The organism is Streptomyces sp. NPDC001401, assembly GCF_042895385.1.
GTDB lineage: Bacteria > Actinomycetota > Actinomycetes > Streptomycetales > Streptomycetaceae > Streptomyces.
The window spans coordinates 772,772-885,707 of record NZ_JBIAWI010000002.1 but is presented as its reverse complement, the minus strand read 5'-3'; the positions used below and the strand labels follow the sequence as shown (position 1 = coordinate 885,707).

105 protein-coding genes (1 of these 105 only partly in view) are annotated in these 112,936 nt (G+C 70.9%); 51 read left to right on the top strand and 54 right to left on the bottom strand.

Features of this window, described 5'->3' with window-relative positions; translation table 11 throughout:
- On the top strand, positions 1–646 hold the 3' portion of the coding sequence (locus tag ACFY10_RS11530; RefSeq protein ID WP_390664842.1) for a hypothetical protein. The gene continues 14 nt to the left of window position 1, outside the view; the window shows 646 of its 660 coding nt (coding positions 15–660); its start codon lies off the left edge, out of view; it ends in the stop codon at positions 644–646.
- Between the two features lie 27 nt (positions 647–673).
- Here ACFY10_RS11530 and ACFY10_RS11525 read toward each other — a convergent pair whose 3' ends face one another.
- The 9 genes from ACFY10_RS11525 to ACFY10_RS11485 form a co-directional block, all read right to left on the bottom strand.
- Positions 674–2,200, bottom strand: coding sequence for an NCS1 family nucleobase:cation symporter-1 (locus ACFY10_RS11525; RefSeq protein ID WP_390664841.1), 1,527 nt, complete (start codon positions 2,198–2,200; stop codon positions 674–676).
- Between the two features lie 140 nt (positions 2,201–2,340).
- Positions 2,341–3,360 carry a TIGR03842 family LLM class F420-dependent oxidoreductase gene (locus tag ACFY10_RS11520; RefSeq protein WP_390664840.1) on the bottom strand — a complete coding sequence of 340 codons (1,020 nt, stop codon included), beginning with the start codon at positions 3,358–3,360 and terminating at the stop codon, positions 2,341–2,343.
- Between the two features lie 11 nt (positions 3,361–3,371).
- On the bottom strand, positions 3,372–4,775 hold the full coding sequence (hydA, locus tag ACFY10_RS11515) for a dihydropyrimidinase (RefSeq protein ID WP_390664839.1): 1,404 nt from the start codon (positions 4,773–4,775) through the stop codon (positions 3,372–3,374).
- A gap of 99 nt (positions 4,776–4,874) precedes the next feature.
- Positions 4,875–5,717 carry a nitrilase-related carbon-nitrogen hydrolase gene (locus ACFY10_RS11510; RefSeq protein ID WP_390664838.1) on the bottom strand — a complete coding sequence of 281 codons (843 nt, stop codon included), beginning with the start codon at positions 5,715–5,717 and terminating at the stop codon, positions 4,875–4,877.
- A 155-nt stretch (positions 5,718–5,872) separates the two neighbouring features.
- A complete protein-coding gene (locus ACFY10_RS11505; RefSeq protein ID WP_390664837.1) occupies positions 5,873–7,438 on the bottom strand; it encodes a PucR family transcriptional regulator in 1,566 nt (521 codons plus the stop codon).
- Between the two features lie 27 nt (positions 7,439–7,465).
- Entirely contained in the window at positions 7,466–8,749 is a 1,284-nt protein-coding gene (locus tag ACFY10_RS11500; protein ID WP_390664836.1) for an aspartate aminotransferase family protein, read from the bottom strand.
- Entirely contained in the window at positions 8,746–9,588 is an 843-nt protein-coding gene (locus ACFY10_RS11495) for a nitrilase-related carbon-nitrogen hydrolase (protein ID WP_390664835.1), read from the bottom strand. Before ACFY10_RS11495 ends, ACFY10_RS11500 begins: the two co-directional genes overlap by 4 nt.
- Before the next feature lie 180 nt (positions 9,589–9,768).
- The gene (locus tag ACFY10_RS11490; RefSeq protein ID WP_390664834.1) at positions 9,769–11,691 is read right to left on the bottom strand and encodes a hypothetical protein; all 1,923 of its coding nucleotides are present in this window, start codon (positions 11,689–11,691) and stop codon (positions 9,769–9,771) included.
- Between the two features lie 137 nt (positions 11,692–11,828).
- A complete protein-coding gene (locus ACFY10_RS11485) occupies positions 11,829–12,089 on the bottom strand; it encodes a helix-turn-helix domain-containing protein (RefSeq protein ID WP_390664833.1) in 261 nt (86 codons plus the stop codon).
- 32 nt (positions 12,090–12,121) lie between these two features.
- Here ACFY10_RS11485 and map point away from each other — a divergent pair, with 32 nt between their 5' ends.
- Together map and ACFY10_RS11475 are read left to right on the top strand one after the other, a co-directional pair.
- On the top strand, positions 12,122–12,901 hold the full coding sequence (gene map, locus ACFY10_RS11480; protein ID WP_390664832.1) for a type I methionyl aminopeptidase: 780 nt from the start codon (positions 12,122–12,124) through the stop codon (positions 12,899–12,901).
- Between the two features lie 180 nt (positions 12,902–13,081).
- Entirely contained in the window at positions 13,082–15,619 is a 2,538-nt protein-coding gene (locus tag ACFY10_RS11475) for an ATP-dependent Clp protease ATP-binding subunit (RefSeq protein WP_390664831.1), read from the top strand.
- A 97-nt stretch (positions 15,620–15,716) separates the two neighbouring features.
- On the opposite strand, the gene ggt is transcribed toward ACFY10_RS11475, so the two are convergent.
- The gene (ggt, locus tag ACFY10_RS11470) at positions 15,717–17,531 is read right to left on the bottom strand and encodes a gamma-glutamyltransferase (protein ID WP_390664830.1); all 1,815 of its coding nucleotides are present in this window, start codon (positions 17,529–17,531) and stop codon (positions 15,717–15,719) included.
- Between the two features lie 105 nt (positions 17,532–17,636).
- Here ggt and ACFY10_RS11465 point away from each other — a divergent pair, with 105 nt between their 5' ends.
- Both ACFY10_RS11465 and ACFY10_RS11460 read left to right on the top strand, forming a co-directional pair.
- Entirely contained in the window at positions 17,637–18,395 is a 759-nt protein-coding gene (locus tag ACFY10_RS11465; protein ID WP_390664829.1) for a hypothetical protein, read from the top strand.
- A gap of 116 nt (positions 18,396–18,511) precedes the next feature.
- Positions 18,512–20,077, top strand: a complete 1,566-nt coding sequence (locus tag ACFY10_RS11460) for a CocE/NonD family hydrolase (protein ID WP_390664828.1) — start codon at positions 18,512–18,514, stop codon at positions 20,075–20,077.
- Positions 20,078–20,113: 36 nt separating this feature from the next.
- On the opposite strand, the gene ACFY10_RS11455 is transcribed toward ACFY10_RS11460, so the two are convergent.
- The gene (locus ACFY10_RS11455) at positions 20,114–20,857 is read right to left on the bottom strand and encodes an amino acid ABC transporter ATP-binding protein (protein ID WP_390664827.1); all 744 of its coding nucleotides are present in this window, start codon (positions 20,855–20,857) and stop codon (positions 20,114–20,116) included.
- Between the two features lie 138 nt (positions 20,858–20,995).
- The gene (locus tag ACFY10_RS11450) at positions 20,996–21,403 is read right to left on the bottom strand and encodes a DUF6278 family protein (RefSeq protein WP_390664826.1); all 408 of its coding nucleotides are present in this window, start codon (positions 21,401–21,403) and stop codon (positions 20,996–20,998) included.
- A 165-nt stretch (positions 21,404–21,568) separates the two neighbouring features.
- Here ACFY10_RS11450 and ACFY10_RS11445 point away from each other — a divergent pair, with 165 nt between their 5' ends.
- A complete protein-coding gene (locus ACFY10_RS11445; protein ID WP_390664825.1) occupies positions 21,569–23,335 on the top strand; it encodes an SGNH/GDSL hydrolase family protein in 1,767 nt (588 codons plus the stop codon).
- Between the two features lie 96 nt (positions 23,336–23,431).
- Here the strand turns inward: ACFY10_RS11445 and ACFY10_RS11440 are convergent, their stop codons facing one another.
- From ACFY10_RS11440 to ACFY10_RS11405, 8 genes are all read right to left on the bottom strand, one after another.
- Positions 23,432–24,211 (bottom strand): exodeoxyribonuclease III, encoded by a 780-nt coding sequence (locus tag ACFY10_RS11440; protein ID WP_390664824.1) that lies wholly within the window; start codon positions 24,209–24,211, stop codon positions 23,432–23,434.
- Between the two features lie 62 nt (positions 24,212–24,273).
- Positions 24,274–24,909, bottom strand: a complete 636-nt coding sequence (locus tag ACFY10_RS11435) for an MBL fold metallo-hydrolase (protein WP_390664823.1) — start codon at positions 24,907–24,909, stop codon at positions 24,274–24,276.
- Between the two features lie 71 nt (positions 24,910–24,980).
- A complete protein-coding gene (gene pcaC / locus ACFY10_RS11430) occupies positions 24,981–26,291 on the bottom strand; it encodes a 4-carboxymuconolactone decarboxylase (protein WP_390664822.1) in 1,311 nt (436 codons plus the stop codon).
- Positions 26,292–26,485: 194 nt separating this feature from the next.
- The gene (locus ACFY10_RS11425; protein WP_390664821.1) at positions 26,486–28,534 is read right to left on the bottom strand and encodes an SWIM zinc finger family protein; all 2,049 of its coding nucleotides are present in this window, start codon (positions 28,532–28,534) and stop codon (positions 26,486–26,488) included.
- Positions 28,531–31,368, bottom strand: coding sequence for an SNF2-related protein (locus tag ACFY10_RS11420; protein WP_390664820.1), 2,838 nt, complete (start codon positions 31,366–31,368; stop codon positions 28,531–28,533). Before ACFY10_RS11420 ends, ACFY10_RS11425 begins: the two co-directional genes overlap by 4 nt.
- A gap of 100 nt (positions 31,369–31,468) precedes the next feature.
- Complete coding sequence (locus ACFY10_RS11415; RefSeq protein ID WP_390664819.1) at positions 31,469–32,050, bottom strand: sugar kinase; 582 nt, start codon at positions 32,048–32,050, stop codon at positions 31,469–31,471.
- Entirely contained in the window at positions 32,047–33,195 is a 1,149-nt protein-coding gene (locus ACFY10_RS11410; RefSeq protein WP_390664941.1) for an ROK family glucokinase, read from the bottom strand. The genes ACFY10_RS11415 and ACFY10_RS11410 overlap by 4 nt, the downstream gene beginning before the upstream one ends.
- A gap of 219 nt (positions 33,196–33,414) precedes the next feature.
- The gene (locus tag ACFY10_RS11405; RefSeq protein WP_390664940.1) at positions 33,415–34,152 is read right to left on the bottom strand and encodes a GntR family transcriptional regulator; all 738 of its coding nucleotides are present in this window, start codon (positions 34,150–34,152) and stop codon (positions 33,415–33,417) included.
- Positions 34,153–34,281: 129 nt separating this feature from the next.
- Between ACFY10_RS11405 and ACFY10_RS11400 the strand changes: the two genes are divergently transcribed.
- Positions 34,282–35,304: a Gfo/Idh/MocA family oxidoreductase gene (locus tag ACFY10_RS11400; RefSeq protein ID WP_390664818.1), complete on the top strand. Its 1,023-nt coding sequence runs from the start codon at positions 34,282–34,284 to the stop codon at positions 35,302–35,304.
- 63 nt (positions 35,305–35,367) lie between these two features.
- On the opposite strand, the gene ACFY10_RS11395 is transcribed toward ACFY10_RS11400, so the two are convergent.
- The 3 genes from ACFY10_RS11395 to ACFY10_RS11385 all read right to left on the bottom strand — a co-directional run bounded on the left by ACFY10_RS11395 (position 35,368) and on the right by ACFY10_RS11385 (position 38,642).
- A complete protein-coding gene (locus tag ACFY10_RS11395) occupies positions 35,368–36,552 on the bottom strand; it encodes a cytochrome P450 (protein WP_390664817.1) in 1,185 nt (394 codons plus the stop codon).
- A 112-nt stretch (positions 36,553–36,664) separates the two neighbouring features.
- A complete protein-coding gene (locus ACFY10_RS11390; RefSeq protein WP_390664816.1) occupies positions 36,665–37,348 on the bottom strand; it encodes a response regulator in 684 nt (227 codons plus the stop codon).
- Between the two features lie 46 nt (positions 37,349–37,394).
- Complete coding sequence (locus ACFY10_RS11385; RefSeq protein ID WP_390664815.1) at positions 37,395–38,642, bottom strand: histidine kinase; 1,248 nt, start codon at positions 38,640–38,642, stop codon at positions 37,395–37,397.
- 177 nt (positions 38,643–38,819) lie between these two features.
- Here ACFY10_RS11385 and ACFY10_RS11380 point away from each other — a divergent pair, with 177 nt between their 5' ends.
- Positions 38,820–39,020: a hypothetical protein gene (locus ACFY10_RS11380; RefSeq protein WP_390664814.1), complete on the top strand. Its 201-nt coding sequence runs from the start codon at positions 38,820–38,822 to the stop codon at positions 39,018–39,020.
- Between the two features lie 124 nt (positions 39,021–39,144).
- Here ACFY10_RS11380 and ACFY10_RS11375 read toward each other — a convergent pair whose 3' ends face one another.
- The 3 genes from ACFY10_RS11375 to ACFY10_RS11365 form a co-directional block, all read right to left on the bottom strand.
- Positions 39,145–39,543, bottom strand: a complete 399-nt coding sequence (locus ACFY10_RS11375) for a ribonuclease domain-containing protein (protein ID WP_390664813.1) — start codon at positions 39,541–39,543, stop codon at positions 39,145–39,147.
- Positions 39,544–39,786: 243 nt separating this feature from the next.
- Positions 39,787–40,413: a dihydrofolate reductase family protein gene (locus ACFY10_RS11370; RefSeq protein ID WP_390664939.1), complete on the bottom strand. Its 627-nt coding sequence runs from the start codon at positions 40,411–40,413 to the stop codon at positions 39,787–39,789.
- A 90-nt stretch (positions 40,414–40,503) separates the two neighbouring features.
- Complete coding sequence (locus tag ACFY10_RS11365) at positions 40,504–41,322, bottom strand: AIM24 family protein (protein ID WP_390664812.1); 819 nt, start codon at positions 41,320–41,322, stop codon at positions 40,504–40,506.
- A 110-nt stretch (positions 41,323–41,432) separates the two neighbouring features.
- Between ACFY10_RS11365 and ACFY10_RS11360 the strand changes: the two genes are divergently transcribed.
- Positions 41,433–42,179 (top strand): SDR family oxidoreductase, encoded by a 747-nt coding sequence (locus ACFY10_RS11360; RefSeq protein WP_390664811.1) that lies wholly within the window; start codon positions 41,433–41,435, stop codon positions 42,177–42,179.
- Between the two features lie 3 nt (positions 42,180–42,182).
- Here the strand turns inward: ACFY10_RS11360 and ACFY10_RS11355 are convergent, their stop codons facing one another.
- From ACFY10_RS11355 to allB, 3 genes are read right to left on the bottom strand one after another with little or no spacing between them, the layout of a single operon-like run.
- Positions 42,183–43,205, bottom strand: a complete 1,023-nt coding sequence (locus tag ACFY10_RS11355) for a DUF6236 family protein (RefSeq protein ID WP_390664810.1) — start codon at positions 43,203–43,205, stop codon at positions 42,183–42,185.
- A gap of 53 nt (positions 43,206–43,258) precedes the next feature.
- Entirely contained in the window at positions 43,259–44,374 is a 1,116-nt protein-coding gene (gene alc, locus ACFY10_RS11350) for an allantoicase (protein WP_390664809.1), read from the bottom strand.
- Positions 44,375–44,426: 52 nt separating this feature from the next.
- Entirely contained in the window at positions 44,427–45,767 is a 1,341-nt protein-coding gene (gene allB / locus ACFY10_RS11345) for an allantoinase AllB (RefSeq protein WP_390664808.1), read from the bottom strand.
- Between the two features lie 252 nt (positions 45,768–46,019).
- Here allB and ACFY10_RS11340 point away from each other — a divergent pair, with 252 nt between their 5' ends.
- Positions 46,020–46,817, top strand: a complete 798-nt coding sequence (locus ACFY10_RS11340) for an IclR family transcriptional regulator (protein WP_390664807.1) — start codon at positions 46,020–46,022, stop codon at positions 46,815–46,817.
- A gap of 163 nt (positions 46,818–46,980) precedes the next feature.
- Here ACFY10_RS11340 and ACFY10_RS11335 read toward each other — a convergent pair whose 3' ends face one another.
- Entirely contained in the window at positions 46,981–47,268 is a 288-nt protein-coding gene (locus ACFY10_RS11335) for a DUF5955 family protein (RefSeq protein WP_365834311.1), read from the bottom strand.
- 215 nt (positions 47,269–47,483) lie between these two features.
- Between ACFY10_RS11335 and ACFY10_RS11330 the strand changes: the two genes are divergently transcribed.
- On the top strand, positions 47,484–48,083 hold the full coding sequence (locus ACFY10_RS11330) for an NTP transferase domain-containing protein (protein WP_390664806.1): 600 nt from the start codon (positions 47,484–47,486) through the stop codon (positions 48,081–48,083).
- 195 nt (positions 48,084–48,278) lie between these two features.
- Positions 48,279–49,904, top strand: a complete 1,626-nt coding sequence (gene aceB / locus ACFY10_RS11325) for a malate synthase A (protein ID WP_390664805.1) — start codon at positions 48,279–48,281, stop codon at positions 49,902–49,904.
- Between the two features lies 1 nt (position 49,905).
- Here the strand turns inward: aceB and ACFY10_RS11320 are convergent, their stop codons facing one another.
- From ACFY10_RS11320 to ACFY10_RS11310, 3 genes are read right to left on the bottom strand one after another with little or no spacing between them, the layout of a single operon-like run.
- Positions 49,906–50,193 carry a SelT/SelW/SelH family protein gene (locus ACFY10_RS11320; protein WP_390664804.1) on the bottom strand — a complete coding sequence of 96 codons (288 nt, stop codon included), beginning with the start codon at positions 50,191–50,193 and terminating at the stop codon, positions 49,906–49,908.
- Positions 50,190–51,104 (bottom strand): HipA family kinase, encoded by a 915-nt coding sequence (locus ACFY10_RS11315; RefSeq protein ID WP_390664803.1) that lies wholly within the window; start codon positions 51,102–51,104, stop codon positions 50,190–50,192. Before ACFY10_RS11315 ends, ACFY10_RS11320 begins: the two co-directional genes overlap by 4 nt.
- A 22-nt stretch (positions 51,105–51,126) precedes the next feature.
- Positions 51,127–52,626: an IucA/IucC family protein gene (locus ACFY10_RS11310; RefSeq protein WP_390664938.1), complete on the bottom strand. Its 1,500-nt coding sequence runs from the start codon at positions 52,624–52,626 to the stop codon at positions 51,127–51,129.
- A 93-nt stretch (positions 52,627–52,719) separates the two neighbouring features.
- Here ACFY10_RS11310 and ACFY10_RS11305 point away from each other — a divergent pair, with 93 nt between their 5' ends.
- Genes ACFY10_RS11305 through ACFY10_RS11295 form a run of 3 tightly spaced genes read left to right on the top strand, consistent with a single transcriptional unit; the run spans position 52,720 to position 56,368 of the window.
- Positions 52,720–54,240: an IucA/IucC family protein gene (locus ACFY10_RS11305; protein WP_390664802.1), complete on the top strand. Its 1,521-nt coding sequence runs from the start codon at positions 52,720–52,722 to the stop codon at positions 54,238–54,240.
- A 44-nt stretch (positions 54,241–54,284) separates the two neighbouring features.
- Positions 54,285–55,559 carry a VWA domain-containing protein gene (locus ACFY10_RS11300; protein ID WP_390664801.1) on the top strand — a complete coding sequence of 425 codons (1,275 nt, stop codon included), beginning with the start codon at positions 54,285–54,287 and terminating at the stop codon, positions 55,557–55,559.
- Positions 55,559–56,368, top strand: coding sequence for a hypothetical protein (locus tag ACFY10_RS11295; protein WP_390664800.1), 810 nt, complete (start codon positions 55,559–55,561; stop codon positions 56,366–56,368). The genes ACFY10_RS11300 and ACFY10_RS11295 overlap by 1 nt, the downstream gene beginning before the upstream one ends.
- 42 nt (positions 56,369–56,410) lie before the next feature.
- Here ACFY10_RS11295 and ACFY10_RS11290 read toward each other — a convergent pair whose 3' ends face one another.
- Positions 56,411–57,037, bottom strand: coding sequence for a winged helix-turn-helix transcriptional regulator (locus tag ACFY10_RS11290; protein WP_390664799.1), 627 nt, complete (start codon positions 57,035–57,037; stop codon positions 56,411–56,413).
- Between the two features lie 87 nt (positions 57,038–57,124).
- Here ACFY10_RS11290 and ACFY10_RS11285 point away from each other — a divergent pair, with 87 nt between their 5' ends.
- The 4 genes from ACFY10_RS11285 to ACFY10_RS11270 all read left to right on the top strand — a co-directional run bounded on the left by ACFY10_RS11285 (position 57,125) and on the right by ACFY10_RS11270 (position 60,187).
- Positions 57,125–58,333, top strand: coding sequence for a pyridoxal phosphate-dependent aminotransferase (locus ACFY10_RS11285; RefSeq protein WP_390664798.1), 1,209 nt, complete (start codon positions 57,125–57,127; stop codon positions 58,331–58,333).
- Between the two features lie 21 nt (positions 58,334–58,354).
- Positions 58,355–58,954, top strand: a complete 600-nt coding sequence (locus ACFY10_RS11280) for a histidine phosphatase family protein (protein ID WP_390664797.1) — start codon at positions 58,355–58,357, stop codon at positions 58,952–58,954.
- 94 nt (positions 58,955–59,048) lie between these two features.
- The gene (locus ACFY10_RS11275; RefSeq protein WP_390664796.1) at positions 59,049–59,699 is read left to right on the top strand and encodes a hypothetical protein; all 651 of its coding nucleotides are present in this window, start codon (positions 59,049–59,051) and stop codon (positions 59,697–59,699) included.
- A gap of 65 nt (positions 59,700–59,764) precedes the next feature.
- Positions 59,765–60,187 (top strand): thioesterase family protein, encoded by a 423-nt coding sequence (locus tag ACFY10_RS11270; RefSeq protein ID WP_275781274.1) that lies wholly within the window; start codon positions 59,765–59,767, stop codon positions 60,185–60,187.
- A gap of 13 nt (positions 60,188–60,200) precedes the next feature.
- Here the strand turns inward: ACFY10_RS11270 and ACFY10_RS11265 are convergent, their stop codons facing one another.
- Positions 60,201–60,602 (bottom strand): helix-turn-helix domain-containing protein, encoded by a 402-nt coding sequence (locus tag ACFY10_RS11265; RefSeq protein ID WP_123968340.1) that lies wholly within the window; start codon positions 60,600–60,602, stop codon positions 60,201–60,203.
- A 101-nt stretch (positions 60,603–60,703) separates the two neighbouring features.
- Between ACFY10_RS11265 and ACFY10_RS11260 the strand changes: the two genes are divergently transcribed.
- Positions 60,704–62,152 (top strand): DHA2 family efflux MFS transporter permease subunit, encoded by a 1,449-nt coding sequence (locus ACFY10_RS11260; protein ID WP_390664795.1) that lies wholly within the window; start codon positions 60,704–60,706, stop codon positions 62,150–62,152.
- Positions 62,153–62,168: 16 nt separating this feature from the next.
- Here ACFY10_RS11260 and ACFY10_RS11255 read toward each other — a convergent pair whose 3' ends face one another.
- Complete coding sequence (locus ACFY10_RS11255) at positions 62,169–63,044, bottom strand: SDR family oxidoreductase (protein ID WP_390664794.1); 876 nt, start codon at positions 63,042–63,044, stop codon at positions 62,169–62,171.
- A 96-nt stretch (positions 63,045–63,140) separates the two neighbouring features.
- Between ACFY10_RS11255 and ACFY10_RS11250 the strand changes: the two genes are divergently transcribed.
- Positions 63,141–63,938 carry a helix-turn-helix domain-containing protein gene (locus ACFY10_RS11250; protein ID WP_390664793.1) on the top strand — a complete coding sequence of 266 codons (798 nt, stop codon included), beginning with the start codon at positions 63,141–63,143 and terminating at the stop codon, positions 63,936–63,938.
- A 65-nt stretch (positions 63,939–64,003) separates the two neighbouring features.
- A complete protein-coding gene (locus tag ACFY10_RS11245) occupies positions 64,004–64,624 on the top strand; it encodes an exonuclease domain-containing protein (RefSeq protein ID WP_390664792.1) in 621 nt (206 codons plus the stop codon).
- Here the strand turns inward: ACFY10_RS11245 and ACFY10_RS11240 are convergent.
- From ACFY10_RS11240 to polX, 9 genes are all read right to left on the bottom strand, one after another.
- Complete coding sequence (locus ACFY10_RS11240) at positions 64,578–65,198, bottom strand: TMEM175 family protein (RefSeq protein ID WP_390664791.1); 621 nt, start codon at positions 65,196–65,198, stop codon at positions 64,578–64,580. The genes ACFY10_RS11245 and ACFY10_RS11240 overlap by 47 nt on opposite strands.
- Positions 65,199–65,261: 63 nt before the next feature.
- Entirely contained in the window at positions 65,262–66,650 is a 1,389-nt protein-coding gene (locus ACFY10_RS11235) for a nucleobase:cation symporter-2 family protein (RefSeq protein ID WP_390664790.1), read from the bottom strand.
- A 227-nt stretch (positions 66,651–66,877) separates the two neighbouring features.
- Positions 66,878–68,257 carry an 8-oxoguanine deaminase gene (locus tag ACFY10_RS11230; protein ID WP_390664789.1) on the bottom strand — a complete coding sequence of 460 codons (1,380 nt, stop codon included), beginning with the start codon at positions 68,255–68,257 and terminating at the stop codon, positions 66,878–66,880.
- A 100-nt stretch (positions 68,258–68,357) separates the two neighbouring features.
- Positions 68,358–69,281, bottom strand: a complete 924-nt coding sequence (gene pucL, locus ACFY10_RS11225) for a factor-independent urate hydroxylase (protein WP_099932192.1) — start codon at positions 69,279–69,281, stop codon at positions 68,358–68,360.
- 6 nt (positions 69,282–69,287) lie between these two features.
- Positions 69,288–69,686: a hydroxyisourate hydrolase gene (gene uraH, locus ACFY10_RS11220; protein ID WP_390664788.1), complete on the bottom strand. Its 399-nt coding sequence runs from the start codon at positions 69,684–69,686 to the stop codon at positions 69,288–69,290.
- Between the two features lie 4 nt (positions 69,687–69,690).
- On the bottom strand, positions 69,691–70,203 hold the full coding sequence (uraD, locus tag ACFY10_RS11215; protein ID WP_390664787.1) for a 2-oxo-4-hydroxy-4-carboxy-5-ureidoimidazoline decarboxylase: 513 nt from the start codon (positions 70,201–70,203) through the stop codon (positions 69,691–69,693).
- A gap of 146 nt (positions 70,204–70,349) precedes the next feature.
- A complete protein-coding gene (locus ACFY10_RS11210) occupies positions 70,350–70,718 on the bottom strand; it encodes a helix-turn-helix domain-containing protein (RefSeq protein WP_390664786.1) in 369 nt (122 codons plus the stop codon).
- Positions 70,715–70,975, bottom strand: a complete 261-nt coding sequence (locus ACFY10_RS11205) for a hypothetical protein (protein WP_390664785.1) — start codon at positions 70,973–70,975, stop codon at positions 70,715–70,717. Before ACFY10_RS11205 ends, ACFY10_RS11210 begins: the two co-directional genes overlap by 4 nt.
- A 46-nt stretch (positions 70,976–71,021) precedes the next feature.
- Entirely contained in the window at positions 71,022–72,773 is a 1,752-nt protein-coding gene (gene polX / locus ACFY10_RS11200; RefSeq protein ID WP_390664784.1) for a DNA polymerase/3'-5' exonuclease PolX, read from the bottom strand.
- An 83-nt stretch (positions 72,774–72,856) separates the two neighbouring features.
- On the opposite strand from polX, the gene ACFY10_RS11195 reads away from it, so the two are divergent.
- The 17 genes from ACFY10_RS11195 to ACFY10_RS11115 all read left to right on the top strand — a co-directional run bounded on the left by ACFY10_RS11195 (position 72,857) and on the right by ACFY10_RS11115 (position 90,591).
- A complete protein-coding gene (locus tag ACFY10_RS11195) occupies positions 72,857–73,894 on the top strand; it encodes a lytic transglycosylase domain-containing protein (RefSeq protein ID WP_390664783.1) in 1,038 nt (345 codons plus the stop codon).
- Between the two features lie 117 nt (positions 73,895–74,011).
- On the top strand, positions 74,012–75,034 hold the full coding sequence (locus ACFY10_RS11190; RefSeq protein WP_390664782.1) for a sigma-70 family RNA polymerase sigma factor: 1,023 nt from the start codon (positions 74,012–74,014) through the stop codon (positions 75,032–75,034).
- Positions 75,035–75,408: 374 nt separating this feature from the next.
- On the top strand, positions 75,409–76,350 hold the full coding sequence (locus tag ACFY10_RS11185) for an ABC transporter ATP-binding protein (protein ID WP_390664781.1): 942 nt from the start codon (positions 75,409–75,411) through the stop codon (positions 76,348–76,350).
- Positions 76,347–77,117 carry an ABC transporter permease gene (locus ACFY10_RS11180; protein WP_099932182.1) on the top strand — a complete coding sequence of 257 codons (771 nt, stop codon included), beginning with the start codon at positions 76,347–76,349 and terminating at the stop codon, positions 77,115–77,117. The genes ACFY10_RS11185 and ACFY10_RS11180 overlap by 4 nt, the downstream gene beginning before the upstream one ends.
- Before the next feature lie 3 nt (positions 77,118–77,120).
- The gene (locus tag ACFY10_RS11175; protein ID WP_390664780.1) at positions 77,121–77,924 is read left to right on the top strand and encodes an MlaE family ABC transporter permease; all 804 of its coding nucleotides are present in this window, start codon (positions 77,121–77,123) and stop codon (positions 77,922–77,924) included.
- Between the two features lie 5 nt (positions 77,925–77,929).
- Positions 77,930–79,165, top strand: a complete 1,236-nt coding sequence (locus ACFY10_RS11170; protein ID WP_390664779.1) for an MCE family protein — start codon at positions 77,930–77,932, stop codon at positions 79,163–79,165.
- Positions 79,162–80,199: an MCE family protein gene (locus tag ACFY10_RS11165; protein WP_390664778.1), complete on the top strand. Its 1,038-nt coding sequence runs from the start codon at positions 79,162–79,164 to the stop codon at positions 80,197–80,199. Before ACFY10_RS11170 ends, ACFY10_RS11165 begins: the two co-directional genes overlap by 4 nt.
- A 251-nt stretch (positions 80,200–80,450) precedes the next feature.
- Positions 80,451–81,431 carry an MCE family protein gene (locus ACFY10_RS11160; RefSeq protein ID WP_390664937.1) on the top strand — a complete coding sequence of 327 codons (981 nt, stop codon included), beginning with the start codon at positions 80,451–80,453 and terminating at the stop codon, positions 81,429–81,431.
- Positions 81,428–82,555 (top strand): MCE family protein, encoded by a 1,128-nt coding sequence (locus tag ACFY10_RS11155; protein WP_390664777.1) that lies wholly within the window; start codon positions 81,428–81,430, stop codon positions 82,553–82,555. Before ACFY10_RS11160 ends, ACFY10_RS11155 begins: the two co-directional genes overlap by 4 nt.
- The gene (locus ACFY10_RS11150; protein ID WP_390664776.1) at positions 82,552–83,823 is read left to right on the top strand and encodes an MCE family protein; all 1,272 of its coding nucleotides are present in this window, start codon (positions 82,552–82,554) and stop codon (positions 83,821–83,823) included. Before ACFY10_RS11155 ends, ACFY10_RS11150 begins: the two co-directional genes overlap by 4 nt.
- A complete protein-coding gene (locus ACFY10_RS11145) occupies positions 83,820–85,091 on the top strand; it encodes an MCE family protein (protein ID WP_390664775.1) in 1,272 nt (423 codons plus the stop codon). Before ACFY10_RS11150 ends, ACFY10_RS11145 begins: the two co-directional genes overlap by 4 nt.
- Positions 85,064–85,567, top strand: a complete 504-nt coding sequence (locus tag ACFY10_RS11140) for a hypothetical protein (protein WP_390664774.1) — start codon at positions 85,064–85,066, stop codon at positions 85,565–85,567. Before ACFY10_RS11145 ends, ACFY10_RS11140 begins: the two co-directional genes overlap by 28 nt.
- 25 nt (positions 85,568–85,592) lie before the next feature.
- Positions 85,593–86,276: a hypothetical protein gene (locus ACFY10_RS11135; RefSeq protein WP_390664773.1), complete on the top strand. Its 684-nt coding sequence runs from the start codon at positions 85,593–85,595 to the stop codon at positions 86,274–86,276.
- Between the two features lie 158 nt (positions 86,277–86,434).
- Complete coding sequence (locus ACFY10_RS11130) at positions 86,435–87,274, top strand: TIM barrel protein (RefSeq protein ID WP_390664772.1); 840 nt, start codon at positions 86,435–86,437, stop codon at positions 87,272–87,274.
- A 164-nt stretch (positions 87,275–87,438) separates the two neighbouring features.
- The gene (locus ACFY10_RS11125) at positions 87,439–88,353 is read left to right on the top strand and encodes a 2-hydroxy-3-oxopropionate reductase (RefSeq protein WP_390664771.1); all 915 of its coding nucleotides are present in this window, start codon (positions 87,439–87,441) and stop codon (positions 88,351–88,353) included.
- Between the two features lie 170 nt (positions 88,354–88,523).
- Positions 88,524–89,981: a catalase gene (locus ACFY10_RS11120; RefSeq protein ID WP_390664770.1), complete on the top strand. Its 1,458-nt coding sequence runs from the start codon at positions 88,524–88,526 to the stop codon at positions 89,979–89,981.
- Positions 89,982–90,351: 370 nt separating this feature from the next.
- Positions 90,352–90,591: a hypothetical protein gene (locus ACFY10_RS11115; protein WP_275781315.1), complete on the top strand. Its 240-nt coding sequence runs from the start codon at positions 90,352–90,354 to the stop codon at positions 90,589–90,591.
- A 155-nt stretch (positions 90,592–90,746) separates the two neighbouring features.
- On the opposite strand, the gene ACFY10_RS11110 is transcribed toward ACFY10_RS11115, so the two are convergent.
- Both ACFY10_RS11110 and gcl read right to left on the bottom strand, forming a co-directional pair.
- Positions 90,747–91,556 (bottom strand): alpha/beta fold hydrolase, encoded by an 810-nt coding sequence (locus ACFY10_RS11110; protein WP_390664769.1) that lies wholly within the window; start codon positions 91,554–91,556, stop codon positions 90,747–90,749.
- 102 nt (positions 91,557–91,658) lie between these two features.
- On the bottom strand, positions 91,659–93,443 hold the full coding sequence (gene gcl / locus ACFY10_RS11105) for a glyoxylate carboligase (protein ID WP_390664768.1): 1,785 nt from the start codon (positions 93,441–93,443) through the stop codon (positions 91,659–91,661).
- Between the two features lie 183 nt (positions 93,444–93,626).
- Between gcl and ACFY10_RS11100 the strand changes: the two genes are divergently transcribed.
- A complete protein-coding gene (locus ACFY10_RS11100) occupies positions 93,627–94,328 on the top strand; it encodes a hypothetical protein (protein WP_390664767.1) in 702 nt (233 codons plus the stop codon).
- A 28-nt stretch (positions 94,329–94,356) separates the two neighbouring features.
- On the opposite strand, the gene ACFY10_RS11095 is transcribed toward ACFY10_RS11100, so the two are convergent.
- Both ACFY10_RS11095 and ACFY10_RS11090 read right to left on the bottom strand, forming a co-directional pair.
- On the bottom strand, positions 94,357–95,949 hold the full coding sequence (locus tag ACFY10_RS11095; protein WP_390664766.1) for an AMP-binding protein: 1,593 nt from the start codon (positions 95,947–95,949) through the stop codon (positions 94,357–94,359).
- Complete coding sequence (locus tag ACFY10_RS11090) at positions 95,946–97,616, bottom strand: AMP-binding protein (protein ID WP_390664765.1); 1,671 nt, start codon at positions 97,614–97,616, stop codon at positions 95,946–95,948. The genes ACFY10_RS11095 and ACFY10_RS11090 overlap by 4 nt, the downstream gene beginning before the upstream one ends.
- A 115-nt stretch (positions 97,617–97,731) precedes the next feature.
- On the opposite strand from ACFY10_RS11090, the gene ACFY10_RS11085 reads away from it, so the two are divergent.
- The 3 genes from ACFY10_RS11085 (at position 97,732) to ACFY10_RS11075 (ending at position 102,507) form a co-directional block, all read left to right on the top strand.
- Positions 97,732–98,568, top strand: coding sequence for a response regulator transcription factor (locus tag ACFY10_RS11085; RefSeq protein ID WP_390664764.1), 837 nt, complete (start codon positions 97,732–97,734; stop codon positions 98,566–98,568).
- Positions 98,569–98,702: 134 nt separating this feature from the next.
- Positions 98,703–101,510, top strand: a complete 2,808-nt coding sequence (locus ACFY10_RS11080) for an ATP-binding protein (protein WP_390664763.1) — start codon at positions 98,703–98,705, stop codon at positions 101,508–101,510.
- A 205-nt stretch (positions 101,511–101,715) separates the two neighbouring features.
- Positions 101,716–102,507: a S1 family peptidase gene (locus ACFY10_RS11075; RefSeq protein WP_390664762.1), complete on the top strand. Its 792-nt coding sequence runs from the start codon at positions 101,716–101,718 to the stop codon at positions 102,505–102,507.
- A gap of 121 nt (positions 102,508–102,628) precedes the next feature.
- On the opposite strand, the gene dmpI is transcribed toward ACFY10_RS11075, so the two are convergent.
- Together dmpI and ACFY10_RS11065 are read right to left on the bottom strand one after the other, a co-directional pair.
- Complete coding sequence (gene dmpI, locus ACFY10_RS11070) at positions 102,629–102,811, bottom strand: 4-oxalocrotonate tautomerase DmpI (RefSeq protein WP_115909963.1); 183 nt, start codon at positions 102,809–102,811, stop codon at positions 102,629–102,631.
- Positions 102,812–102,926: 115 nt separating this feature from the next.
- Positions 102,927–103,793: a LysR substrate-binding domain-containing protein gene (locus ACFY10_RS11065; protein ID WP_390664761.1), complete on the bottom strand. Its 867-nt coding sequence runs from the start codon at positions 103,791–103,793 to the stop codon at positions 102,927–102,929.
- Positions 103,794–103,858: 65 nt separating this feature from the next.
- On the opposite strand from ACFY10_RS11065, the gene ACFY10_RS11060 reads away from it, so the two are divergent.
- Positions 103,859–104,506, top strand: coding sequence for a LysE family translocator (locus tag ACFY10_RS11060; protein ID WP_390664760.1), 648 nt, complete (start codon positions 103,859–103,861; stop codon positions 104,504–104,506).
- A gap of 18 nt (positions 104,507–104,524) precedes the next feature.
- Here the strand turns inward: ACFY10_RS11060 and ACFY10_RS11055 are convergent, their stop codons facing one another.
- Positions 104,525–105,730, bottom strand: a complete 1,206-nt coding sequence (locus ACFY10_RS11055; RefSeq protein ID WP_390664759.1) for a winged helix DNA-binding domain-containing protein — start codon at positions 105,728–105,730, stop codon at positions 104,525–104,527.
- Between the two features lie 202 nt (positions 105,731–105,932).
- Here ACFY10_RS11055 and ACFY10_RS11050 point away from each other — a divergent pair, with 202 nt between their 5' ends.
- On the top strand, positions 105,933–107,072 hold the full coding sequence (locus ACFY10_RS11050; RefSeq protein WP_390664758.1) for a magnesium and cobalt transport protein CorA: 1,140 nt from the start codon (positions 105,933–105,935) through the stop codon (positions 107,070–107,072).
- 336 nt (positions 107,073–107,408) lie between these two features.
- On the opposite strand, the gene ACFY10_RS11045 is transcribed toward ACFY10_RS11050, so the two are convergent.
- The gene (locus tag ACFY10_RS11045; protein ID WP_390664936.1) at positions 107,409–107,681 is read right to left on the bottom strand and encodes a transposase; all 273 of its coding nucleotides are present in this window, start codon (positions 107,679–107,681) and stop codon (positions 107,409–107,411) included.
- Positions 107,660–107,938 carry a hypothetical protein gene (locus tag ACFY10_RS11040; RefSeq protein ID WP_390664757.1) on the bottom strand — a complete coding sequence of 93 codons (279 nt, stop codon included), beginning with the start codon at positions 107,936–107,938 and terminating at the stop codon, positions 107,660–107,662. The genes ACFY10_RS11045 and ACFY10_RS11040 overlap by 22 nt, the downstream gene beginning before the upstream one ends.
- Before the next feature lie 308 nt (positions 107,939–108,246).
- Here ACFY10_RS11040 and ACFY10_RS11035 point away from each other — a divergent pair, with 308 nt between their 5' ends.
- The 6 genes from ACFY10_RS11035 to ACFY10_RS11010 all read left to right on the top strand — a co-directional run bounded on the left by ACFY10_RS11035 (position 108,247) and on the right by ACFY10_RS11010 (position 112,807).
- Entirely contained in the window at positions 108,247–108,426 is a 180-nt protein-coding gene (locus ACFY10_RS11035; protein ID WP_390664756.1) for a hypothetical protein, read from the top strand.
- 142 nt (positions 108,427–108,568) lie between these two features.
- Positions 108,569–109,081: a cation:proton antiporter gene (locus ACFY10_RS11030; protein ID WP_390664755.1), complete on the top strand. Its 513-nt coding sequence runs from the start codon at positions 108,569–108,571 to the stop codon at positions 109,079–109,081.
- A 214-nt stretch (positions 109,082–109,295) separates the two neighbouring features.
- Positions 109,296–110,540: a cytochrome P450 gene (locus ACFY10_RS11025; RefSeq protein ID WP_390664754.1), complete on the top strand. Its 1,245-nt coding sequence runs from the start codon at positions 109,296–109,298 to the stop codon at positions 110,538–110,540.
- A 38-nt stretch (positions 110,541–110,578) separates the two neighbouring features.
- A complete protein-coding gene (locus tag ACFY10_RS11020; RefSeq protein WP_390664753.1) occupies positions 110,579–110,776 on the top strand; it encodes a ferredoxin in 198 nt (65 codons plus the stop codon).
- Positions 110,773–111,987, top strand: a complete 1,215-nt coding sequence (locus ACFY10_RS11015; RefSeq protein ID WP_390664752.1) for an NAD(P)/FAD-dependent oxidoreductase — start codon at positions 110,773–110,775, stop codon at positions 111,985–111,987. The genes ACFY10_RS11020 and ACFY10_RS11015 overlap by 4 nt, the downstream gene beginning before the upstream one ends.
- Positions 111,968–112,807 (top strand): SDR family oxidoreductase, encoded by an 840-nt coding sequence (locus ACFY10_RS11010; RefSeq protein WP_390664751.1) that lies wholly within the window; start codon positions 111,968–111,970, stop codon positions 112,805–112,807. Before ACFY10_RS11015 ends, ACFY10_RS11010 begins: the two co-directional genes overlap by 20 nt.
- The last annotated feature ends 129 nt before the right edge of the window (positions 112,808–112,936 follow it).

Sequence of the window (112,936 nt, the reverse complement as noted above, 5' to 3'; positions counted from 1 at the left end):
TCTGCCGCTCGCTCTGACCGCGCGTCTGTCCCCGGTCGTCGTGCTGGCCGCGGCCGGCTGGGCGCTGACGTCCGGCCCCGCGGCGACGACGACCGCCGAGCACAAGGAGGCGCCGAAGACCGGCAGCCAGTCGGCCTCCGCCCCCTCCACGACCGCGCAGACCAAGACGTACGCCACCTCCCCCGCACCGTGCGGCAGCGTGGCCGAGAAGACGCTCAAGTCGCTCGTTCCGGGCGCCAAGACGGCGGGCAAGGAAATCCAGTCGACGGACGCGAAACTGCGCCGCACCTGCTCCTGGAACGCGCTCAAGGGCTACGACTACCGCTGGCTCGACGTCTCCTTCGAGGTCATGAACTCGGACGAAGCGGCCCAGAATGCATACAAGGGACGGATTGGGGAGAAGAGCGGCGGAGGGGCTGTTCCCGGACTCGGTGACCAGGCCTACTCCGTCGTCAATCTCACCACCGAGAACAAGCAGCAGACCCGCGAGGGCATGGTGTTCGCCCAGGCGTCCAACGTGCTGGTGGTCGTCACGTACAACGGCAGCGACTTCGAGACGAAGAAGGCGCCCAGTACGGATGAGATCAACAAGGGTGCGATCAAGGCGGCGAGGGAAGCCGTGACAGCGCTGAAGGGCAGCCAGTAGGACCGGCTGCCCTTCGAAGGCGAAGGCTCAGACCTCCAGGCGGTCCTTTCCGCGCAGCAGCATCAGCACGACGTACAGCACCATCGAGGTGCCGAGGCCGACGGCCCAGCCGTAGTCGGCGAGCGACTCCAGCGCCGGGATCGGCCGCCCGTCGATCAGCGGCTTGAAGCTGGCACCGCCGATCGCCAGGACACCGCCGGCCACGAAGGCGACGACGGCACGCCAGTTCCAGCCGCCCTCGTACCAGTAGCGGCCGCCAGCGCGGTACAGGTCGACGAGGTCGAGCTTGCCGCGGCGCAGGATCCAGTAGTCGGCGATGAGGATGCCGGCGACCGTGCCGAGCAGACCGCCGACCAGGCCGAGCCAGGTGAAGATGTAGCCCTGCGGGTCGGAGTACAGCTTCCACGGGAAGATCAGCACGCCGATCACGCAGGTGGCGAGCGCACCGGCCCGGAAACTGACCTTCCTGGGCGCGATGTTGGAGAAGTCGAAGGCCGGTGAGACCAGGTTGGCCGCGATGTTCACGGACAGGGTCGCCACCAGCACGGTCACCAGCGCGAACAGCAGGCCGAAGACGTTGTCCGTCTTGGCGGCGAGCTGTACCGGGTCCCAGATCGTCTGCCCGTACACCGCCTGCGAACCGGAGGTGACCAGCACGGAGAGGAACGCGAAGAGCGTCATGGTCGTGGGCAGACCGAGTGCCTGGCCCCACGTCTGCGCCTTCTGGCTCTTGCCGTAGCGGGTGAAGTCCGGGATGTTCAGCGACAGCGTGGACCAGAAGCCGATCATGCCCATGAGGGACGGCCAGAACAGCTTCCAGAAGTCCCCGCCCCAGCCGAGCTTGGAGGGCTGGTCGAGCAGCGGGCCGAAGCCGCCGGCCTTGTTGCTCATCCAGATCAGCATCACGATCGCGCCGACGATGACGAACGGCGCGGCCCAGTTCTCGAAGCGGCGGATCGTCTCCATGCCCCGGTAGATGATGGCGACCTGGAGCACCCAGAAGAGGGCGAACGACAGCCACATCGTCCAGGCGTAGCCGCCGACCTTCCCGGCGTCGGACCAGCCGTTGCCGATCAGCTTGCCGGCGAGGAAGTAGATCGCCTCACCGCCGATCCAGGTCTGGATGCCGAACCAGCCGCACGCCACCAACGCCCGTACGACGGCGGGCAGGTTGGCGCCGCGGACACCGAAGGAGGCACGGGCGAAGACCGGGAAGGGGATGCCGTACTTCGGTCCCGCGTGCCCGGTGAGCAGCATCGGGATCAGCACGATCACATTGGCCAGGGCGATGGTGAGCACCGCCTGCTTCCAGTCCATGCCGACGGCGATCAGACCGGAGGCCAGGGTCCAGGAGGCCGTGTTGTGGGCCATGCCGACCCACAGGGCGGAGAAGTTGTACGTGGTCCAGGTGCGCTTCTCGACCGGGACCGGGAGCAGGTCCTCGTTGGCGTACGGGCCGCTGGGCAGCGGGGACCCGGGGGCGATCTCCACGCGACCGTCGGCGAGGGTCACTTGGGCTGTCGGCGGTATGGCCGTGGGAGCGGTGTCGGTCATGGGCAGGCCAATCAATCAGGGGTGGGTCCGGAAAGGCCGTGCGGGTCTCCGGCCCCCTCCCCGGGGACGGCCGGGGAGGGGAGAACTGGAGTGGGGGGATGGGGAGTTGAGCGGTTGCTACGAGGTTCTTGTGCGCGTCGTCAGGCGTTGACCGCCGGGATGACCTGGGCGCCGTAGGCGTCGATCGTGGTCTCCTGCGCGTCGTGCATGTCGTACACGGCGAACTGGTCGACGCCCAGCTCACGCAGGGCGTTCAGCTTCTCGATGTGCTTCTCGACCGGGCCGATGATGCAGAACCGGTCGACGATCTCGTCGGGCACGAAGGCGGTGTCGGGGTTGTCGGCGCGCCCGTGGTGGGAGTAGTCGTACCCCTCGCGGGCCTTGATGTAGTCGGTGAGTTCCTCGGGTACGGCCGCGGAGTGCTCACCGTACTTCGACACCAGGTCGGCGACGTGGTTGCCGACCATGCCGCCGAACCAGCGGCACTGCTCGCGGGCGTGGGCGAGTGCCTCGGGCGAGTCGTCCTCGGTGACGTAGGCGGGGGCGGCGACGCAGATCTTGACGTCACCGGGGTCCCGGCCTGCCGCGACCGCCGCGTCCTTGACCGCCTTCACCATGTACTCGGTGAGGTAGAGGTCGGAGAGCTGGAGGATGAAGCCGTCGGCCTCCTCGCCGGTCATCTTCAGCGCCTTGGGGCCGTACGCGGCCATCCAGACGGGGAGTTCGGCGTCCTCCTTGATCCAGGGGAACTTGATGACCGTACCGCCGAGGTCGGCCTCCTTGCCGGAGCCGAGCGCCCTGATGACCTTCATGGCCTCGCTGATCCGGGCGAGGGTGTTCGGGGTGCGGCCCGCGACGCGCATCGCGGAGTCGCCGCGGCCGATGCCGCAGACGGTGCGGTTGCCGAACATGTCGTTGAGGGTGGCGAAGGTGGAGGCGGTGACCTCCCAGGTGCGGGTGCCCGGATTGGTGACCATCGGGCCGACCGTCAACTTGGTGGTGTTCGACAGGATCTGACTGTAGATCACGAACGGTTCCTGCCACAGCACGGCCGAGTCGAAGGTCCAGCCGTAGGTGAAGCCGTTGCGCTCGGCACGCTTCATCAGGCTGACGACCTTCGAGGCCGGCGGGTCGGTCTGCAGGACGAGTCCGAAGTCCATGTGCGCCACTCCTAGTTGAGGTACTGACAGGTGGAGCGCGGGGTGTAGACGCCGTGACCGGCGTGTCCGGTGTACTCCCGCTCGTTGATGACGAGTTCGCCGCGCGAGAGCACCGTCTCGACCCGGCCGGTGGTGCGCTTGCCCTCGTAGGCCGAGTAGTCGACGTTCATGTGGTGCGTGTCGACCGACATGACCTGCTCGGCGTTGGGGTCGTAGATGACGACGTCGGCGTCGGCGCCCGGCGCGATGGTGCCCTTCTTCGGGTACATGCCGAACATCCGGGCCGGGGTGGCGCAGGCGATCTCGATCCAGCGGCGGCGGCTGATGTGCCCCTCGACGACGGCCTGGTGGAGCAGGTCCATGCGGTTCTCGACGCCCGGGAGGCCGTTGGGGATCTTGGAGAAGTCGCCGCGGCCGAGCTCCTTCTGGCCCACGAAGCAGAAGGGGCAGTGGTCGGTGGAGACGACCTGCAGGTCGTTGGTGCGCAGGCCCTGCCAGAGCTTGGCCTGGTGCTCCTTGGGGCGAAGCGGCGTGCTGCACACGTACTTCGAGCCCTCGAAGTCGGGCTCGGCGAGGTTGTCGGTCGAAAGGAACAGGTACTGCGGACAGGTCTCGCCGAAGACCGGGAGCCCCTCGTCGCGCGCCCGTGCCAGCTCGGCCACTGCCTCCATGGCCGAGACGTGCACGACATACAACGGCGCACCCGCGACCTGCGCGAGCTTGATGGCGCGGTGGGTGGCCTCGGCTTCGAGCAGGGCCTTGCGCACCTCCCCGTGATAGCGCGGGTCGGTCTCGCCGCGGGCCAGTGCCTGCTCCACCAGCACGTCGATCGCGATGCCGTTCTCGGCGTGCATCATGATCAGGCCGCCGTTCTCGGCGGAGCGCTGCATGGCGCGCAGGATCTGGCCGTCGTCGGAGTAGAAGACCCCGGGGTAGGCCATGAACTGCTTGAAGCTGGTCACGCCCTCCTCGACCAGGAGGTCCATCTCCTTGAGCGTCTCCTCGTTCACGTCGGAGACGATCATGTGGAAGCCGTAGTCGATCGCGCAGTTGCCCTCCGCCTTCGCGTGCCAGGCGTCCAGGCCCTCGCGCAGGGAGTGGCCGACGCTCTGCACGGCGAAGTCGACGATCGTGGTCGTACCGCCCCAGGCGGCCGCGCGCGTGCCGGTCTCGAAGGTGTCGGAGGCGAAGGTGCCGCCGAAGGGAAGTTCCATGTGGGTGTGGGCGTCGACGCCGCCCGGGATGACGTACTTGCCGGTGGCGTCTATGGTCCGCTCGGCCGTCCAGGTCTCGGCGGCGGAAGTGCCGGCGGCAGCGAGGGCGGCGATTCGGCCGTCCTCGATCAGGACGTCGGCGTGGAGTTCGTCGGACGCGGTGATGACGAGACCGCCGCGGATCACGGTACGGCCGACCATGGGTTCACGCTCCGTTCGGTTGTCGAAAAGTGCGGGTCGGTTGTGGCTGATCGCGCAGTTCCCCGCGCCCCTTCAGGGCGCGGGGGGTACCGCCTGGTTTTACGGCGCCGTAAGCGGGGCGTACGCGTCCGGGCGGCGGTCGCGGAAGAACTGCCAGCGGTCGCGGACCTCGCGCAGCTTCGCCAAGTCCAGGTCGCGCACGACGAGTTCGGTCTCCTTGTCGCTGGCCACCTCGCCGACGAACTGGGCCTCCGGGTCCACGAAGTACGAGGTCCCGTAGAAGTCGTTGTCGCCCAGTTCCTCGACACCCACCCGGTTGATCGCCCCGACGAAGTACTCGTTGGCGACCGCCGCGGCCGGCTGCTCCAGCTGCCACAGGTAGGCGGACAGGCCGCGCGAGGTGGCCGACGGGTTGAAGACGATCTCGGCGCCTTCCAGCCCCAGCGCCCGCCAGCCCTCCGGGAAGTGGCGGTCGTAGCAGATGTAGACGCCGATCTTCCCGACGGCGGTCTCGAAGATCGGCCAGCCGGCGTTGCCCGGGCGGAAGTAGAACTTCTCCCAGAATCCCGGCACTTGGGGAATGTGGTGCTTGCGGTACTTGCCGAGGTACGAGCCGTCCGCGTCGATCACGGCCGCGGTGTTGTAGAGGACGCCGGGCTGCTCCTCCTCGTACATCGGCAGGATCAGGACGAGGCCCAGTTCCTTGGCCAGCGCCTGGAAGCGCTTGACGATCGGGCCGTCCGGGATCTGTTCGGCGTACTCGTAGAACGCCTTGTCCTGGACCTGGCAGAAGTAGGGCCCGTAGAACAGCTCCTGGAAGCACAGGACCTGAGCACCCTGCGCGGCCGCGTCGCGGGCCGCCTGCTCGTGTACCTGGATCATCGACTCCTTGTCGCCCGTCCACGCGGTCTGGAAGAGGGCGGCACGAATCACTCTGCTCATCGGGACCTCCGGTCGCTCGGTGTGCGAGAAGACTAGGAAGTCCGAAATCAGGCTTTGAGTTGCAGCGTGTCACGTCTGCGGGTGTGCGGCGTGTCACGGTGTCACCCTCTCCCGAGCCCATGTTTCACCGGCGTTTTCCCAGGTCGTGGCATGTTTCAGCCCTGTTGCGCGTCGTGCGCGAGGAGCGCGATGTGCACCGAGGCGGCCTGCTCGAAGTCGTCGAGGTCCACGCCGAGCCGACCCTGTATGGCTTCCAGGCGCCGGTAGAGCGCGGGCCGGGAGACGTGGTGGAGCTGGGCGGTGCGGGACTTGTTGCGGCCGGTGGCGAGATAGGTGCGCAGCACGGACAGCAGATCCTCGTCGGCCGAGCACAGCAGACCGTCCAACTCCCGCTCCGCGAACGACTGCACATGAGGATCGTCCCGCAGCAGCCGGATCAGGCCGCGCAGATGTACGTCCCTGAGGCGTACGACGGCCGGGAGGTCGAGGACGGCCGAGGAGTCGGCGATGGCGTCGGCGACGTGCTGGGCCTCGCGCAGTCCGGCGGGCACGTCGTCCCAGGCGGTGCGCGGGTCGGCGGCGGCCACCACGGCTTTCGTCGATCCCGATTCCGTACGGAGCCTTGCCGCGAAGTGCGTGGCGAGCGCCTCGGCGTCCTGGTCGCGGGCCAGGCTGAGCAGAACTGCGGTGGCCGCGTCGGCCAGCTCGGCGACAAGACCGGGCAGCCCCAACATCCGTAGCACCCGGTCGAGTTGGGCCGGTTCTCCGTCCCGTACGACCAGCGGCACGAACGTGCGCCGGTTGACCGGCAGTCCGGCGGCACGCGCGCGTGGCAGCAGTTGCCTGGCCGGTACGACCCCGCTGACCAGGTCGGTCAGCAGGCTCTGCGCGGACTGCTCCTCCCAGGTGTGCGCGGAGTTGCCGCCGAGCATGCGGTGCAGGACGAGGGCCTCGGCGGCCCGGTCGGCGAGCAGGCGTCCGGTGGCGGTGTCGCCACGGTAGCCGCACAGCATGATCTGGCCCCAGCGCTCGCCGCGCCCGCCGAGTTCGGCGCGGATCCAGCCGTCGCCCTCGCTGCCGCCGGCCTGCCGGGCGATGCGCTCCCAGTCGCGCAGCACGTCGTCCACGGCCGGCCGCTCCCCCGCCGTGGCGAGGACACGGTGGGCGAGGTTGGTGACGACGACAGGGCAGGCGCTGTGCTGGGCGATCTCGTCGAGGAGCCGTTGCAGCGGGGCGCCCGCGGTGATGAGCCCCGTGAGCGCCGTGCGTACGGATTCCGAGAGGCTGACAGCCGCGAACTTCCGCCGTACCAGCCGGGACTGGACCTCCTCCGTCAGCTCCGCGAAGGGGAAGGGGCGGTGCAGGACGACCATCGGCAGCCCGCACCGCTCGGCGGCCCGGCGCATCACGTCCGGCGGGGCGGGGAACGCCCGCCCCAGGCCGAGCACGACGGCCGCGGCCTCCGCGCGGTGCAGGGACCGGATGTACTCGGCCTGCTTCTCCTCGTCGCCGGCGAGCAGCACGCCGGTGGTGAGCACCATCTCGCCGCCGCTGAGCATCACGCCCACGTCGGGCGCCTCGGCGACATGCACCCAGCGCACCGGCCGGTCGAGCTGGGAGGCGCCGGCCACCACCTCGGGCTCCCCGGCGAGGACCCGTTCCAGGGCCAGCACCTGGCGCACCGACAGCGCCGGTTCGAAGGTCCCGAAGGTGGTGGTCATGGCGTCGTTCCCTTGGTCAGTGCACTGCTACGAGAGGCTCCTCAGAGCGCGTTCGAGGATCGCGGCGCCCTCCTCGGCCTCCGCGACCGTCAGGGACAGCGGCGGGGCGATGCGCAGGGCGCTGGTGTTGTGGCCGCCGCCCTTGCCGATGAGCAGCCCGTCCGCGCGGGTCGCTTCGAGGACGGCGGACGCGGCGTCCGGGTCGGCCTCGTCGGTGCCCGGCTTCACCAGTTCGATGCCGAGCATCAGACCGCGGCCGCGCACCTCCCGTACGTGCGGGACCTGCGCGGCGACGGCCCGCAGCCGCTCGATGAGCAGCCCGCCGACCCGCCGGGCGTTGCCCTGCAGGTCGTGTTCCAGCAGGTAGGTGAGGTTGGCGAGGCCCGCCGCCATGGTGATCTGGGTGCCGCCGAACGTCGAGATGCTGTTGGAGTCGAGACAGTTCATGATCTCGGCGCGGGCGACGACACCGCCGATGGAGCTGCCGTTGCCGATGCCCTTGGCGAAGGTGAGGATGTCCGGCGGGCCGCTCTGACCGTGCGCCTGCCAGCCCCAGAAGTTGTCGCCGGTGCGGCCCCAGCCGGTCTGCACCTCGTCGGCGATCCACAGGATGCCGCGCTCGGCAAGGACCTCGCGGAAGGCCGCGTAGAGGCCGTCCGGCCCGGAGGTGAAGCCGCCGACGCCCTGGATGGGCTCGGCGATCAGGGCCGCGGGCGGGCGGGTGTGGCCGAGCAGGTCCTTGAGGTCGTCGACGCAGGCCGCGATGAACTCGTCGTCGCTCAGCCCCGCGTACGGGCCCCGCGTCCGCACACCCCCGTGCACGTACAGCGTTTGGAGGGGCGACAGCGAGGTGGGCGACCAGCCACGGTTGCCGGTGATGCCGACCGCGCTGAAGGAGCGGCCGTGGTAGCTGTTGCGCATCGCCAGGATCGTGTTGCTCTGCCGGTAAGTGGTGGCGAGCAGCAGGGCGGTGTCGTTGGCCTCGGTGCCGGAGGTGGTGAAGAAGACACGGGCGTCCGGGATGCCGCTCAACTGGGCGATGCGCTCGGCCAGTTCGACCATCGGGCGGTTCAGGTACAGGGTCGACGAGTGGAGGATCCGCCCGGCCTGTTCGCTCACCGCCTTGGTGACCTCGGGCAGCGCGTGCGCGGTCATCGTGGTCAGGATTCCGCCGAAGAAGTCGAGGTACTTGTTGCCCTCGGCGTCCCAGACATGGCGGCCCTCGCCGTGGGTGATCTCGAGGGGGTCCTCGTAGTAGAGGGCGAGCCAGTCGGGCAGTACCGACTTGTGGCGGGCGTAGAGGTCGGTCACGGCTGCACCAGCCCTTCGTAGGCGTCGGGTCGTCGGTCACGGTAGAACGCCCACTGCTGCCGCACTTCCTCGATCAGGTCGAAGTCGAGGTCGCGGACGACGAGTTCCTCGGTCTTGTCGCTCGCCCTCTCGCCGACGAACTGGCCGCGCGGGTCGACGAAGTACGAGGTCCCGTAGAAGTCGTTGTCGCCGTACTCCTCCTGGCCGACCCGGTTGATCGCGGCGATGAAGTACTCGTTGGCGACGGCCGCGGCCGGCTGCTCCAGCTGCCACAGATAGGCGGACAGGCCGCGCGAGGTGGCCGACGGGTTGTACACCAACTGGGCGCCGTTGAGCCCGAGTTGCCGCCAGCCCTCCGGGAAGTGGCGGTCGTAGCAGATGTAGACGCCGACCTTGCCCACGGCGGTGTCGAAGACCGGCCAGCCCACATTGCCCGGCTTGAAGTAGTACTTCTCCCAGAAGCCCTTGACCTGCGGGATGTGGTGCTTGCGGTACTTGCCGAGGAAGGTGCCGTCGGCGTCGATCACGGCGGCGGTGTTGTAGTAGAAGCCGGACTGCTCGACCTCGAAGACCGGCACGACGATCACCATGCCTGTTTCGCGGGCGAGCTCTTGCATACGACTCACGGTCGGCCCGTCCGGCACCGGCTCGGCCCAGCGGTAGTGCTCGGGTTCCTGGACCTGACAGAAGTAGGGGGCGTTGAAGACCTCCTGAAAACCGATGATCTTCGCACCCTGGCGGGCCGCCTCGCGGGCGTGCTCCTCGTGTTTCGCCACCATGGACTCGGTGTCGCCGGTCCAGGTGGCCTGGACCAGAGCGGCACGTACGACGTTGGCCATGAGCTGCTCCTTCGGCGGGTCGTCAGAGCCTCTACGCCCGTAGACGAGGCCGTAGAGGGATGAACGTAAGCCTCCGGGAGAGCCTTGCCAAGACCATCGCCGTTAACCCGCGGAGTCGATCACGTTTCGCACTCCTGTGGAGGAGCGGAGGGGCCGGTGGGACGGGTGGACGGGGGTGTGTCAGGCGGCGAAACCGGCGACCCGGAGGGCGTGCACCAGATCCCAGTGTCGCTCGTCGGAGACTCCCTGCGCGGCCTCCAGCAGGAGCGGTACCAGGGTCTGCGGGTCGGGCTCGGCGCTGCGGGCCGCCTCCTCGGGGGTGCGGACGCGGACATACGCGTCGAGCAGAGCGCGCACCTCGCGGTGGCGCCCCTCGCCGGCCAGCCCCAGCACGGCCTGCCCGATCTCGGTGGCGGGCCGGGCGACGCCCTGCCGCAGGATCTGCTCGCCGTCGGGCCCGCGCCCGGCCGCGACCAGGGCGTCCGCCGCGGCCACCAGCCGGTCGGCGGGCAGCGAGGCGGCCTCCCACAGCAGGGTCGCCCAGTCGGCGCCGAGTCCGGCGCGCTGCAGCTCCGCGGCGAGCAGCGGGAAACGGGCGGCGGGCCAGTAGGCGGCGTCGACGAGCAGGGCGTGCGCCTCGCCGCTGTGCCCCTCGGCACGCAGCCGCACCAGCCGCTCGACGGCCCCGACGACCTCCCGCGGCCCCGCGGTGTCCAACGACTCGACCGCCGGCTGCTGCGGCCCCTCCGCCGCCTCGGCAGCCCCTGCGAACCGCGCTCCGCGCGGGGTGCGGCCGGTGGCCTGGGCAGCAGGCAGGACGGGTGCGGCGGTCGGCGGTACGGCGACGGGGGCGGCCTCTTCCTCGGCCATACCGGCGAACCGCGCACTGCCTCGACGGCGCTTGCGCTGCTTGGCGGCGGGAGGTTCGGGGGCGGGCTGTTCCTGTACGGGCTGCGTCGCGCCGGAGGGCTCCGCGTCGCCCTGCCGGGGCGCGCCCGGGAAGTCGGCGTCGTACGAGGCGGGGTGCGCCGGCGCACTCGGACTCGCCGCCTCGAACGGGGCACGCTGCTGTGACATGCCGGAGGCACCGTCCTCGTAACGACCGTGCTGCGCGGCCGAGGACTCAACGCCGTACGAGCCGCTCCGCGCCCCGCCGGAGCCGGAGTCCCGCAAGCCCTGCCCGGCCCCCGCAGGACCGCGGTCGGACGAGTCGTACAGCCGCGCCGCACCCGACGCAGCCGCCCCGTAGGACCCGTCCTGCTGCCCACCTGCGAGACCAGGGTCGTACGAGCCGCTCCGCGCCCCCGCGGGGCCGGAGTCCCGCAAGCCCTGCCCGGCCCCCACAGGACCGCGGTCGGACGAGTCGTACGGCCGCGGTCCCGCGGAGGCCGCGTAGGCACCGCCCCGCTGCCCGTCCGAGGGGCCGGGGTCGTACGAGCCGCGCTGTTGCGGGAAGCCCGAACCGTAGGTCTCCCGGTCGCCCGGGCGGGTTTCGGTCGGTGGTGCCTCGTCCGGGGCGAACTCCCTGTCGATGCGGTAGACCGCGCCCTCCGTGATGCGCGCCCGGCGGATCGCCGCCGCCCGGCCGCCTGCCATACGGCTGTCCAAGTCGGCCATCCGCGAACGGAGTTCGGCGCAGCGGGCGGTGGCTCGTTCGTGGTCGTCGCGGGCCCAGGCGAGGTCGAGGCGGATGGCGTCGGCCTCCTGCCGGGTGGTGGCGGAGGCGAGCAGTCGGCCCAGTTCCGCCTGGCGTTCGGCGGCGTAGCGCTGCTCGCGGAGCATCACGTCGAGCCGGTCCCCGAGGGCTTCCCGGCCGCCGGGCCGGGCGTCGTAGGCGGCGAGCGCGGCGCCGTGCAACCCGCGGGCCCGCTCCTTCTCCTGGGCCGCGGCACCCGGACCGTACTCCGCAGCGAGGTCCTGAAGGACCGCCTCCAGCACGTCCCAGGGCGGCAGTTCACGCCCCTCGAGACAGGCTCGCATGCCGTCGGGGTCGCGCTGCCAGAACACCGCGCACCAGCCGCCGCCCTGATCCAGGCGCGCCAGCAGGCCGTTCAGGTAGTTCACGAACTCCCGTACCCGGCCCGGGAGTTGATCCACAGCCATCGCCCAACTCCTACCAGACCGGAGTACTCCGGTCCGTTAGACAACACGAGCCGTGTTACGGGAGCGCTACGAGAAGTTTTCGGACGGGACGCAGAGTACGCCCTTCCTGCCGGAACGTGACGTGCGCGTGGCCGGAATCACGCGGCTCGCGCCGCGACCGGCGCACAGGCCCCGGCGAGTTCGTCCGTCGACAGGCCGAGCGCTCGGGCCAGCGCGACGACCGTGAAGAAGGCCGGCGTCGGAGCGCGGCCCGTCTCGATCTTCCGCAAGGTCTCCGCGGAGATCCCGGCGTCCACCGCGACGTCCGCCATGCTCCGTCCGCCGCGGGCCTCGCGGAGCAGTCGCCCGAGCCGCTCGCCGCGTTCGCGCTCTTCGGGGGTGAGAGGGGTGCGCACCATGCCGTCATTCTAATACCGGTATAGTAATTGGCATGGTGGAGCTGAAGACAGACACATCGATCGACGCCATGTACGAGGCGGGGCAGGTGGTCGGGCAAGCCCTGACGGCCGTCCGGCGCGCCGCTGACGTGGGCGTTTCCCTGCTGGAGCTGGACGAGGTGGCGCGCGGGGTGCTGCGGGAGGCGGCCGCGGGCTCGCCCTTCCTCGGGTACCGCCCCTCCTTCGCCCCGGTCCCCTTCCCGGCCGTCATCTGCACCTCGGTGAACGACGCGATCGTGCACGGCATCCCGACCGGCTACCGGCTGCGCGACGGCGACCTGGTCTCCATCGACTGCGGCGCCGAACTGGGCGGCTGGGTCGGTGACTCGGCGATCAGTTTCGTGGTCGGCGAGCCACGCCCGGCGGACGTACGGCTGATCGAGACGGCAGAGCAGGCACTGGCGGCGGCCATCGAGGCGGCGGTGGTCGGCAACCGCATCGGCGACATCGCGCACGCGATCGGCTCCGTGTGCCGCGCGGCGGGCTACGGCATCCCGGACGGCTTCGGCGGACACGGCATCGGGCGCCGTATGCACGAGGACCCCGGGGTCCCGAACGAGGGCCGTCCGAGGCGTGGCATGCCCCTGCGCCACGGCATGGCCCTCGCCATCGAGCCGATGCTCATCGCCGGCGGCCGGGACGACTACCACGCGGCGGCGGACGGCTGGACCCTGCGCACGAACGACGGCTCGCGCGCGGCCCACGTGGAGCACACGGTGGCGATCACGGACGCCGGTCCGCGGATCCTCACCGAGCGGAATCCGAAGAACTGACGCAGCTCGTTCCGGAGCCTTTCCTGTCGGGGCACGCCTGCATGCGCTCCTGGACGTGCCCCCTTCCGGCGGTCGTGCGAAGGTGGTGTGACCGGGCCCTGTTGGGGCACCCGCACGGGCCGGCACGTCGATCAGCGAGCGCGTCCCGGGCCGCCCGTCGGGACGCCGGAACGGAAGGCCATGACCAGCGGCTTCAGTGGCCCTGAGGGCTACGACCCCTTCGGAGAATTCCTCGCCCGCTTCTTCGGCGGCCCGCGCCCGGGCCCCCGGCAGATCGACATAGGGAGGCTGCTCAGTCAGCCCGCCCGGGAACTGGTCCGTGGGGCCGCCCAGTACGCGGCCGAGCACGGCAGCCGGGACCTGGACACCCAGCATCTGCTGCGGGCCGCGCTGGCCAGCGAGCCGACCCGGAGTCTGCTCAGCCGGGCCGGCGCGGATCCCGACTCGCTGGCGTCGGAGATCGACGAGCGCTCCGGCCCGGTCCAGCACACACCGGAGGAGGCACCGCCGCCCACCTCGCTCTCCCTCACCCCCGCCGTCAAGCGGGCCCTGCTCGACGCCCACGACCTGGCGCGGGCCAGCGGCGCCGGTTACATCGGCCCCGAGCACGTGCTCAGCGCCCTGGCCGCGAACCCCGACTCGGCGGCCGGGCACATCCTCCACTCGGCCCGTTACGCGCCCACCGGGCTGCCGCCCGAGGCGCCGGAGACCGCGCAGAGCCGTACCGAGCACGCGCGCGCCACCGGCACGCCCACCCTGGACAAGTACGGGCGCGACCTCACCGACCTGGCCCGGCAGGGCCGTATCGACCCGGTGATCGGCCGGGACGAGGAGATCGAGCAGACGATCGAGGTGCTGTCGCGGCGCGGCAAGAACAACCCGGTGCTGATCGGTGACGCGGGCGTCGGCAAGACCGCCATCGTGGAGGGGCTCGCGCAGCGCATCGCCGACGGGGACGTGCCCGACGTACTGATCGGGCGGCGGGTGGTCGCCCTGGACCTCACCGGTGTGGTCGCGGGCACCCGCTACCGCGGCGACTTCGAGGAACGTCTCAACAACATCGTCGGCGAAATCCGCACGCACTCCGACCAGTTGATCGTCTTCATCGACGAGCTGCACACGGTCGTCGGCGCCGGCGGAGGCGGCGAGGGCGGCGCGATGGACGCCGGAAACATCCTCAAGCCGGCGCTCGCCCGCGGCGAGCTCCACATCGTCGGCGCCACCACACTGGAGGAGTTCCGCCGGATCGAGAAGGACGCGGCGCTGGCCCGCCGCTTCCAGCCGATCCTGGTGCCCGAACCCTCCGTACCGGACACGATCGAGATCCTGCGCGGCCTGCGCGACCGCTACGAGGCCCACCACCAGGTCCGCTACACCGACCAGGCCCTGGTGGCCGCCGTGGAGATGTCCGACCGCTACCTCACCGACCGCCGGCTGCCCGACAAGGCCATCGACCTCATCGACCAGGCCGGTGCGCGGGTACGGCTGCGGGCGCGGACGAAGGGCACCGACGTACGGGCCCTGGAGCGCGAGGTCGAGCAGCTGACCTGCGACAAGGACCAGGCGGTCGCCGACGAGCAGTACGAGCGGGCGACCCAACTGCGCGATCGCATCACGGAGTTGAAGCAGCGGATCGCGGACACCGCGGGTGACGAAGAGGCCGACGAGGGGCAGCTGGAGGTGACCGCCGAGGCGATCGCCGAGGTGGTTTCCCGGCAGACGGGCATCCCGGTCGCCAGCCTCACCCAGGAGGAGAAGGAGAAACTGCTCGGCCTGGAGGAGCACCTCCACAAGCGGGTCGTCGGGCAGGAGGAGGCGGTGAGCGTGGTCGCCGAGGCGGTGATGCGCTCCCGCGCCGGGCTCGCCAGCCCCGACCGGCCGATCGGCAGTTTCCTCTTCCTCGGGCCGACCGGCGTCGGCAAGACCGAGCTGGCCCGCGCGCTCGCCGAGGCCCTGTTCGGCAGCGAGGAGCGCATGGTCCGTCTGGACATGAGCGAGTACCAGGAACGCCACACCGTCAGCCGCCTGGTGGGCGCCCCGCCCGGCTATGTGGGCCATGAGGAGGCGGGCCAGCTCACCGAGGTCGTGCGCCGCCACCCGTACTCACTGCTCCTGCTGGACGAGGTGGAGAAGGCGCACCCGGACGTCTTCAACATCCTGCTCCAGGTCCTCGACGACGGCCGGCTCACCGACTCCCAGGGCCGGACCGTCGACTTCACCAACACGGTCATCGTGATGACCAGCAACCTCGGCTCCGAGGTGATCGGCCGGCGCGGCGCCGGCATCGGCTTCGGGGCAGATGGTGCCGACGCCGACGAGGAGGCCCGGCGCGAGCAGATCCTCAGGCCGCTGCGCGAGCACTTCCGGCCGGAGTTCCTCAACCGCATCGACGAGATCGTCGTCTTCCGCCGGCTCACCGGCGACCAACTCCGGCAGATCACCGAGCTGTTGCTGGAGAAGACCCGCCGCCTGCTGCAGGCACAGGGCGTCACGGTCGAGTTCACGGACCCGTCCGTCGACTGGCTCGCCGAGCGCGGCTACGAGCCCGAGTACGGCGCCCGCCCGCTGCGCCGCACCATCCAGCGCGAGGTCGACAACCAACTGTCGCGCTTGCTGCTGGACGGGCGGGTCGGGGAGGGCGGCCGGGTGACGGTGGACGTCGAGGGCGGGCGGCTCACCTTCCGTACGGAGGATCTGCCGATCGCCCCCGAACTCTGACGGGGCCGGCCGGATGCGCCCCTTCAGGGGCGCGGGGCTGTATCGATATGCGGCTCCGCCGCGTGGGCGCGACCAGCCCCCACACACCCGCAGACGACTACGGTGCCGGCTGGACCACTTGCGCGGACCCACCACCACGCCGCACAGTCTCAGCGGCTGCCAGCCACTTCCCACCAGGCAACCGCTGCACACCCGTAGCCGCCCCGATCTCGGGGTTCAGCTTGAACGAGTGCCCAATGGCCTCGAGCTGCGCCCGCAGGCCACCCGCACTCGTGTCGTTGTACAGCGCGGGCTCCAGCTCCGTCTGCGCGGCGTTCCGCTGACTGGCGCGCGGCGCGGCGATCGCGTCGACAAGCGGCAGCCCCCGGTCCAGGAACTCGGTCAGAACCTGAAGCACCGTGGTGATGATGGTCGCCCCACCGGGCGAACCGAGCGCCACCACCGGCTTGTTGTGCTTGTCGAGCACGATCGTCGGCGAGATCGACGACCGCGGCCGCTTGCCCGGTCCCGGCAGGTTCGGGTCGTGCACGGCCGGGTTCGCCGGGGTGAAGGAGAAGTCCGTCAGCTCGTTGTTGAGGATGAACCCGCGGCCCGGCACAGTGATCGCGCTGCCGCCGGTCTGCTCGATGGTGAGCGTGTAGGAGACGACGTTGCCCCACTTGTCGGCGACGGTGAGGTGCGTGGTGTTCTCACCTTCGTACGTCGTCGGGGCCGCCGTACCGCCGGAGGCACACGCCGCCGGGTTCCGCGGATCCCCCGGTGCCACCGGGCTCGTCAGCACCGCGTCGTCCTTGATCAGGCACGCCCGCGAGTCGGCGTACTTCTGCGAGAGCAGTTCCTTCGTCGGTACGTCCTCGAAGGCGGGGTCGCCGACCCAGCGCCCGCGGTCGGCGAACGCGATCCGGCTGGCCTCGATGTAGTGGTGCAGGTACTGGACCTCGCTCGCCTTCGAAAGGTCCGTCTTCTCAAGGATGTTGAGGGCCTCGCCGACGGTCGTGCCGCCGGAGGAGGACGGCGCGATGGAGTAGACACCGAGCCCGCGGTACGAGGTCTTCGTGGGCGCCTGGAGCTTGGCGCGATAGGCCCCGAGGTCCTTGTCGGACAGCTTGCCCGGGCGGGCGTTCCAGCCGGAACCCGGGTCCACGGGCGGGTTGTTCACGGTGCGGACGATGTCGTCGCCGAGGTCGCCGTCGTAGACCGTGCCTACGCCCTTCCTGCCCAACTCCTCGTAGGTGCGGGCGAGATCGGGGTTCTTGAACGTGGAGCCGACCACCGGGAGCTGCCCGCCCGGCAGGAACAGCTTCGCCGTGTCCGGGAAGTAGCGGAAGCGGGTCTCGTTCGAGGCGGTCTGCGAGCGGAAGGTGTCGTCGACGGTGAAGCCGTCGCGGGCGATCCGCTCGGCGGGCTTGAGCACCGTGCCGAGTCTTCTGCTGCCCCAGTTGTCGAGCGCGGTCTGCCAGGTGGCGGGCGTGCCCGGCGTGCCGACGCTCAGGCCGCTGCTGACGGCGTCGGCGAAGGCGAGCGGTTTGCCGTTCTCCACGAAGAGGTTGGAGTCGGCGGTGAGCGGCGCGGTCTCGCGGCCGTCGATCGTGTGCACCGTACGGGACTTGGCGTCGTAGTAGACGAAGTAGCCGCCTCCGCCGACACCGGAGGAGTAGGGCTCGGTGACGCCGAGCGCGGCGGCGGTGGCGACGGCCGCGTCGACCGCGTTGCCGCCCTTCTTCAGGACCTCGATGCCGGCCGCGGAGGCGTCCGCGTCGACGCTCGCTACGGCGCCGCCGTAGCCGACGGCGACCGGAACTTTCGCAGGAGTGCCGCTCGTTGTTGCGGCGGGTGGCGCCGCCGCCCCCACCGACACCACAGCGGCCGAGACCGCCAGGACCGACAGTTTCCGTGCGACAGAGCGACGCATCCGCACCTCCAGTGAAGGACCGTTCGCGCAGCTTAATCCAAGGGCATGTCCCCGTCAGGACCGTCTCGAACACGGGTTTGTGTTCGCCCGGTACCATGCGCGCCCATGAATGACGACGTGCGCAACATCGTCCTGGGCGTGGTGGCGGCCGGCATCAGCGCCGCCCTCGGCTGGCTGGCCCGCACCTACCTGTGGAAGCGGAAACTCCGCCGCAAGCAGGCCTTCTTCGGGCTGCCCGACAACTCCGAGTCGCTGCTCGTCGTCAACCGCGACGCCGGCAGCCCCGACCTCGCGGTGCACCGCTACGACGTGTTCGCACTACTGGAACTCTCCGCCCTCATCAAGGACTGCGGCGCCCACGCCGAGGTGATCACCCAGGACGCGGCCCGGCAGGGCTTCGGTGAACGGACCGAGTTCTGCGTCGGCGGCCCGGGGTCGAATCGGCGCATGGCCGCCCATATGCAGGCCATGCTCCCCGGAGTACGGGTGAACACCGACCCGGAACCGGGCCCGGACCGGCTGGCGTTCCAGATCGGCAGCGAGCGCTACCGCATGGAGAAAGGCCTGTCCGAATACGTGCTGCTGGCACGGCTCACGGCCGGACAACCCGGCCTGACCCGGCCCGTCTTCCTGTTCAGCGGCCAGACCGCGATCACCAACCAGGCCGCGACCCGCTACCTCGCCCGCAACTACGAGCGACTGGCCCGCAAGTACGGCAACAACACGTTCGTCCTCCTGCTGAAGGTGGTCAACTCACAGGCGTACGGCCCGGACGTCGCCGAGCTCGTCGCGGACGTGACACGGGCAGCACAGGCACCGCTGCCGACACCCGCGGCTCCCCGCAACTCGCACCGCGCCTCCTGAATTCATTCACACGACAACAATCGTTACTCCCACGTAACTTACCGACGGGTTACCTCCGGTAAAGGGCCAAGGTTACCGTCGGGTCACTTTGCACTGACACGAGTGAGGAGTGACCCGTGGGAAACCATCGCAAGGCCCTGCGTACGACCGCCGTGGGCGCCGTCTCCGCGACTCTGATCGCCGGTAGCGCCCTCGGGCTCGCCCCCACCGCACAGGCGGCGGACGCCGTCCGGTTCGTCGACATCACCGGCGACGGCGGCACCGTCCTCAAGGCGAACGTCATCATGCCCGCGGGCGCCGACGGCGCGCACCGCTACCCGCTGCTCGTGCTCCCGACGAGCTGGGGCCTGCCGCAGGTCGAGTACCTCGCCCAGGCCCAGAAACTCGCCGACTCCGGCTACATCGTGGTCAGTTACAACGTGCGGGGCTTCTGGCAGTCCGGCGGTGAGATAGAAGTGGCCGGCCCACCGGACATAGCCGACGCGTCCAAGGTCATCGACTGGGCGCTCGCCAACACCCCGGCGGACTCGAAGCACATCGGCATGGCGGGCGTCTCGTACGGCGCCGGCATCAGCCTGATCGCCGCCGCGCACGACAAGCGCATCAAGGCGGTCGCCTCGCTCAGCGGCTGGGCCGACCTGATCGACTCGATCTACTCCGGCCGCACCCAGCACGTCCAGGCCGCGGGCCTGCTGGACGGCGCGAGCCTGGTCACCGGCCGCCAGAGCCCCGAACTCCGGCAGCTCTTCGACAACTTCTACGCCTCCAACCTCTCCAAGGAACAGGAGATGATCGATTGGGGGAAGAAACGTTCGGCCGCTACATACCTGGACCAACTGAACAAGAACGGCGCCGCGGTCATGATGGCCAACGCCTGGGGCGACACGATCTTCCCGCCCAACCAGTACGCGGACTTCTACGAGAAGCTGACCGGCCCGAAGCGGCTCGAGTTCCGCCCCGGCGACCATGCGACCGCCGAGCTGACCGGGCTGTTCGGACTGCCCAACGACGTGTGGACCGACACCGAGCGCTGGTTCGACCACTACCTCAAGGGCGAGGACAACGGCATCGACCGCGAGGAGCCGGTGCAGCTCAAGTCCCGTTCCACGGGCGGCTACGAGGGCTATCCGGACTGGAAGTCGGTCGCCGCGACCGAGCGGAAGATCGCCCTCGCCGGCACGACCACGATCCACACGAACGTCGACTCCGGGGCGGACGGCGGCATCGTCTTCCTGTCCAGCATCCTCGACCAGGTGGCCCAGCTGCCCCCGATGGCCTCGATCCCCCTGCTCCCCCGCCGCTGGGCCGCCGTATGGCAGTCGGAGAAGTACGACACCACCCAACAGATCCGCGGTACGGCCGAGTTGCACACCACGGTCACCCCGACCAAGGAGAGCGGCACCCTCGTCGCCTACCTCTACGACGTGGGGCCGCTCGGCCTCGGCAAGCTGGTCAGCAACGCGCCGTACACCTTCCACGGGAACACGCCCGGAAAGCCGTTCGGTCTCGACCTGGATCTGTTCTCCACGGCCTACGACGTCCCGGCAGGGCACCGGCTCGCCCTGGTCGTCGACACGGTCGACCCGCTCTACATCGAGCACAACCCGTCCGGCGCTCAGCTGACCTTCTCCTCGCCGGCGAACGACCCGTCGTACGTGTCGATTCCGCTGCGCAAGCAGTGATCTCCGGCTGCCGCCGGCCGGGCATGGCTCTGTCGCTCAGTGCTTGAGGATCTTGGACAGAAAGTCTTTGGCGCGCTCGCTGCGGGGGTCGGTGAAGAACTCCTCGGGCGCGCGGTCCTCGACGATGCGGCCGTCGGCCATGAAGACGACACGGTTGGCGGCCGAGCGGGCGAAGCCCATCTCGTGGGTGACGACGACCATCGTCATGCCGTCGCGGGCCAGTTGCCGCATGACCTCGAGGACCTCGTTGATCATCTCGGGGTCGAGGGCCGAGGTGGGCTCGTCGAACAGGAGCGCCTTGGGCTCCATGGCGAGGGCGCGGGCGATGGCCACCCGCTGCTGCTGGCCGCCGGAGAGCTGCGCCGGGAACTTGGGCGCCTGGTCGGCGAGTCCGACGCGGTCGAGGAGCCGACGGGAGCGCCTGTCGGCTTCTTCCTTCTTGCGTCCGCGGACCTTGATCTGCCCCAGCGAGACGTTCTGCAGGACGGTCTTGTGCGCGAACAGGTTGAACGACTGGAAGACCATGCCGACGTCGGCACGGAGCCGCGCGAGGGCCTTGCCCTCTTCGGGCAGCGGCTGCCCGTCGAGCAGGATCGTGCCGGACCGGATGGTCTCCAGCCGGTTGATCGTCCTGCACAGTGTCGACTTTCCCGACCCGGACGGGCCGATGACCACGACCACCTCCCCCTTGCCGACGGTCAGGTCGATGTCCTGCAGAACATGCAACTCCCCGTAGTACTTGTTGACGTCATGCAGCTCGATCAGCGGATCGACGGCCATTCGCAGCCCTACTCACTCTCAGCTGTGTCGTGGTTGCCGCAAACTATCCGGACAGGAGTTGGCTCACATCACGACACGCACTTTTCGGGCATAAGCCGTATTTACGTCGATCTTAGGTCGATGACTTCGTTCAACGCTTCACGTCTCCGCGACCTCGCCGTACAGCTGCGAGAGCTCGGGCACCCCGCTTACGGCCCACTCGTGCCCGGAGGTCACGACATCGAACTCGCGGCCCGAGGCGAGCCGGACGACGGGCTGGCCGTCGGGCCAGATCTCCCAGGCGGCGCCGGGCACGGTGCGCACGATGACGGTGCCCAGGTAGAGGCCGGCGTCGTTGCCGAGCCAGTGCAGCACCTCGGGGTCGTCGCGCCAGCGCGGCAGCAGCTGGTCGAGCGCCTCCAACGAGGCGGCGGAATCATCGAGTTGGACGCCCTCCCGGGACGCCTGGGAGCGGAGCAGTTCGCACTCGGAGAGGAGTTCGGCGATGCCCTCCGGGTCGGGGATGCCGTGCTTCTCATGCCGGTGGCCCAGAAAAGGGATCTTCATACCCCCAGCGTGTCATTCGCACCGGCGTGCGCACCACAGGCGCGCGGGCGGTCACTTCGGGGCGATTTCACGCCGAGTCCGCGCATGGCTCGTTGACGGGTCTCTGTCGTCTCTCTAGCTTCGCGATGCGTCTTTCGTCCCACTGGTGAGCGGGAGGAGTCGGCCGTGCGTCGACGTGTGCGGGGATTCGCGGTTGCCATCGTCTCGTTCGCATTCCTGGCGCCGGCCGTGTCGGCACGGGCCGCTGCCGACGGCAGGGCGGAACCACAGCCGCTGGAGCGGCTCTTCGACAGTACCGCGGTCAGCGACAACGCCCGTCCGGGCCTGGCGGACTTCGACGGCTACGGCGGCTCCCTGTCGGCCCAGGACCTGACGGCCGCGGGCTGGACGCCCGGCCGCGCACTCACCGTGCAGGGGGCCCGGCTGACGTGGCCGCGGCGGGTGCCGGGCGAGCCGGACAACGTACTGGCCGACGGACAGTCCGTGCGCGTCGGCGGACGCGGCGATGCGCTCGCCTTCCTGGTGGCGGGCACGGGCGGGGCCGGTGCGAGCGGCACGGGCTCGGTCTCGTACCGGGACCGCACCCGCTCCTCGTACGCACTGGCCGCTCCCGACTGGCGCGCCGGCCCGCTCGCCACGAAGGCGCTGGCACTGCCGCACATCAACACACCCGGCGGTCAACTCGCCGAGCAGGCCCGGCTGTACGTCGTGACGGTGCCGCTGGTCCGGGGGCTCCAGGTCGCCTCCGTGCAGTTGCCGCGGGCTGCCGGTCTGCATGTCTTCGCGCTGGCCGTGCGGACGTCGGACAGGGGCTGGACCGGGAGTTGGGCGGCGGCGACCTCCGGTATTCGGGCCGAGGGGCCGTGGAGCGACCGGACGGTGCGGCTGGTGGTGCACACGTCGGTGGGCGGGCCGCGGCTGCGGCTGCGGTTCGACAACACGTTCGCGGCGGCGCCGGTACGGATCGGCAGCGCGACGGTGGCCGTACAGAAGGCGGGGGCGACGGCGCGGGGCGTGCCGGTGCCGCTGTCCTTCCGGGGCGTGGCGGGGGCCGAGATCCCGGCCGGGGCACAGGTGTTCAGCGATCCGCTCCACTTCGCGGTGCCCTCGGACGCGAATCTGCTGGTCAGTTTCCATCTTCCCGGCCCGGTGGCGGCTGCGCCCGTGCACCAGCTCGCGGTGCAGCGGTCGTATGTGAGCGTGACGGGCGACCATGCGGCGGAGGGTTCCGGGGCGGCGTACACCACGGTCCTGACCAGGTGGCCGCTGCTGACCGGTGTGGACGTGGGGGGTGGGCCGGGGTCGGTGGTGCTGCTCGGGGACTCGATCACCGACGGGGACAAGTCCACGACGGACGCGAACCGGCGGTGGCCCAATGTGCTGGCCGCGCGGCTGCTGGCGCAGAATCTGGTCCCGCGCTACGGCGTGCTCAACCAGGGGATCTCCGGAAACCGTGTGGTCACCGACCGGTACCCCGGCGACGGGATCTCCACGGACATGGCCGGAGTCAGCGCCGTGCACCGGTTCGACAGGGATGTCCTCGCCCAGACCTCGGCGCGTACGGCGGTCGTCTTCGAGGGCGTGAACGACCTGCGGTCGCAGGCCACGGCGCAGCAGATCGTCGCGGGGCTGCGGGAGATCGCGGACCGCGGGCATGCACGAGGCCTGCGGATGCTGGCCGGCACGATCCTGCCCTGCGGGGGCGAGGCGCGGTGCACGGCTGGCGTCGAAGCGGAGCGCTCCGCGGTGAACGCGTGGATCCGGGGTGCCGGGGTGTTCGACGGCGTGCTCGACTTCGATGCGGCGTTGCGGGATCCGCAGCAGCCGGCTCGGATGCTGTCCGCGTACGACAGCGGGGATCATCTGCATCCGGGGGATGCGGGGCTCGCTGCGATGGCCCGGTCGGTGGATCTGCGGGCCTTGGTGCCGTGACCGCCTGGGGGCTGCGCCCCCAGACCCCGCTTCGGCCTCAACGGCCTCGTCCTCAAACGCCGGACGGGCTGAAGTGGCTGAAGTGAAGGTGATGCTCTACACGTCCAGGTCGACCACCACCGGTGCATGGTCCGACGCGCCCTTGCCCTTGCGCTCCTCGCGGTCGACGTAGGCGTCGGTGACCGCCTTGGCGAACGGCTCGTTGCCGTAGACCAGGTCGATGCGCATGCCGCGGTTCTTGGGGAAGCAGAGCTGGCGGTAGTCCCAGTACGTGAAGGGGTGCTCGTACTTGAGGGGGCGCGGGACCACGTCCGAGAGGCCGGCCTCGCGCAGGGAGGCCAGGGCCGCGCGCTCGGCCGGGGTGACGTGGGTGAGGCCCTCGAAGGCGGCCACGTCGTAGACGTCGTCGTCCGTCGGGGCCACGTTGTAGTCGCCGAGGACCGCGAAGGGGCGGCTGCCGGACGCGTCGCCGGCGACGGCGGCCTTGAGGGCCTCGAACCACTGGAGCTTGTACGCGTAGTGGGGGTGGTCCACCTCGCGTCCGTTCGGCACGTAGACCGACCAGACCCGGACGGGGCCGCATGTCGCCGAGATGGCGCGGGGCTCCTCGCTGCCGTCGTAACCGGGGTCGCCGGGCAGGCCCTTGACCACGTCCTTGAGGCCGACGCGGGAGAGCACCGCCACGCCGTTCCACCGGCCGGTGGCGTTCACCGCTGCCTCGTAGCCCGCCTCGCGCAGCTGGTCGAACGGGAACTGTTCCTCGGCCAGCTTGGCCTCCTGGAGGCAGAGCACGTCCGTGCCGCTGCTCTCCAGCCAGGCCAGGAGCCTCGGCAGGCGGGCGGTGATCGAGTTCACGTTCCAGGTCGCGATGCGCATGCCTCACAACCTACCGGGCGCGTCTGACAACGCCGCCTCGCCCGCTGTCCATGGGCCCCTGCTCAGACCTCTGCGGAGTCTCCCGGCGTCAGCCGCAGGTGTTCCGAGCCGCCGAGCGCGCCGATCTGGCGGTCGTAGACGGGGCGGGCGAGGTCGGTGAGGAGGGCGTCGTGGATGTCGTAGGCGCGCTGTGGCTTGACCTCGCGGACGTAGTCGATGACCTCGGAGATCTTGCTCCAGGGGGCCTGCACCGGGAGCATCAGCGTCTCGACCGGGTGGTCGGGGACGGTGAGGGCGTCGCCGGGGTGGAAGACCTTGCCGCCGTCGACGAGGTAGCCGACGTTCGTGATGCGCGGGATGTCCGGGTGGATGACGGCGTGCAGCTCGCCGTGGACCTGGATGTCGAAGCCCGCGGCGGTGAACGTGTCGCCGTGGCCGACGGTGTGCACTCGGCCCGGGAAGGCTGCCGAGATCTGCTCCGCGACGGAGGCCAGGGTCCAGATCTCGACGGCCGGGTCGGCTTCCATGGCTGCCCGCAGCCGGCCCTCGTCGAAGTGGTCGGGGTGCTCGTGCGTGACGAGGATCGCATCCGCGCCGATCGCGGCGTCCTGCTCGGAAAACCCGCCGGGGTCGAGGACGAGCGTGCGCCCGTCCTTCTCGAGACGGACGCAGGAGTGCGACTTCTTCGTGAGCTTCATGGCTCCCATCCTGCCCCGTTCTGGGGAACCTCGGGCAGCTGAGACAGGTGCTTTTGCTGCCCGGCTGACGATCACTCGGTGGGGGTCGTTTCCTCTCTTATGACCTGCTGGGCCACCTTGAACGCGCTGTTCGCCGCCGGCAGGCCGCAGTAGACGGCCGCCTGCATCAGCACCTCCTTGATCTCGCTCGGGGTGAGGCCGTTGCGCAGGGCGGCGCGGGTGTGGAAGGCGAGCTCGTCCAAGTGACCGCCCGCGACCAGCGCGGTGAGGGTCACGCAGCTGCGCGAGCGCCGGTCGAGGCCGGGGCGGTCCCAGATCTCGCCCCATGCGTACCGGGTGATGAACTCCTGGAAGTCGCCGGAGAACTCGTCCGCCTGCGCCAGCGCCCGGTCGACGTGTGCGTCACCGAGCACCTCACGGCGCACCTTGATCCCGGCGTCGTAGGGGTCGGGCCGTCCGTTCGTCGGTGGGGGCACGACGGGGGCCGGGGCGATCTCGGCGATCGGCGCGGGCTGCTGGGGCTGCGGGGGCGGTGCGAGCACGGGCTTGACGGGCGCAGCCGGGATGGCGATCTGCCCCGTGGACGACTCGACGTAGCCGGGCTGCCAGGCGGTGGAGAAGTGCCGGACCAGCAGATCGGTGACGGCGGCGGGCTGCTCGACCGGCACCAGATGGGAGGCGCCGGGGACGACGGCGAGGCGCGCGTCGGGTATGCCGGCGACCAGGGTGCGGGCCGCGGCGGGGCCGGTGACCTTGTCCTCCGAGCCGACGAGAACGAGGGTGGGCACGCCGACGCGGCCGAGCTCTGGCCGTACGTCGAACGCGGCCAGCGCCTCGCAGGCGGCGATGTAGCAGCCGGGGTCCGTGGTGCGGACCATCTGCACGGCCCAGTCGGTGATCGCGGGCTGTGCGGCGGCGAACCCGCCGGTGAACCAGCGGTCGGGGGAGGTACGGGCTATGGGGTCGAGCCCGTTCGTCCGCACTATCACCCCCCGCTGGCGGAACTCGTCGGCCGTGCCGAAGCGGGGCGAGGCGGCGATCACCGCGAGCGAGGCGAGCCGCTCCGGGTGGCGCAGGGCCAGCTCGAGACCGATCGCGCCACCGAGCGCGCAGCCCGCGTAGCCGAAGCGCTGCACGCCGAGCCCGTCGAGCGTGGCCAGCAGCCGGGAGGCGAGTTCACCCACCGAGCCCACCGGGTAGGCGGGCGCGCCGCCGTGCCCCGGCAGGTCGAAGCGGAAGACGCGCCACTGCTTCGCCAGCTCGGGCACCTGGCGGTCCCACATGTGCCAGGTCGTGCCGAGCGAGGGACCGAGGATGAGGACCGGGGCGTCTTCCGGGCCGTCGAAGCGGTACTGGAGGGCAGGGGTCTTCGTCTCACTCACTGCTCCACGCTAACCGCCTTTTCTTGCCTTCCGGACGTGGGGCCCCACGTCCTTACACCTGACTCCCGCGGATCAGCGGTGAACCCTCACACCGCCTTCACCGGATGCCGGGCGACCGTGTGCGAGGGGCCGGTTTGTCGGTGCGGCGGGCCGTGTGCGCCCTCTGCTTGTGCACTCTGCGTGTGACGGACCACTCAGAGGTCGTTCGGTGTGCCCAGGCCCGTGAGGGCGCCCACCGGGTCGAGGTCCGGGGTGCCGCGGGGCCACCAGTCGTCGTGGCCCGGCTCCGACTCGTAGGCGTACCACAGGCCGTCTCGGCCGAGGCGGAGCTGGACGTGGCCGCGAGGGTGGGTGAGGTGGTTGCGCCGGGGTCTGAAGGCGGGGAGGTCGGCGGCGAGGAGGAGGGGGCGGGCGCGGTCGAAGCGTCCGGCGGGCGGGTCCCAGGGTTCCTCGAGGACAGCGAGCCCTTCGAGGCCGCCCTGCCGCCAGGCGGCCACCGCTCGGGCCAGCTCGGCGGGGGTGCGGCCGGCGGCGGAGGCTAGCGAGGCGTAGAGGGCGCGGGTGCCGGCGGTGAGGCCGGAGCCGGGGCGGGCGGCGGCGAGCCGGACCGCGTCCTGCCACAGCGTCAGCTCCGCCACCGGGTCGCGGCCGGTGCTGAGCAGGGCGTGGGCGCGGGCGGCGGCGTCGGTCGCCAGCTGGTCCAGCGCGAAGGGGTCGGGGCCGCCCGGGGCCGCCGGGTAGACCGGGGGCTGCTCGGGGTGCGGCGGGACGGCCAACGGGGCCGGGAGCGGCGGAAGCCCGCGGGGCACGAGGGCTTCGGTGGCGCGGACGCCGGGGAGCGGGGCCGGTTGCTGCTCCTGGGCGGCGCGGGCCGCTCGGGCGGCGCTCAGCCGGGAGAGGGCGTCGAGCAGCTCGCGTTCCCCGCGGCCGCGCAGCAGGAGCAGTACGAAGGGGTCGGCGTCGAGCAGGCGTGCCGTCTGGTAGCAGAGGGCGGCGGCGTGTTTGCAGGGGTGGCCGTGGTCGGGGCAGCTGCAGTGCGGTTCGAGGTCGCGCGGGCCCGGCAGCAACGGCACTCCGCAGTCGGCGAGGGACTGGGGCAGCTCCTTGTCCAGCAGCGCCGCGATGTGCCCCGGCCGCTCGGCGGCGGCGTCCAGGAACCGCGCCCAGTCGGCGTCGTCCAGCGTGCGCAGCCGCACCTGCACGCGGTACGGGCGCGGGCGGCTGCCCTGCACATACGCGAGTACGAGTCCTGGCGTCACCGTGATGGCGTCCACATGGCCCTGCTCGGCGTAACTCCGGCCGCGTGCCAGCCGCTTGGCGTCCAGCGCCCCCTCTTCCAGCGCCGTGACCCAGGCGTTGCCCCACCACGTCTCCGCGAAGCGGGCGTCGGCCGGGGCGGCCGAGGGGCGGGACGCAGGGGCCGGGAACGCCGGGAAGGTGCGACGCAACTCGCCGTCGCGGGCGGGGGCGGCCATGGAGTGGGGGCGGGCCGGGGGCGGGGCGGACGGGGAGTCGGTGCCGAGGGGGGTCGAGGTGAGGGCGGAGCGCTCGGCGCCGGCCCGGTGTGCTTCGGCGTCGCTCCGCGTGAGTCCGGCCGCCTGCGGGGTTTCGCCCGAGGAAGTGGACGTCCGGGAAGCCGAACTCCCCTTCCAGGCAGTCCCGTTGTCATCCTGCGCCGCTCCGGGCCCGGTCGCCGAGGGAGGCATACGGAAGGCGTCGGCGAGCAATTCCCGCATGTCACGCGCCTGGACGCCGGAAGCACGGCGGGGCACCGCACCGCCTTGCATCCGGCCGGCCGCCGCACGCCTCGGCCGATGCCCGGCCTCGGTTCCCGCACGCTCAGCGTCCTCCAGGGCCTGCCGCGACTTCGCCCGCGCAGCACGCAACGCCTCACGCGCGACATCAGCAGGCCGCGCACCCGCACCCGCACCCTCGCCCTCCCCACCCGCAGTCCCCACATCGGACCCCGCACCGGCGCCACCCGCCTCCGGTGCCGCCGCAGGCAGCCCGGAGCTCGCCACCTCACCGGGCGAGCCCGACGAGGCAGGCCTCGGTGCGCGCAACGCCGCACGAGCCGCATCGGCGGGCCGCGCCTCGCCACTCTCGGGTGTCTTGGGTACCTCGGACGTCTCAGGTGCCTTGGAGGCCTGCTCGGGTTCGGGTGGCTGGTGTGCGGCATGCTCCTCCCGTTCCCGTGCCTCCCTGAGCGCCCGGCGGGCCTCGTCGGCCGGGCCCGGGGTCATGTCGGCCTCCGGAGAGACACCAGGTCGGTGAGTTCGCGGTCGGTCAGTTCGGTGAGGGCCGACTCGCCGGAGCCGAGGATGGCGTCGGCCAGGGCGCGCTTGGACTCCAGCATTTCGGCGATGCGGTCCTCGACCGTGCCCTCGGTGATGAGGCGGTGGACCTGGACGGGCTGGGTCTGGCCGATGCGGTAGGCGCGGTCGGTGGCCTGTTCCTCGACCGCCGGGTTCCACCAGCGGTCGAAGTGGATGACATGGCCTGCGCGGGTGAGGTTCAGGCCGGTGCCGGCCGCCTTCAGCGACAGCACCAGGACCGGGGTCGAACCGCCCTGGAAGCGGTCCACCATGCGTTCGCGCTCCGGGATCGGCGTACCGCCGTGGAGCAGGTCCACCGGGACCGCTCGGGAGGCCAGGTGCGCGGTGATCAGGCGGGCCATTCCGACGTACTGGGTGAAGACGAGCGCCGAGCCGTCCTCCGCCAGCAGCGTGTCCAACAGTTCGTCGAGGAGGGCGAGTTTGCCGGAACGGGCCAGTAGGCGGTCGGCCCGGGTCTGCTCCTCCTTGAGATACAGCGCGGGGTGGTTGCAGATCTGCTTCAGCGCGCCGAGCAGCTTGAGCACCAGGCCCCGGCGTGCGATGCCGTCCGAGGTCTCGATGGCCAGCATGGACTCCCGCACCACCGCCTCGTACAGGGCCGCCTGTTCGCGGGTGAGCGGCACGGGATGGTCCGTCTCCGTCTTGGGCGGCAGCTCGGGGACGATGCCGGGGTCGGACTTCTTGCGGCGCAGGAGGAAGGGACGGACCAGACGCGCGAGGCGGGTCACCGCCTCCTCGTCCTCGCCGTTCTCCACTGCACGCGCGTGCCGGGCGCGGAAGGATTTCAGGGGGCCGAGGAGTCCGGGTGTCGTCCAGTCGAGCAGGGCCCAGAGTTCGGAGAGGTTGTTCTCCACCGGGGTGCCGGTGAGGGCCACCCGCGCCGGGGACGGGATCGTGCGCAGGGCCTTCGCCGTCGCCGAGTAGGGGTTCTTCACGTGCTGTGCCTCGTCCGCGACGACCATGCCCCAGTGCTGTTCGGCCAGTCGTGGTGCGGTCGTCCGCATCGTGCCGTAGGTGGTGAGGACGAAGCCGCCCGTCACGTCCTCCAGGGTGCGGTCCGGGCCGTGGAAGCGGCGGACGGGGACGCCGGGCGCGAACCGGGTGATCTCCCGCTGCCAGTTGCCGAGCAGGGAGGCCGGGCAGACGACCAGGGTCGGTTCGCTGCGGGCGCGCTTCAGGTGCAGCGCGATGAGGGTGATCGTCTTGCCGAGCCCCATGTCGTCGGCGAGGCAGCCGCCCAGGCCGAGGGAGGTCATGAGGTCCAGCCAGGCCAGGCCCCGGAGCTGGTAGTCGCGGAGGGTGGCGTGCAGGTCCGGGGGCGGCTCGGCGGGGCGCACCCCGGCCGTCAGGCGCTCGCGCAGGGCCGCCAGGGCGCCGACCGGCACCGCCTCGACCGTCTCGCCGTCCACCTCCGCGCTGCCGCTGAGTGCGACGGAGAGCGCGTCGACCGGGTCGAGCAGGCCCAGTTCGCGCTTGCGGGCCTTGCGGACCAGGGCGGGGTCGACCAGGACCCATCGGTCCCGCAGGCGCACCACCGGGCGGTGGGCCTCGGCGAGGGAGTCCATCTCGGCCTCGCTGAGCGGGTCGCCGCCGAGCGCCAACTGCCAGCGGAACTGGAGGAGTTCCTCGCTCTCGAAGAAGCCGGTGCCGTCGGTCGCGGAGCCCGGCGCGGGCCGTACCACCGCGGCCGCACTCAGGTCCTGGGCCAGGTCCCGGGGCCAGTGCACGGCGACCCCGGCCGCCGCGAGCCGGGTCGCCGCCACGCCGAGCAGTTCGCCCAGCTCCTCGTCGTACAGTGCCAGGACATCGGGCACGTCCTGTTCGGCGAGCCGGTCCAGCGGCGGCCAGATGCGGGCCGCCCGCCGCACGGCGAGCGCCGCGTCCACGCGCGCGCGTGGGCCGAACGCCGCGTCCGCCTCGCCCGCCCACAGGGCCGCCGCGTCGGCGATCAGCGTGGGATCGGCGAGGCTGTGCACCTGGACGATCGCGGCGCCCGCGGTGCGCACGCCCTCCTCGCCGTCGAACAGCTCGTACGCCGACAGGTCGAGGCGGAGCGAGATGCGCACGCCCGCGTCCATGCCGGCGGCGACCTCGGCGGCCCAGTCGTGGGCGTCGGGCAGGCGCTGCGGGCGGCGGGCGGCGAAGGGCCTGCCGGAGGCGTGCGGTGCGGCGGGGGTGCGGGGGAGGGTGTCGGCGACCGCGTCCAGGAAGGAGCGCATCAGCGCCTCCGGCTCGGGCAGCCGGAGCGGGCCCGGTCCGGGCAGCGGGACCGCATGGCCCTCGTACGGCAGGGCCGCGGCGACCGACCGGATGTGCGCGATGTCCTCCGGGTCCAGGGGGCCGGCCCGCCAGGCGTCGTGGCCGGCCGCCGTCAGGCCGGGCAGCAGGCGTCCGCGGGCGATGAGCCGCAGTGCGTGCAGTGCGGCCGCGCCCCAGCAGGCGGTGGCGGGGTGTGCGGCCGGGTCGCGCCGGGCGCGGACGAGGTGGGGCAGGGCCTCGCCGACCGGGAGGGAGAGCGCGGGGGCGGTCCTGCGCCGCACTCCCGCGCCATGCCGTCGTACGACGGTGAGCTCTGTGTCCCCGGCGGTCAGTGGGCCGCCCTCCGGGTCCCAGAAGGCGATCCGGCCGTCCCTCGGCAGCGGGGCGGGCAGGAAGACGGCGGCGAGTCGGACAGGCACGGACTCCCCCGCACCCGGCTCACGCTCCCCCGCTCGCCCGGCCACTGCAGCCGTGTCGCCCATACGACCTGTCACCTCCCGCCCCTGTGTCGGATCAGACGTCTTCGACTCTACGGGCGGGGTCTGACAATCGGTCCCGGCGACGGTCCCGGGACCCGTTCCGTCACGGAACCGCGCGGGAGACGACGTAGAAGAACGGGTTCTTCGGGTCGGAGAGGTTCACGACCACGTCCTGCGTCGGCTTCGGGTTCTTCTGCTTGTGGACGAGGCCGTACCAGGGGCCGGTGCGGGTGAACTCCCAGCCGGTGATCTTCTGGTCGCGTGCGCTGATGGTGATGGCGTCCCGCTTCAGATCGGCGCGGGTGACGCCCATGTCGTGGAGGAAGACGTCGAGGTTGCGGACGGGGGTCTGGAACTGGACGTAGAGACGGCTGGTCTTCCAGTTGTTCGTCTCGTAGGAGGCGACCTTGCCCGACGGGTGCGGCATCGGCACCTGGTAGAGACGGCGCTGCACCTTCGACGGCCAGCCCTTGGTCAGGCCGGTCGCCGCGTACTTGGCCTCCTTGTCCTTGCCGCTGTCGCGGCTCTGGTTGGCGGAGATCACCAGGTAGCCGGCCGGGACTCCGATGAGCAGCACGATGATGAGCAGGGTCAGCGCCCTGCGGCGGATCTTGTGCCGGCGGTCCTCGGTCGGCCGGGGCGGCTCGTCCGGGGGCAGAGCCTGACGGGGCAGCGAGGCGGTCATGCGGTGTCCTGGGTGGAGCGGCGGGTCTCGGCGTACCGCTCGTAGCGCTCGTACCGCTCGACCCGGCGTCGCTTGGCGCGGCGGAAGCGGCGGGCGACGAGACGGGCGAGGTCGGCGGCGCCGACCATGCCGGCCTCGGGGCCGAGCTGGGCGCGCGCGATACGGGCCTCGGGACGGTAGCCGCGGCCGGTGAGCTGGCGCTTGAAGGCGTCCCGCGCGGGGCCGATGAGCAGGTCGTCGGCGGCCGAGACGCCGCCGCCGATCACGAAGCAGGACGGGTCCAGGGCGGCCGCCAGGTTCGCGATGCCGACGCCGAGCCACTGGCCGATGTCCTGCAGCAGCTCGATGCACATCGCGTCGCCCTCACGGGCCAGCTCGGTGATCATCGGGCCGGTGATGTCGGCGATGTTGCCATTGACGTGCTCGATGATCCCGTACGCCACCGGGGAGTCGGCGGCGGCCAGCTCCTTGGCCTCTCGGACCAGCGCGTTTCCGGAGCTGTACTGCTCCCAGCAGCCGCGGTTGCCGCACGGGCAGCGGTGACCGCCGGGCACGACCTGCATATGGCCGAACTCGCCGGCGACACCGTACTTGCCGCGCTTGACCTGACCGTCCTCCAGGATCGCGCCACCGATACCGGTGCCCAGCGTGATCATGACCAGGTGGTCCTCGCCCCGGCCCGCGCCGAAACGCCACTCGGCCCAGGCGGCGGAGTTGGCGTCGTTGTCGACCAGGACGGGGACGGCGAGGCGGCCGGCGAGACGGTCGCGCAGGGGCTCGTTGCGCCACGACAGGTGGGGGGCGAACAGGATGCGGTTGCGGTCGGCGTCGACCCAGCCGGCCGCGCCGATGCCGACCGCGTGCACGTCGTGCCGGTCGGAGAGGTCCAGGACCAGTTCGACGATGGTGTCCTCGACGACCTTGGGGCTCTTGGACTTGTCCGGGGTCTCCGCGCGGAGCTTCTCCAGGATGTTGCCGTCGGCGTCGACGACGCCCGCCATCACTTTTGTGCCGCCGATGTCGATGCCGACCGTTGGCACACGGGGTGCGGTCAGGTGGGAGCGGCGCTCCCGGGTGCCGACCGTGCGGAGCGCCGGTGCTCGGCGGGAGCCTATGGGGGCGGTGAAGTTGCCGTAGGTGCTCATCAAGGCCCGATTCTGCCTCAACGTGACTCTGGGTGCTGTGCGGGGGAGCGACGGGGGGTGCGCGATGTGTGCCGGGTGCGGGTACTTCGTGGCTGGTCGCGCAGTTCCCCGCGCCCCTCAAAAGCATGGCGGTGCAGTTCACGCCGGGCACATTGTCCTGACATTGCGACCAACTCGACAAGGGAACGCAAACTGGTCAGTGCCGCAACAAGGCGGTACTCATGACCGTACTAGCAGCTGGAACTCGAAGGAGTAGCGCGTCGGCCGGTAGGTGTGGGTGCCGTACTCGACCGCCCTGCCCGTGTCGTCGAAGGTGACGCGCTGCATGGTGAGCAGGGGGGCGCCTTCGGTTTCGGCGAGGCGCTCGGCCTCGGCGGCGGTGGCGCCGCGGGCGCCGATCGTCTGGCGGGCGCTGTGCAGGGTGATTCCGGCGGCGCGCATCATGCGGTAGAGGCCCGTCGCCTCCAGCTGCGCGGTGTTCAGGTCGAGCAGGCCCGGCGGGATGAAGTTGCACAGGTACGCCATCGGCTCGCCGTGCGCGAGGCGGAGGCGTTCCACCCGGTGCACGTCGCTGTCCTCGGCCACATTGAGGGCGGCGGCGACCTCGGCGGTCGCCGGGACGACCGTGTTGACGAGCACCCTGGTCGCGGGGCGCTGGCCGGCCGCCTCCAGGTCGTCGTAGAGGCTGGAGAGCTCCAGGGGGCGTTTGACCTGGCTGTGCACGACCTGCGTGCCCACGCCGCGGCGGCGCACCAGGAGGCCCTTCTCGACGAGGGACTGGATGGCCTGGCGGACGGTGGGCCGGGACAGGCCGAGCCGGGCGGCCAGCTCGATCTCGTTGCCCAGCAGGCTGCCGGGGGTGAGCGCCCCGTGCTCGATCGCCGCTTCGAGCTGCTGGGACAGCTGGAAGTACAACGGCACCGGAGAACTCCGGTCCACACTGAGCTCGAGCGACACGGTCGGGTCCACTTCTGGTTTCGGCACGGGCCGAGCGTAGCTCCACGAGTTGTTGACGGGAAGTTGTGTAGTTCGATTGTCCGGACATATGCATTGACAGCGTACGCACTGAACCCTCACTTTGTTTCCATGCGCATCGGGGTCATCGGTACGGGGCGAATCGGCACCATTCATGCGAACACGCTCAGCCGCAACCGTGAGGTGGGGTCGCTGATCCTCACGGATGTGGATCCGGCGCGGGCCCAGGAGCTCGCGCTTCGCCTCGGGGAGACGGCGGCGCCGGGCGTGGACGAGATCTTCAAGTGGGGTGTGGATGCCGTGGTGATCACCACGGCGACGTCGGCCCATGCCGAACTGATCGGTCGGGCAGCACGCTCGGGGCTGCCGGTGTTCTGCGAGAAACCGATAGCGCTCGATCTGCCCGGCACGTTGCACGCCATCTCGGAGGTCGAGGCGGCCGGGACGATTCTGCAGATGGGGTTCCAGCGCCGCTTCGACCCGGGCTACACGGGCGCGCGCGACGCGGTGTCCTCGGGCCGGCTCGGGCGGTTGCACACCGTCCGGGCGCTGACGTCCGACCAGGCTCCTCCCGCGCCCGGGTGGCTGCGGCTGTCCGGCGGGCTGTACCGGGACGCACTGATCCACGACTTCGATGCGCTGCGCTGGGTGACCGGGCACGAGGTCGTCGAGGTCTACGCGGCCGGGTCGGACGCGGGGCCGCCGATGTTCCGGGAGGCGGGTGACGTGGACACGGGAGCCGCGCTGCTCACGCTCGACGACGGCACCCTCGCCACGGCCACGGCGACGCGGCTGAACGGCGCCGGCTACGACGTCCGCATGGAGCTGGCCGGGGAGCTCGACCAGATCGTCGTCGGCCTGGACGACCGTACGCCGATCGCCTCCACGGAGCCGACCGGGCCGCCGGCCGCGGACAAGCCCTGGTCCGGCTTCCTGGAGCGCTTCGGACCTGCCTACGAGGCCGAGCTGGCCGCGTTCGTCGAGGTCGTCCTCGGACAGCGGGCCAACCCCTGCGACGGCCGCGAGGCCCTCCAGGCGCTGCGGATCGCCGAGGCCTGCGAGGTGTCCAGACGGGAGCGCAGACAGGTGGCGCTCGCGGAGATTCCGGGCCGAGCCGAGTCCGCGTTCAGGTGAGCGGCCGTAACGCGTGACCGGTCGTAGCGCATAACCGGTCGTAACGCAGCCCAGCCCCCATGGCTACCAGCGCACCGGCAGGCTGCGCACCCCGCGCATCAGCATGCCGGGGAGCCAGTCGCCGGGCGGGGCGTCGAGGGCCAGGCCGGGGGCGCGCTCCAGGAGGGTGCGTATTGCCGTGCGGGCTTCGAGGCGGGCCAAGGGGGCGCCCAGGCAGTAGTGGATGCCGTGGCCGAAGGCCAGGTGGCCGCGGGTGTCGCGGCGGATGTCGAAGCGGTCCGGGGCGGGATAGCGCAGTCCGTCACGGTCGGCGGCGGTGAGACCGACCATCACGAAGTCGCCCTTCTCGACCTGTGTGCCGCCGATCTCCAGGGGCTCGGCGGCGAACCGGAACGTGGCGTTCTCCACCGGCCCTTCGTAGCGCAGCGCCTCCTCGACCGCGCCGTCGACCAGGCTCAAGTCGGCCTGCAGGGCGGCGAGTTGGGCCGGGTGCGTGAGCAGGGCGTGGACGGCGCTGCTGATGAGGTTGACCGTCGTCTCGTGCCCCGCGATGAGCAGGATGAAGGCCATGCCGCGCAGCTCGCCCGGGGAGAGCCGGTCGCCGTCCTCGGCGGTGGTGCGGATCAGGTCGCTGAGCAGGTCGCCGCCCGGTCCGGCGCGCCGCTTGTCCTCGATGAGCTCGGTGAGGTACTCGGCGAGCCGGACGAACGCGTCGTGTTCTCGGTCCGCGTCGGTCGGCGCGACGGCCTCCGTCGACATTTTGCGGAACTCCGTGCGGTCCATCTCCGGTACGCCGAGCAGTTCGCAGATGACGGTGATCGGCAGCGGGTAGGCGAAGGAGTCCACGAGGTCGGCGCGGCCGTGCGGCAGCATCGCGTCGAGCAGTTCGTCGGTGATCTCCTGGATCCTGGGCCGCAGTTCCTCGACGCGGCGCATGGTGAACGCCCGCGAGACGAGTGCGCGCAGTCGCGTGTGCTGGGGCGGGTCGGCTCCGAGCAGGTACTTCCCGATCAGCTCCTCGTCGAGGAACAGCATGCCGATCCTGCTGCCGTCCTTGGCCAGCCGCGGGTCGGCGAGCGCCGTGCGCGCCTCCTCGTACCCGACGACGAGCCAGGTCTCGTGGTGCTGGTCGGGCACGGGCAGCCGCACCCGGTGCACCGGCCCCCGCTCGCGCAGTCGCGCGTACACCGGATGAGGGTCCGTGCGGAACCCGTCGCCGAACTCCCCCAGGTCGATCACTTCCGCCATTCTCTGCCTGCCCTCCCCCGTCCCCCGCCGGGTTCTCTCCCGGTGCATGGAGAACGCACGGGGAGCCCCGCCAGTGCCCTTGGCGAAGTCCGGTGCGGTTTCGCGCCCCGTTCTAAGGGGCGCGGTCCCCTTCCGCTCCGTCCAGAAGCCCCGCGTCGTACGCCAACAAGGCGATCTGCACACGGTTGTTGAGGTCGAGCTTGGCCAGGATGCGGGAGACGTGGGTCTTGACGGTGGCGACGCTCATGAAGAGCGTGGCGGCGATCTCGGCGTTGGACAGGCCGCGGCCGACCGTGACGGCGACCTCCCGTTCGCGGTCGTTGAGGGCGTCGATGCGCACGCGCGCGTGCGTGCGCCGGGTGTCGGCGCCGGAGCCCACGGCGTGCTCCATCAACTGCCGTGTGACGGTGGGCGACAGCACGGGGTCGCCGACCGCGACCCGGCGCACGGCGTCGACGATCTCGGCGGGCGGGGTGTCCTTGAGGACGAATCCGGCGGCACCCGCGCGCAGGGCGCGCAGCACCTGTTCGTCGGCGTGGAAGGTGGTGAGGACCACGACCTGCGGGGCGTCCTTGCGTTCCCGCAGCCGCTCGGTGGCCGTGAGGCCGTCCACCGACGGCATCCGGATGTCCATGAGGACCACGTCGGGGCGGGTGCGGTCGACGAGTTCCTCGACCTCGGCGCCGTCGGCGGCCTGCCCGACGATCTCGATGTCGTCGGCGCCGCCCATCATCAGGGACAGCCCGGCCCGCACCAGGGGGTCGTCGTCGACGAGGAGCAGTCTGATCGCAGTCATGGGCCTTACGTAATCACGGTGGGCGGGGCCGCCGCGCGGGGTTGCCTCAACCCCACGGCAGCCAGGCCCGCACCCGGAACCCGCCGTCCGCCTCCGCCCCGTGCTCGAGTCGGCCGCCGGTCAGGGTGGCCCGTTCCGTCAGCCCGATCAGCCCCTGCCCGGAACCGGGCACGGCGGGCACGTCCCCCTCCGGGGCGGGATTTCGTACGTCCACGACCAGACCCTCGCCCGGGGTGCCCGTGACGGAGACGGTGACCTCCGTGCCGGGGGCGTGTTTGCGGGCGTTGGTCAGGGCCTCCTGGGCGATGCGGTACGCGGTGCGGCCGACGGAGGACGGGACGGCGGCGGGGTCGGTGACGCGGTTCGCGAGGGTGACCTTCATGCCGGCCTCGCGGCACTCGGCGACCAGCCCGTCCAGCGCGGCGAGCGTCGGCTGGGGGCGGCCCGCGTCGTCGGGCTCGCCCGCGCGCAGGACGCCGATGATCTCCCGCAGGTCCTGCAGGGCCTCGTGCGCGCTCTCGCGGATGACGCCGGCCGCCCGCGCGATCTCCTGCTGGGGTGCGTCGGGCCGGAACTCCAGGGCGCCCGCGTGCACGCTCAGCAGGGTCAGCCGATGCGCCAGGACGTCGTGCATCTCGCGGGCGATGGCCTCGCGGGCGAGCCGCTGTGCCTGCTCGGCACGCAGCTGCGCCTCCGTCTCGGCCCGCCGGGCGCGGTCGCGCAGGCTCACCATGAGCTGGCGCTTGGACCGTACGAACATGCCCCAGCCGATGACGGTGAGGGTGAACAGCTCAGTGAACGCAACCGCGCCCGCGTACGGCAGATCGGGGTCCGGGCGCAGCCAGAAGAACAGCGGGATCAGCGCGAGGGAGACGCCGCCGATCCAGGCGACGTACCGGAAGGGCCGGTGCACGGCGAGGGTGAAGATGACGACCATGCCGGCGCCGCCCGCTGTGTTGGACAGCAAGCCGACGGGGATCATCGCGACGGCGAGCCCCAGCGGCCAGCGGCGGCGGGCCCACACCGCCGCGCAGGCCAGCGCACCGAGCAACTGGTCGACGACGGCGAGGGCGTGGGGGGTGTGCGTGTCGTTGTGCAGGGTGTCCGCGGCCGCCAGACCGATGGCCACGGCGAGCAGGAAGCACGTGAAGTCGACGACCCAGTCCCGCACGGTGCGCCGGGGCCGCCCGGACCGCCCGGCGTCGGGGTCGATCTCGTGCAGCAGGGCAGACGGAAACAACCATCTGCGGCCGATGACCACCGCGGCGGCCGGCGTCGGCTTGTCATCCCTCACGGGCGACAAATCTACGCAGTGCGGCGGGCCGTCACCGCTCCATGAGGGGGATCCCCTACCAAAGTCGCACCACCGGAGACTTTCGTCGCGGGCGCCCGACGGCCGGCGGACTTCCGTCGGGCACGACTCGCCCCGCGGCCGATGTCTGTGGGGGGTCCGCGGGGCGAGGGTCATGGCATGAAGCAGCTGCTGGAGTTACTGGGATTCATCGCCCTGGTGCAGGGCGTGCTGGGCCTGGTGCACGAGTTCACCCACTGGCATGTGGGCCTCGTGCAACGGCTCGGCTTCCTCGACGGCTACGGGGTCTACGCGAGCGTCGCCCTGGTGGTGCTGGCGTTCGCGCTGTTCGCCGCCGCGGAGAGCCGGAAGTCCGGATGAGCGCGGACCGGACTTCCGGCTGGTCGCACCGTTCCCTCGGCGACCGTGATCGCTTGGGCCCTTTCGCTGCGGAAAGGAGCTCACCTTCGCTTCGGAAGGAGAGCGGCTGAGCGGGGGAAGTCGCTCAGCAGCCGAAGTCGACCAGGTCGAACGTGGCGTAGTGGTCCGAGGTGTAGTAGTCCTCCTGGGTCTCCTCGCCGGTCACGATGCGGCGAGCTCCGCGCGTAGACGAACCGGGCGTGATGACCGTGTACTCGTGGTAGTACCCGGACGACTGGCTGGGCAGGACGCCTTCACGGTTCGAGAAGACGGTGCCGTCCTGCGAGTACGGGTACGGCCCGCCCTGCGCGATCAGGTCGAGGGTGTCGTGCGCCTGGGAGGGCAGGGCGCTGTAGCAGATGCTGCCGACGGAGTCGGCGGCGGCGTCCGCGGTGGTGGCGGTGACGGCGCCGCCCACGAGGAGGGCGGACAGAAGAGCGGCTGCGGCGCCGATGCGAGTGGCGCGGGTGTGGGGGAAAGTCATGCCCTCATGATGACGCGCGTAGACAGTGGCATGTCAATGTCAAGTCCGGAGATTTTCCCGTCAAGTCCGATGAGTTTTCCGCAAGTTAACTTGCGGCCCCGCGTCCCCACGCGGTGCCCACAAGCACCAGCGCGCACCGCCCGCCGGGCCGAGGGCCCCGAGCCGTTCCCCACCGAGCGCGATGCCGGCCGCGGCACACGGACAGGAACGGCAGCCCGGGCTTACCGACGCGGTGATCTTCGGCTAGGCGTTTTCGGGGAGCTCGTACGAGCCGTACTCGGGCCGTCCGGCCAGGTCGTACGACTGGATGGAGACCCCGGCGGGGGTGATACGGCCGCCCGTGCGGCGGAACCTGGTCGGTACGGCGCCCTCCACGAAGAAACGGAGGCCGGTGCCGAGCACGACCGGGAACGTCACCAGGTGGAGGGTGTCGACGAGGTCGAGCGCCAGCAGGGACTGGACGAGGGCGCCGCTGCCGTGCACCTGGAGCTCGCCGTCGGTGCGCTCCTTGAGGGCGGTGACCTCCTTGGCGAGGTCGCCGCTGATCACGGTGGTGTTGGCCCACTCGGGGTCGGTGAGGGTCGACGAGGCGACGTACTTCGGGAGGGCGTTCAGTTTGCCGGCGATGAGGTTGTCGGGGTTGGTCACCTTCGGCCAGTACGAGGCGAAGATGTCGTACGTGCGGCGGCCGAGGAGGAACGCGGCGGGGCGTTCGAAGACCTCGTTGACGAACCGGCCGAAGTCGTCGTCGCCGTAGACGAAACTCCAGCCGCCGTGCTCGAAGCCGCCCCGGGTGTCCTCCTGGGGGCCGCCCGGTGCCTGGTAGACGCCGTCGAGGGTGACGAAGATCGTGGAGACGAGCTTGCCCATGGTGGGTGCCTGCTTTCCGGGTGCGGGGTCTGTTGTCATCACCTCAGACCCCGCGGGCGCCCGCAACTCATCGGTCGGTCGTACGTCGCCTCACCCGGCGTGCGTCGAGAACAGGCCGCCCGTCGGGCCCTGTTTGTCGCCGCCCTGGGCCTTCTTCAAGGCGTTCGCCAGGCTCTCGATGGTGAGGGACTGCAGGATCACCCGGCCGTTGCCCTCCAGGGTGGCCAGGGACAGGCCCTCGCCGCCGAAGACGGCGTTCATCATGCCCTGGCGGTTGAGGCCGCCGATGCGCTGGACGCCGTACTGGATGCCCTCCTCGAAGGCGACGACGCAGCCCGTGTCGACCTCGATGCGGCCGCCGAAGTCGGCCGGGTTGAGGTCGATGAAGTTGCCGGCGCCCGCGATGATCACGGTGCCGTGCCCGGTGAACTTCTCCAGGATGAAGCCCTCGCCGCCGCTCATGCCGGTGCGGCCGCCCTGGAAGGCGATGCCGAAGTCGACGGTGGACTCGGCGGCCACGAAGGCGTCCTTCTCGGCGAACCACGCGCGCGTGCCGTCGAGTTCCAGGGCGCGCATCTCGCCGGGGAGCACGCCCGCGAAGCCGACGGTGCCTTCGCCGCCCTGAGCGCTGAAGTACTGGAACGCCATCGACTCGCCCGCGAGCATGCGCTGGCCGACCTGCATGGCGGTGCCCATGGCCTGGCGCAGCATGCCGCCCATGCCGCCGCCTCCGCCGCCGCCCTGGGACTGGCCGCCGTTGTTCGACGGACCGGAGAGGCGGGTCTCCATGGTCACGTTCGTCGTCTTGAACAGGAACTTTCCGGCCTCGCAGTACACGGTCTGGCCGGGGCGCAGGTTGACGACCGCCATCTGCATGGCGTTGCCGACGATCTCTTGCTGAAGGGTCACGCGGGGAGAACGTCGGAGGCGGAGCAAAGAGTTCCGGCGACTTTCGGCCGCGCGAGGTGGGTGTCCGTTCGCCGCCAGCACGCGCGTGTGCCGGCCGCTGGGATGGACCCATGACAACGACTTACGGAACCCTGAACGGCAAGGCGGCCCTGGTGACCGGCGGCAGCCGCGGCATCGGTGCGGCGACGGCGCTGCGGCTCGCCCGGCAGGGCGCGGACGTGGCCGTCACCTACGTGAACGGCAAGGAGGCCGCCGAAGACGTCGTGCGGCGGATCGAGGCACTGGGACGCCGGGCGGTGGCCCTGCGCGCGGATTCCGCGGACGCGGACGAGGCGGCAGGGGCGGCGGAACGTACGGCTCAGGCGCTGGGCGGGCTCGACGTGCTGGTGAACAACGCGGGGGTGGGCGTACTGGGTCCGCTGGAGGGCCTGTCCCTCACCGACGTCGACCGCGTCCTGGCAGTGAATGTGCGCGGGGTGTTTCTGACCTCGCAGGCGGCGGCCGCACGGATGCCGTCCGGCGGGCGGATCATCACGATCGGTACGTGTATGACTCAGCGTGTGCCGGGGCCGGGCGGAACGCTGTACGCGACCAGCAAGGCCGCGCTGATCGGCCTGACGAAGGCACTGGCCCGGGAGTTGGGCGGGCGGGGGATCACGGCGAACATCGTGCATCCGGGGCCGATCGACACGGACATGAATCCGGCGGACGGACCATCTGCCGCCGACCAGGCGGCGATGACGGCGGCGGGCCGTTTCGGGGCGGCCGACGAGGTGGCGGCGATGGTCGCGTATCTGGCGGCTGCCGATTACGTCACAGGAGCGGAGTTCGCGGTGGACGGGGGGTATGCGGCGTGACGGTCAGGTGAACGTCTCTCTGACCTGGTGCAGGTAGCTGAAGTCGTGGTCCTCGCGGGCCCGGGCAAGGGGGCGGATCTCGCGGGTGGCCACGTTCAGTGCGATGCTGCCCACGGCCCCCAGGGCCCAGCTCAGACCGGGCTGCACCACTCCACCGGCCGCGGCGGCCAGACCCACGGTCGCCATCACCGACCGTTCCACCCAGGCCATACGGCTGCTCTTCGCCGCCTTGCGGTAGCTCTCGACGGACTGCTCGATCTCGCGGCGCAGCTGGGCCAGGATGTCGGCCGGGTGCTCGTAGTCGCGGCGGAGGGCACCGAGCAGTCCGTGCAGGGCTCGCATCAGCCGGTCGCGTTCGTCCTTGTGATTCCTGCGGAAGGTGAGCACCTTGGCGGTCTCAGTGCCAGGAGCGGGAACGGGCAGGAGCCGGCCGAGTTCCACTTCCCAGGCGGGCACGGACAGCATGCCCGCGCTCAAGGACAGGCGGTGGGCGTCCGGGCGGTCGGTGTACGGGGTGTACGACTCGTTGGCGTTCCGGGCGAGTTCGCGCGCCATGGCGCCGACGACGACTTCCTGGACCCGGTGCGGCACGCCCACCGTCCAATGGCGCTCGTCCCGCGAGGTGGCCAGACGGAGCCGCTGCAGTTCCCCGGGCAGCCAGCTGCTCATCTTCGACTCGTAGAGGAACGACTCCGGTGGAGACGACACGCGAGGCCGGTCGGGACCGACCGCCAGGCGCCGCAGCTCGTGCCTCAGTGCCAGGGACGCCGCACACCGCTGTTCCTCGGCAGCCAGCCAGGGGCGGATGTCGTCGGGATCTCTGAGGATGTCCATGTACTCCCCTGTCAGCCCCAGGGGTTTGTACAGGCCGAGGTCCCGCAGATCCTTCAACTCCGGGGAAACGGCGGCCTCGTAGACCCGAGGATCCACGGGTACGACCGAGCCGATGCCGTCCCAGTACAGCAGCGCCTGATGGAGCACCTCCGTCGGTGGCTTCACCAGCGGGTAGTAGAGCAGAACCGCCATCGCGCCTCCCCGTGAACACCCCGTTCACCACGGGGTGTTCACGGTAGCGCAGGTCAGCCGCCCAGCTCCTGGTGGCGGATGGAGAGACGGTTCGCCCCCTGCTCCGTCAGGGATCCGTGCAGCCGCAGGCGCGAGATGCCCCCGTCGGGGTAGATGTCCACGCGCGCGTGCGTGCCGACCGCCGGGGTCGGGAGGACGAAGCGGTGGTTGGTGTCCGGCTGGAGGCGGGTGCGCGGGAGGACCTCGGTCCACTCGCCGTCGTCCCCGTCCTTCACCGACACCGAGGCCCAGCCCGCACTGTTGCCCTTCAGGTACGCCGTGTCGATCTCGATCGCGCGGATCTGGGACTGGGCCGCCAGGCGGTAGCGGATCCAGTCGTTGCCCTGGTCGCGGCGGCGGCGGGTCTCCCAGCCGTCGTCCATCTTGCGGGAGCGGCCCGGCTGGATGGTGTTCGTGGCCGGGGAGTAGAAGAGGTTGGAGGCGTCCTCGGCCTGGCCGCCGTTCTCCAGGGCGACGACGTCGAAGGTGCCCAGCGTGGCCAGCCACTCCGGGTCCGGGACGACCTCGCCGTACACCCGCAGACGCGCGATGCCGCCGTCGGGGTGCTGGTTGACGCGCAGGTGGGTGAAGCGCTGCTCGACCGGGACGGCGAAGCCGTTGGCCGCGTGGCCGCCGACCGGGGTGCGCGGGACGAGGGTCGTCCACTTCACGTCGTCGCCGAGGAGCTCCTCCGGAGAGGGGGAACCCGGCACCGATGTGCCCTCGACCGACACCGCCTGGGGGTAGTTGCCGCGGAAGTGGGCCGTGTCGACGACGATCCCGCGGATCACTCCGGGCGCGCCGAGGCGGACCAGCGCCCAGTCGTGGTCCTCGGCCGTGGGCCACGGGTGGTCGGCCGAGGCGCCACGGCGGCGGCGCGTCTCCCAGCCGTCCATGATCTTGCCCTTGTGCCCGAAGTGCTCGGGGTCGAACTCGGCCCGCTCGGGCACCAGCAGGTTCTCGCGCTGGGCGAAGAACTCGTCGTTGGCGGCGATCACGCCGGCACCTAGGCGCCGGTCGGCGAGGTTGGCGTACTGGGTGAAGGGGAAGTCGGCAGTGCGGTAGTCCGCGTACGGGTCACCGCCTCCGTACGGGTTCGCGTCGCCGGTGAAACTGGGTATCGCCGTCACGGTGATCAGATCGTCCTTTCGGGGTCGGCCGCTGCGGGTGCGGGAGAGTCGGTCAGTGGTCGCGGGTGAGCAACTGCCCCTTCGGCTCGGTGAACTCGCCGTCCGCCACGATGCGTTCGCCGCGCAGCCAGGTCGACTTCACGACGCCGTACAGGGTCTTGCCCGCGTACGCCGTCACGCGGTTGCGGTGCTGGAGGGCCGCCGGGTCCACGGTGAACGTCTCGTCGGGCGCGAGGACCGCGAAGTCGGCGTCACGGCCGGCCTCGATGGCTCCCTTGCGCGTGTCCAGCCCGACGAGTTCCGCCGTACGCGAGGACATCCAGCGGACCACGTCCTCCAGGCCGTGGCCCCGCCTGCGCGCCTCCGTCCACACCGCGGCCAGGCTCAGCTGCAGTCCGGAGATGCCGCCCCAGGCGGTCGCGAAGTCGTCCGTCTTCAGATCGGCCGTCGACGGGGAGTGGTCGGTGACCACGCAGTCGACGGTGCCGTCCGCCAGCGCCTGCCACAGCAGGTCCTGGTTGGCGGCCTCGCGGATGGGCGGGCAGCACTTGAACTCGCTTGCGCCGTCCGGGACTTCCTCGGCGGTGAGGGTGAGGTAGTGGGGGCAGGTCTCGACCGTGATGCGTACGCCCTCCGCCTTCGCCTCGGCGATCAGCGGGAGCGCGTCGGACGAGGACAGGTGGAGGACGTGCACGCGCGCACCCAGCCGTTTCGCCTGGGCGATGAGCTGGGCGATCGCCGTGTCCTCGGCGTCGCGCGGGCGGCTGGCGAGGAAGTCGGCGTACTTGGGGCCGCCCTGCTGCGGAGCCGCGTCGAGGTGGTGCGGGTCCTCGGCGTGCACGATCAGCAGGCCGCCGAAGGAGGCGATCTCGGCCAGGGACTGGGCGAGCCGCTCCTGGTCGAGGTGCGGGAACTCGTCCACACCCGAGGGCGACAGGAAGGCCTTGAAGCCGAAGACGCCGGCCTCGTGCAGCGGACGCAGGTCCTTGACGTTGTCGGGCAGGGCGCCGCCCCAGAAGCCGACGTCGATGTGGGCCTTGTCGGCGGCGACGTCCTTCTTGGTACGGAGGTTGTCGACCGTCGTGGTCGGCGGGAGGGAGTTGAGCGGCATGTCGACGAGGGTGGTGATGCCGCCGGCCGCGGCCGCGCGCGTGGCGGTCCAGAAGCCCTCCCACTCGGTGCGGCCGGGGTCGTTGACATGCACGTGCGTGTCGACCAGGCCGGGCAGCAGGACGTCGTCGCCGAGGTCCTCCAGGCGGGCGTCGGCGGGTACGTCGGCGTCGTACGGGAGTACGGCCGTGATCCTGCCGCCCGCGACCGCGACCGTGGCGGGACGCGTTCCCTCGGGTGTGATGACGCGCGTCGAGCGCAGCACCAGTTCTACGTCGGACACCCGGACCCCTCTCAGCCGCCGCGTTTACTTCCACGTAACGGAATTCAACTTTCTGTTGAAGGAGTCTTCACTCCCGCTTCCGTGCCGTCAAGGGCACACTTCTCCACAGTGCACCCCCTGCCTCCACTCTGGACGTTTCCACAAAGCGGAATTAGAATTCCAGCAAGCAGAACGTAGCTACGCACAAGCAGGGAGTCAACCGACCGGCGGGTAGGCTTCTGCCCTTCCCGCCAGTCCCGAAAGGAACGCGCCGTGCCGACGTCCAGCGCCAGCACCACCGACTCCGCGAAGTCCGCCAGCGGCGGAGTCCAGTCCCTCGAGCGCGCCTTCGACCTGCTCGAGCGGATGGCCGACGCGGGCGGCGAGGTCGGACTGAGCGAGCTCTCCGCGAGCAGCGGGCTGCCGCTGCCCACCATTCACCGTCTGATGCGCACGCTCGTGGCCTGCGGATACGTCCGCCAGCAGGCCAACCGCCGGTATGCGCTCGGCCCGCGCCTGATCCGCCTCGGCGAGTCCGCAGCCCGGCTGCTGGGCACCTGGGCCCGCCCCTATCTGGCCCGCCTGGTCGAGGAGACCGGCGAGACGGCGAACATGGCGCTGCTCGACGGCGACGAGATCGTGTACGTCGCCCAGGTGCCGTCCAAGCACTCGATGCGGATGTTCACCGAGGTCGGCCGACGGGTGCTCCCGCACTCCACGGGCGTGGGCAAGGCCCTGCTCGCGAACACCCCGGACGACGAGGTGCGCGCCCTGCTCTCCCGCACCGGCATGCCCGCCGCGACGGAGAAGACGATCACCACACCGGAGGGCTTCCTGGCCGCCCTGGAGGACGTACGCCGGGCCGGCTACGCGGTCGACGACAACGAGCAGGAGATCGGGGTGCGCTGCCTCGCCGTCTCCGTGCCCAACTCCCCCACCGCCGCCGCCATTTCGATCTCCGGTCCCGCGGGCCGGGTCACGGAGGCGGCGACGGACAAGATCGTGCCGGTGCTGCAGCAGGTGGCGGCGGAGCTGTCGGAGGCACTCGCGACCTCGGGGCCCGCCGCCTAGGCGCTCCGCCGGCAGAGCGGCGAGAACCCGCGGTCCGGTGGGGGCTGGTCGCGCCCACGCGGCGGAGCCGCACATCAAGAACAGCGCCGCGCCCCTTGAGGGCGCGGTACCGCACCGGACCTCGCCAAGGCCACCCGGACCGAAGACCTCCGCGAAAGGCCACTCAGCGGCGCGGCGGCTCCCCGAACAGGTCCACCGCGCTGCGCACGTCCGACAGCCCCCTGGCCAGCGCGCTCACGGACCCGATCGCCCCGGCGATCAGCAGCAACGAGCGGCGCAGGCGGGGGATTTCGGGGGAGCCGTCGATCGTCATCGCGGCGAGGGCGGCGAGTTCGTCCTCGGCTATGCCGCGGTCGGGGAACTCGGCCGGGTGCGCGGCGAGTTCGCGGCGCAGCCGGGACACCGCGGTCCGCAGTTCCGCCACCCTCGGGTCCTCGTCGCTGCCGGTCACTGGCCTCTGCCCCAAGCTCCGCAACACAGCTCTCCCCCTCGCACGCCCTCGTGCGCAGTCTCTTCGTACTCCCGCAGTGCAGCCCCGTGGCGTTGGTCGGGCGCCGGGGGACGCGGGTCAGTAAACGCCACCCGATGCCGGGTGCGCCACTCCGCGGACGGAAATTCAGCCCCTGGAAACCAGGCACCCGCCCGGGCGTCAGGTATGCAGGACGCATGACGGAGAACGAACAGCAGGTGGCCGGGCTGGTCCTCGCCGCCGGCGGCGGGCGACGGCTCGGCGGGCGCCCCAAGGCGCTGCTTCAGCACCATGGACGGCCGCTCGTCGAGCACGCGGTCGGCGTGCTGCGCGCGGCGGGCTGCACCCGCGTCCATGTGGTCCTGGGGGCGCGGGCCGACGCCGTACGGGAGCGGGCGGAGCTGGCGGGGTGCGTGCTCGTGGAGAACCCGGAGTGGGAGCAGGGCATGGGGACCTCGCTGCGGGCCGGGCTGGACTCGCTCGCCGGGACGGGGGCCCGCGCCGCCCTCGTCTCGCTCGTCGACCAGCCGGGGATCGGCCCGGAGGCGGTGGGGCGGGTGCTGGCCGCGTACCGGGACGAGACGTCCCTCGCCTCGGCCGCCTACGACGGGGTACGCGGCCATCCCGCCCTCTTCGGCAGCGCCCACTGGACGGGCATCGCCGAGACCGCGACCGGGGACCGTGGGGCCCGCGCCTACCTCAAGGCGCACGAGTCGGCGATCACGCTCGTCGAGTGCGGGGACGTGGCGCAGCCGTACGACATCGACACGGAAGCCGATCTGGTCCACCTTGAATGAACCTTGAGTGAGCGGGGTGGCACTGAGCGCCACCTTCCCTCGACCCGGAGAATCTCGATATCAACAAACCATTGAAGTTCCACAATGAGGAAACTAGTATCCACTGTTCAGAAGCGCCCTACCGCTCCAGGGGCGCCCCTCGCCGTACCCGGTTCGACTGGCACCCGGTGCCACCGCTGAAGGAAGTGACAGCTCATGTCCGCACCAGCGCCGTCCCCGCTGGCCATCGTCGACGCCGAGCCGCTGCCGCGGCAGGAGGAGGTCCTCACGGAGGCGGCCCTGGCCTTCGTGGCCGAGCTGCACCGACGGTTCACGCCCCGGCGTGACGAGCTCCTCGCCCGCCGCGCGGAGCGCCGCGCCGAGATCGCCCGCACCTCCACGCTCGCCTTCCTCCCGGAGACGGCCGCGATCCGCGCGGACGACTCCTGGAAGGTGGCCCCCTCCCCCGCCGCCCTGAACGACCGCCGGGTGGAGATCACCGGCCCTACCGACCGCAAGATGACCATCAACGCCCTCAACTCGGGCGCCAAGGTCTGGCTCGCGGACTTCGAGGACGCCTCCGCGCCGACCTGGGAGAACGTGGTCCTCGGTCAGGTCAACCTGGCCGATGCCTATACGCGCAACATCGACTTCACGGACGAGAAGTCGGGCAAGTCGTACGCCCTGCGGCCCAATGACGAGCTCGCCACCGTCGTCATGCGCCCGCGCGGCTGGCACCTGGGCGAGCGGCACCTGGTGGACGAGAACGGCGGCCAAGTGCCGGGCGCCTTCGTCGACTTCGGCCTGTACTTCTTCCACAACGCCCAGCGCCTGCTGGACCTCGGCAAGGGCCCGTACTTCTACCTCCCGAAGACGGAGTCGCACCTGGAGGCCCGCCTCTGGAACGACGTGTTCGTCTTCGCGCAGGACTACGTCGGCATCCCGCAGGGCACCATCCGCGCCACCGTCCTGATCGAGACGATCACGGCCGCGTACGAGATGGAGGAGATCCTCTATGAACTGCGCGACCACGCCTCGGGGTTGAACGCCGGCCGCTGGGACTACCTGTTCTCCATCGTCAAGAACTTCCGTGACGGCGGCGCCAAGTTCGTCCTCCCGGACCGCAACGCGGTCACGATGACGGCCCCCTTCATGCGGGCGTACACCGAACTCCTCGTCCGCACCTGCCACAAGCGCGGGGCGCACGCGATCGGCGGCATGGCGGCGTTCATCCCCTCTCGCCGGGACGCCGAGGTCAACAAGGTGGCCTTCGAGAAGGTCCGCGCCGACAAGGACCGCGAGGCCGGCGACGGTTTCGACGGCTCCTGGGTGGCCCACCCCGACCTGGTCCCGATCGCCATGGAGTCCTTCGACAGGGTCCTGGGCGACAAGCCGAACCAGAAGGACCGCCTGCGCGAGGACGTCCATGTCGAGGCCGCCGACCTCATCGCCGTCGACTCGCTCCATGCCAAGCCGACGTACAACGGCCTGATCAACGCCGTCCAGGTCGGCATCCGTTACATCGAGGCCTGGCTGCGCGGCCTCGGCGCGGTCGCCATCTTCAACCTCATGGAGGACGCGGCCACGGCCGAGATCTCCCGCTCGCAGATCTGGCAGTGGATCAACGCGGGCGTCGAGTTCGAGAACGGCGAGAAGGCCACCCCGGAGCTGGCCCGCAAGGTCGCCGCCGAGGAACTCTCCGACATCCGCCAGGAGATCGGCGAGGAGGCCTTCGCGGCCGGACACTGGCAGCAGGCCCACGACCTGCTGCTCCAGGTCTCCCTCGACGACAACTACGCCGACTTCCTCACGCTGCCCGCCTACGAGCAGCTCAAGGGCTGACCTATTTCTGTTCCTGCGACGGTTTGTCCGAGTGGCCCAGGGACCTTCCCGGGGCCACTCGGTCGCGTACGGCCTGCTTCACGGCCGTCGGCTCCGGGAAGCCCTGTTCGCGGCGGTCCCAGACCACCTCGTCGTCGACCCGGACGACGAAGACACCACCGGTGCCGGGCTTGAGCGACAGCTCGGTCAGCTCCGCCTCGAAGGTGGTGAGCAGCTCCTGTGCCAGCCAGGCCGCGCGGGGCAGCCAGCGGCACTGGGTGCAGTACTCGATCTGTACGACGGGACTCATCCGAGGTGCACCGACCAATCCTGTTCCGCCGCCGGTTTGCCGTGCAGGTCGGGGACCTGCTTGAGCCACTTCGGCCGGCCTTGCTGTGTACGTGCCGCGCGGAGGGCCTCCTCGGCGGCGAGTTCCTCCCGGGTGGGGAAGTCGGTGGGGAGCCAGGCCTCGGAGGCCTGCACGCGCGCGTGGAGGTAGTCCACGTACGCCGTCCGGATGTCGTCCGGGGTCGCGAAGCCCTCCTCTCCGAGCAGCCAGGCGTCGGGGACCTCCGCCGCGATGTCCCGCAGCAGCTCCCGCGTCACCTTCGGCGCCAGCTCCGCGTCGGCCGCCCGTACGTCGGGGGCGTAGTGGCCGAGGGCGTGATGCCGGAAGTCGTAGCGCTTCGCGGGATCCGACCCGTCCCAGCGGTGGTGGAAGACGAGGGCAGCTCCGTGGTCGATCAGCCACAGGCGTGGGGGCGCGATCCCGAGCGTCGGCCAGACCATCAGGTTCGAGCTGTGGATCGTGCGGTCCACGTTCACGGTCAGCGCGTCGAGCCAGACGATCCGGCCCGCCTCCAGCGCATCGACCGGGAACGTCTTCGCGACCTCCGGGGTGAAGTCCCGTGCCCCCGGCAGATAGTCCATGCCGAGGTTGATCCCCGCGCTGGCGCTGTGGAGTTCCCGTACCTCCTGGTGGGGCTCGCCGTCGGCGATCGCCGGGTCGAAGTGCACGAGGACCAGTTCGGGGAAGCGCAGCCCGAGCGCGCGGGCCAGTTCGCCGACGATCACCTCGGCGACCAGCGCCTTGCGGCCCTGCGCGGAGCCGGTGAACTTCACGACGTACGTGCCCAGGTCGTCGGCCTCGAAGACTCCGGGTACGGAGCCGCCGGACCGCAACGGGGTCACGTATCGAACAGCAGTCACATCGCGCAGCACACCCGCCAGGGTAAGTCAGCGCTCACCGGGCCAGCGGGTTGGGCAGCGGCAGATAGCGGGCGTCGGCGCCGTCCGCGCCCGTCCAGCGCAGCAACAGGTTCGTCTTGCCGGGGAGGGTCGGCGCGGTGAGCAGGGCGGCGGTCTCGGGGAGGTCGTGGCGGGCGAGTTCGCGGCGTGCGGCGGGCCAGGGATCGAGGCCGGGGTGCCGGTCGGCCAGGGCGCCGGCGACCTCGGTGAGGTGGTTGACGACCAGGCAGTACACCAGCCGTTCCCATCCGGCCTCGCGCTCCACGTCCGGCAGCAGCTTCACGCCCTCGGCGTCCCGGAACAGCGCCTGCACCGGGATGCCGTCCGCGTCGACGGCGACCAGCGTGTTCTGCAGGTGTGCCTCCAGTACGACGCCGTGGTCGGCGAAGGCGGCCAGCGCAGGGGGTACGACGGCCCTCAGATACGCCTCCCACCAGGCCCCCGGGTCGGAGGTCCCGTCGAGCGGGTTGCCCGCGAACCCCTCCACCAGGCCCGCGGCGAGCAGCGGGGTCGCGCCGGGCAGCAGATGGCCGTGCAGTCCGTCGCGGACCAGGACGGCGAGCTCCTCGAAGGCGAAGCCGGCGGTGCGGTAGCCGCGGTCGCCGAGCCAGGCCGCCGGGCCGTCCATCGCGGCGAAGGCGGCGGCCGCCGCCCCATCCGTCCGGCGCAGTTTCAGCAGGTCGTGGCGCCACAGCCGCCGGATGTCGTTGGTGATGCGGACGTCGAGGCTGAACTTCAGGAACAGGTCGCGCCCGGGGGCGTAGAGGGTGCGGATCGCGGCCGTGGGCCAGGCCTCGAAGCCGGTGGTGCCCAGCCGGACCAGTCGGCCGTCGGCGAAGGCGGGCGCGAGGTCCACGAGGTCCAGCTGCCAGGGGTGGGCGGGCAGCAGCCGGTAGCCGGGCGGGGCCTCGCCGAGGGTGTCCAGCGCCGCGGTGTCGCCCTCCTCGACGACCAGGTCCTCGCGCACGCCCAGCAGCACCAGCGGCAGGCGGGCGTACGCCTCGGGGGCGTACGGCAGCCAGCCGGCGACCGGGCCGCCGCCGCGCGCCTTGGGGGCCGGGTGGTAGGGGTGGCCGGTGATCAGGGACTGCTCGGAGCGCTGGTACGGGTCCTCGGGCGCCGTCGCCCTGGCGCGGGCGGCGAGCAGCGCGGCCACCGCGTCGCGGCTGTCGATCATCTCGGCGGGGAGTTCGTGGTTGGACAGGCCCGTGTGGCGGCGCAGTTCCTCGCCGACGAGCTTGACGAGTTCGGTGTGGCCGATGTGGTGCCAGTGGCCCGCCGACAACACCTCGGGCTCTGCCGGCCGCCGTTCGCCACGGACGCGCAGCAACCGGTCCACGCCGGGCAGCCGGTACGTGCGGTGCTCGCCGGCCCGCTCGACCGGCTCCGCCACCTCGCGCAGCAGACAGTTGAGGAGCGGTGCGGCCGCGTACGCATCGGCGCGGCAGGCGAGGTCGTCACCGGTATGCGGGGGGATGAGATCCACGCGATCCACTCGTTCCCTGAGGTCCGTTCGGGCGGAGACGATCAGTATGTATGCCGTCACCTCCCGTCCGTGACGCCCTACTCGTACCCGAGGAGCCCGCCCGTGCACCGTCCCCACCCCGCGGAGGCCGAGGTCGCCGACGAGCTGGCCGCCGTACGCCCCGCGCTTCTGTCACGGTACGCGGCCGAGCTGCCGGGTGCCCGGGCGGCCGTGCTGACCCGGCTGTGGCGTGCGCTCGCCCATGAGCCGCTGCCGTGGATCACCGGCCGGGATCCCGGCCCGGAGGGGCTCACCCTGCGCCTTCGCGACGGGCGGCGGCTGCACGGGCCGGCCGCGGACCCGTACGCCACCGCCGCGTACGTCACCGCCGTACGCCTCGACAGCGTGGCGTACGACCATCCGGCGCGGCTCATGACGGACCTCGCGGTACCGCACTGCGTCGGCTTCGCGGCCGAACTCGGCCACAGCGTCGCCTCGTTGGCGCTGTCGCGGGCCGATCAGGCGCCCCGGACGAAGGACCCGCAGGAGTGGCCCGCGGCCGACTGGGAGTGGGAGCAGCGGGTGGTCGACGGGCATCCGTACCACCCGGGCTGCCGTTCCCGGCCCGGTTTCTCGGTGGCCGAGCAACTTGCCTACGGGCCCGAGCACCGGCCCCGGGTCGAGCTGGGGATGCTGCCGGTGAGGGTGGACGAGTGCCTGGTGACGGGGGTGTGGCCGGACAACATGCGGGACGGGGAGCGGCTGTTGCTCCCCGTGCACCCGTGGCAGGCGGCGCATGTGCTCAAGCGGACCTGCGAGGAGAGGCTCACCGCGCACCCGCTGATGTCCCTGCGCACGCTTGCGCTCTCGGGCGGGCCGCACGTCAAGACCGCGCTGAGCGCCCGGCTGACGTCCTCGGTGCGGGACATCTCGCGCTACTCGATCGCGCTGTCGGCGACCTTGTCGGCCTTCGCCCAGTCACTGGCGGCGCGCGCCGACGGCCTGCTGCACGTCACGCGCACATTGGGTGCGGCCACGGCCGAATCCGCCGACCTCGCCGCCGTGTTGCGGGAGTCGCCGCAGACGTACGCCTCGACGGCGCGCGGCGAGCGGGTCATGCCGGTGGCCGCGCTCGCCACCACCGCGCTGCCCGAATCCCCCGCCTGGCTCGCCGACTTCACCCGCCTCACCCTCACCGTCGGCCTGCGCCTGCTGGAGCTGGGAGTGGCCCTGGAGGCGCACGGCCAGAACCTCCTGGTCGTCCTCTCGGCGACGGGTGCCCCGCTGCGGCTGGTCTACCGCGACCTCGCCGATATCCGCGTCAGCCCGGCGCGGCTGGCCCGGCACGGCATCCCGGTCCCGGACCTGTCCGGACGGATCGTCACGGACGACGTGACGACGCTGCGGCGCAAGCTGTTCGGGTCGCTGGTGGCGGGCGCCCTCGCCGGTACGGCGGGTTCGGCGCCGGCGCTCGGGACGGCGCTGGAGACGGCCGTACGGGATCTGCCGCGCACCCCCGACCTGCTCGCGCTGCTCGAAGAGCCGCTGCCCGCGAAGGCGCTGACGCTGATGCGGATGTCGCCCGGGACGCCCGGGGACCAGTGGGCCCGGCTGCCCAATCCGCTGCGCCCGCAGGCCCGCTGACGCTCGTTTTGGAGCGCGGCACCTCTGATCAATAAGATCCGCCGATGATCAGAAGACAACGGCTGGCGGCAGGGGTGTGCGCCCTGCTCGCCGCCCTGGCGGCCGGGATCGCGTTCCCGGCCGCGGCGACCGCCGGCGAACCCACGGGCGAGGCCACCGCGAAGGTCGATCTCGTCCTCGACGTCAGTGGTTCCATGCGGGCCCGGGACATCGACGGCGGGACCCGGATGGCCGCGGCGAAGCAGGCGTTCAACGAGGTCCTCGACGCGACGCCCGAGGAGGTCCAGCTCGGCATCCGCACGCTCGGCGCCAACTACCCGGGCAACGACCGGAAGACGGGCTGCAAGGACACCGCGCAGCTCTACCCGGTCAGCACGCTGGACCGCACCGAGGCGAAGACCGCGGTGGCGACCCTCTCGCCCACCGGCTGGACCCCGATCGGCCCCGCCCTGCTGAAAGCGGCCGACGACCTGGACGGCGGCACCGGCTCCAAGCGGATCGTGCTGATCAGCGACGGCGAGGACACCTGCGCCCCGCTCGACCCGTGCGAGGTGGCCCGCGAGATCGCCGCCAAGGGCATCGGGATGACGATCGACACGCTCGGTCTCGTCCCGAACACGAAGATGCGCAAGCAGCTCAGCTGCATCGCGGAGGCGACCGGCGGCACATACACCTCGGTCGAGCACGCCGACGAACTCACCGACAAGGTCAACCAGTTGGTGGACCGGGCGGCCGATCCGGTCGTCACCCCCGTCGCGACGCAGGGCACGGACGTGTGCTCCGGCGCGCCGACTCTCAAGTCCGGTCTGTACACGGACCGCGAGGAGTTCGGGCAGGAGCGCTGGTACCGCGTGGAGGTCATGGCGGGCCAGGAGCTGCGCGCCTCGGTGAGCGTGGCGGCCGACCGGTCCGTCAACCCCGGCTACGGGACGCTGCTGCGGGCCGTCACCGTGCACGGCCGCGAGATCGTCCGCGGAGAGGCCGCGGGCAACGGGCGTACGGACGTGGTCTCCACCGGGCTGCGGTACCCGAAGCCCGAACGGGACGACGACGACAGCGACAAGCCGGCCGCCGAAACCGTCTGCCTCCAGGTCACCAACTCCTTCTCGGCGGCCCCCGGTGTGAAACCCACGCCGGGTCTGCCGCTCGAGCTCACCGTGGACGTGGTCGACGGTCCGTCGCAGGCGGGCGACGTGGCCTCCTTCGGCCTCGGCCGCGGCTGGTGGCTGCTCGGCGTACTGGTGCTGGTCGGCTTCCTGGCCGGTCTGATCTGGGGCTGGCTGTCGCGCTGGCGGGTCGCGGTCTGGAGGACCAACTGATGCGGATCACCCATGTGTTGAGCGCGGCCCTGCTGATGCTGGGGCTTGCGGCCGCTCCCGCGGCGGCCGATTCCTCGCCGTCGCCCAGCGCCTCCGACGGCAGCTCGGCGCCGACCGCGGCGGGTACGTCCTTCCGTACGGCGACCGAGATCGAGCAGGGGCAGCAGGCCACGGCGAGCGGCTCCACGGGCGACTACCTGTACTGGTCGTTCCCCGCGGACGCCGGTCAGCGCCCCACCGTCAAGGCGACGGTGAAGCTTCCGGACACGCATGCCGCGCAGACCTGGCAGATCGACGTCTACGACGGACTGCGGCGCCGCCAGGCCTGCCAGTACGGGGCGCAGACGCGCACCGCGGCCCAGGGCTCGGCCTCGGTCGACCTGGCCTGCACCCTGCGTACCGTGCGCGCCTGGTCGGAGTCGTGGGCCAATGACCCGCTGCCGGGGACGTACTACATACGGCTGACGGTGGTGAACCTGGCGACGGCCGACCTCGGCCAGCCGGTCCGCGCCTCGGTCCGGGTCGACTCCAAGGACATCGGCGGCTCGGCGGCCGTGGACGGCTCGCTGGCGAAGCCGCTGGTGCCGGGCATCGCGGTGACGTCCAAGTCCCAGTCGGACGAGGGGGATTCGTCGAAGTCCGCCGTGCTGTCGAGCATCGAGCCCGAAGACGGCTGGGCGTCCGGCTGGTGGTCGGACCGGTGGGTGTGGACTGCGGTGGGCGCGGTGCTGGCCGCACTGGCAGGCATCGGCGGGTATGCGCTGACGCGGGGGGCGGGACGGCCCACGCGGGTGCCGCCGGGCGCCTGACGCTCCGAGAGAAGGCCCGCTTTCGGCGGGCCTTCTGTCGTCTCACGCCTCGCGCAGCGCCTTCGCGAGGGTGCCGTCGCCGGTGACACCGACCCGCCCGTGCCACACCGCGTCGGTCAGGCTCAGCTCCCCGCGCGCGACGGCCGCAGCCGTCTCGGCGTCCAGGACCAGCCGCGCGTCGGGCTCGCCGGGAGCGGGCCCGTCGCCGTACAGCGGCCCGTCCTCAGCACCGACGTGCAGATGGAAGTCCCCTTCCTCCAGCCGGACTTCGACGAGCCCCTCCCCCTCCAGCGAGCGCAGCAGGGGCAGCGCGAACCAGTGGGCGCGCAGGGCGTCCGTGGGCCGCCGCTCGCCCAGCTCGCCCTGGCCCCACAGGCTGAGCGCCTGCAGCACGGGCAGCAGCTCCCGCCCGCGCGGGGTCAGTTCGTAGACGTACGCCGCGCCGGGCGGCGGCAGCCGGCGCCGCGTCGACAGCCCGTCCCGTTCCATGTCCTTGAGCCGTGAGGCGAGCACGTCCGTGCTCACGCCGGGCAGGTCCGCGTGCAGATCCGTGTAGCGGCGCGGTCCGGCCAGCAGCTCCCGGACGATCAGCAGGGTCCAGCGGTCGCCGACGAGGTCGAGGGCGCGGGCGGCGGAACAGTACTGGTCGTAGCTTCGGCGTGGTGACATGCGACGCAGTCTAGACAAGTTGTTGGACTTTCCAAGCTCGAACTTGGTAAAACCAAGCAACACACGAAACCGGAGGGGCGAGCGCGCATGGAGTTCCGGCAGTCGAACAAGCTCAGCGAGGTCTGTTACGAGATCCGCGGCCCGGTGATCGAGCACGCCAACGCGCTGGAGGAGGCGGGCCACAGCGTGCTGCGCCTGAACACCGGCAACCCCGCCCTGTTCGGCTTCGAGGCGCCGGAGGAGATCCTCCAGGACATGATCCGGATGCTGCCGCAGGCGCACGGCTACACCGACTCGCGCGGCATCCTCTCCGCCCGCCGGGCCGTGGCCCAGCGCTATCAGGAGCGGGGCCTGGAGGTCGGCGTCGACGACGTGTTCCTGGGCAACGGCGTCTCCGAGCTGGTCTCGATGGCCGTACAGGCGCTGGTCGAGGACGGCGACGAGATCCTGATCCCCGCCCCGGACTTCCCGCTGTGGACGGCCGTGACGACCCTCGCGGGCGGCAAAGCGGTGCACTACCTCTGCGACGAACAGTCCGACTGGTACCCGGACTTGGCGGACATGGAGTCGAAGATCACGGACCGCACGAAGGCCGTCGTGATCATCAACCCGAACAACCCCACCGGCGCGGTCTACCCCAAGGAGATCATCGAGGGCATCCTCGACCTCGCCCGCCGGCACGGCCTGATGGTCTTCGCCGACGAGATCTACGACCAGATCCTCTACGACGACGCGGTCCACCACTCGGCCGCGGCCCTCGCCCCCGACCTGGTGGTCCTCACCTTCTGCGGCCTGTCGAAGACGTACCGGGTGGCCGGCTTCCGCTCGGGCTGGCTGGTGGTCACCGGCCCGAAGCAGCACGCGCGCAACTACCTGGAGGGCCTGACGATGCTGGCCTCCATGCGGCTGTGCGCCAACGCGCCCGCCCAGTACGCCATCCAGGCCGCGCTCGGCGGCCGCCAGTCGATCCGCGACCTGACCACACCGGGCGGCCGCCTCCACGAACAGCGCAACGTCGCTTGGGAGAAGCTGAACGAGATCCCGGGCGTGTCCTGCGTGAAGCCGAAGGGCGCGCTGTACGCGTTCCCGCGCATCGACCCCAAGGTGCACAGGATCCACGACGACGAGAAGTTCGTCCTGGACCTGCTGCTGCGCGAGAAGATCCAGGTCGTGCAGGGCACGGGCTTCAACTGGCCGACACCGGACCACTTCCGGATCCTGACGCTTCCGTATGCGGACGATCTGGAGGCGGCGATCGGGCGGATCGGACGGTTCCTCAGCGGGTACCGGCAGTAGCGGGCTCCTAGCCTGAGAGGCATGAGCGATGTCTTCCTCGTCCGGCACGGTGAGACCGAGTGGTCGCGGTCCGGGCGGCACACCGGCTGGACCGACGTCCCGCTGACCGAGCGCGGCCGTGCGGAGGCCCGGCGGCTGGTGCCGCTGATCCGCTCGCACCGGATCGCGGCCGCGTTCGTCAGTCCGCTGGAGCGGGCACGGGAGACGGCGGAGCTGATCGGGCTGCAGGACGTGCGGGTCGACCCGGACCTGCGGGAGTGGGACTACGGCGGCTACGAGGGGATCACGACCGTCGAGATCCAGCGCACCCGGCCGGACTGGTTCCTGTTCCGGGACGGGGTGGAGCCCGGGCCGCCGGACCATCCCGGGGAGACTCCCGAGCAGGTCGGCGAGCGCGCGGACCGCATGCTGGCCAAGGTGGACGCGGCACTCGCCAACGCCGAGGGGGCCGTGGTCCTCGTGGCGCACGGTCATTTTCTACGGGTGCTGACGGCCCGGCGGCTGGGGCTGCCGCCCTCGGGCGGGGCCCTGTTCCAGCTGGCCACGGGGACGGTGTGCCGGCTGGGGACGGAGCACGGGCGGCCGGTGATCGCGGGGTGGAACGTGCGGCCCGGGGCGTGAGCTCCGGGACACGGGCCGCACCGACTGTCAGACCCGCGTCGTAGCCTTCGGAGGAGGTGGGAACCGGGGGCCCGGCGACGGGAAGGAGCATGCCGTGACACGAGCGCCGACCGCCGCGCAGCGGCGTGTGATCGATGCCGCCGATCCTGTGACCGGGCGGCTGAGGGGTACGGAGGCGCAGCTGGCGGCGCTGGTGAAGTGGGGGTTCGCCTTCCGGCATCCGCGGCCTCCGCACGACCACTTTCTGACGCCGGCCGGGCACCGGATACGGGAGGCCGAGGAGCCGGGGACGCCTGCGCCCGGGCCTGATCCTGGGCCTGGGCCCGCGACACCCGCCGCCACCGGTGTGTTCGCCGCGCGCGTCGGCGGTGAGGAGGAGCCGCCGGACACCGGCCCCGCCCGCGCGCGCGAGGTGCGCAGCGCCTGGCAGGGGTTGCTGGAGCTGCGGCGGATGACCAATCCGGACGGGGCCGTGGACCGGCCGTGCGGCTGGGAGCGTACGCATCTGGTGCAGGCTGCCGCGCTCGCCCTGGAGGCGGCCGGTCACCGCCCTGCCGGTGCGGACCTGGTCGGGTACCGGGTGCGTGCCACCCCGCAGCCGGAGGCCGTCGCCGTGCACGAGCCGGATCCGGGGGCGCTGCGGGCCTGCGCGGCCACGCTGGAGGCGGCGGGATGGCAGGTCGGCGAGCACAACGACGCACGTTCCAGGGCGCGTTATGTGCTGGCATCGCCCCGCCGGGCATAGCGAGGCATGCCAAGATCGGTCGGTCACATCGTCCATCAGTGCGAGCTGTACGAGGAGAGAAAGCAGTGACCGAACCGTTTTCCGTCCCGGTGACCGTGCGCGGGTACGAGACCGATGTGCTGGGGCACCTCAACCAGGCCGTGTACCTCAACTACGCGGAGCACGCCCGCTGGTCCTTACTGCATGCGGCCGGGATGACCCAGGCGACCCTCCTGGCCAGGGGCGTGGGCCCGGCGGCCCTGTCGACCACCCTGCACTTCAAGCGTGAGCTGGTCGCCGGCGACGAGATCGAGGTGACGTGCGCGTTCGAGTGGGGCGGCGGCAAGACGTTCCACATCGAGCAGACGATACGGAAGGCCGACGGCACGGTGGCGGCAGAGGTCACCGCGGTCGTCGGCCTGATGGACCTGAAGCAGCGGCGGCTGGTGCCCAACCCGCGGGAGTTCTTCAAGGAACTGTCCACGGACCCGGCGCTGTTCGGGCTGTAGCAACCCGCGCGGCCTACGCGTCCAACAGCTCCGGGCTGTGCTCACCGTCGTAGGCCGCGCGGGACTCCGCGATGTAGACGCGGTTGCGTTCCGCCCAGTCGGTCAGCCGCTGCAGGGTCTCGTGCAACTCACGGGCAACCGGGGTGAGTTCGTACTCGACCTTCGGCGGGACCGTCGGGTGGACGGTGCGGGTGACGAGGCCGTCGCGCTCCAGGTTGCGCAGGGTGAGGGTCAGCATGCGGCGGCTGATGCCCTCGATGCTGCGCTCCAGTTCGGTGAACCGGATGGGGCCGTGCGCGGCGGCGACGAGGATCTGCACGCTCCATTTCCCGGAGACCCTGTCAAGAACTTCACGGACCGGGCACGCGTGCGCGTTCACGACCTGGGCGGTAACACCGGTGTTCCTCTGGGACATTGGGCTGCCTCCTTACGGCGCCCTCCATGGTCACTCACGATGGACTCCGTTACAAGTCGTGCACCTATGGTTCCCATGGAGAATACGGAGGCCACGCCGCCATGACGGCCCTCATCGAGTCCTCGACGCGTTCGCCGCGCCGCACCCGGCGAACGTACTCCCGCTGGGCGTCCCTCGTCGTGCTGTGCGCCGGGGCGCTGATGACGATTCTGGACGGTTCCATCGTCACCGTGGCGATGCCGGCCATCCAGAGCGACCTCGGCTTCAGCCCGGCCGGACTGGCCTGGGTCGTCAACGCGTACCTGATCCCGTTCGGCGGGCTGCTCCTGCTGATCGGGCGGCTGGGCGATCTGCTGGGCCGCAAACGGATGTTCACGGCCGGGCTCGCCGTCTTCACCGTGGCGTCCGTGCTGTGCGGGACGGCGAACAGCCAGGGCCTGCTGATCGCCGCACGAGCCGTGCAGGGCGTCGGCGGGGCGATGGCCTCGGCGGTGGTGCTCGGCATGCTGGTGGCACTGTTCCCCGAGCCGCGCGAACAGGCGCGCGCCATCGCCGTGTTCAGCGCGGTCGGCTCGGTGGGCGCGACGCTGGGCACGTTCCTCGGCGGGGCGCTCACCGAGGCCCTGAGCTGGCACTGGATCTTCCTGATCAACCTGCCGATCGGCATCGTCGCCTGGCTGGCGGCGCTGCGGGTGCTGGCCCCGGAGCGCGGTGCCGGCCTCGGCAGCGGGGCCGACTACCCGGGAGCGGCACTGGTCACCGCCGCGCTGATGCTCACGGTGTACGTCATCGTCGGCTCCGGCAGCCGCGGCGCGACCGCGACGCTGCTCCTGGCGGCGTTCGCCCTCGCCCTCTTCGCGGGCTTCGCCGTGCGCCAGATGCGGACCACCGACCCGCTGCTGCGGCCGAGGTTGTTCCGATCCCGTGTGCTCACCGGCGCGAACACCGTCCAGATCCTGATGATCGCGACGATGTACGGCTTCCAGTTCATCGGCGCGCTCTACATCCAACGCGTCCTGGGCTTCGGCGAGTTGGCGACCGGCTTCGCCTTCCTGCCCGCCCCCGTCGCGATCGGCGTGCTGATGATGAGCCTGTCCGCGCGGGCGATCGGCCGCTTCGGGGCGTACCGGGTGCTGCTCGCCGGGCTGGTGCTGATCACCGTCGGTATGGCGCTGCTGAGCCGGGCTCCCGTGCACGGCTCGTACGTCACCGACGTGCTGCCTCCGATGCTCCTGCTGGCCGCCGGGTTCGCCGCCGCGATGCCCCCGCTGACCGGGCTCGCCATGTCGGGGGCGCGGGAGGAGGACGCGGGGCTGGCGTCCGGGCTGTTCAACACCACGCAGGTGGTGGGGGGTTCACTGGGCCTGGCCACGTTGTCGACGCTGGCGGCGAGCCACACCGCGGGGCTGCTCGGCCGGGGTGCGCAGCTGGTACCGGCCACGGCACAGGGGTATCAGCTGGCGTTCCGGGTGGCGGCACTGGTCGCGGCGGGGGCGCTGATACTGGCGGCGGCCGTGCTCAGGACCCGTACCGAGCCGGTACGTGACTGACGGCCGCCGCCAGGTCTCAGCCGGCCGGTGCGAAGGCGTCCCGGTGGTCCTCGGCCCACTGCCGGTACGTCCGCGCCGGCCGGCCGAGGACCTCCGGCACGTCCTCGGTGACGATGTCGTTGCCGCCCTCCTGGATGAACCGGGCGGCGGCCATGAGGCTGTCCGCGTACGTTTCGCCCAGGCCGGCCGCGAGCAGCTGTTCGCGGCGTTCCTCCGGCGAGAGGTCGTGGAGCGGCACCGCACGGCCGAGGACCTCGCCGAGGACGGCGGCCTGCTCGTGGGCGCTGAGGGTCTCGGGACCGGTCAGGGTGTACGTGCGTCCCGCATGCCGGGGGTCGAGCAGCGCGGCCACGGCGATCTCGGCCACGTCCCGCGGGTCCACGACACCCTGCCTGCCGTCGCCCATCATGTTCGGCGCGGGCGTGCCCTCGCGGATCGCCGCGGCCCAGTTGAGGGTGTTGGAGGCGAAGGAGGAGGGGCGCAGGACCGTCCACTCCAGGCCGCTGTCCCGCACGGCCTCCTCGCCGGGCATGTGCCAGGTCGCGAACACCCCCAGCTCGGGGTCGCCCGTGCCGATCGAGGAGAGCTTCACGATCCGCCGTACTCCCCCAGAGGGGGTACCCCCAGCGGCCCGCGCCGCCGCCACCAGCCCGCGGTCGTGCTCGGCGTCGTCCGGCCCGAACACACCCACCAGGAAGGCGGCCTCGACGTCCGCCATCGCGGCCTCGACCGAGGCCCGGTCGCGGTGGTGGCCCGGCACGGTCTCCACTCCGGACGGCACCCGCGCCTTCGCCGGGTCCCGGCTCAGGGCGCGGACCTTCTCGCCGCGCGCCGCGAGCTGTCGTACGACTTCACTGCCGATGGTGCCCGTGGCACCCGTCACAAGGATCATGTCCACCAGGGTGGGCGCCGGACGGCCCGGATCTCTTGGAAATTCCGGCACGGTTCCGGGGCCCGGGCGGCCGTGCGGCGCGCTTACGGTGGAGGGGTGACGAACATCGTGTCCCGAGAGGTCCTGCCCACGCCCGAGGTGCTGCGCCCGTGGATCGCGGGCATCGGGTCCGTGTGGGTCGGTGACGTGCCGTCGGAGCCCTTCGTCCATCTCCCGGAGGCCGCCACCAAGGTGGTCGTGCGCACCGGGGAACACGGCACGCGCAGCGCCCTGGTCGTCGGCCCGCGCGCCCGCGCCTCCTACCACCGGGGCAAGCGCCGCGCCTCCTGCGTGGAGCTGCGGCTCGCGCCCGGCACCGTCCGCCCCCTGCTCGGCATCCCGGCCGTCGACCTCGTCGGCCGTGCGGTGCAGCTGGCCGAGCTTCCGGACCCGTTCGCACGCCAACTGGCCGAAGCACTGCGCCGGTTGGAGCCCGAGGAGGCCCTGTCCCATCTCGCCGACGTGCTCCCCGAACGACTCGCGGCCGCCACGGACCCTTCCCGCACCGAACTGGTGCGGGCGGGCGTCGACGCCATGTCGGTCCGCACCGGCCGCACGCCCGCCCAGGTGGCCGAGGTTGCCCGTGAACTCGCCGTCAGCGAGCGGCAGTTGCGCAACCTGTTCACCGAGGGAGTCGGCCTCTCCCCCAAGCACTACGCCCGGATCAACCGCGTCCGTACGGTGCTGGATCACGCGGCGACCCGCCCCTGGGCCGACCTGGCCGCCTCGACCGGCTACTACGACCAGTCCCACATGACGACCGACTTCCGCACCCTGATGGGCGTACCGCCCCGCTCGTACTTCACCGGCCGTCTGCCGGACGCGACGCCCTGCCAGGCGATCCGCCGGGGCTGAGTCCCGTCCGCCGGGACGGAATTCCGGATGCGGGCGACCCCGCCCACCTGCAATGCTCCACCGTCATGGCCGAAAGAGCACGACGCGTCAAACCCAGCCGCTACATCTCCGTCGACATCGAAGCCGACGGTCCCATCCCGGGTCCGTACTCGATGCTGAGCCTCGGTGCCGCGGTCGCCGGGACGCAGGACGCCGACGGGTTCACCGCCGCCGACCCCGAGCAGCAGACCTTCTACCGCGAACTGCGCCCGATCGGCGAGGAGTTCGTGCCCGAGGCGCTCGCGGTCAGCGGGCTCGACCGCGAGCGGCTGAAGGCCGAGGGCGCCGAACCGGCCGTCGCGCTCGCCGAGTTCGCCGAGTGGGTGCGGGAGGTCAGCTCCGGCGCGCAGCCAGTCATGTGCGGTTACCCGGCCCCGTACGACTGGACGTTTCTGTACTGGTACCTGATCCGCTTCACCGGGGCGAGCCCCTTCGGGCACTCGGGCTGCCTGGACATGAAGACGCTGTACGCGACGAAGGCGGGGCTGCCGCTGCGGGCGGTGGCGAAGGGCACGATGCCGCGTCATCTGCTGTCCCGGCGCCGGCACACACATCACGCCCTCGACGACGCCGTCGAGCAGGCCGAGCTGCTGGCCAACCTCATGAACTGGCCGGGTCCGGACGCGTCGGCACCGGTACCTGATTGAAGGCGTAGTACAGGGCGATCAGGCCGTGGGCCGCCAGGGTGAGCGGTGCGGACACGAAGGCGAGGCCCACCGTGACCGGGTACGCCAGGGAGCCCAGCGCGAAGCGCGCGCGGGTCGCCCGCGCCGCCGGGACGTCGACGCGGGCGTCGAAGAGGTGGCCGGTGCGGGTGAGGTGCCACCACAGGGCCTGGAAGGTGAGCGCCATCAGGACCATGACCAGGCTGTAGACCGCGGCCGCCACGTGCGAGGCCGCGTCCTCGCGCAGGTATTCGGCGAGCATCGCGGTCGGCCACGGCACCGCGGCCACCACCATCAGGACCAGCAGGTTCAGGAACATCAGGGTGCGGTCGACGCGGGCGACGTAACTGAAGACCTGGTGGTGGTTGATCCACATGATGCCGATGACCAGGAAGCTCACCACATAGGCGGCGTACGAGGGCCACTGGGCGCCCAACGCGTGCCACAGACCGCCGTGTTCGCCCACCTCCGGGACCTTGATCTCCAGGATGAGCAGGGTGATGGCGATGGCGAACACTCCGTCGCTGAAGGCCTCGACGCGGCCGGACTCATTCATGGGTCACAGACTGCCCCATCGCCGGTGCGGGGCACGGCAACAACCGTGCCCCGCGGCCTTGGATCAGTGGGCGGCGGCGATCTGCTCGCCGGCCTCCATGGGATGGGTGACGTCCTGGTCGTCACGGTTCCTGCCGAGGTGGTTGAAGACCAGGTTCAGCAGTACCGCCGCCACGCAGCCCGTGGAGATGCCCGAGTCCAGGACGATCTTCGCCGTCTGCGGGAAGGCGTGGTAGAAGTCCGGCGCGGTGATCGGGATCATGCCGACGGCCAGGGATACGGCGACGATCAGGACGTTGTTGTCCTTGTCCAGGCCCGCCTTGACGAGGGTCTGGATGCCGCTGGCGGCGACCGAGCCGAACAGGACGACGCCCGCGCCGCCGAGCACCGGGCGCGGCACGACGGCGATGAGCGAGGCGGCCATCGGGCACAGGCCCATCAGGACCAGGAAGCCGCCGCCGGTCGCGACGACGTAGCGGCTGCGGATCCTCGTCATCGCGACCAGGCCGATGTTCTGGGCGAAGGCGCTGCACATGAAGCCGTTGAAGAGGGGGCTCAGCGCCGAGCCGAGGGTGTCGGCGCGCAGGCCCGCGGCGATGGTCCTCTCGTCCGCCGGGCGTTCGACGATCTCGCCGAGCGCCAGCATGTCCGCGGTGGACTCGGTCATCGAGACCACCATCACCACGCACAGGGAGAGGATCGCGGCGAGCTGGAACTTCGGTGCGCCGAAGTGGAACGGGGTCGGGAAGCCGATGACGTCCGCGTCGGTGACGGGCCCGAAGTCCGTGGCGCCGAAGGGGATCGCGAGCAGCGTGCCGGCGACCAGGCCGAGCAGGACGGCGATCTGTTTGACGAAGCCGCGGGTGAAGCGGCGAAGTACCAGCACGATCAGGAGAGTTGCCGCTGCCAGGCCGAGGTTGGTGGTGGAACCGTAGTCGTCGGCGGTGGGGTTGGGTCCCTGCGCCCAGCCGAAGGCGACCGGCAGCAGGGACACGCCTATGAGCGTGATGACCGTGCCGGTGACGACCGGCGGGAAGAAGCGGACCGCCTTGCTGAAGAACGGGGCGGCGATGAAGCCGAGCAGACCGGCGACCATGACCGCGCCGAAGATGATCGGCAGCGCGTCGGACTTGTCCTTGGTGGAGGCGACGACCGCGGTCATGGGGGCGACACCGGCAAAGGTGACGCCGTTGACGAAGGGCAGCCGGGCGCCGATCTTCCAGATGCCGAGGGTCTGCAGGAAGGTGGCGAGGCCCGCGGTGAAAAGGCAGGCGCCGGTGAGGAAGGTGAGTTCGGTGCCGGTCAGGCCGATGGCCGCGCCGACGATCAGGGGCGGGGCGACGACCCCCGCGTACATGGCGGCCACGTGCTGCAGGCCGGTGGTCGCCATCTTGAGGGCGGGGAGTTTCTCGTCGACGGGGTGGGTCTCGTCGAGCGGTGGGGTGGCAGTCACGGCGGCTCCTCCGGGCGGGTAACACGTCGGCTCTGACGTGGGTTTCAGGAGGTGGTGCGTGTGGTCGTGCGGGACCCGGACGGACCGTTCTCTGGGGAGGGGAACGGTGACCGTTCCGGGGCGCGCGCATATCAGGCGCACGCCCCGGAGACGGCCGCCATGGAACCCGCTGGGGTCCACGGCCACCGGTCGAGGGCCGTCCCCCTCGACCGGAGATCTTTAACTGGTCAGCCCTGCGCGGCGATCTGCGCCAGGCGCTGGGCTTCCGCTCGCGTCGAGCGCGCGATCGCGTCCTCGTCGACGTGCAGCAGCCGGTTGTCCTCGACGATCTGGCGGCCGTTCACGAAGGAGGCGGTGACCGGGGCCGCCGCGCCGAAGACCAGTGCGGTGACCGGGTCGGCGATGGAGGCGTGGGCGAGGGTGTCCAGCTTCCACAGCACCAGGTCGGCCAGCTTGCCGGGCTCCAGGGAACCGATCTCCGCGCTGCGGCCGAGGACCTGGGCGCCGCCGTAGGTGCCGAGGCGCAGCGCCTGGCGGGCGTTCAGGGCGGCCTCGCGGTGGGCGCCGAGACGGTTGATGAGCAGGGCGTTGCGCAGCTCGGTGTGCAGCTCGCCCGACTCGTTGGACGCCGTGCCGTCGACGCCGAGGCCGACCGGGACGCCGGCCGCCAGCATGTCGGGGACGCGGGCGATACCGGCCGCCAGGCGGGCATTGGACGAGGGACAGTGGGCGACACCCGTCTTCGTACGGGCGAAGGCGGCGATGTCGGAGTCGTTCATGTGGACGCAGTGCGCCATCCACACGTCCTCGCCGAGCCAGCCGGTGGACTCGAAGTAGTCGGTCGGGCCCATGCCGAACAGCTCCTTGCAGAACTGCTCCTCCTCGACGGTCTCCGAACCGTGCGTGTGCAGGCGGACACCGAGGCGGCGGGCCAACTCGGCGCCCTCACGCAGGAGTTCGGTGGAGACGGAGAAGGGCGAGCAGGGGGCCACGGCCACCTGGGTCATCGCGTCGAAGGAGGCGTCGTGGTGCTCCTTGACGGTCGCCTCGGTGGCGGCGAGGGCGCCTTCGAGGGTCTCGACGGCGAAGTCCGGGGGCAGGCCGCCGTCCTTCTCGCTGCGGTCCATGGAGCCGCGGGCGAGGGTGAAGCGGACGCCCGTCTCGCGGGCGGCGCGGATGATGGCGCCGGACAGGTCGCCGGAGTCCTTCGGGAAGACGTAGTGGTGGTCCATGGCGGTGGTGACGCCGCCGCGGGCCATCATGGCCAGGGAGCCCTGGGCGGCCGAGTACACCATCGGCTCGTCGATGCGCGCCCAGGTCGGGTAGAGCGCGACCAGCCAGTTGAAGAGGTTGTGGTCGGTGGCCAGGCCCCGGGTGATCCACTGGTAGAAGTGGTGGTGGGTGTTGACCAGGCCGGGGGTCACCAGGTGACCGGAGGCGTCGATACGGCGTACGACGTTCTCCAGGCCCTCGGGGGCCTTGCCCGCGCCGAGCGCCTCGATGCGATTGCCGGCGACGACGACGTATCCGTTCGCGTACTCGGTGTCGTTGGCGTCCACCGTCGCGATCGAACAGTTCTCGATGACGATGCGCTGGGCTGCTGCCATGGTTCGTCCTTTTCACTGTGTGGAGTGGGCACGGCAGGACCCCGGGATTTGAGTGCCGCGGCCCGCACAGGCGGGCCGCGGGTGCCGCAAATGGAGTTGATCAGAGGTTGGTGAGGTCCACCGGGATCTTCGGTTCGCAGCCGTCCCGCAGGATCGTCGCCTCGATCAGGCCGTAGGGGCGGTCGGCGGCGAAGTACACCTCGTTGTCGTTCTTCAGCCCGAAGGGCTCCAGGTCGACGAGGAAGTGGTGCTTGTTCGGCAGCGAGAAGCGGACCTCGTCGATCTCGCTGCGGTTGTTGATGATGCGCGAACCCATTTGGTAGAGGGTCTGCTGCAGCGAGAGCGAGTACGTCTCGGCGAAGGCCTGGAGCATGTGCTTCTTGGTCTGCTCGTAGGACTTCTCCCAGTTGGGCATCCGCTGCTCGTCGTCGGTCCAGTTGAACCGCCAGCGAGCCGAGACCGACGTGGCCAGGATGCGGTCGTACGCCTCCTGCAGCGTCGTGTACTTGTCCTTGACGTAGCCCCAGAACTCGGAGTTGGTCGAGTTCATCACCGTCAGGTCCTTGAGGCCGGAGACGACCTCCCACGACGAGCCGTCGTAGGTGATCTGGGTCAGCCGGGTCTCCTGCCCCTTGCGGACGAAGGAGTGCTTGACCTCGTCCGCGCCGATGAACTGTGAGTTGGCGTCGGACGCCGCGATCCGCTCCCAGGCGTACTCCTCGATGCGGATCCGGGCGGTCTTGATCGGCTCCTGGCTGGTCACGAAGTGCCTGGCCAGGTGGATGCCGAACTGCTCGGCCGACTCGATGCCGTGCTCCTTGGCGAACGCGTACACCGTGTTCTTGGTGGTGTCGGTCGGCAGGACGTTGGCGTTGGAGCCGGAGTAGTGGACCTCGTCCATGTCGCCGCTCAGCGCCACGGATACGTTCAGGTCCTTGATGTGGTGGGTGGCGCCGTCCCGCGTGATCTTTACGACTCGGTTCTCGGCCTTGCCGTACTGGTTCTGTCCCAGGATCGTGGGCATTGTCTGCTAGCTCCCTCGGTAAACGGAGTAGCCGAACGGGTTGAGCAGCAGCGGTACGTGGTAGTGCTCGCCGGGCTTGACGGCGAAGGTGATCGCTACCTCTGGAAAAAACGCACCGCTGTCCCGATTCGCGGGGGCGTCCTGCTGCGCATCGGCTTGCTTGTTCTCGAACTTCAAGAAATACGCCTCGACCGCGAAGTCGAGCCGTACGTGTGTGGTGCCCTCCGGCAGGGCCGGCAGGTCCTTGCACCGCCCGTCCGCGTCGGTCGCGGAGCCGCCGAGCGCCTGCCACGAGGCGTCCCGCCCACTACGGGCAGAGAGCTCGATGGCGACGCCCTCGGCGGGGCGGCCGATGCTGGTGTCCAGAATGTGCGTGGACACGGAAGCGGTGGTGCTGGTGCTCATGGTGTCAGGCTTCCTCTTCGACGAGTCGGGCCAGTCGGATGCGGTTGATCTTGCCCAGCTCGGTGCGGACGATCTCCCGCTCCTGCTCCGGCGAGTTGCCGATCCGCTCCTTGACCGCGTCCCGCATCTGTTCGCCGGTCCGGCCGGTGGCGCAGATCAGGAAGACATGGCCGAACCTGTCCTGGTAGGCCAGGTTCAGTTCGAGCATCTCCGACTTGAGTTCCTCGGAGGCTCCGGCCATGCCGCGCTGCTCCCGGGCCGAGGTGGGATCCCCCGGCTTGGGGCGGCCGATCGGCGGGTGTCCGGCCATCGCCTCGGCCAGGTCGTCGGCGGTCAGCTCGGCCATGGCGGCGTCGCTCGCGGCGAAGAGGTCTTCGGCGGTGGCGTACGGGCGGGCGGCGAGCAGCCGCCTCGCCCAGGCGGTGGAAGCACACGCCTCATGGAGGGCGGCGAAGGCCGCGTGCTCCTCCAGTACGTTGAACCGGGCCAGGCCCGGGGGCGTGGAAGTCGACGTCACGGGTGCCTCCGTGGCCGCGAAGGGCCTTCGTGCTGAACGGGCTGCGGTTTAGCTAACGCCTCCACGCAACGCCACGTCAACACTTTGTTGAAAATTCGGGGTAACAAACCCCGCCACTGGCCCCCGGCACCCCCCGGACTACGTACTCAGCTCTCCTTCTCACGGTTGAGGTAGTTGTAGACCGTGAACCGGCTGACGCCGAGCGCACCCGCCACGGTCTCCACGCCGTGCCGTACGGAGAAGGCGCCGCGCGCCTCGAGTATCCGTACGACCTCCTGCTTGGCCTTGCGGTCCAGGTCGGCCAGGGGCTTGCCCTGCTTGCGCTCCATGGCGGCGAGGATGTGGTCGAGGGAGTCGGCGAGCTGGGGCAGGCGTACGGCGACCGCGTCGACGCCCTCCCAGGCGAGCACGACGTCGTCGGGGCCGGCCTCGTCGGGCGGGAGCAGCTCGCCGCCCATGGCGTCGACCAGCGGTTTCACGGCCGTGATGAACGGCTCGTCCCCGGTGCCGGTCATTCGGCGCCCTCCCCGGCCGTGCCGACGACGTTGACCTGCAGCGAGACCCGGGTGGCACCGGCCTGGAGCGTCTTGCGGAGCAGGGCGTCCACGGCGGTGAGCACGGCGTCGGCGCCGCCCTCCGCGGTGTTGCCGAACGGGCCGACGTCCACCGCGTCGAGCTCGGCGGCTTCGATGACCTGGCGGGCGACCACCGCATGCGCGGGTGCCTCGTCGAGGTCGAAGGGCTCGGTCGTGAACTCCACTCTCAATCGCACGCGCTCAACCTAACGCCCTGCACGGATTTTCGGGCAGCCCTCCCGGTCACGGCTTGGCCTGCCGCCCTTTGTGCAGGAAGCTCCGCAGCCGGCGCTCCGGCCAGGTGTTGATCACGTCCTCCTTGGTGAGCCGGCCACGCTGGGCGGTGCCGATGCCGTAGCGCATGTTGGCCAGGTGGGGGACGGCGTGGGCGTCGCTGTCGACAGCGAACTTCACGCCGTGCCGCCCGGCCCGCAGGATGTCCTCGTCGCGCAGGTCGAGGCGGTCCGGGTGGGCGTTGATCTCCAGGGCCGTGCCGGTGCGGGCGCAGGCGGCGAAGATCGCGTCGAGGTCGGCGTCGATGCCTGGGCGCCTGCCGATGATGCGGGTGGTGGGGTGGCCGATGATGTTGACGTACGGGTTCTCGCAGGCCCGCACGATCCGCCGGGTCAGAGCTTCGCGCCCCTGGTTGAAGTGCGAGTGCACGGAAGCCACGCACAGGTCGAAGCGGGCGAGGAACTCCTCGGGCCAGTCCACCTCGCCGTCCGGGCCGATGTTCAGCTCGACGCCGTGCAGCAGCCGCAGACCGCCGCGCCTGCCCCGGGTGGCATATGTGCCGTCCAGCTCACGCACGCGCTCGCGCTGGGCCAGCATCCGCTCGTCGGTCATGCGCTGCATGGCCATGTCCGGGCCGTGGTCGGTGATCGCGTAGTAGGCGTAGCCGCGCAAGGCGGCGGCCTCCGCCATCTCCTCCAGCGGGGCGAGGCCGTCGGTGAGGTCGGTGTGGGTGTGCAGATCGCCGCGGAGGTCCGCCTCGGCCACCAGGTCGGGCAGTTCGCCGTGCAGCCCGGCCTCGATCTCCCCGCGGTCCTCGCGCAGCGTCGGCGGGATCCAGGGCAGCCCGAGCCGGGCGTACACCTCCTCCTCGGTCTCGGAGACGATCTTCTCGCCGCTCTCGACGTCGAAGAGCCCGTACTCGGAGAGCTTCAGCTTCTGGTGCACGGCCAGTTCCCGGGTGCGGATGTTGTGCGCCTTGGAGCCGGTGAAGTACTGCAGTGCCGCGCCCCAGGAGTCCGGCGGTACGACGCGCAGGTCGACGTTGAGGCCTTTGCTGGTGCGCACGGACGTCTTCTTCTCGCCCTGCCCGATCACCTCGGTGACGTACGGCAGCTCGGTGAAGGCCCGCATGATCGGAGCCGATTTCCTCGCCGCGGCGAGGATGTCGATGTCACCGATCGTCTCGCGCATCCGGCGCAGTGACCCTGCGTACGCACAGCGCAGGCAGCCCGTCACGGCGGACAGCACGGTCACGATGTCGTCGGCGAGGTCCATGGCCACGTCGATGTGGACGCGTCCCCCGGAGGACTGCAGCAGCGAGATGCCGTGGAGGATGTTCTCCTCGGTCTTCGGCCCGAAGCCCTTCAGGTCGCGCAGCCGCTCCTCGTGGATGGCGTCGGCCAGTTCGTCGACCGAGGAGATGCCCAGCTCCTCGTAGACCGTCAGCGCCTTCTTCGGGCCGAGGGTGGGGATGGCGGTCAGCCGCCGGACCCCGGCGGGGATCTTCGCCCGCAGCTCCTCGACGGCGGACACGCTGCCGCTGTCGAAGTACTCGAGGACCTTCTGGGCGATCGACTTCCCGACGTTCGGGATCTGCTGGAGGCCCTTGAGGTCGAGCGTGGAGACGTCGGCGTGGTGGCCGCCGACCGACCGGGCAGCCTTCTCGTAGACGCGTGCCTTGAACGCGTCTCCTCCGGTGATCGAGATCAGGTCCGCGTACTCCTGCAGCAGTGCGGCGACCTCGTCGTTGGACCGGGCCACACCTTCAGGGTAGGCACACCGACGGACGTGCCGCCCGTCCCCGTAGAGCAGTCGAGAGCAGCTCACAGGGAGGGGACGAGGACGTGGCAGGGCAGAGGGTCAGACGGGTCAGGGGTACGGCGGTGGCAGCGGCGGCGATGGCCGCGCTGACCGCGTCACAGGCACCGGGGGCGACCGAGGCCCGGGCCTCCGTGACGGCCCGGGAGACCGCGGAGCACGGGCCGAGCGTGTCCGGTGACACTCCGTACCGCACGGATCTTCCGCCGCTCACGCGCAAGCACAAGGGCACGAGCACGGGAGCGGGAACCGGTACGGCATCGGTGACCGGCGGCGCGGTGCCCGCGACCGTCTTCGCCGCCTACCGCCACGCCGAGGCGGAGCTCGCGCGGACCGCACCCGGCTGCGGGCTGCGCTGGCAGCTGCTGGCCGCGATCGGGCAGGTGGAATCGGGGCAGGCGGACGGCGGCCGGGTGACCGCGGACGGCACGACCGTGACGCCGATCCTGGGTCCGCGTCTGGACGGCGGTGCCTTCGCCGTCGTACGGGACACGGACGGTGGCGCGTACGACGGGGACGCGGTGTACGACCGTGCGGTGGGGCCGATGCAGTTCATTCCGTCCACCTGGGCGCGCTGGGGAGCGGACGGCAACGACGACGGGCGGGCGGACCCGGGCAATGTGTTCGACGCAGCGCTGGCTGCGGGGCGGTACCTGTGCGCGGGCGGACGGGACCTGTCCGAACCCGCCGGCCTGGACCGGGCGATCCTCGGTTACAACCACTCGGAGGCCTATCTGCGCACGGTGCGGGCTTGGTACGGGTACTTCCTGGAGGGGCACACGGTGGTGCCGGACGGTTCCGCGGGGTCGTCGGTACGTTCCTCGGCGCATCCCGGGCCATCACGCCCGAAACCCGAGCCGACCCCGAAACCGACCCCTTCACCGACGCCGAAGCCGTCCCCTCGCCCCAGCACCACACCACCCGCCACCACCTCGCCGTCCCCCTCCAACTCCCTCCCGGCAGCCGGGACTTCGACGCGGCCCCTCGCCCCGGCACCCACCCCGTCCGTCGACCTGCCCACCGACGACCTGCTGCCCAGCGGCGTTCCGCTGACCGGTGGCTGACCAGTAACGGCGGGGACTCGATGGCCGTCTCCCCCTCCACAACCGCGGCTACCGGGCGGTAATGTCGCCATCCGCCGGGCAGGGACGAGACCGGCGGGTGAGCGCAAAGGGGCCCTCATGGCGACGGACATGCCTGCGGAGATACAAGCCGCCGACGAGCGTTGGCAGCGCATGTGGAGCCACCGTGAGCAGCTGCTCAGGGTGGCCCGGCGCAGGTCGATGAGCCAGGAGGACGCCGAGGACGCGGTGCACGAGGCGATGCTGCGCGCGGCCGAGCGGCCGGACCTGGACGACGAGCGGCTCGGCGCGTGGCTCACGACGGTGACCATGCGGTTGTGCGTCGACCGGTACCGGCAGGTCAACCGCGAGGCCGAGGTCCGCACCAGCCCGACGCTGATCGCGCCCGGACCGGTGCCGGTGGAGGAGGCGGTGTGCGACCGGGCGGAGGCCAAGTGGCTGGCGGTGCGCAGCGGTGAGCTGCCCGCCCGGCAGGCGGAGGCGCTGCGGCTGAAGTCCGAGGACCTGGACGTGAGCCAGGTCGCCGTGCGGATGGGGCTCAGCTACCGGACCGTCGAGTCGCTGCTGGCCCGGGCCCGGCGGACGCTGCGCGCCTCGCTCGCCGGGACGCTCGGGTTCGCGCTGTTCCTGTTCGGGCGGGGCCGGCTGCGGGCGGGCGGCAAGGCACAGGCAGTGGCGGCCGCGTCGACGGCGGCCACGCTTGCGGTGGCGGGCTTCGTCCTGCCGTACGCCCTGAACGGCGGCCACCCGGACACGACTCCCCGGCCCGCCGCGTCCCCCGCCCCCGGGGGAGCCGCCGAGACCGTACGCCCCGACGGCGCCGGCCGCACGGCGAACGCCCGTGAGCTGTCGTCGGAACCCTCCGAGGCGACGCCGTCGACCGGCACCCACACCCGTCCGCTGCTGCCGCTGTCGGTACCGCCCCTGCCGAAGGCCTCGCTGTCACCGGTCCCGGCCGTCCCCGCGGTCCCGAGCGTGCCGAACCTGCCGAGCGCACCCGCCCTCGCCGGCCTGCCGCACGCTCCCACACCCTCCACCACGCTGCCCAGCCTCCCGGAGACGTCCGCCACACCGTCCGCCCCGGTGTCCATCCCCACACCGACCCCGACCGGCCTGCCGTAGAACCCCCGCCCCTCCGGACTCCTACGGCCCATCCCGGACGGGCCCCCACCAGCCCCGCCGGAACGGCACGTCACTCCGCAACGCCGCTACACAGCCTCCCGCAGACTCCCGCCACACCGTCCGCCCCGGTCTCCATCCCCACACCGACCCCCACCGGCCTGCCGTAGAACCCCCGCCCCCGGACTCCCACGCCCCATCCCGGACGGACCCCGCCAAGCCCCGCCGGAACGGCGCCGACGTCACCGCCCCCACCCCGCACTGCCATGGCCCCCTCGCCCCCCTCGGAAAAAAATCCGCCTCCCCCGCGACGGACCCCCCGCCCCTCCCCGTAGAGCAGATGTCGGAGCTGCTCCACGGGCCGAGAGGTGGACCGGATGGGTGTCGAGATCTGTGTGGAAGGGCTGACCAAGTCCTTCGGTCACCAGGTCATCTGGCAGGACGTGTCGCTGACGCTGCCCGCCGGGGAGGTCTCGGTCATGCTCGGTCCCTCGGGGACGGGCAAGTCGGTGTTCCTCAAGACGCTCGTGGGGCTGCTGAAGCCGGACCGGGGCAGCGTGAAGATCGCGGGGCGGGACATCACGCGGCTGCGCGAGCACGAGCTGTACGAGGTGCGGAAGCTGTTCGGTGTGCTGTTCCAGGACGGCGCGCTGTTCGGCTCGATGAATCTCTACGACAACATCGCGTTCCCGCTGCGCGAGCACACCCGTAAGTCCGAGAGCGAGATCCGGCGCATCGTGCTGGAGAAGATGGACATGGTCGGGTTGATCGGTTCGGAGCCGAAACTGCCCGGTGAGATCTCCGGCGGGATGCGGAAGCGGGCCGGGCTGGCCCGCGCGCTGGTCCTCGATCCCGAGATCATCCTCTTCGACGAGCCCGACTCCGGGCTCGATCCGGTCCGCGTCGCCTATCTCAACCAGCTCATCGTCGACCTCAACGCGCAGATCGACGCGACCTTCCTGATCGTCACGCACGACATCGCCTCCGCCCGCCAGGTCCCGGACAACATCGGCCTGCTGTTCCGGCGTGAGCTGGTCATGTTCGGCCCGCGGGAGGAACTGCTGACCAGTGACGAGCCGGTCGTGCGGCAGTTCCTGAACGGGCGGATGCAGGGCCCCATCGGCATGGCGGAGGAGAAGGACGCCGCCCAGGTCGAGCAGGAGCTGGCGCAACTGGGCGGCGGCACACAGACTCCCGGCAGCCAGGCTCTGACTCCCCGCCTGCTGCCGGGTCCGGGCATCCTCCGGCCGCCCCGCTGGAACGCGATCGCCGAGCGGGAAGCGGAGCTGCGGCGCCGGAAGGCGGTGGCGGACGTATGAGACTGTCGCCCACCGGAGCGCTGCGGCAGTCGGGGAACCTGTTCGCGATGGCGCTGGACGTCGTCCGGACGATGCCCCGACGGCCCTTCCAGGCAAGGGAGTTCATCCAGCAGGCCTGGTTCGTCGCGAGTGTCACCATCCTGCCTACGGCCCTGGTGTCCATTCCCTTCGGGGCGGTCATCGCGCTGCAGATCGGCAGCCTGACCCGGCAGCTCGGCGCGCAGTCCTTCTCGGGGGCCGCCTCCGTCCTGGCCGTGCTGCGCGAGGCTTCGCCGATCGTCACCGCCCTGCTGATCGCGGGCGCCGGCGGCACGGCGATCTGCGCGGACCTCGGAGCGCGGAAGATCCGCGAGGAGATCGACGCGATGCAGGTCCTCGGCATCGATCCCATCCACCGGCTCGTCGTGCCGCGCGTACTCGCGTCCATGGTCGTGGCGGTGCTGCTCAATGGCCTGGTCTCGGTGGTCGGCGTCGCCGGCGGCTACTTCTTCAACGTCGTCCTGCAGAACGGCACCCCGGGCGCCTACCTCGCCTCCTTCACCACCCTCGCCCAGCTCTCCGACCTGTGGGCGGCCGAGATCAAGGCGCTGGTCTTCGGGGCGATCGCGGCGATCGTCGCCTCGTACAAGGGACTCACCGCCAAGGGCGGGCCGAAGGGTGTGGGCGACGCCGTGAACCAGTCGGTGGTGATCACCTTCATGTTGCTGTTCGTGACGAACTTCGTGATGACCGCGGTGTATTTCCAGGTCGTCCCGCAGAGGGGTTGAGGCATGGCGCTGTTCAGCAGTCTGGAGGAGCTCGGCCGTCAACTCTCCTTCTACGGACGTTCGTTGGCGTGGACGGGCCGCACCGTGCGCCGCTACAAGAAGGAGATCCTGCGGCTGCTCGCCGAGGTGAGCTTCGGCCGCGGCGCCCTCGCCGTCGTGGGCGGCACGGTCGGCGTGATCGCCTTTCTGTCCTTCTTCACCGGCACCGAGGTGGGGCTCCAGGGGTACGCGGCGCTCAACCAGCTCGGCACCTCCAACTTCGTGGCCTTCCTCTCGGCGTACTTCAACACCCGGGAGATCGCCCCGCTGGTCGCCGGACTCGCCCTGTCCGCGACCGTCGGCGCCGGTTTCACCGCCCAGCTCGGCGCGATGCGGATCAGCGAGGAGACCGACGCCCTGGAGGTCATGGGCGTGCCCTCGCTGCCGTTCCTGGTGACCACCCGCATGATCGCCGGGTTCGTCGCCGTGATCCCGCTGTACGTGATCGGGCTGCTGTCCTCGTATCTCGCCGCCCGCACGATCACCACCGGCTACTACGGACAGTCGGCCGGTACCTACGACCACTACTTCTCCCAGTACCTGCCGCCGGTCGACGTCCTGTGGTCCTTCGGGAAGGTGCTGGTCTTCGCCGTCCTGATCATCCTCGTGCACTGCTTCTACGGCTACTACGCGAGCGGCGGGCCGGCGGGCGTCGGCGTCGCGGTGGGCCGTGCCGTGCGGACCTCGATCGTCGCGATCAACGTCCTTGATTTCTTCCTCTCGTTGGCCATCTGGGGCGCCAACACGACCGTACGGATTGCGGGGTGAACCGTATGAGGGTGCTGAGACTGCGGTTGTACGGCGTGGTGTTCATCGCTGTGCTCGCCCTGCTGCTGTCGTTGTCCGTCGCCGTGTACCAGCAGGCGTTCACCCCGGCGGTACGGATCAGGCTGGAGGCCGACAGCCTCGGCAACCAGCTCGACCCGCGCGCCGACGTCAAGCTGCGCGGCCTGCTGGTCGGCGAGGTGCGCTCGGTGCACGCCGACGGGGCGAAGGCGACGCTCGACATCGCGCTCAAGCCGGAGTACGCCGACGCCATCCCGTCCGACGTACGGGCCCGTCTGCTGCCCAAGACGCTGTTCGGCGAGAAGTACGTCGACCTGGTCGCGCCCGCGCACACCTCCGCCCGGCCGATCCGTGCCGGCGACATCATCACCCAGGACCGCACCCGTGTCGGCGTCGAGCTGCAGCAGGTGATGAACGACCTGCTGCCGCTGCTGCGGACCGTGCAGCCCGGCAAGCTCAACGCCACGCTCTCCGCATTCGCCACCGCCCTCGAAGGCCGCGGCGACCGGATCGGCGACAACCTCACGCGCGTGGAGGAGTATCTGCACCGCCTCAATCCTCATCTGCCGTCCCTCACCGAGGACTTCGCCCGGCTGGCCGACGTCGCGCAGGTGTACGGCGATGCGGCGCCGGACCTGATGGAGATCCTGCGCAACACCGTGACCACCAGCCGCACGCTGGTCGCGGAGAAGGAGCGGCTCGCGTCCGCCCTCACCACCACCGCCGGTGCCGCGGCGACCGCGCACGACTTCCTCGACGCGAACGGCGACCGCCTGATCACCCTGGGGCAGGTCTCCCGCCCGACACTCGAACTCTTCGCCCGCTACTCCCCCGAGTACCCCTGCCTCCTGGCCGGTCTGGTCCACGAGGAGCAGGCCTCCGAGCAGGCGTTCCGGGGCGGCCAGATGCACATCACGCTGGAGGTCGTACGGCAGCAGGGGGCGTATCAGCCCGGCGAGGAGCCGCGTTACGCCGACCGGTCCGGGCCCGACTGCCGGGATCTGCCTCATCCTTCGGTGCCCGCACCAGGGGTTCACCTCAACGACGGTTCCAAGAAGGGCGGTTCGTCCGGTCCGCTCGGTGTCTCCGCGACCCGGGCCGAACAGCGCGCCGTCGGCTCGCTCGTGTCGCCCGTGCTGGGTGTGCCCGCCGACGAGGTGCCGCCGGTCGCGACGCTGCTGTTCGGGCCGATGGCGCGCGGGACGGCGGTGAGTGTCGTATGAGGACATCGGCAGCGCGGCAGACCGCGGCTCCCCTCATCAAGTTCAGCCTCTTCGCGCTGGTGACGATCCTGGCGACGGCTCTGCTCGCCGCCACCATCGTGAACATCTCCTTCACCTCCGAGCGCACCTACCGTGCCGTCTTCAGCGACGTCACCGGCCTGGAGAAGGGCGACGACATCCGGGTCGCCGGAGTGCGGGTCGGCCAGGTCCAGGGCATCCGGATCAAGGACCGTACGCTGGCGGAGATCACCTTCACCGTCGGCGGCGACCGGCCGCTGCTCACCAGCACCCATGCCGTCATCCGCTACCGCAACCTGGTCGGGCAGCGGTACGTCGCCCTCACCGAGGGCGCGGGCGACGGCACCCGGCTGAACCCCGGCGGCACGATCCCGCTGCGGCGCACCCAGCCCGCGCTGGACCTCAACGCCCTGCTGAACGGCTTCAAGCCACTGTTCGCCGCGCTCAGCCCGCAGGACGTCAACCAGCTCGCCACCGAGATCATCAGGACGCTGCAGGGCGAGGGCGGCACGGTCAACAGCCTGCTGGCGCACACCGCTTCGCTCACCACGACGCTGGCCGGCCGCGACAAGCTGATTGGCTCGGTGATCGACAACCTGAACACCGTGCTGGGGACGCTGGACAAGCGCGGCGCCCGCTTCTCCGAACTGCTCGTGCAGTTGCGGCGGGTGATCTCCGGCCTGTCCGCCGACCGGAAGCCCATCGGGCAGTCGCTGGCGAACATCGGCGATCTCACGGACGCCACCTCGGGGCTGCTGACGGACGCCCGGCCGCCGCTGAAGGACGACATAGCCCAACTGACCGATCTCACCGGGACGTTGAACGACAACCAGAAGACCGTGGAGGGCGTCCTGAAGCGGCTGCCGAACAAGCTCAACGCGCTGACGGGGACCGCGTCCTACGGCTCCTGGTTCAACTTCTACCTCTGCGACTTCGACGGCCGGATCGTGCTGCCGAAGACGAAGCAGGCGCTCACCCCGGACCTGCACGTGGCGAGGGCGAGGTGCGGCTCATGAGCCGAAAGACCCGCCCCGAACCGCTGGTGAAGGTCCGCATCGACCCGCCGAAGCTGCCGAAGCCACGGCTGCCCAGGCGTGCGCCCCGCGCGCGGGGGCCGGAACCGCTGATGAAGGTCCGTATCGACCCGCCCAAGCTGCCGAAGCCACGGCTGCCTCGGCGGGCGCCCCGTCCCCGCAAGCCGCAGCCGATGATGAAGGTGCGCATCGATCCGCCCAGGCTGCCCCGCATACGGCTTCGACGTCCCCGCCTGATCCCGTTCCGAGAGCGCAACCCGGTCGTCATCGGAGCCGTTGGCCTCACGGTCCTCGCGCTGCTGACCGTGGCCGCGTTCAACGCCGACAGCCTGCCGTTCATCGGCGGTGGAGACACGTACAGCGCGGCCTTCTCGGAGGCGGGCGGGCTCAAGCCCGGCGACGAGGTGCGCATCGCCGGGGTGAAGGTCGGCAGGATCGAGAGCGTCGACCTGGACGGCGACCACGTCAAGGTCACCTTCAAGGTCAAGGGCGATCCGGGCTTCGGCACCGACACCGGCGCGTCGATCCGGGTCAAGACGATCCTCGGCGCGAAGTACCTCGCGCTGCAGCCCAAGGGGCCGGGCCAGTTGAAGCCGGGCAGCGAGATCCCACTGAGGCGCACGGTTCCGGCGTACGACGTCGTGCAGGCGTTCAGCGACCTGACCACCACCTCGGAGAAGGTCGACACCGGGCGGCTGGCGAAGGCCCTGGACACCATTTCCGCCACCTTCCAGGACTCGCCCGCCGAAGTGCGCGCGTCCATCAAGGGACTGTCGGAGATCTCCCGCACGGTGGCGTCCCGGGACCAGGCCCTCGGTGAGCTCCTCGACCACGCGAACGGCACGACGGGCGTACTCGCCGACCGCTCCAAGGACTTCACCGCCCTGGTCAAGGACGGCGACAAGCTGTTCACAGAGGTGCGCATGCGGCGCGAGGCGATCCACAGGCTGCTCAAGACCTCCGCCGCGCTCGGCATCGAGCTCTCCGGCCTGGTCCAGGACAACGAGAAGGAGATCGGGCCCGCGCTGCAGGGCCTGAAGCGTGTGGTGCAGATGCTCGAACGCAACCAGGCAAGCCTCGACCGCAGCGTGCAGCTGCTCGCGCCGTATGTGCGGGTCTTCACCAACGCCCTGGGCAACGGCCGATGGTTCGACTCCTACGTCCAGAACCTGGTCGCCGCTCCGGTGGTGCCGCGGACGGGAGGCACACAGTGAAGCGCCTGAAGAGACGCCTCGCGGTGCTCACCGCGCTGGCCCTCGTCGCCGCCCTCACCTATGTGCTGTGGCCGCGACCCGAGCCGGTGCGCGTCACCGCGTACTTCCCGCGCACCGTCGGCATATACCCCGGCTCGGACGTCCGCGTCCTCGGCGTCCGCATCGGCGAGGTCAAGAGGATCACGCCCGAGGGCGACCGGGTGCGGGTGGAGCTGGAGTACGACCGGGGGCGCAAGGTCCCCGCCGACGCCAAGGCGGCGATCATCAACTCCTCGGTGGTCAGCGACCGTTACGTGCAGCTGCTGCCGGTCTACCGGAAGGGTCCGGTCATGCGCAGCGGTGCCGTCATCCCCGAGAAGCGCACCGCCGTACCCGTCGAACTGGACCGGATCTTCGACAGCCTGCACACCACGGCGGACGCCCTGGGCCCCAAGGGCGCCAACAAGGACGGCTCCCTCTCCCGGCTGCTCGGGGTGAGCGCGGACAACCTCGACGGGCAGGGCAAGAACCTCAACCAGACGGTCCAGGACCTGTCGCAGGCGGTCACCACACTCTCCGACGGGCGTAAGGACCTGTTCGGCACGGTGCGGAACCTGCAGGTGTTCACCGCGGCGCTGGCGGCCGACGACAAGAGCGTGCGGTCCTTCAACACCAGTCTCGCCGAGGTCGCGCAGCAGCTCTCGGGCGAGCGTCAGGACCTCGCGGACGCGCTCACGAACCTGGGGACGGCGCTCGGCGACGTCTCCGCCTTCGTGAAGAACAACAAGAACTCGCTGACCTCGGACGTGAAGGGCCTCAGCAAGGTGACCAAGGTGCTCGTCACCCAACGGGCCGCCCTGGACGAGCTGTTGCGGGTAGCTCCCACAGGCCTGTCGAACCTGAACAACGCCTACAACCCGTCCTCCGGCACCCTCGACACCCGCAACAACGCCCAGCAGGCGCAGGATCCGGCCTCGCTGCTGTGTTCCCTGCTCAGGACGGCGGGCGACACGGGCGGCAAGAACCCCAGCTGCAAGGAGCTGAAGAAACTCTTCGACTCCCTGCCCGCACTGCCCACGCAGGGCACCGCCGTGACCGGCACGGTCGACAGGACGCTCGGCGGGATCCTGGGGGCGAGCGCATGAGCAGACGACGCAAGGGCGGGGCACTCGCCTGGGCGGCGGCCGGTTCGCTGCTGCTGTCCGGCTGCGAGTTCAACGGCTGGTACGACGTCCCGCTGCCCGGCGGTGCCGCCGACGACGGACACGCCTACCACGTCACCGTCGACTTCCGTGACGTTCTCGACCTGGTGCCGCAGTCGGCGGTGAAGGTGAACGACGTCACCGTGGGCGCGGTGGAGAAGGTGGAGCTGGCCGGCTGGCACGCGCGCGTGCGGCTGCGGGTCGCCGACTCGGTGAAGCTGCCCGCGAACGCGGTCGCCGAGCTGCGGCAGACCAGCCTGCTCGGCGAGAAGTACGTGGCGCTCGCCGCCCCGACGGGCACGGCACCCGTGGGCCGGCTCCGCGACGGCGACCGCATCCCGCTCTCCCGCAGCGGCCGCAACCCGGAGGTCGAGGAGGTGCTCTCCGCACTGTCCGCCCTGCTCAACGGCGGTGGAGTCGCCCAGCTCAAGACGATCACCGTCGAGCTGAACAAGGCCCTGGACGGCCGGGAGAACCGGGTCCGGTCGCTGCTGACGGAGCTGAACACGTTCGTCGGCGGACTGGACGAGCAGAAGGCGGACATCATCCGCGCGATCAAGGCCGTCGACCGGCTCGCGGGGCGGCTCGGCAAGGAGAAGAAGACCATCGCCGCGGCCGTCGACACGATGCCGCCCGCACTGAAGGTCCTGGCCGACCAGCGGCGCAACCTGACAAAGATGCTCACCGCCCTGTCGAAACTCGGCAAGGCGGGCACCAAGGTGGTCGACGCCTCGCACGACGACACGGTTGCGAATCTCAAGAAGCTCCGCCCGATTCTGCAGCAGCTGAACAAGTCGGGCAGCGATCTGCCCAACTCCCTTGAGCTGCTGACCACTTACCCGTTCCCGCGCAACGCCGTGGACGCCGTCAAGGGCGACTACGTCAACCTGCACCTCACCGCGGATCTCAATCTGGCGGACTTCTACGGGAACACGGCGGGCAGCAACTCCGGCGGGGGCAACGGCGCTTCACCTGCGCCCGGCACTTCCGCCGCACCGGGCCTCCCGGATCTGCCGAGCGTCCCGACGCCGACCCCGCTGCCGAGCACACCGAGCCTGCCGTCGTCCCCTTCGGTGCCGTCGGCTCCCTCGGGCGGCGGCGGGCCGCTGTGTCCGCCGGTGTGCACGAGCAGCTACTCCACCGGAGCGAAGCCGCCCGAGGGCATCGACCTCGCGCTCGCCGAGCTGATGCTGAAGGGGGTCCAGCCGTGATCACTCGTACGGTCAAGGCGCAGCTGCTGGCCTTCGCCGCCGTCACCGCGGTCGGGGTGTCGTACGTCGGCGCCGAGTACACCGGCCTGGTGGACGACGTCCTGGGCCGCGGCTACACCGTGCGGGCCGACTTCGCCGACTCCGGGGGCATCTTCCCCGGCGCCGAGGTCACCTACCGCGGGGTGCCCGTGGGCAAGGTCGGCGCGCTGCGGCTGAGCGGCGCCGGGGGCGTCTCGGTCGCCCTCGACATCAAGGACGGGGCGCCGCGCATCCCGGCGGACACCCTGGCCGTGGTGGCGGACCGTTCGGCGGTGGGCGAGCAGTACGTCGATCTGCAGCCGCGCACCTCCCACGGCCCGTATCTCCTCGACGGCAGCGCCATCCCGCGCGGCAGCACGCGCGTGCCGCTGCCCACCACGGAGCTGGTCCTCAGCCTGGACCGGCTGGTGAACTCGGTCGGCAAGGACGATCTGCGGGTCACCGTCGACGAGTTGGGCAAGGCCTTCGACGGCACCGGACCGAACCTGAGCCGCCTGGTGGACTCGGGCAACGCACTCGTGGAGTCGGCGTCCGAGTCCCTGCCGGAGACGATCTCGCTGATCGAGGACTCGCGGAAGGTCCTGAAGACACAGGCCGACCAGGGCTCGTCCATCAAGTCGTTCGCGCACGATCTGGCCGCGCTCACCGCGCAGTTGAAGGCGAGCGACGGAGACCTGCGCAAGGTGATCGGCAACGCGACACCGGCCGGGCAGCAGGTCGACTCGCTGCTGAAGTCGACCGGCCCCGGGCTGTCGGTCCTGCTGGCCAACCTGATCAGCGGCGGCCAGGTCACACGGGCGCACCTGCCCGGCGTCGAGCAGGCCCTCGTCACCTTCCCGGCACTGGTCGCGGGCAGCTACACGGTCGTCCCGGGCGACGGCACCACCCACTTCGGGCTGGTGGTGAACGCCGGCGACCCGCCGCCGTGCACCCAGGGATACGGCACCACCTGGCGCGACCCCTCGGACACCAGCAGGCGCCAGGCGAACACCGACGCGCACTGCACGGCCCCGCGCGGCGGCAAGACCTCGGTGCGGGGCGCACAGAACGCCCCCGGCGCGGCGTCCGGCGGCGCGAACCAGGCGGCGTACGTCACGCCGTACGACCCGGAGACCGGCACCGCGACCGGCCCGGACGGAAGGCCCGTCGAGATCGGCTCGACGGGCGGCCAGCAGACGGTGTTCGGAAAGGAGTCGTGGCAATGGCTGCTCGTTGGACCGATGGCCTGAGCGGGAGGGCGCTCACGGTCGGACTCGTCGTGGCGACGGTCCTGACCAGCGCGGTCTCCCTCTGGCTGGGCATGAGCCTCTACGACCGGCACGAGACGGAGATGCGCCGCCAGGACATCCTGGGCGCGGCCCGCCAGTCGGCGCTGAACTTCACCTCGCTCGACTACCGGCACTACGACCGGGACAGCGGGAACGTGCTCAAGGGCGCCACCGGCGACTTCAAGAAGCAGTTCACCGCGCAGACGGCACAGCTGACCAAGCTCGTCGCCGAGAACAAGTCCGTGTCCGAGGGGCAGGTCCTGGACGCCGGCATCGTCCGCTCCGACGCGCGCTCGGCCCGCGTCCTGGTGGTCGCCGACAGCAAGGTCACCAACACCGCCGTGCCCAATGGGGAGGCGCGCACCTACCGGCTGCAGCTCGACCTGGTGTACCGGGGCGGGCGCTGGCTGACGTCCGACGTCGAGTTCGTGGGCTGACCCGCCCCCAGTGAGGAGTACGACCATGGCGAACCCGACCACCCGAACCCGCACGATGAGCGCGGCGGCCCGCGCGGCGGCCAAGCGCGCCAAGCGGGTGGAGTACCTGAAGCGGGCCGAGCCGTCGGCCCCGGACGGCTGGGACGACCTGCCGGAGCCGTCGCCGGAGCCGCTGGAACAGGACCCGGACACCTTGGCGGAGCCGGAGGGAAGCGCACCCCCGCCCCGGTCCGGGCGGCGGCTGCTCACCGCGGTACTGGGTGTTGTCCTGGTGGCGGCTGTGGTCGCCACCGCCATGCTCGGATGGCAGTACGGGCAGGGACGGGAGGCGGAGAGCGCCCGGTCGCAGGCGCTTGCGGCCGCGCGGAAGGCGGCGCCGGTCGTGCTGTCGTACGACTACCGGCATCTGGACCGGGACTTCGCCCGGGCCCGCACGCTGCTGACCGGGCACTTCCGGGACCAGTACGGGAAGACCACGGCGACGGTGGTCGGGCCGACGGCGAAGAAGTACCACGGGGTGGTGAAGGCGACCGTCCCCGCGGCGTCCGTCGCCTCGGCGTCGCCGGACAAGGTCACGGTCCTGCTCTTCGTCAACCAGGTCACGCAGAGTACCCAGGTCTCGGGCTCACGGCTGGATCTGAACCGGGTGCGGATGACGATGAGCCGTACGTCCGAGGGCTGGAAGGTGAGCGCCGTGGACGCACTCTGATCAGCCCCTTCGACCTGCCCCCGCGCATTTGGCGCGGGGGCATTTTTGTGCGCGCGCTCTTGACAGGCCTCCCCCGCCACAGGCAGTCTTCCATTAAGCAGAAACCAACTTCCGCAATACGGAATACAGCCATCAGCAGGAAGGGAGCGCCGACCCCAATGGGATTCGACGACCAGCGCTTCAACGTCAACCTGTCGATCCTCTTCACGGAACTCCCGCTCCTGGAGCGCCCCGCGGCCGCCGCCGCGGCGGGCTTCACCGCGGTCGAGCTGTGGTGGCCCTGGGTCGACTCCCCCACCCCCGAGCAGTCCGAGCTCGACGCCCTGAAGAAGGCGATCGAGGACGCGGGCGTCCAGCTCACGGGCCTGAACTTCTACGCCGGGCAGCTCCCCGGGCCCGACCGCGGCGCCCTGTCGATCCCGGGCGAGGAGTCGGAGAAGTTCCGCGCCAACATCGGCGTGGCCGCGGACTTCGCCCAGTCGCTGGGCTGCAAGGCGCTCAACGCGCTGTACGGCAACCGCGTCGAGGGCGTGGACCCGGCCGAGCAGGACGCGCTCGCCCTGGAGAACCTGGTCCTCGCGGCGCGGGCGGCCGACCGCATCGGCGCGATCCTGCTGATCGAGACCCTCAACAAGCCGGAGTCGCCGCTCTACCCGCTGGTGAGCGCGCCGGCCGGCGTCGGCATCGTGGACAAGGTCAACGCCGCGACCGGCCTCGGCAACGCAAAGTTCCTCATGGACCTCTACCACCTGTCCATGAACGGCGAGGACCTCCCGTCGGTGATCGAGCAGTACGCGGCGAAGACCGGCCACGTCCAGATCGCCGACAACCCGGGCCGCGGAGCACCGGGCACGGGGGCGCTGCCGCTGGGGGAGCTGTTGGAGCAGCTGACCAAGGCGGGTTACGAGGGGTGGGTCGGCCTCGAGTACAAGCCGGGTGACCGCCCGAGTGCGGAGTCCTTCGACTGGCTGCCGGTGGAGCAGCGCGCTGCACGCTGACGGCACCCCTGCCAGGGGCTGCCGCCCCCGGACCCCCGCTTCGGCCCTGAAGGGGCCTCGTCCTCAAACGCCGGACGGGCTGGATTTTGCCGACCGACGCCAAGAAGTGCCGCTCGGCGCCAATTCATAGACGTAGCACCGCAGTTCAGAGAGGTACCCCCATCATGAGCACCCTCGCAGACTCTTCCCACCCGACCCGCCCGGCGATTGCCTGGATCGGCCTCGGCATCATGGGCTCCCCCATGTCCGAGAACCTGATCAAGGCGGGTTACGACGTCACCGGCTTCACCCTGGAGCAGGACAAGCTGGACCGCCTGGCCGCCGCCGGTGGCAGCGCGGCCGGGTCCATCGCCGAGGCCGTGCGGGACGCCGACGTGATCGTCACGATGGTGCCCGCGTCGCCGCAGGTCGAGGCGATCGCCTACGGCCCCGACGGCATCCTGGAGAACGCGCGCTCCGGTGCGCTGCTGATCGACATGTCCTCGATCACCCCGCAGACCTCGGTCGACCTGGCGAAGGCCGCGAAGGACAAGGGCATCCGCGTGCTGGACGCGCCGGTGTCCGGCGGTGAGGCCGGCGCGATCGAGGCCGTACTGTCGATCATGGTCGGCGGCGAGCAGGCCGACTTCGACCTCGCGAAGCCGATCCTCGAAGCGCTCGGCAAGACCATCGTGCTGTGCGGTCCGCACGGCTCGGGGCAGACCGTGAAGGCCGCCAACCAGCTGATCGTCGCCGTGAACATCCAGGCGTGCGCCGAGGCCGTGGTCTTCCTGGAGAAGTCCGGCGTGGACCTGAAGGCTGCCCTCGACGTCCTCAACGGCGGCCTGGCCGGCTCGACCGTGCTGACGCGGAAGAAGGACAACTTCCTCGCCCGCGACTTCAAGCCGGGCTTCCGGATCGACCTGCACCACAAGGACATGGGCATCGTCACCGACGCCGCCCGCAATGTCGGTGCCGCGCTGCCCGTCGGTGCCGTGGTCGCCCAGCTGGTCGCCAGCCTGCGTGCGCAGGGCGACGGCGGCCTGGACCACTCGGCCCTGCTGCGGGCCGTGGAGCGCCTCTCCGGCGCCCAGGTCTGACGCACCCCAGACTTCCGGTCGGCGCCGCCGCTGACATCTGTCCTGTCGCGCCCAGGCGGCGGTGCCGGCCGGAATCAACTTCAACAAACTGTTGACGTCCAGATCGCCCCACTTCTAGGCTCCACAAAGCGGAAACAGGTTTCCGCTGACACCCGCACGGAAGGTCCACGATGTCGAAGCGCGTGCTCACGACCGAGTCCGGCGCCCCGGTCGCCGACAACCAGAATTCCGCCTCCGCCGGCATCGGCGGCCCCCTCCTCCTCCAGGACCAGCACCTCCTGGAGAAGCTGGCGCGCTTCAACCGCGAGCGCATCCCGGAGCGCGTGGTGCACGCCCGCGGCTCGGGCGCGTACGGCTACTTCGAGGTGACGGACGACGTCACCGGGTTCACGTACGCCGACTTCCTGAGCACGGTCGGCAGGCGCACCGAGGTCTTCCTGCGCTTCTCGACCGTGGCCGACTCGCTGGGCGGTGCGGACGCGGTCCGCGACCCGCGCGGTTTCGCGGTCAAGTTCTATACGGAAGAGGGCAATTACGACCTCGTCGGGAACAACACCCCGGTGTTCTTCATCAAGGACCCGATCAAGTTCCCGGACTTCATCCACTCGCAGAAGCGCGACCCGTTCACCGGCAAGCAGGAGCCGGACAACGTCTGGGACTTCTGGGCGCACGCCCCCGAGGCCACCCACCAGGTGACCTGGCTGATGGGCGACCGCGGCATCCCGGCGTCGTACCGCCACATGAACGGCTACGGCTCGCACACCTACCAGTGGACGAACGCCCAGGGCGAGGCCTTCTTCGTCAAGTACCACTTCAAGACCAACCAGGGCGTCCGCAGCCTGTCGTCCGAGCAGGCCGCGGAGATCGCGGGCAAGGACGCCAACTCGCACCAGACGGACCTGCTGCAGGCGATCGAGCGGGGCGTGAACCCGTCCTGGACGCTGTACGTGCAGATCATGCCCGCGGCCGAGGCTGCGGACTACCGCTTCAACCCCTTCGACCTCACCAAGGTGTGGCCGCACAAGGACTTCCCGCTGCAGCGCGTGGGCCGACTGGTCCTGGACCGCAATCCGGACAACGTCTTCGCGGAGGTCGAGCAGGCCGCGTTCTCCCCGAACAACTTCGTGCCGGGCATCGGCCCCTCCCCCGACAAGATGCTCCAGGGCCGCCTGTTCGCCTACGCGGACGCCCACCGCTACCGCCTGGGCGTCAACCACACCCTGCTGGCCGTCAACGCCCCGAAGGCAACGACCGCGCAGAACTACGGCCGCGACGGTTTCATGGCGACCAACTCCCAGGGCCGGGCGGCGAAGAACTACGAGCCGAACTCGTACGACGGCCCGGTGGAGACCGGCCGCCCCCTGGCGGCCCCGCTGGCGCTGACCGGCCACACCGGCACCCACGAGGCCCCGCTGCACACCAAGGACGACGACTTCTTCCAGGCGGGCGAGCTGTACCGCCTGATGTCCGCGGACGAGAAGTCCCGCCTGATCGCCAACATCGCCGGCGGCCTCTCGCAGGTCTCGCGCGACGACGTGATCGAGAAGAACCTGGCCCACTTCCACGCTGCCGACCCGGAGTACGGCAGGCGTGTGGAGGAGGCGGTCCGCGCCCTGCGCGAGGACTGAGCCTCGACTCGAGCCGCCCGTGACGGCGTTGGACCCGGATGAGGGGTGGTCCAGCGGCGTCCGGGCAGGACCGGGACCGCGGCGGCGTGCGAGCCAGTGCGGTGGTGAAGGTTCCGAGGCGCCCTTCTCGACCTGAGGGAGGGACGCCGCCGGTTCCGTCGCAGCCACCGCGGTCCCAGCCATCTTCTGTACGGCCCACAGACTCCGTCCGGCGGCGCGAACGTCCTGTCGCGCCCAGCCTCGCACCGCCGGACGGCCACAACCGAATACCTCACCGGCTGAGCAGCGCCGGATGCGGACGGTCCCGCATCCGGCGCTGCTCGGCGTTCGTGGGGGTGCGGATCGGCGCGGCCCGCAGGACGCTGAAGGCATGGCACATCCAACGGAGCATCCGCACATCGTGGTGCACTCGCCGGCCCTGGACGGCTCCCGGCGGGTCACGGAGGGAGACGAGACGCTGGGGATCGCCACGCACGTCGACGACGTCGGCGAGATCCTGCGGCTGGCCGACCTGTACGTCACCGACGTAGAAGGAAGCGATCTCATCGAGTGGCAGGGCGGCGGCCCGGACGACTGGCCGGGGCTGTCCGAGCACCACGAACAGACCTGACATGACATGACCACGCATGTACGCCTGAGGACGTAGGACGTCTACGCAAACCTCAAATCCTGCTCTGAACATGGTTCAAGAGGCTTCAACGGCCCCCGGACGCGGGCATATTCACGTCACGCGGGGCCCGCCGACACGGGGGCGGCGGGCCCCGTTCAGCGTTTCAGGAACGCCAGCGTGTGCTGCAGGAACAGGTCCGGCCGTTCGTTGTACGGCTCGTGGGCCGTGGGCAGCAGCACGCTCACCGTGTGGGCGGGAAGGCCGCGGCGGGCCCGGCGGCCGTCCAGGAAGGCGGGCACGACCGGGTCGCGCCTCCCCCACAGAAGCAGAACCGGTACGGCGATGCCGCCGGGGTTCCGCAGCCCGAACTCCGGGCCCGCGAAGCCCCGCCACACCGCGCAGTGGACCGCCAGCCGCCGTTTGTCGTACGGCAGTGCGCGCGCCCGCGTGTACGTGGCCCGGGCGCTCGGTGTGCGCAGACCGCCCAGGTAGGCGCGGGCCAGCGGAACCACGAGGTGCCGGGCCACCGCCTCCCGGCCCATGACCTCGCGACAGAACCAGCGGGTCAGGACGTTCTGCGCAGTGAACCCCGCAGGGTCGACCAGGACGAGGGCAGCCACCCGCGCCGCGTGCCGGCCCTCGGCGAGCCGGCAGGCCACGTATCCGCCGACACTGTTGCCGAGCACCGCGATCGGCCCTTCGGTGTCCAGTGCGTCCACGACCTGCTCGGCGACGGTCACGAGCCCCTCGGGGGTCACCTGCCGGGGGTCGGACGCGGTCGAGTCGCCGTAGCCGGGCCAGTCCACGACGAAGACACGGTGGTGGTCGGCCAGGGCGGGCAGGACCGCGTCGTAGTCCCGGCCGTCACCCGGATTGGCGTGCAGGAGCAGCAGGGCGGGCCCGTCGGGCGGGCCTTCGCAGCGCACGGCGACATCACCGAGCGCCGTGGGAACCGTCATCCGCATGCGCCAGAGCATGCCGGAGCCGGCGGGCGCCTGTGAACAGCACAAAGGGGGCGACCCAACCCCCGGTTGGATCGCCCCTCGCCGACTGCTGTGTCGGATGTGTCAGACCTTCAGCGTCTTGATCGATGTCGGGGCGTGCCCCGGCTCGGTCGCGATCTCCTCGAACTCGACGACGTTGCTGATGTCGTTGGTGGTCGACATGGAGATGTTGGTGACGCGCTCCAGGATCGCCTCGACGACGACCGGCACCTGGAACTCGGCGGCGAGCTTCTTGGCCTGCTCGAAGGCCGCGCCCAGTTCGGCCGGGTCGGTCACCCGGATCGCCTTGCAGCCCAGACCCTCGGCGACCTTGACGTGGTCGACGCCGTAGACGCCGAGCTCGGGCGAGTTGATGTTCTCGAACTCCAGCTTGACCTGGAAGTCGATGTCGAACGCCCGCTGCGCCTGCCGGATCAGGCCCAGGTAGGCGTTGTTCACGAGGACGTGGACGTACGGGATCCTGTGCTGCGCGCCGACCGCCAGTTCCTCGATCATGAACTGGAAGTCGTAGTCGCCGGAGAGGGCGACGACCTGCGCCTCCGGGTCGGCCTTCGCGACGCCTAGCGCGGCCGGGATGGTCCAGCCGAGGGGGCCCGCCTGGCCGCAGTTGATCCAGTGGCGCGGCTTGAAGACGTGCAGCATCTGGGCGCCGGCGATCTGGGACAGACCGATCGTCGAGACGTACCGCGTCTCGGGACCGAACGCCTTGTTCATCTCCTCGTAGACGCGCTGCGGCTTGATCGGGATGTCGTCGAAGTGCGTACGGCGCTGGAGAGTCGCCTTCTTCTCCTGGGCCGAGGCCGCCCAGGCCGAACGGTCGGGGAGCCTGCCTTCCGCCTTCAACTCCCTTGCCACCTCGACGAACAGCTCCAGCGCGGCCCGCGCGTCGGAGGCGATGCCGTAGTCCGGGGCGAAGATCTTGCCGATCTGGGTGGGCTCGATGTCGACGTGGACGAACTTGCGGCCGGCCGTGTAGACGTCGAGCTTGCCGGTGTGGCGGTTGGCCCAGCGGTTGCCGATGCCCAGGACGAAGTCGGACTCCAGGAAGGTCGCGTTGCCGTAGCGGTGCGAGGTCTGCAGGCCGACCATGCCGGCGTTCAGCTCGTGGTCGTCGGGCAGGACGCCCCAGCCCATGAGGGTCGGGACCACCGGGGTGCCCGTCAACTCGGCGAACTCGACGAGGAGTTCGGCCGCGTCGGCGTTGATGACACCGCCGCCCGCGACGATCAGCGGCCGCTCGGACTCGTTCAGCAGCCCGATCGCCTTCTCGATCTGGGCGCGGGTCGCGGCCGGCTTGTAGACCGGGAGGGGCTCGTAGGTCTCCGGGTCGAACTCGATCTCGGTGAGCTGCACGTCGATCGGCAGGTCGATGAGGACCGGGCCGGGGCGGGCGGAGCGCATGAGGTGGAAGGCCTGCTGGAAGACGCCCGGAACCTGTGCGGCCTCGAGCACCGTGACCGCCATTTTCGCGACCGGCTTGGCGATCGAGGCGATGTCGACGGCCTGGAAGTCCTCTTTGTGGATCACGGCGGTCGGGGCCTGGCCCGTGATGCACAGGATCGGGATGGAGTCGCCGGTGGCGGAGTACAGCCCGGTGATCATGTCGGTGCCGGCCGGGCCGGAGGTGCCGATGCAGACACCGATGTTGCCCGGGTGGGTCCTCGTGTACCCCTCGGCCATGTGCGAGGCGCCCTCGACATGGCGGGCGAGGGTGTGGTTGATGCCGCCGGAGGCCTTGAGCGCCGCGTAGAAGGGGTTGATCGCCGCGCCGGGCACACCGAACGCGTTGGTGACGCCCTCGCGCTTGAGGATCTCAACTGCCGCGCGGGCAGCGGTCATACGTGCCATCGAGTACTCCTGCTTCGGCTGTCGGACTAGCACTCCCGTCGCGCCCCGCGGTGAGCTCTTCCGTAATCGACTTCCCTGTTTAGTTTCCACATTTCGGAAACTAGTTTCTACTATCTGGAAGCAATGTAAGTGGGCAGGGGAAGGCCGTCAAGAGACGGACAAGCGGGGGCCCGCTGGAGGACGATGTGGGCCATGTCAGAGAGCGTCTCGGTGCGCTGTCCGGCCTGCCGGCGCGAGCACCTGTATGCGGCGCCGTCGTATCCGTGCACATGCGGGGCGCCGGTCGCCCCGCCGCTGGACCGGCACGGGACGGCGACGGCCGTCACCCATCGGGCCTGGGCGGAGGACTGGGTCACTCTGCAGTGCGGCTCCTGCGGCCGCCGGGACCAGTGGCCGCGCCCCGAGCTGGGCTGCCCGTGCGGGACGGTGCTGCGGATCGCGGTGGCCGGGCAGACGGCCACGGCAGAGGTGAGCACAGAGGTCGCACCGGCCCCGCCGAAGCGCCGTCTGCCCTTCCAGCCCGTCACCATCCGCACCGCCCGGGACGCGGTGACGGCCGCCGCCGTGTATCTGCGCTGGCTCGGCTACCGGGACATCCGCCGGGCCGACCAGCGGCCCCCGTCCGGCATCGGCATCGCCGCCCGCGGCCTGCTGGCCCAGGTCGACCCGACCGTACGCCCGGCCTCGCTGCGGGACGTGGAGTGCCTGTGGCTGACCGCCATGACGGAGTCGGCGGCCTGTGTCTACTTCTCCCTGGCCGGCTACGCCACCGACGCCCGCACCCGCGCGGACACCCTCGGCGTCCCGCTCTTCGTCCTCGACCTCACGGGCACGCCCCAGCCGGTGAACAGCCTCGCCGACGAACTGGACGCCACCGGCAGCTGAGCTCCGGTGGCGTCACACACGGTCGTCCTCAGACGCCGTACTTCTCCCGCAGTTCGATCTTCCGGACCTTCCCGGACACCGTCATCGGAAAGGCCTCCAGGATCTGCACCCTGCTCGGTACCTTGTAGTGGGCCAGCTGTCCCTCGCAGAAGGCGCGCACGTCCTGCAGGGTCGGCGGGTCGGCCGGGTCGCGCGGGATGACGCAGGCGAGGACCTCCTCGCCGTAGCGCTCGTGCGGTACGCCCACGACCTGGACGTCCGCGATCTTCGGGTGGCCGTAGAGGAACTCCTCGATCTCGCGCGGGTAGATGTTCTCGCCGCCCCGGATGATCATGTCCTTGATGCGGCCGACGATCTCGACATAGCCGTCCTCGCGCATCAGGGCCAGGTCCCCGGTGTGCATCCAGCGGCCGGGGTCGACGGCCTCGGCGGTCTTCTCGGGCTCGTTCCAGTAGCCGAGCATCACGCTGTAGCCGCGGGTGCACAACTCGCCTGCCTCGCCCCGGGGCTGGGTCACGCCGGTCGCCGGGTCGACGATCTTCACCTCGATGTGCGGGAGGACCCGGCCGACCGTTCCGGTGCGGTGTTCCAGGTCGTCGTCCCTGCGGGTCTGGAGGGAGACCGGGGACGTCTCCGTCATGCCGTAGCAGATGGAGACCTCCGCCATGTGCATCTCGGCGACCACCCGCTTCATGACCTCGACCGGGCAGGGCGAGCCCGCCATGATGCCGGTGCGCAGGGTGGAGAGGTCGTAGCTCGCGAAGTCGGCGAGGTTCAGCTCCGCGATGAACATGGTCGGGACGCCGTAGAGAGAGGTGCAGCGCTCCTGCTGGACGGCCTCCAACGTCGCCTTCGGGTCGAAGGACGGCCCCGGGATCACCATGCACGCACCGTGCGAGGTCGCGGCCAGGTTGCCCATAACCATGCCGAAGCAGTGGTAGAAGGGCACCGGGATGCAGATCCGGTCCTGCTCGGTGTAGGCGATCAACTCGCCCACGAAATAACCGTTGTTGAGGATGTTGTGGTGGGAGAGGGTGGCCCCCTTGGGGAAGCCCGTCGTGCCCGAGGTGTACTGGATGTTGATGGGGTCGTCGCAGGACAGCGCCTCGTAGGAGACGTCGGGGGTGCCACGCCGGAGCAGTTCCTGCCAGCTCGGGTCGCCGATGTACACGACCTCGCGCAACTCGGGGCACCTGCCCCGCACTTGCTCGACCATCGCCCGGTAGTCGCTCGTCTTGTGGCTGAGGGAGGCGAAGAGCAGCGAGATGCCGGCCTGATTGAGGACGTACTCGACCTCGTGGGTGCGGTAGGCCGGGTTGATGTTCACCATGATCGCGCCGATGCGGGCGGTGGCGTACTGGACCAGGACCCACTCGGCGCAGTTGATCGCCCAGATGCCCACCCGGTCGCCCTTGGCGACCCCGCCGGCCACCAGCGCCTGCGCCAGCTCCTCGACGTCCGCGCCGAACTGGGCGTACGTCCAGCGCCGCCCGGACGGCACGTCCACGAGCGCCTCGCGGTCCGGCCAGCTCGCCACGGCCCGGTCGAGGTTGGCGCCGATCGTGTCGCCGAGCAGGGTGGTGCCGCTCGTGCCGTGTGTGTACGACCACTGCGAGGTCATCGGAAGTCCTCCTCGCGGTACTCCTCGGCCGAGCCCGCGGCGGTCGCCTCGCGCAGCTCGATCCGGCGGATCTTGCCCGAGACGGTCTTGGGCAGCGGCCCGAACTCCAGACGGCGGATGCGCTTGTACGCGGCGAGGACCTCGCGGGAGTGCTCGAACAGCACCTTCGCGGTGTCGGGGCCCGGCTGCCAGCCCTCGGCGAGGACGACGTACGCCTTGGGGACGGCCAGCCGCAGCTCGTCCGGGGCGGGCACAACGGCCGCCTCGGCCACGGCCGGGTGCTCCAGCAGGGCGCTCTCCAGCTCGAACGGGGAGATCTTGTAGTCACTCGCCTTGAACACGTCATCGGCTCGCCCCACGTATGTGATGTAGCCGTCGGCGTCCCGCGAGCCGATGTCGCCGGTGCGGTAGTAACCGCCGGCCATCGCCTCCGCCGTACGGTCCGGGGCGCCGTGGTAGCCGGTCATCAGGCCGACGGGCTGCACCGACAGATCGAGGGCGATCTCGCCCTCGGCGGCGCCCGGGGCACCCGTCACCGGGTCCAGCAGCTCGACCCGGTATCCCGGGCTCGGCCGCCCCATCGAGCCGGTCTTGAGCTCCTGCCCCGGGCTGTTGGCGACCTGGACGGCCGTCTCGGTCTGTCCGAAGCCGTCCCGGATGGTGACGCCCCAGACCCGCCGCACCTGCTCGATGACCTCGGGGTTCAGGGGCTCGCCCGCCGCCACGACCTCGCGGGGCGGGGTGCGCAGCTGGGTCAGGTCGGCCTGGATGAGCATGCGCCATACGGTGGGCGGGGCGCAGAAGGTGGTCACCCCGGCCCGGTCCATCTCGGCCATCAGCCGGCCCGCGTCGAAGCGGGTGTAGTTGTGGATGAAGACCGTCGCCTCCGCGTTCCACGGGGCGAACAGGTTCGACCAGGCGTGCTTGGCCCAGCCGGGCGAGGAGATGTTGAGGTGTACGTCGCCGGGCTTGAGGCCGATCCAGTACAGGGTCGCCAGGTGGCCGATCGGGTACGAGGTGTGGGTGTGCTCGACCAGCTTGGGGCGGGCGGTGGTGCCCGAGGTGAAGTACAGCATCAGCGGGTCGTCGGCCTGGGTCGGGCCGTCCGGTGTGAAGTCGGCGGAGGCGGCGTACGCGTCCTCGTACGCCTGCCAGCCCTCGGGGGCCCCGCCCACCGCGATGCGCGTGTACCTGCCGGGCACCTCGTCGAACTTGCCGGTGTCCTCCGCCCGTACGAGCACATGCCGGACGCGGCCTCGGTCGACGCGGTCGCGCAGGTCGGCGGGGCCGAGCAGCGGGGTGGCCGGGATGACGACGGCGCGCAGCTTCATCGCCGCGAGGGCCGTCTCCCACAGCTCGGCCTGGTTGCCGAGCATGACCAGGATGCGGTCCTCGGCGCGGACGCCGCGCTCGCGCAGCCAGTTCGCCACCCGGTCGGAGCGGTCGGACATCTCCGCGAACGAGACCCGGACCTCGGTCCCGTCCTCCTCGACGATGTGCAGGGCGGTCCGGTCGTTGCCGTCGGCGATGACGTCGAACCAGTCGAGCGCCCAGTTGAAACGCTCGGGGCGGGGCCAGCTGAAACCCTCGTACGCCTTCGCGTAGTCCTCGCGGTGCTCCAGCAGGAAGTCCCGCGCACTGCGGAAGAGCTCCGTCGCCGTCGTCATCGAATCCTCCTCATCACCGGACCATTGCCGGGCGGCTCTCTGCCATCGTGTAATCCGTGATGCAGGTCTCACTACCCCCGAACGGGGGTGTGCGCTGCAGGGGAAGGGCAAGCAGGTGACAGCAGATGCGGCCGGAGCGGTCGAGATACGAGGCGCGTTGGTACGGCTGCGGCGCACCACCGGGCTCCCGGTCGCCTTCGGCGGCCTGGTGGAGCCGGGGCGCCGGCACATGCGTATCAGCGAACTCAGCGGCACCGAGACACCCGCACTGAGCGGACTCCCGGTGACCTCCGGCAACGGCCTGGGCGGCCGGGCGGTCGCGCTCGCCCGGCCGTGCGCGGTGACGGACTACTCCTCGTCGCAGCAGATCAGCCACGAGTACGACATCCCGGTCGCCATGGAGGGGCTGCACTCGATCCTCGCGGTGCCGGTGGTCGTACGGCGCCGGGTGCGGGGCGTGTTGTACGGCGCCCTGCGCACGGCGCAGCCGCTCGGCGACCGGACCCTGGGCGCGGCGATGGAGGCCGCGCGGGACGTGGAACAGGCGCTGGCCGTCGGGGACGAGGCGCGGGGACTGCTGGCCGCGGCCGCCCGCGCCGAGCCGGACCGGGATCCGGCGGGGGCTGCCGCCTGGGAGCAGGTGCGCGAGGCCCACGCGGCCCTGCGGGCGCTGGCGCCGCGGATCGCGGACCCGGCACTGCGGGCGGAACTGCTCGGCGTGTGCGGGCTGCTGGCCCCGAGGGCGCAGGCTGACGGAGTGGGCCTGGCCCCTCGTGAGCTGGACGTGCTGGCCTGTGTGGCGGCGGGGGCCACGAACGCGGTCGCCGCCGAGCGGCTCGGTCTGCGGGCCGAGACGGTCAAGGGGTACCTGCGGTCGGCGATGCGGAAGCTCGGGGCTCACACGCGTGGCGAGGCGGTGGTTGCGGCCCGCCGGGCGGGACTGCTGCCGTAGCGAGCTATTCATTCACCGGCGCTTTGAATTTATCCATGCCTGGCCGTTGTTATATCCCTCACCACGTGGCCGGTCCGAAATTCAAAGAGAGATTGCCTAGAATTTGGCTGGGACACGACACTTGGAGGGGAGCGGTGACCGTGCGAGGGGACTTCAAGGAGCCTGCCAGACGCCACCCCGACCTGGTCATCGGCAGGGATGAGCTGCTCAGCGCGGCCCGCGAGCAGCTCGCGCGGGGCGGCAGCGTGCTGCTCCACGGCCCCGCCGGAATAGGAAAGTCGACCGCTCTGCGGGCTTTGGCATCCGAATACGGGACAGCCGCCCGCACCGTGTTGCGCTGCTCGGCGACCGAGTCCGAATCCCATCTCCCGTTCCTGGCCCTCGCCGACCTGCTCGGCCTGGTCGTGGACGAGGTGTCCGACAAGCTGCCCGCCGCCCAGCGCACGGCACTGGAAAGCGCACTCACCGGCCGCGGCGAGTCCACCCTCCAGCGCGACGGCCTCGCCCTGCGCCTGGCGGTCCTGTCCGCACTGCGCGCGCTCGCCGCTCAGGGGCCCGTCCTCGTCGTGGCGGACGACCTGCAGTGGCTGGACCCGGCGAGCTCGGAGCTCCTCGGCTTCGCCGCCCGCCGACTGGGCGACACCCCGGTGCAACTGCTGTGCGCGGTACGCACGGAGGGCCAGGAGTACGACCGTCACCTGGCCGCGTCGCCGCCCGACACCCTGGCCGTACGGCTCGGCGCGCTCTCCCGCGCGCAGGTGTCCTCGCTGCTCGACCACCGCGGCTACACCGGCCTGCCGCGCTCCACCGTCCGGGACATCCACCGCACCAGCGGCGGCAACCCGTTCTTCGCGCTCGAACTGGGCCGTGCCCTGGCCGAGAACCCGACCCCGCCACGGCCGGGCGAGCCGCTGCCGGTGCCCACCTCGCTGCGTGCGCTGGTGCTCAACCGGCTGGACATGCTCTCCGTCGAGGCCCGCCGCACCCTCCTGGTGGCCAGCGTGGGCGCCCGCCCCACCCTGGCCCTGCTCCGTGAGGCCGGCCGCAAGAACGCCGAGGACGAGACCGCGCAGGCGGCCGAACTCGGGCTGCTGGCCACCGAGCCGGAAGGCCCCGCCGTACGGTTCGCGCATCCGCTGATCTCGGCCGCGCTGTACGCGGAGGCGCCCGCGCAGGAGCGGCGGGCCGCGCACGCCGCGCTGTCCACGGCGGCCTCCGACCCGATCGAGCGGGCCCGGCATCTCGCGCTGGCGACCACCGGCACCGACCCGGAGGCCGCGGCCCGCCTCGCCGAGGCCGCCGCCCTCGCCCGGGACCGCGGGGCACCCTCGGTCGCCGCGTCGCTCGGGCTGCTCGCCGCCCGGCACACCCCGGCCGACGGCGAGCCGGGCCCGGACGAGCGCCGGCTGCAGGCAGCCGAGGACGCGATCACCGCCGGCGAGGTGGACCTCGCCCGGGACATCGCCCGGGACGTGCTGACCCGGGCCACCGCGCCCGCGGACCGGGTACGGGCCTGGATGGTGGTGATCGAGGCCGCCGGACAGGCCCTCGGCGAGGTCGACACCGTCTACCCGCAGGCGCTGGCCGACGCCGGCGACGACCCCGGGCTGCTCGCCCTGGTCCACTACCAGCTGGCCTGGCGTGGACTGGTCGTGGCGGGCGACTTCGCCATCGGCCGGGAGGAGGCCGCGCACGCCGCCGAGCTCGCGGCCCGGGCCGGCGACCGGCGCACCGAACTCCTCGCGCTCGCCTTCCAGGCGCAGACCGAGATCCTGATGGGCCACCCGGACGGTCCCGCGACCATCAAGCGCGCCCTGAAGGAACCCCAGCTCCCCGAGGTGGCCTGCCACCACAACGGCGCGGGCGCGACCCGCTACCGCTGGCTGATCATGAGCGACCAGCTGCCCGAGGCCCGCTCCACCGTCAACGCGCTGCTGCGCGAGGTGCGCAGGCGCGGCATGGTCGAGAGCGAGGTGCACTTCGTGCGCCTGCTCGCCGAGACCGAACTGCGCTCCGGGCACTGCGGCCGCGCCCTCGACCTGGCCCGGGAGAGCATGCGGCTGGCCCGTGACTCGGGGATCGGCGAGGTGCCCTCCGCCGTGCTCGCCTCCATCGCGGAGGCCTCCGGCGGGGACGTGGAACGGGCGCTGACGCTGGGCCACGAGGCGGTGGAGCTGGCCGAGCGGGCCGGCGACCAGATGTACATCTCCCGGGGGCTGACCGCGCTCGGGCACGCCCAGTTGGTGGCCGGGGACGCCGAGGGGGCGGTCCGCTCCCTGCGCCGGGTGCGGGACCTGGAGAACGGGCTCGGCATCACCGACCCGGCGCGCGGCCGCTGGCACGGCGACCTCGCCGAGGCCCTCGTGCGGATCGGTGCGCTGGACGAGGCGCAGCAGCTCCTCGACGTGGCGCGCGAACATGCGCTGCGGCTGGGGCGCGAGAGCGTGCTGGCCGTCCTGGACCGGGCCGAGGCACTGGTGCGGGCCGCGCGCGGGGAGCACGAGGCCGCGCTCGCCCAGTTGACGTCGGCGCAGGACCGGCTCGCCAAGCTGGGGTACGGGCTGGAGGAGGCACGTGCCTCGTTCGCGCGGGCGTCGCTGCACACCGGCCGGCCGGGACCGAAGTCGTACGACGAAGCGGCCCGGCTGTTCCGCCGTTGCCGGGCGCTGCCCTGGGTGCGTCAGGTGGAGGCGGCCGCCGTGGCGAACCCGGTGGAACCGATCGCCCCCACTGCTGCGTCAGAGGGCCTGGAAGGTCTTGCCGCGATGGAACGCCAGGTCGCCGCGCTCGTCATGGAGGGCGCGACCAACCGGGAGATCGCCGCGCGTCTGTTCATCAGCGTGAAGACGGTCGAGGCAACACTGACCCGGGTCTACCGCAAGCTGGGGATCCGCTCGCGCGTGGATATCGTCCGTTTGGCGGCTGCACGGCGAGCGAAGTGACGGCGCGCCAGGTTAACTGAACCCGACCGAGGGTTTTCCCTCACCCAACCCCCTAGGGGGTTCCCTCATTGGGAGCCGGGGGTTCCGGGTCCTAGCGTAAGGACGTGCCGCTCGCCCGGGCATACGGGGGTCGGTCCCGCGACCCCCGTGCACAACCCCCCACACCCGCGCGACCCCCCACCGGCAACCCCCACTGAGGAGACTCATGTTCGGGTCCAACCGTGCCAGAAAGACCGCCGCGGCAGTCGCGGCGACCGCTGCGGCGGCCGTCACCGGACTGCTCGGCGCGCCTTCCGCGGCAGCCGCGCCCCAGCCCATCGTGGGCGGTACCACGACCACGACCACGGCTTACCCGTTCGTCATGCAGATCACGGACGCCTCGCAGAACCAGTTCTGCGGCGGCACCCTCGTCTCGGCCACCAAGGTGATAACCGCCGCTCACTGCATGGTCGGCGAGACCACCAGCAGCGTCCGAGTCGTCGGCGGCCGCACCTACCTCAACGGCACCAACGGCACGGTCAGCAAGGTCAGCAAGATCTGGATCAACCCGGACTACACGGACGCCACCAACGGCGACGACGTGGCCGTACTGACGCTGTCGACGTCGATGCCGTACACGACGGCTTCGTACGTCTCGTCCTCGGACACCTCGGTGTACGCGGCCGGCACCACCGCCCGCATCCTCGGATGGGGCACCACCTCGGAGAACGGCAGCTCCTCCAACCAGCTGCGGACCGCGACCGTACCGACCGTGGCCGACTCCAGCTGCAAGAGCTCCTACGGTTCGGAGTTCGTCCAGACCGACATGGTTTGCGCCGGATACACAGCCGGCGGCACAGACACCTGCCAGGGCGACAGCGGCGGTCCCCTGCTCATCGGGGGCGTCCTGGCAGGGATTACTTCTTGGGGCAACGGCTGCGCGGAGGCCGGTTACCCGGGTGTCTACACCCGGCTGACCACCTTCTCGAGCCTGGTGACCGCACAGGTCAACTCGTAGGACGGGTACCCCAGAAGATCTCCTGAGCACCCCTCAGGTGAGAGACAAGGGGGCGTTGCGGGCTACCACGAGCAGCTCGCAGCGCCCCCTTTCCATGCGCTCTACCGGCCTTCTCCGTGCGCTACTTGTCGGCGGTGAGCCTGCCCGCCGCGCCCCAGCTGTCCGCCGGTACCTCGTGGATCCACACCTGAACGGTCTCGGCCGGGATCCTGTACGCGTCGACGAAGGCGTCGGTGATGCGCTTGACGAGGTCCCGCTTGAGCTCGGTGTCGCGGGGACCCTGCTGGACGGTGACGATCGGCATGGCTGAACTCCCTTGAACTGGTTGCCTGTTCGGACCCCTTGCGGGTTCCTTTTCCGTGGGTCCAGTCCATCGCGCCGGGCGTCCGCGACCAAGAGGCAGACCGCGACCGCAGCGATCAGTTCTCGTGATCGCCGCAGGCCAGCAGCAGGGTGTCCAGATGCGGCGGCGGGGTGCTGACGGGCACGGCGAGGCCCGTCGACAGGGCGAGGCCCGGTGCGCGGAACGGCACGAAGGCGACGCGGGGACTGTGCAGCACGCGCGCGTGGGACGCGTACACGACGGTCCACAGGGGGCGGCTGCCGATGGTGGCCAGAGTGTCCTGCAAGGAGCCGCTCGCCGGTCCCGGCAACGGCTCGAACCCGGCCTCGTGACAGGCGCCGACGACCAGGTCGACCAGGGCAGGGTTGTTGCGGCGCTCGGTGAGGGTGAGCGGCACCTCGGCGAGCTCCTCGACGCCGATCTCCGCGCGGTCTGCAAGGGGGTGCGTGGCGGGGAGGGCGGCCACCAGGGGGTCGGGCCACAGGCGCAGCACGCGTACGCCCGGCACCGGTTCGACGGCCCGCACGAAAGCGGCGTCCAACTGGCCGCCCGCGACCCGGGCCAGGCGTTCGGCGGCCGGCAGTGAGAACAGCTCGACGGGCACGTCCGGCGCACGGCGCGCGAACGCGGCGAGCACGCGGTCGAGATGCGTGCCGAGTCCCGTACTGGTGCCGATCCTGAGGCCGGGCGGCGGGGCGACGGCGGCACGCGCCCGGTCGGCCGCCGTCAGGACCGCCCGCGCCTCGGGCAGCAGCCGTTCCCCCGCCGCCGTGAGCCGCACCCGGCGCGGCGTCCGGTCGAACAGCTCGGCGCCCAGCTCCCGCTCCAGGCGCTGTATCTGCATGCTCACCGCGGACTGCACGATGTGCAGCCGCTCGGCCGCCCGTCCGAAGTGCAGCTCCTCGGCGACGGTCACGAAATAGGTGAGCTGCCGCAGTTCCATGGGCTCGACTCTAGAGGGGCGCGGCGGGCGGCTGTTTGAATGAGCGCCCGAGGAGAGTGATGCACATGGTGTCGACAGACCGTTTCCTCGCCTTCGCCGCGATGTCCCTGCTGGTGATCGTGATTCCGGGCCCCAGCGTCCTGTTCGTCATCGGCCGCGCGCTCGCGCACGGCCGCCGTACGGCGGTGGCGACGGCGATCGGCAATGTCTTCGGCTCGTATCTGCTGGTGGTGGCGGTCGCTATCGGTATCGGCTCGCTGGTGGAGCGCTCGTTGGCGCTCTACCTGGTGGTGAAGCTCGCAGGCGCGGCCTACCTGGTGTACCTGGGCGTGCAGGCCTTCCGGCACCGCAAGCAGCTGAAGGCGTCGGCGATCCGGACACAGCCGACGGGACCGGCCCGCGGCGATCTGCGCACGGTGCTCGACGGTGTGCTCGTCGGGGTGACCAACCCGAAGGGCGTGGTCTTCTTCGCCGCCGTACTCCCCCAGTTCGTGGACCAATCGGCAGGCCGCCTACCGCTCCAGATGCTGCTGCTCGGCCTGATCCCGATCTCGATCGGCCTGGTCACGGACACCCTGTGGGGCCTGACCGCCTCGGCCGCCCGCACCTGGTTCGCCCGCTCCGACCGCCGCCTGTCGATGATCGGCGGCGCGGGCGGATTCGCGATGATCGGGCTGGGCCTGACGGTGGCGGTGACGGGCCGGGCGGACTGAGAGTTTGTTCCCAGGCGCTTACCGGATCACGGTCCCGAAACGGATGTCGTACGACGTGCCGGGGTGCATGATGCCGAGCATCCTCTCCCCTTCTTCCGCGACTTCCGCCCGCTGGGCCTTGGTGAGCCTGCCGAACGGCTCGACGACGAGGGCGCCCTCCGTCAACCTCCACACCCCCGCCAGGAATCCGTCGACGAGGAAGGTGCAGTAGGCCTGGTTGCCCACCCAGCTGCGGCCCCAGTACTCGGGCGGTACGACCCGGGTGCGGTCGGCGTGGGAGAGGAGCAGGTTGTCGAACTCGGGGAGGAAACGGGGCGGGGCCGGAGTGTCCGCGTCGGGACGTGGTGCATCCGGCAGGTCGAAGAGCTCGACGCCGTTCTCGTCCCGGAAGGTGACCAGCTGCGGACGGAGCCGCTCGAAGGCGTCGCGCAGCCGGGTCAGGCCGGCCCAGGTCTGCATGTCCTTGACGGAGGCGGGACCGAAGGCGGCGAGGTAGCGCAGGACGGTGGCGTCGGGGGATGGCGCCGCTCCGTCGGGCTGGATGCCCGGCGTCGGAGCGGTCGCAGCCGCCGCGGTCGGAGGCGGGGCAGCCGCGGCCGACGCGGTGGCAGTCGGCGTGGCCGAGCGGTCGGCCGGGCCGCGGCCGAGCCAGTGCTCCGCGGTGGTGAGGGCGACCTGGCCGCTCCTCCCCCACAGTCCGCGCGGGGTGACCTGGACGAGCGGGAGCTTGCAGCGGGCGGCGATGCCGAGGGCCTGCGGGTCGGCGTCGGGCCACTCGGTCTGCAGGGCCTCGCGCAACTGCTTCATGGTGCGCGGCTCGGCCTCGACGAGGTCGCGGGCGAGCACGGCCAACCGGTCCAGGTCCACACCCCCAAGTCCGTTGCGGAAGTTGGTGAGTTCGCGGTCGCGGGCCGACTGGACGAGCGGGCGCAGGGTGAGGGCGTCGGCGGCGGTGTGGGTGTGGATGGTCGAGCGCATGGTGACGATACGGACGACCTCACGGTCCGCCATCGGCCCGGAAAGATCCTCGGGGGTGAAGCCGTCGAGGCGGGCGGCGAGCGCGTAGTACGGCGGCCTGACGTTCTGCGCCTGGAGCCCGACGAGATGCTCGACGGCGGCCTTCGCGTCCAGCGGCGACCGGCGCAGCAGCAGCTGCCGTTCGAGGGTGGCGCGGTTGAGCGCGCGGGTTCCGAGCACGGGAGCCGTCGCTGTCGTCTTCGTCATGCCCCGCACGCTAGCCGGGCTTGCGGACACCCTCTGTCCGCAACTCTCACCGAATCCCGGAGGCGCAGGTCACCCCGGCGCCGTTTGCCCCGTATATCCTGCCCGGGATCACGCAGCCGCAGGTTCGACCCGGGAGGCAGCCGCATGTACGAGCGACGCGCCCTCCCCCACTCTCGACTTCGCTCGAGCGGGAGGTGCCCCCATGGCCTCCAATAATGGGAAGAAATCCGTCTGGCGCCGGGCACTGACCCCACCGCAGCCGCCGGCGTCGAACACCGCACCACCCCCGGCCGACCCGGCTCCCCCGGAGCCCTCGCAGGTGGCCAGCGTCGTCCAGGCGGCCCTGTACCGGGACGGTGTCCGCGTCGCCGCCCCGGCCACCCTCGCCGAGACCTTCCGCGAACTGCGCGACCAGCCGTCCGGCATGGCCTGGATCGGCCTCGCCCGCCCCACCGAGGGCGAACTCCTCTCCCTGGCCGCCGAGTTCGACCTGCACCCGCTCGCGGTCGAGGACGCGATGGAGGCCCACCAGCGCCCGAAACTGGAACGCTACGGCGACACCCTCTTCGTCGTGCTGCGGGCAGCCCGCTACCTGGACGCCCCGGAGGAGGTCGACTTCGGCGAGCTGCACGTGTTCGTGGGCCCCGATTTCGTCATCACGGTCCGCCACGGCGCCGCCCCCGACCTCTCCGCGGTCCGCCACCGCATGGAGGAGACCCCGGAGCTGATGAAGCTGGGCCCGGAGGCGGTCCTCTACGCCATACTCGACGCGGTCGTCGACGGCTACGCGCCGGTGGTGGCAGGTGTCCAGAACGACATCGACGAGATCGAGACCGAGGTCTTCCGCGGCGACCCCGAGGTCTCCCGCCGCATCTACGAACTCTCCCGCGAAATGGTCGAGTTCCAGCGCGCCACCCGCCCCCTGGTCGGCATGCTGCACGGCCTGATCGCCGGGTTCTCCAAGTACGGAACGGACGAGGAACTCCAGCGCCATCTGCGGGACGTCGCCGACCACGTGACCCACACCAGCGAACGCGTCGACGGCTTCCGCCAGGCCCTCACCGACATCCTCACGGTGAACGCGACGCTGGTCACCCAGCAGCAGAACGCGGAGATGCGGGCGCTGGCGGAAGCGGGGTTCGAGCAGAACGAGGAGATCAAGCGGATCTCGTCGTGGGCGGCGATTCTCTTCGCCCCGACGCTGGTCGGGACGATCTACGGGATGAACTTCACGCACATGCCGGAGTTGCACTGGGTATTCGGATACCCCTTCGCGATCTTGCTGATGGCGGTTGTATGTACCGGTTTGTACGCCATCTTCAAGCGAAGGGACTGGCTCTGAGCGACCAGCCGCACGAGCGCGTGCCCCTCGGGCTCAGAGCAGTCCACGAGACGGGCGACTCATGCCGGGTGGCCGGTACCGACATCACCCAGTCAAGTTCAGCAGTCTTCCTCCTCATCGAGATCATCGGGAAACACCAGATCAGGGCCTGATCCACTTTCGCGGATCAGGCCCTGACCGGCTTCCGAGGCGTCTGCATGTCAGCTGGGTGTGATCTTCAGCGACGCCCGGCAGATCGCAGAGTCGATATTTCACCTCCCACGCGATCAGCCCGGCGGTATCGGCATTCGCCTGCAGCCCGGTCAGCACGGCCGACCAGACGCCGGTGCGCCGCCATCAGCGGAACAACCCACAGACCGTCTGCCACAGCCCGTGCTCCACCGGTTGGTCTCGCCATGGGGCACTGGTCCGCACCCGCCGGCGGCTCCCGTCGCTCAGCCTTCGTCGACATACGGACGGCCTGCCGATCTGCGCAACAGGCAACAGCCGTTCCAGCGCTGCCCATTGCTCATCCGAGAGATCCTCACGGCCCGCACCGAGATCATCACGGCATGAGACGTAGCGAGAAGCCCGTTCTAGGACACGACCTAGGAGGCGCTGTCGTTGCAGCCCATGGACGAGCCAACGTGAGTGTCCTGCCCGCCCGAGTTGCCCTCGCCGTTGAGCGCGTTGCCCAGCGCGCCGTTGAGGACGCCAACCTGGCCGAGGACGTCGACGTTCAGGTCGTGCGACTTGCAGCGGGCGCTCTGCAGGACGTTCTTGCCGCCGTGACCGTCGCCCCCGTCGGCGGTGGCGGTGCCGGCACTCAGGAGTCCGACGCTACCGAGGGCGACGACCAGGACGACAGCCTTGTGAAGCTTGTTCATGTCAGCTCCGATGGAGTGAGGTGGGTGCGATCCGTGAGAGATCGACTTCGTACAGTTACTAGACGTTAATATGAAGAATGGTGATATAGAACGATGACGCGCCGGGATTCGTGATCTCTTGAAGGAAGCGCCCCGGACAACTGCATGGCCCCCGGCACCACCCGCTGACCCTCCGTCAGATCGCCCGCGGGGCGAGACGCCACCCCCGTGATGGCCCCCGGCTGGGGGATGCGCCCCTGCTTACCGGCGGGGGCGTTGCGGCCACCTGCCGGATGGGCAGCCGCCCGCCATGCACCGAGGCTTACCGCATGGAACGTCACATACAGCGCGGGAACTCCCGGTACCCCCGCAGGGGCCGTTGCGAAGCCGTCCTGCTGACCGCGGCGGCCGGTTTCGCAGTCCTGGCCGTGATCCGTCCGGACCTGTACGGCTCAATCGCACGGCACTTCGCCGCGGCGGTGTCGGTCCTGGCCCACGTCCTCCGCTGACGGACACGGACCCGAACCCCTGACGCCGGTACGGCACCAAGAGGGTCAGCGGCGGCCCGCGTCAAGCCGGTTCCCTCCCAGCCTGCCCACACTCGACGAAAGCTCGACCACAGCGCTCCCCACCGTCCTGGCCGCCGCGGTTATGGCCCTGATCCGTTCGCTCGCCGCGCTCCGGCTCCAGCGCCGGCACCTCGGCGCTCCGGCGACCATGGTGCCGGCCGGCATCCTGGTGGGGCTCAGCGTGGAGGACTCGGTTGTCGCCGCGCTGAACACGGAAGTGGCCCAGCATGTCGCCGAGATCATCCTGGCCTTCCTGCTGTTCGTCGACGCCACGGAGGTACGCGGCGGCCGGTTGTGGGGCAACTCGCCCCGGCTGGTCGCCAGGGTGCTACTGGTGGCGCTCCCGGTGAGCCTCGGCGCGGCGATGCCGGCGGGCAAGCTGGCGTTCCCGGAGTCGCCCTGGGCTCTGATGCCGGTCGTCGCCTGCATCGTCGTACCGATCGACTTCGCTCCCAGCGAGCAAGTCGTGCGCGATCCCCGGCTGTCGGCGCGGGTGAGGAGCGTGCTGAACGTCGAGAGCGGCTACAACGACGGCATGGCCGTCGGCCTCGCCCCTCGCCTGCGCGAGGAGCTGTTTGTCCAGCGCGTCGGCTGAGAGCGCGGGTTCGATTTTTCTCACCCGCTCCGTGGTGAAACCCCAGGCCAGCAGCTAGCTGCCATGCACGGCATCACCCCGGGAAAAAGATTGCTTGACTTAAGTAAGTCGTTCATGATTGCCTAACTCAAGCAATAACCCATCTCGCCTTCCCCACCATCCCCCCACCACCAGGGTTTCCGCCGTCGGAGACCCCGTCCCGAGGAGAGAGACCATGTCCGACGCTCCCACCTGCCCCATGTCCGGCGGCTCGTCGCAGCCCCTGCCCGAGTACCCGATGCAGAGGGCGGCGGAGTGCCCGATGGCTCCGCCTCCGGCCGTGCACGAGCTGCGGGCGGAGAGGCCGATCGGCAAGGTGCGGATCTGGAACGGCACGACGCCCTGGCTGATCACCCGCCACGCGGACCAGCGGGCCCTGCTCACCGACCCGCGGGTCAGCAACGACGACCTCGCCCCCGGCTTCCCCTACGTGAACGCGCACCGCGCGGCCATCGCCGACAAGGCCCCGAGGATGATCACCAACACGGACGCCCCGGAGCACACCCGGCTGCGCCGCATGGTCAACGGCCCGTTCGTCGTCAAGCGGATCCAGGCCATGCGGCCCGCCGTGCAGAAGATGGTCGACGATCTGGTCGACGGCCTGCTGGCCGGGCCGAACCCGGCCGATCTGCTCACCGGGCTGGCACTGCCCCTTCCGTCGCTCGTCATCGCCGAGCTGCTGGGCGTGCCGTACCGGGACCACAGCTTCTTCCAGGACAACAGCGCCCACGTCCTCGACGGCTCGCTGTCCGCGGAGGAGGCGGCGAGGGCCAGCGGTGCCCTGCTGCACTACCTGGAGACCCTGTTCGACCAGAAGTACGACGATCCGGGCGAGGACGTCCTCTCGGAGATGGCCGGGCGGGTCAAGGCCGGTGAGATGACCCGCAGCGAGGCGACCCACATGGGTGTCGCCATGCTCATCGCCGGTCACGAGACCACTACGACGATGATCAGCCTCGGCACCCTCGCCCTGCTCGAACACCCCGACCAGCTCGCCCTGTTGCGCGAGACCGACGACCCGAAGGTGATCGCGAACGCGGTCGAGGAGGTGCTGCGCTACCTGACGATCCTCCAGACGGGAGTCCGGCGCGTCGCCGGTGAGGACATCGAGTACGGCGGTGTCGTCATCCGGGCCGGTGACGGCATCATCTTCGACCTGCACGCGGCGAACTGGGACCCGGAGGCGTTCCCGGGGGCCGAACGGCTGGACATCGGCCGTGCCGCCCGTACACACCAGGCGTTCGGCTACGGCCCTCACCAGTGCCTGGGCCAGAACCTCGCCCGCCTCGAACTCCAGGCCGTCTACGGCACCCTCTACCGCCGCGTTCCCACGCTGCGGCTGGCCACCACCATCGACCAGCTGGAGTTCGACCACACCGGCACCACCTACGGCATCAAGTCCCTGCCCGTCACGTGGTGACGACACCTTCCTTCATGACAGAACGAGAGGAGACAGCCATGCGAGTGGAGCTGGACGTACCGAAGTGTGTCGCGTCGGGGCAGTGTGTGATGGCGTCACCTGAGGTGTTCGACCAGCGGGAGGACGACGGTGTCGCGATCCTGCTGGAGGAGCACCCCGGTGACGAACTGCTCGACGGAGTCCGGGAGGCCGTGGCCATCTGCCCGGCGGCGGCGATCCGCCTGGTCGAGCGATGAGCGGCACGCTCGAGCGGGTCGCGATCGTCGGTGCCTCGGCGGCCGGCCTCGCGGCGGCCGAGACCCTGCGCCGCGAGGGATACGACGGCACGATCACCCTGATCGGTGACGAGCCGCACGCCCCCTACGACCGGCCGCCGCTGTCCAAGCAGGTGCTGGCAGGCGACTGGACGCCCGAGCGAGTGGGCCTGCGCGGCGCGGCCGATCTCGAAGCGCTCCGACTCGACCTGCGCCTCGGCGTCGCCGCGACCGGTCTGGACGTACCGGACGGCACGGTGCGTCTGGCCGACGGCTCAAAGGTGTCGTACGACGGTCTGATCGTGGCCACCGGCGTACGTCCGCGTCGGCTGCCCGGTGCGGACGCGCACGTGATGCGCACCCTGGACGACGCCCTGGCGCTGCGGGACCGGTTGGGGCCGGGGCGGCGGCTGGTCGTGGTCGGCGCCGGATTCCTCGGCGCCGAGGCCGCCGCGGTGGCCTCGGGTCTGGGTGCCGAGGTGGTCCTCCTGGAGCCCGCGCCCGTGCCGCTGGCGCACGCCGTGGGGACGCAGGTCGGGCTGGTGCTGTCCCGGGTCCACGAGCGCAGGGGTGTCGACCTGCGCACCGGTGTCACCGTGACCGAGGTGACCGCGAACGGCGTCCGGCTCGCCGACGGCCAGGTGGTCGAGGCCGACGAGGTACTGGTCGCCATCGGCTCGCTGCCCAACACCGACTGGCTGGACGGCAGCGGCCTGACGGTCGGCGACGGCCTGGTGTGCGACGAGTACTGCGAGGCCGGGCCGGGTGTGTACGCGGCCGGTGACGTGGCCCGTTGGCACAACCCGCTGTTCGGCACGTCGATGCGGATCGAGCACCGCACCAACGCCGGCGAGCAGGGCATGGCCGCCGCCCGCAACCTGCTCCACCCCGAGGCGCGCAAGCCGTTCGCGCCGGTGCCGTACTTCTGGTCCGACCAGTACGACATGAAGATCCAGGCCTACGGCTATCTGCGCGGGCACGACGAAGTCGCCGTCGTGGAGGGGGACTTGGCCGAAGGCCGGTTCGTGGCCGCGTACCGCACGGGCGACCGGCTCACCGGCGCCCTGGCCGTGGGAGTGACACCGAAGGTGATCCGGCAGTGGCGGCAGTCCATCGCCGTCGGGGCGCGCTGGCGCGATGCCGTAGAGGTCACCACCGACCGAGGAGGTGTTCATGCTGAACCACGGGGATGACCAGGGCGATGTCGTCGTCGTCACCGGAGCCGGCGGTATGGGTACGGCGGTCGCGCGGCGGCTCGGCAGCGGCCGTACGGTCGTGCTGGCCGATGCCTCACAGGAGCAACTCGACCGCGCGGTCGAGACGTTGAGCGCGGCGGGGTTCGCGGCACGGGGCGTGGTGACGGACGTATCCGCCCGGGCTGCGGTCGACAAGCTCGCCGCCGAGGCCGCCGGTGAGGGCCGCATCACCGCCATCGTGCACACGGCGGGCGTCGCGGCCGCGACCGCGTCGGCACGCAAGGTACTGGAGGTGGACCTGCTCGGCACGGCCCACGTCATCGACGCCTTCACGCCGGTGATCGGCCACGGCACGTCCATGGTCTGCGTCTCCAGCATGGCCGGCCATTACGCGCCCGTCGACCGGGAACACGAGCGGGCGCTGGCGACGGCGCCCACGGACGAGCTCCTCGGGCTGGACTGTGTCACCGCCGTCGGGGACGACGCGCAGGCCGCTTACATGCTGTCGAAGCGGGCCAACCACGTGCGGGTCGAGGCCACGGCACTCGCCTGGAACCTGCGCGGCGCGCGGATCAACACCATCAGCCCGGGTGTGGTCTCCACCGCCATGTCGCAGGCGGAGATCGCCTCCGACCCCGACGGGCACATGATGAAGATGCTCCGGGCGTGCGGTGCCGGCCGTGCCGGGACCCCGGAGGAGATCGCGGAGGCCGCGGCGTTCCTGACCGGCCCCCACTCGCTGTTCATCACCGGCACCGACCTGCTCGTCGACGGCGGTCAGGCCGCCTGGGTCCGCTGGCACATGCAGCGGCCGTAGCCCGTGCGTTGAGCAAGGTCCCGGGGCGACGAGCATGCTCGTCGTCCCCGGCCCGGATATGTGGATAGACCGGGTGCCGGGGGGCGCACCCCCAGGGCTGGTGCCGGCCGGGCCATTCGCCGGACCGGG

Bases quoted from the DNA above. Each gene is read 5' to 3' on its own strand.
- ACFY10_RS11525 (WP_390664841.1), bottom strand. From the start codon at position 2,200: ATGACCGACACCGCTCCCACGGCCATACCGCCGACAGCCCAAGTGACC.
- ACFY10_RS11520 (WP_390664840.1), bottom strand. From the start codon at position 3,360: ATGGACTTCGGACTCGTCCTGCAGACCGACCCGCCGGCCTCGAAGGTC.
- hydA (WP_390664839.1), bottom strand. From the start codon at position 4,775: ATGGTCGGCCGTACCGTGATCCGCGGCGGTCTCGTCATCACCGCGTCC.
- ACFY10_RS11510 (WP_390664838.1), bottom strand. From the start codon at position 5,717: ATGAGCAGAGTGATTCGTGCCGCCCTCTTCCAGACCGCGTGGACGGGC.
- ACFY10_RS11505 (WP_390664837.1), bottom strand. From the start codon at position 7,438: ATGACCACCACCTTCGGGACCTTCGAACCGGCGCTGTCGGTGCGCCAG.
- ACFY10_RS11495 (WP_390664835.1), bottom strand. From the start codon at position 9,588: ATGGCCAACGTCGTACGTGCCGCTCTGGTCCAGGCCACCTGGACCGGC.
- ACFY10_RS11490 (WP_390664834.1), bottom strand. From the start codon at position 11,691: ATGGCTGTGGATCAACTCCCGGGCCGGGTACGGGAGTTCGTGAACTAC.
- ACFY10_RS11485 (WP_390664833.1), bottom strand. From the start codon at position 12,089: ATGGTGCGCACCCCTCTCACCCCCGAAGAGCGCGAACGCGGCGAGCGG.
- map (WP_390664832.1), top strand. From the start codon at position 12,122: ATGGTGGAGCTGAAGACAGACACATCGATCGACGCCATGTACGAGGCG.
- ACFY10_RS11475 (WP_390664831.1), top strand. From the start codon at position 13,082: ATGACCAGCGGCTTCAGTGGCCCTGAGGGCTACGACCCCTTCGGAGAA.
- ggt (WP_390664830.1), bottom strand. From the start codon at position 17,531: ATGCGTCGCTCTGTCGCACGGAAACTGTCGGTCCTGGCGGTCTCGGCC.
- ACFY10_RS11465 (WP_390664829.1), top strand. From the start codon at position 17,637: ATGAATGACGACGTGCGCAACATCGTCCTGGGCGTGGTGGCGGCCGGC.
- ACFY10_RS11455 (WP_390664827.1), bottom strand. From the start codon at position 20,857: ATGGCCGTCGATCCGCTGATCGAGCTGCATGACGTCAACAAGTACTAC.
- ACFY10_RS11450 (WP_390664826.1), bottom strand. From the start codon at position 21,403: ATGAAGATCCCTTTTCTGGGCCACCGGCATGAGAAGCACGGCATCCCC.
- ACFY10_RS11440 (WP_390664824.1), bottom strand. From the start codon at position 24,211: ATGCGCATCGCGACCTGGAACGTGAACTCGATCACCGCCCGCCTGCCG.
- ACFY10_RS11435 (WP_390664823.1), bottom strand. From the start codon at position 24,909: ATGAAGCTCACGAAGAAGTCGCACTCCTGCGTCCGTCTCGAGAAGGAC.
- ACFY10_RS11425 (WP_390664821.1), bottom strand. From the start codon at position 28,534: ATGACCCCGGGCCCGGCCGACGAGGCCCGCCGGGCGCTCAGGGAGGCA.
- ACFY10_RS11420 (WP_390664820.1), bottom strand. From the start codon at position 31,368: ATGGGCGACACGGCTGCAGTGGCCGGGCGAGCGGGGGAGCGTGAGCCG.
- ACFY10_RS11415 (WP_390664819.1), bottom strand. From the start codon at position 32,050: ATGACCGCCTCGCTGCCCCGTCAGGCTCTGCCCCCGGACGAGCCGCCC.
- ACFY10_RS11410 (WP_390664941.1), bottom strand. From the start codon at position 33,195: ATGAGCACCTACGGCAACTTCACCGCCCCCATAGGCTCCCGCCGAGCA.
- ACFY10_RS11400 (WP_390664818.1), top strand. From the start codon at position 34,282: ATGCGCATCGGGGTCATCGGTACGGGGCGAATCGGCACCATTCATGCG.
- ACFY10_RS11395 (WP_390664817.1), bottom strand. From the start codon at position 36,552: ATGGCGGAAGTGATCGACCTGGGGGAGTTCGGCGACGGGTTCCGCACG.
- ACFY10_RS11390 (WP_390664816.1), bottom strand. From the start codon at position 37,348: ATGACTGCGATCAGACTGCTCCTCGTCGACGACGACCCCCTGGTGCGG.
- ACFY10_RS11380 (WP_390664814.1), top strand. From the start codon at position 38,820: ATGAAGCAGCTGCTGGAGTTACTGGGATTCATCGCCCTGGTGCAGGGC.
- ACFY10_RS11375 (WP_390664813.1), bottom strand. From the start codon at position 39,543: ATGACTTTCCCCCACACCCGCGCCACTCGCATCGGCGCCGCAGCCGCT.
- ACFY10_RS11370 (WP_390664939.1), bottom strand. From the start codon at position 40,413: ATGGGCAAGCTCGTCTCCACGATCTTCGTCACCCTCGACGGCGTCTAC.
- ACFY10_RS11360 (WP_390664811.1), top strand. From the start codon at position 41,433: ATGACAACGACTTACGGAACCCTGAACGGCAAGGCGGCCCTGGTGACC.
- ACFY10_RS11355 (WP_390664810.1), bottom strand. From the start codon at position 43,205: ATGGCGGTTCTGCTCTACTACCCGCTGGTGAAGCCACCGACGGAGGTG.
- ACFY10_RS11330 (WP_390664806.1), top strand. From the start codon at position 47,484: ATGACGGAGAACGAACAGCAGGTGGCCGGGCTGGTCCTCGCCGCCGGC.
- aceB (WP_390664805.1), top strand. From the start codon at position 48,279: ATGTCCGCACCAGCGCCGTCCCCGCTGGCCATCGTCGACGCCGAGCCG.
- ACFY10_RS11320 (WP_390664804.1), bottom strand. From the start codon at position 50,193: ATGAGTCCCGTCGTACAGATCGAGTACTGCACCCAGTGCCGCTGGCTG.
- ACFY10_RS11300 (WP_390664801.1), top strand. From the start codon at position 54,285: ATGATCAGAAGACAACGGCTGGCGGCAGGGGTGTGCGCCCTGCTCGCC.
- ACFY10_RS11295 (WP_390664800.1), top strand. From the start codon at position 55,559: ATGCGGATCACCCATGTGTTGAGCGCGGCCCTGCTGATGCTGGGGCTT.
- ACFY10_RS11290 (WP_390664799.1), bottom strand. From the start codon at position 57,037: ATGTCACCACGCCGAAGCTACGACCAGTACTGTTCCGCCGCCCGCGCC.
- ACFY10_RS11285 (WP_390664798.1), top strand. From the start codon at position 57,125: ATGGAGTTCCGGCAGTCGAACAAGCTCAGCGAGGTCTGTTACGAGATC.
- ACFY10_RS11280 (WP_390664797.1), top strand. From the start codon at position 58,355: ATGAGCGATGTCTTCCTCGTCCGGCACGGTGAGACCGAGTGGTCGCGG.
- ACFY10_RS11265 (WP_123968340.1), bottom strand. From the start codon at position 60,602: ATGTCCCAGAGGAACACCGGTGTTACCGCCCAGGTCGTGAACGCGCAC.
- ACFY10_RS11260 (WP_390664795.1), top strand. From the start codon at position 60,704: ATGACGGCCCTCATCGAGTCCTCGACGCGTTCGCCGCGCCGCACCCGG.
- ACFY10_RS11255 (WP_390664794.1), bottom strand. From the start codon at position 63,044: ATGATCCTTGTGACGGGTGCCACGGGCACCATCGGCAGTGAAGTCGTA.
- ACFY10_RS11245 (WP_390664792.1), top strand. From the start codon at position 64,004: ATGGCCGAAAGAGCACGACGCGTCAAACCCAGCCGCTACATCTCCGTC.
- ACFY10_RS11240 (WP_390664791.1), bottom strand. From the start codon at position 65,198: ATGAATGAGTCCGGCCGCGTCGAGGCCTTCAGCGACGGAGTGTTCGCC.
- ACFY10_RS11230 (WP_390664789.1), bottom strand. From the start codon at position 68,257: ATGGCAGCAGCCCAGCGCATCGTCATCGAGAACTGTTCGATCGCGACG.
- pucL (WP_099932192.1), bottom strand. From the start codon at position 69,281: ATGCCCACGATCCTGGGACAGAACCAGTACGGCAAGGCCGAGAACCGA.
- uraH (WP_390664788.1), bottom strand. From the start codon at position 69,686: ATGAGCACCAGCACCACCGCTTCCGTGTCCACGCACATTCTGGACACC.
- ACFY10_RS11210 (WP_390664786.1), bottom strand. From the start codon at position 70,718: ATGACCGGCACCGGGGACGAGCCGTTCATCACGGCCGTGAAACCGCTG.
- ACFY10_RS11190 (WP_390664782.1), top strand. From the start codon at position 74,012: ATGGCGACGGACATGCCTGCGGAGATACAAGCCGCCGACGAGCGTTGG.
- ACFY10_RS11185 (WP_390664781.1), top strand. From the start codon at position 75,409: ATGGGTGTCGAGATCTGTGTGGAAGGGCTGACCAAGTCCTTCGGTCAC.
- ACFY10_RS11180 (WP_099932182.1), top strand. From the start codon at position 76,347: ATGAGACTGTCGCCCACCGGAGCGCTGCGGCAGTCGGGGAACCTGTTC.
- ACFY10_RS11175 (WP_390664780.1), top strand. From the start codon at position 77,121: ATGGCGCTGTTCAGCAGTCTGGAGGAGCTCGGCCGTCAACTCTCCTTC.
- ACFY10_RS11170 (WP_390664779.1), top strand. From the start codon at position 77,930: ATGAGGGTGCTGAGACTGCGGTTGTACGGCGTGGTGTTCATCGCTGTG.
- ACFY10_RS11165 (WP_390664778.1), top strand. From the start codon at position 79,162: ATGAGGACATCGGCAGCGCGGCAGACCGCGGCTCCCCTCATCAAGTTC.
- ACFY10_RS11150 (WP_390664776.1), top strand. From the start codon at position 82,552: ATGAGCAGACGACGCAAGGGCGGGGCACTCGCCTGGGCGGCGGCCGGT.
- ACFY10_RS11140 (WP_390664774.1), top strand. From the start codon at position 85,064: ATGGCTGCTCGTTGGACCGATGGCCTGAGCGGGAGGGCGCTCACGGTC.
- ACFY10_RS11135 (WP_390664773.1), top strand. From the start codon at position 85,593: ATGGCGAACCCGACCACCCGAACCCGCACGATGAGCGCGGCGGCCCGC.
- ACFY10_RS11130 (WP_390664772.1), top strand. From the start codon at position 86,435: ATGGGATTCGACGACCAGCGCTTCAACGTCAACCTGTCGATCCTCTTC.
- ACFY10_RS11125 (WP_390664771.1), top strand. From the start codon at position 87,439: ATGAGCACCCTCGCAGACTCTTCCCACCCGACCCGCCCGGCGATTGCC.
- ACFY10_RS11120 (WP_390664770.1), top strand. From the start codon at position 88,524: ATGTCGAAGCGCGTGCTCACGACCGAGTCCGGCGCCCCGGTCGCCGAC.
- ACFY10_RS11115 (WP_275781315.1), top strand. From the start codon at position 90,352: ATGGCACATCCAACGGAGCATCCGCACATCGTGGTGCACTCGCCGGCC.
- ACFY10_RS11110 (WP_390664769.1), bottom strand. From the start codon at position 91,556: ATGCGGATGACGGTTCCCACGGCGCTCGGTGATGTCGCCGTGCGCTGC.
- gcl (WP_390664768.1), bottom strand. From the start codon at position 93,443: ATGGCACGTATGACCGCTGCCCGCGCGGCAGTTGAGATCCTCAAGCGC.
- ACFY10_RS11100 (WP_390664767.1), top strand. From the start codon at position 93,627: ATGTGGGCCATGTCAGAGAGCGTCTCGGTGCGCTGTCCGGCCTGCCGG.
- ACFY10_RS11095 (WP_390664766.1), bottom strand. From the start codon at position 95,949: ATGACCTCGCAGTGGTCGTACACACACGGCACGAGCGGCACCACCCTG.
- ACFY10_RS11090 (WP_390664765.1), bottom strand. From the start codon at position 97,616: ATGACGACGGCGACGGAGCTCTTCCGCAGTGCGCGGGACTTCCTGCTG.
- ACFY10_RS11075 (WP_390664762.1), top strand. From the start codon at position 101,716: ATGTTCGGGTCCAACCGTGCCAGAAAGACCGCCGCGGCAGTCGCGGCG.
- dmpI (WP_115909963.1), bottom strand. From the start codon at position 102,811: ATGCCGATCGTCACCGTCCAGCAGGGTCCCCGCGACACCGAGCTCAAG.
- ACFY10_RS11065 (WP_390664761.1), bottom strand. From the start codon at position 103,793: ATGGAACTGCGGCAGCTCACCTATTTCGTGACCGTCGCCGAGGAGCTG.
- ACFY10_RS11060 (WP_390664760.1), top strand. From the start codon at position 103,859: ATGGTGTCGACAGACCGTTTCCTCGCCTTCGCCGCGATGTCCCTGCTG.
- ACFY10_RS11055 (WP_390664759.1), bottom strand. From the start codon at position 105,730: ATGACGAAGACGACAGCGACGGCTCCCGTGCTCGGAACCCGCGCGCTC.
- ACFY10_RS11050 (WP_390664758.1), top strand. From the start codon at position 105,933: ATGGCCTCCAATAATGGGAAGAAATCCGTCTGGCGCCGGGCACTGACC.
- ACFY10_RS11040 (WP_390664757.1), bottom strand. From the start codon at position 107,938: ATGAACAAGCTTCACAAGGCTGTCGTCCTGGTCGTCGCCCTCGGTAGC.
- ACFY10_RS11035 (WP_390664756.1), top strand. From the start codon at position 108,247: ATGGAACGTCACATACAGCGCGGGAACTCCCGGTACCCCCGCAGGGGC.
- ACFY10_RS11030 (WP_390664755.1), top strand. From the start codon at position 108,569: ATGGCCCTGATCCGTTCGCTCGCCGCGCTCCGGCTCCAGCGCCGGCAC.
- ACFY10_RS11025 (WP_390664754.1), top strand. From the start codon at position 109,296: ATGTCCGACGCTCCCACCTGCCCCATGTCCGGCGGCTCGTCGCAGCCC.
- ACFY10_RS11020 (WP_390664753.1), top strand. From the start codon at position 110,579: ATGCGAGTGGAGCTGGACGTACCGAAGTGTGTCGCGTCGGGGCAGTGT.
- ACFY10_RS11015 (WP_390664752.1), top strand. From the start codon at position 110,773: ATGAGCGGCACGCTCGAGCGGGTCGCGATCGTCGGTGCCTCGGCGGCC.
- ACFY10_RS11010 (WP_390664751.1), top strand. From the start codon at position 111,968: ATGCTGAACCACGGGGATGACCAGGGCGATGTCGTCGTCGTCACCGGA.